Origin of the sequence: Pseudomonas sp. RIT-PI-q, assembly GCF_001297125.1 — a bacterium.
Lineage (GTDB): Bacteria > Pseudomonadota > Gammaproteobacteria > Pseudomonadales > Pseudomonadaceae > Aquipseudomonas.
In genome coordinates this window covers 56,086-152,018 of record NZ_LHPC01000031.1, presented here as the reverse complement: position 1 = coordinate 152,018, position 95,933 = coordinate 56,086, and the positions used below count along the sequence as shown (strand labels likewise).

General features: G+C 59.8%; 90 protein-coding genes and 1 pseudogene (1 of these 91 running past the window's edge). 43 read left to right on the top strand and 48 right to left on the bottom strand.

Translation table 11 applies throughout. The annotated features are described in order from the left end of the window. The 7 genes and pseudogenes from AEQ67_RS35210 to AEQ67_RS17335 form a co-directional block, all read right to left on the bottom strand. Positions 1-166, bottom strand: a pseudogene (locus AEQ67_RS35210) (IS5/IS1182 family transposase); the annotation flags it as partial. 342 nt (positions 167-508) lie between these two features. Further along, positions 509-3,166, bottom strand: a complete 2,658-nt coding sequence (pepN, locus tag AEQ67_RS17360; RefSeq protein WP_059405064.1) for an aminopeptidase N — start codon at positions 3,164-3,166, stop codon at positions 509-511. Between the two features lie 12 nt (positions 3,167-3,178). Further along, positions 3,179-4,009, bottom strand: a complete 831-nt coding sequence (locus AEQ67_RS17355) for a DUF2797 domain-containing protein (protein WP_059405063.1) — start codon at positions 4,007-4,009, stop codon at positions 3,179-3,181. Then, entirely contained in the window at positions 4,006-4,266 is a 261-nt protein-coding gene (locus AEQ67_RS17350; protein WP_059405062.1) for a YeaC family protein, read from the bottom strand. Before AEQ67_RS17350 ends, AEQ67_RS17355 begins: the two co-directional genes overlap by 4 nt. Before the next feature lie 35 nt (positions 4,267-4,301). Continuing rightward, on the bottom strand, positions 4,302-5,171 hold the full coding sequence (locus AEQ67_RS17345) for a rhomboid family intramembrane serine protease (RefSeq protein WP_059405061.1): 870 nt from the start codon (positions 5,169-5,171) through the stop codon (positions 4,302-4,304). Next, on the bottom strand, positions 5,168-6,142 hold the full coding sequence (locus AEQ67_RS17340) for a metallophosphoesterase (protein WP_442965644.1): 975 nt from the start codon (positions 6,140-6,142) through the stop codon (positions 5,168-5,170). Before AEQ67_RS17340 ends, AEQ67_RS17345 begins: the two co-directional genes overlap by 4 nt. Next, the gene (locus AEQ67_RS17335) at positions 6,139-7,029 is read right to left on the bottom strand and encodes an NAD(+) kinase (protein ID WP_010459816.1); all 891 of its coding nucleotides are present in this window, start codon (positions 7,027-7,029) and stop codon (positions 6,139-6,141) included. The genes AEQ67_RS17340 and AEQ67_RS17335 overlap by 4 nt, the downstream gene beginning before the upstream one ends. 112 nt (positions 7,030-7,141) lie before the next feature. Between AEQ67_RS17335 and AEQ67_RS17330 the strand changes: the two genes are divergently transcribed. Then, complete coding sequence (locus AEQ67_RS17330) at positions 7,142-8,092, top strand: DUF1853 family protein (RefSeq protein WP_059405059.1); 951 nt, start codon at positions 7,142-7,144, stop codon at positions 8,090-8,092. A 112-nt stretch (positions 8,093-8,204) separates the two neighbouring features. Here the strand turns inward: AEQ67_RS17330 and AEQ67_RS17325 are convergent, their stop codons facing one another. The 3 genes from AEQ67_RS17325 to AEQ67_RS17315 all read right to left on the bottom strand — a co-directional run bounded on the left by AEQ67_RS17325 (position 8,205) and on the right by AEQ67_RS17315 (position 11,234). Next, positions 8,205-9,488 (bottom strand): arsenic transporter, encoded by a 1,284-nt coding sequence (locus AEQ67_RS17325; protein ID WP_059405058.1) that lies wholly within the window; start codon positions 9,486-9,488, stop codon positions 8,205-8,207. 31 nt (positions 9,489-9,519) lie between these two features. Further along, positions 9,520-9,867, bottom strand: coding sequence for a metalloregulator ArsR/SmtB family transcription factor (locus AEQ67_RS17320; RefSeq protein WP_059405057.1), 348 nt, complete (start codon positions 9,865-9,867; stop codon positions 9,520-9,522). Between the two features lie 263 nt (positions 9,868-10,130). Further along, the gene (locus AEQ67_RS17315) at positions 10,131-11,234 is read right to left on the bottom strand and encodes a DUF2855 family protein (protein ID WP_059405056.1); all 1,104 of its coding nucleotides are present in this window, start codon (positions 11,232-11,234) and stop codon (positions 10,131-10,133) included. Between the two features lie 154 nt (positions 11,235-11,388). Between AEQ67_RS17315 and AEQ67_RS17310 the strand changes: the two genes are divergently transcribed. Then, the gene (locus AEQ67_RS17310; RefSeq protein ID WP_442965642.1) at positions 11,389-11,955 is read left to right on the top strand and encodes a TetR/AcrR family transcriptional regulator; all 567 of its coding nucleotides are present in this window, start codon (positions 11,389-11,391) and stop codon (positions 11,953-11,955) included. Positions 11,956-12,069: 114 nt separating this feature from the next. On the opposite strand, the gene AEQ67_RS17305 is transcribed toward AEQ67_RS17310, so the two are convergent. Continuing rightward, positions 12,070-12,630 (bottom strand): NADPH-dependent FMN reductase, encoded by a 561-nt coding sequence (locus tag AEQ67_RS17305; protein ID WP_059405054.1) that lies wholly within the window; start codon positions 12,628-12,630, stop codon positions 12,070-12,072. A 177-nt stretch (positions 12,631-12,807) separates the two neighbouring features. On the opposite strand from AEQ67_RS17305, the gene AEQ67_RS17300 reads away from it, so the two are divergent. Further along, positions 12,808-13,068, top strand: a complete 261-nt coding sequence (locus AEQ67_RS17300) for a hypothetical protein (RefSeq protein ID WP_059405053.1) — start codon at positions 12,808-12,810, stop codon at positions 13,066-13,068. A gap of 88 nt (positions 13,069-13,156) precedes the next feature. Then, positions 13,157-14,050: a LysR substrate-binding domain-containing protein gene (locus AEQ67_RS17295; protein ID WP_059405052.1), complete on the top strand. Its 894-nt coding sequence runs from the start codon at positions 13,157-13,159 to the stop codon at positions 14,048-14,050. On the opposite strand, the gene AEQ67_RS17290 is transcribed toward AEQ67_RS17295, so the two are convergent. From AEQ67_RS17290 to AEQ67_RS17270, 5 genes are all read right to left on the bottom strand, one after another. Next, complete coding sequence (locus tag AEQ67_RS17290; RefSeq protein ID WP_059405051.1) at positions 14,016-14,630, bottom strand: GNAT family N-acetyltransferase; 615 nt, start codon at positions 14,628-14,630, stop codon at positions 14,016-14,018. The two genes, AEQ67_RS17295 and AEQ67_RS17290, sit on opposite strands and share 35 nt — an antisense overlap. Positions 14,631-14,644: 14 nt before the next feature. Beyond that, entirely contained in the window at positions 14,645-16,900 is a 2,256-nt protein-coding gene (locus AEQ67_RS17285; protein WP_059405050.1) for an Orn/Lys/Arg decarboxylase N-terminal domain-containing protein, read from the bottom strand. A 224-nt stretch (positions 16,901-17,124) separates the two neighbouring features. After that, positions 17,125-17,883, bottom strand: coding sequence for a DNA polymerase III subunit epsilon (gene dnaQ, locus AEQ67_RS17280; RefSeq protein ID WP_059405049.1), 759 nt, complete (start codon positions 17,881-17,883; stop codon positions 17,125-17,127). Positions 17,884-18,073: 190 nt separating this feature from the next. Next, on the bottom strand, positions 18,074-18,526 hold the full coding sequence (rnhA, locus tag AEQ67_RS17275; RefSeq protein WP_008028618.1) for a ribonuclease HI: 453 nt from the start codon (positions 18,524-18,526) through the stop codon (positions 18,074-18,076). A 91-nt stretch (positions 18,527-18,617) separates the two neighbouring features. After that, the gene (locus tag AEQ67_RS17270; protein ID WP_059405048.1) at positions 18,618-19,376 is read right to left on the bottom strand and encodes a class I SAM-dependent methyltransferase; all 759 of its coding nucleotides are present in this window, start codon (positions 19,374-19,376) and stop codon (positions 18,618-18,620) included. 65 nt (positions 19,377-19,441) lie between these two features. Here AEQ67_RS17270 and gloB point away from each other — a divergent pair, with 65 nt between their 5' ends. From gloB to fabI, 8 genes are all read left to right on the top strand, one after another. Continuing rightward, a complete protein-coding gene (gene gloB, locus AEQ67_RS17265) occupies positions 19,442-20,209 on the top strand; it encodes a hydroxyacylglutathione hydrolase (RefSeq protein WP_059405047.1) in 768 nt (255 codons plus the stop codon). A 99-nt stretch (positions 20,210-20,308) separates the two neighbouring features. Then, the gene (locus tag AEQ67_RS17260; RefSeq protein ID WP_059405046.1) at positions 20,309-21,751 is read left to right on the top strand and encodes a transglycosylase SLT domain-containing protein; all 1,443 of its coding nucleotides are present in this window, start codon (positions 20,309-20,311) and stop codon (positions 21,749-21,751) included. Positions 21,752-22,098: 347 nt separating this feature from the next. Next, a complete protein-coding gene (locus AEQ67_RS17255) occupies positions 22,099-23,913 on the top strand; it encodes an extracellular solute-binding protein (protein ID WP_442965643.1) in 1,815 nt (604 codons plus the stop codon). After that, entirely contained in the window at positions 23,910-25,751 is a 1,842-nt protein-coding gene (locus tag AEQ67_RS17250; protein ID WP_059405044.1) for an extracellular solute-binding protein, read from the top strand. Before AEQ67_RS17255 ends, AEQ67_RS17250 begins: the two co-directional genes overlap by 4 nt. Positions 25,752-25,755: 4 nt before the next feature. Beyond that, positions 25,756-26,829, top strand: a complete 1,074-nt coding sequence (locus AEQ67_RS17245) for a microcin C ABC transporter permease YejB (RefSeq protein WP_046048846.1) — start codon at positions 25,756-25,758, stop codon at positions 26,827-26,829. 1 nt (position 26,830) lies between these two features. Then, on the top strand, positions 26,831-27,850 hold the full coding sequence (locus AEQ67_RS17240) for an ABC transporter permease (RefSeq protein WP_059405043.1): 1,020 nt from the start codon (positions 26,831-26,833) through the stop codon (positions 27,848-27,850). Position 27,851: 1 nt separating this feature from the next. Beyond that, a complete protein-coding gene (locus tag AEQ67_RS17235; RefSeq protein ID WP_059405042.1) occupies positions 27,852-29,462 on the top strand; it encodes an ABC transporter ATP-binding protein in 1,611 nt (536 codons plus the stop codon). 21 nt (positions 29,463-29,483) lie between these two features. Next, positions 29,484-30,278, top strand: a complete 795-nt coding sequence (gene fabI, locus AEQ67_RS17230) for an enoyl-ACP reductase FabI (RefSeq protein WP_059405041.1) — start codon at positions 29,484-29,486, stop codon at positions 30,276-30,278. Positions 30,279-30,583: 305 nt separating this feature from the next. Here the strand turns inward: fabI and AEQ67_RS17225 are convergent, their stop codons facing one another. Continuing rightward, positions 30,584-31,444: a LysR family transcriptional regulator gene (locus tag AEQ67_RS17225; protein WP_059405040.1), complete on the bottom strand. Its 861-nt coding sequence runs from the start codon at positions 31,442-31,444 to the stop codon at positions 30,584-30,586. Positions 31,445-31,556: 112 nt separating this feature from the next. Between AEQ67_RS17225 and AEQ67_RS17220 the strand changes: the two genes are divergently transcribed. Continuing rightward, positions 31,557-31,982, top strand: a complete 426-nt coding sequence (locus tag AEQ67_RS17220) for a VOC family protein (RefSeq protein ID WP_059405039.1) — start codon at positions 31,557-31,559, stop codon at positions 31,980-31,982. Next, positions 31,979-33,268: an amidase gene (locus AEQ67_RS17215; protein ID WP_059405038.1), complete on the top strand. Its 1,290-nt coding sequence runs from the start codon at positions 31,979-31,981 to the stop codon at positions 33,266-33,268. The genes AEQ67_RS17220 and AEQ67_RS17215 overlap by 4 nt, the downstream gene beginning before the upstream one ends. Here the strand turns inward: AEQ67_RS17215 and AEQ67_RS17210 are convergent. From AEQ67_RS17210 to AEQ67_RS17190, 5 genes are all read right to left on the bottom strand, one after another. Further along, on the bottom strand, positions 33,247-33,861 hold the full coding sequence (locus AEQ67_RS17210; RefSeq protein WP_059405037.1) for a GGDEF domain-containing protein: 615 nt from the start codon (positions 33,859-33,861) through the stop codon (positions 33,247-33,249). The two genes, AEQ67_RS17215 and AEQ67_RS17210, sit on opposite strands and share 22 nt — an antisense overlap. 74 nt (positions 33,862-33,935) lie before the next feature. Further along, positions 33,936-34,514, bottom strand: coding sequence for a hypothetical protein (locus AEQ67_RS17205; protein ID WP_059405036.1), 579 nt, complete (start codon positions 34,512-34,514; stop codon positions 33,936-33,938). A gap of 1 nt (position 34,515) precedes the next feature. Continuing rightward, positions 34,516-36,684 (bottom strand): xanthine dehydrogenase family protein molybdopterin-binding subunit, encoded by a 2,169-nt coding sequence (locus tag AEQ67_RS17200; protein ID WP_059405035.1) that lies wholly within the window; start codon positions 36,682-36,684, stop codon positions 34,516-34,518. Between the two features lie 14 nt (positions 36,685-36,698). Continuing rightward, positions 36,699-37,154, bottom strand: coding sequence for a (2Fe-2S)-binding protein (locus tag AEQ67_RS17195; RefSeq protein ID WP_059405034.1), 456 nt, complete (start codon positions 37,152-37,154; stop codon positions 36,699-36,701). A 400-nt stretch (positions 37,155-37,554) separates the two neighbouring features. Further along, positions 37,555-38,400, bottom strand: a complete 846-nt coding sequence (locus tag AEQ67_RS17190) for an oxidoreductase (RefSeq protein WP_059405033.1) — start codon at positions 38,398-38,400, stop codon at positions 37,555-37,557. Between the two features lie 114 nt (positions 38,401-38,514). Between AEQ67_RS17190 and AEQ67_RS17185 the strand changes: the two genes are divergently transcribed. Next, on the top strand, positions 38,515-39,432 hold the full coding sequence (locus AEQ67_RS17185) for a LysR family transcriptional regulator (protein ID WP_059405032.1): 918 nt from the start codon (positions 38,515-38,517) through the stop codon (positions 39,430-39,432). A 224-nt stretch (positions 39,433-39,656) separates the two neighbouring features. Here AEQ67_RS17185 and AEQ67_RS17180 read toward each other — a convergent pair whose 3' ends face one another. Continuing rightward, positions 39,657-39,923, bottom strand: a complete 267-nt coding sequence (locus AEQ67_RS17180; RefSeq protein ID WP_059405031.1) for a hypothetical protein — start codon at positions 39,921-39,923, stop codon at positions 39,657-39,659. A gap of 264 nt (positions 39,924-40,187) precedes the next feature. Here AEQ67_RS17180 and AEQ67_RS17175 point away from each other — a divergent pair, with 264 nt between their 5' ends. After that, positions 40,188-40,691 (top strand): VOC family protein, encoded by a 504-nt coding sequence (locus AEQ67_RS17175; protein WP_059405030.1) that lies wholly within the window; start codon positions 40,188-40,190, stop codon positions 40,689-40,691. A 33-nt stretch (positions 40,692-40,724) separates the two neighbouring features. Then, complete coding sequence (locus tag AEQ67_RS17170) at positions 40,725-41,558, top strand: AraC family transcriptional regulator (protein ID WP_059405029.1); 834 nt, start codon at positions 40,725-40,727, stop codon at positions 41,556-41,558. Here the strand turns inward: AEQ67_RS17170 and AEQ67_RS17165 are convergent. From AEQ67_RS17165 to AEQ67_RS17150, 4 genes are all read right to left on the bottom strand, one after another. Next, on the bottom strand, positions 41,555-42,142 hold the full coding sequence (locus AEQ67_RS17165) for a LysE family translocator (RefSeq protein ID WP_059405028.1): 588 nt from the start codon (positions 42,140-42,142) through the stop codon (positions 41,555-41,557). The genes AEQ67_RS17170 and AEQ67_RS17165 overlap by 4 nt on opposite strands. Before the next feature lie 288 nt (positions 42,143-42,430). Further along, a complete protein-coding gene (locus tag AEQ67_RS17160; protein WP_059405027.1) occupies positions 42,431-43,939 on the bottom strand; it encodes a tripartite tricarboxylate transporter permease in 1,509 nt (502 codons plus the stop codon). A 24-nt stretch (positions 43,940-43,963) separates the two neighbouring features. After that, positions 43,964-44,458 (bottom strand): tripartite tricarboxylate transporter TctB family protein, encoded by a 495-nt coding sequence (locus tag AEQ67_RS17155; RefSeq protein WP_059405026.1) that lies wholly within the window; start codon positions 44,456-44,458, stop codon positions 43,964-43,966. Next, the gene (locus AEQ67_RS17150) at positions 44,455-45,426 is read right to left on the bottom strand and encodes a Bug family tripartite tricarboxylate transporter substrate binding protein (RefSeq protein ID WP_059405025.1); all 972 of its coding nucleotides are present in this window, start codon (positions 45,424-45,426) and stop codon (positions 44,455-44,457) included. Before AEQ67_RS17150 ends, AEQ67_RS17155 begins: the two co-directional genes overlap by 4 nt. Before the next feature lie 213 nt (positions 45,427-45,639). Between AEQ67_RS17150 and AEQ67_RS17145 the strand changes: the two genes are divergently transcribed. From AEQ67_RS17145 to AEQ67_RS17125, 5 genes are all read left to right on the top strand, one after another. Further along, a complete protein-coding gene (locus AEQ67_RS17145) occupies positions 45,640-46,260 on the top strand; it encodes a LysE family translocator (RefSeq protein WP_059405024.1) in 621 nt (206 codons plus the stop codon). Between the two features lie 235 nt (positions 46,261-46,495). Then, positions 46,496-46,969 carry an arsenate reductase ArsC gene (locus tag AEQ67_RS17140; protein WP_059405066.1) on the top strand — a complete coding sequence of 158 codons (474 nt, stop codon included), beginning with the start codon at positions 46,496-46,498 and terminating at the stop codon, positions 46,967-46,969. 186 nt (positions 46,970-47,155) lie between these two features. Then, positions 47,156-48,238 carry a bifunctional transcriptional activator/DNA repair enzyme AdaA gene (locus AEQ67_RS17135; protein ID WP_059405065.1) on the top strand — a complete coding sequence of 361 codons (1,083 nt, stop codon included), beginning with the start codon at positions 47,156-47,158 and terminating at the stop codon, positions 48,236-48,238. A 42-nt stretch (positions 48,239-48,280) separates the two neighbouring features. Further along, on the top strand, positions 48,281-49,093 hold the full coding sequence (locus AEQ67_RS17130) for an isocitrate lyase/PEP mutase family protein (RefSeq protein ID WP_059405023.1): 813 nt from the start codon (positions 48,281-48,283) through the stop codon (positions 49,091-49,093). A 4-nt stretch (positions 49,094-49,097) separates the two neighbouring features. Next, positions 49,098-49,715 (top strand): DNA-3-methyladenine glycosylase family protein, encoded by a 618-nt coding sequence (locus AEQ67_RS17125; RefSeq protein WP_059405022.1) that lies wholly within the window; start codon positions 49,098-49,100, stop codon positions 49,713-49,715. A gap of 135 nt (positions 49,716-49,850) precedes the next feature. Here the strand turns inward: AEQ67_RS17125 and AEQ67_RS17120 are convergent, their stop codons facing one another. From AEQ67_RS17120 to AEQ67_RS17110, 3 genes are all read right to left on the bottom strand, one after another. Further along, on the bottom strand, positions 49,851-50,948 hold the full coding sequence (locus AEQ67_RS17120) for an extracellular solute-binding protein (RefSeq protein WP_059405021.1): 1,098 nt from the start codon (positions 50,946-50,948) through the stop codon (positions 49,851-49,853). A gap of 2 nt (positions 50,949-50,950) precedes the next feature. Continuing rightward, on the bottom strand, positions 50,951-52,075 hold the full coding sequence (gene aguA, locus AEQ67_RS17115) for an agmatine deiminase (protein ID WP_059405020.1): 1,125 nt from the start codon (positions 52,073-52,075) through the stop codon (positions 50,951-50,953). Positions 52,076-52,175: 100 nt separating this feature from the next. Beyond that, entirely contained in the window at positions 52,176-53,060 is an 885-nt protein-coding gene (locus AEQ67_RS17110; protein WP_059405019.1) for a LysR substrate-binding domain-containing protein, read from the bottom strand. 258 nt (positions 53,061-53,318) lie between these two features. Between AEQ67_RS17110 and AEQ67_RS17105 the strand changes: the two genes are divergently transcribed. Beyond that, complete coding sequence (locus AEQ67_RS17105) at positions 53,319-53,714, top strand: PaaI family thioesterase (protein WP_059405018.1); 396 nt, start codon at positions 53,319-53,321, stop codon at positions 53,712-53,714. Positions 53,715-53,750: 36 nt separating this feature from the next. Next, complete coding sequence (locus AEQ67_RS17100) at positions 53,751-54,239, top strand: GFA family protein (protein ID WP_059405017.1); 489 nt, start codon at positions 53,751-53,753, stop codon at positions 54,237-54,239. A gap of 160 nt (positions 54,240-54,399) precedes the next feature. Here the strand turns inward: AEQ67_RS17100 and AEQ67_RS17095 are convergent, their stop codons facing one another. Beyond that, on the bottom strand, positions 54,400-55,008 hold the full coding sequence (locus AEQ67_RS17095; protein ID WP_059405016.1) for a tRNA-(ms[2]io[6]A)-hydroxylase: 609 nt from the start codon (positions 55,006-55,008) through the stop codon (positions 54,400-54,402). A gap of 161 nt (positions 55,009-55,169) precedes the next feature. Between AEQ67_RS17095 and AEQ67_RS17090 the strand changes: the two genes are divergently transcribed. Then, complete coding sequence (locus tag AEQ67_RS17090) at positions 55,170-56,033, top strand: universal stress protein (protein WP_059405015.1); 864 nt, start codon at positions 55,170-55,172, stop codon at positions 56,031-56,033. 119 nt (positions 56,034-56,152) lie between these two features. Here the strand turns inward: AEQ67_RS17090 and AEQ67_RS17085 are convergent, their stop codons facing one another. Next, positions 56,153-56,623: a DUF1289 domain-containing protein gene (locus AEQ67_RS17085; protein WP_059405014.1), complete on the bottom strand. Its 471-nt coding sequence runs from the start codon at positions 56,621-56,623 to the stop codon at positions 56,153-56,155. A 674-nt stretch (positions 56,624-57,297) separates the two neighbouring features. On the opposite strand from AEQ67_RS17085, the gene acnB reads away from it, so the two are divergent. Further along, complete coding sequence (gene acnB / locus AEQ67_RS17080; RefSeq protein WP_059405013.1) at positions 57,298-59,907, top strand: bifunctional aconitate hydratase 2/2-methylisocitrate dehydratase; 2,610 nt, start codon at positions 57,298-57,300, stop codon at positions 59,905-59,907. A 175-nt stretch (positions 59,908-60,082) separates the two neighbouring features. Here the strand turns inward: acnB and AEQ67_RS17075 are convergent, their stop codons facing one another. After that, positions 60,083-61,744: a SulP family inorganic anion transporter gene (locus AEQ67_RS17075; protein WP_059405012.1), complete on the bottom strand. Its 1,662-nt coding sequence runs from the start codon at positions 61,742-61,744 to the stop codon at positions 60,083-60,085. Between the two features lie 258 nt (positions 61,745-62,002). Further along, positions 62,003-63,283: a serine/threonine transporter gene (locus tag AEQ67_RS17070; protein WP_059405011.1), complete on the bottom strand. Its 1,281-nt coding sequence runs from the start codon at positions 63,281-63,283 to the stop codon at positions 62,003-62,005. A 390-nt stretch (positions 63,284-63,673) separates the two neighbouring features. Here AEQ67_RS17070 and AEQ67_RS17065 point away from each other — a divergent pair, with 390 nt between their 5' ends. The 8 genes from AEQ67_RS17065 to AEQ67_RS17030 all read left to right on the top strand — a co-directional run bounded on the left by AEQ67_RS17065 (position 63,674) and on the right by AEQ67_RS17030 (position 70,682). After that, positions 63,674-64,057 (top strand): tautomerase family protein, encoded by a 384-nt coding sequence (locus AEQ67_RS17065; protein ID WP_059405010.1) that lies wholly within the window; start codon positions 63,674-63,676, stop codon positions 64,055-64,057. Positions 64,058-64,088: 31 nt separating this feature from the next. Beyond that, the gene (locus tag AEQ67_RS17060) at positions 64,089-64,673 is read left to right on the top strand and encodes a TetR/AcrR family transcriptional regulator (RefSeq protein WP_059405009.1); all 585 of its coding nucleotides are present in this window, start codon (positions 64,089-64,091) and stop codon (positions 64,671-64,673) included. Positions 64,674-65,104: 431 nt separating this feature from the next. Next, positions 65,105-65,614: a DUF4822 domain-containing protein gene (locus AEQ67_RS17055; protein WP_059405008.1), complete on the top strand. Its 510-nt coding sequence runs from the start codon at positions 65,105-65,107 to the stop codon at positions 65,612-65,614. 112 nt (positions 65,615-65,726) lie between these two features. Beyond that, positions 65,727-66,167, top strand: coding sequence for a hypothetical protein (locus AEQ67_RS17050; RefSeq protein ID WP_059405007.1), 441 nt, complete (start codon positions 65,727-65,729; stop codon positions 66,165-66,167). Positions 66,168-66,376: 209 nt separating this feature from the next. Continuing rightward, positions 66,377-67,342: a 2-hydroxyacid dehydrogenase gene (locus AEQ67_RS17045; protein ID WP_059405006.1), complete on the top strand. Its 966-nt coding sequence runs from the start codon at positions 66,377-66,379 to the stop codon at positions 67,340-67,342. 144 nt (positions 67,343-67,486) lie between these two features. Next, on the top strand, positions 67,487-68,554 hold the full coding sequence (locus AEQ67_RS17040) for a phosphotransferase family protein (RefSeq protein WP_059405005.1): 1,068 nt from the start codon (positions 67,487-67,489) through the stop codon (positions 68,552-68,554). 44 nt (positions 68,555-68,598) lie between these two features. Further along, entirely contained in the window at positions 68,599-69,366 is a 768-nt protein-coding gene (locus AEQ67_RS17035) for an SDR family oxidoreductase (RefSeq protein ID WP_059405004.1), read from the top strand. A 200-nt stretch (positions 69,367-69,566) separates the two neighbouring features. After that, on the top strand, positions 69,567-70,682 hold the full coding sequence (locus AEQ67_RS17030; protein ID WP_059405003.1) for a Gfo/Idh/MocA family protein: 1,116 nt from the start codon (positions 69,567-69,569) through the stop codon (positions 70,680-70,682). Between the two features lie 506 nt (positions 70,683-71,188). On the opposite strand, the gene AEQ67_RS17025 is transcribed toward AEQ67_RS17030, so the two are convergent. The 7 genes from AEQ67_RS17025 to AEQ67_RS16995 all read right to left on the bottom strand — a co-directional run bounded on the left by AEQ67_RS17025 (position 71,189) and on the right by AEQ67_RS16995 (position 78,926). Continuing rightward, the gene (locus AEQ67_RS17025) at positions 71,189-71,437 is read right to left on the bottom strand and encodes a DUF1652 domain-containing protein (protein WP_059405002.1); all 249 of its coding nucleotides are present in this window, start codon (positions 71,435-71,437) and stop codon (positions 71,189-71,191) included. 186 nt (positions 71,438-71,623) lie between these two features. After that, complete coding sequence (locus tag AEQ67_RS17020) at positions 71,624-73,120, bottom strand: helix-turn-helix transcriptional regulator (RefSeq protein ID WP_059405001.1); 1,497 nt, start codon at positions 73,118-73,120, stop codon at positions 71,624-71,626. Between the two features lie 287 nt (positions 73,121-73,407). Then, entirely contained in the window at positions 73,408-74,301 is an 894-nt protein-coding gene (gene sigJ / locus AEQ67_RS17015) for an RNA polymerase sigma factor SigJ (protein WP_059405000.1), read from the bottom strand. Positions 74,302-74,304: 3 nt separating this feature from the next. Then, positions 74,305-74,739: a carboxymuconolactone decarboxylase family protein gene (locus tag AEQ67_RS17010; RefSeq protein ID WP_059404999.1), complete on the bottom strand. Its 435-nt coding sequence runs from the start codon at positions 74,737-74,739 to the stop codon at positions 74,305-74,307. A gap of 124 nt (positions 74,740-74,863) precedes the next feature. After that, positions 74,864-75,877: an RHS repeat-associated core domain-containing protein gene (locus AEQ67_RS17005; RefSeq protein WP_059404998.1), complete on the bottom strand. Its 1,014-nt coding sequence runs from the start codon at positions 75,875-75,877 to the stop codon at positions 74,864-74,866. 139 nt (positions 75,878-76,016) lie between these two features. Beyond that, complete coding sequence (locus AEQ67_RS17000) at positions 76,017-77,300, bottom strand: Zn-dependent hydrolase (RefSeq protein WP_059404997.1); 1,284 nt, start codon at positions 77,298-77,300, stop codon at positions 76,017-76,019. 141 nt (positions 77,301-77,441) lie between these two features. Then, a complete protein-coding gene (locus AEQ67_RS16995; protein ID WP_059404996.1) occupies positions 77,442-78,926 on the bottom strand; it encodes an NCS1 family nucleobase:cation symporter-1 in 1,485 nt (494 codons plus the stop codon). A 552-nt stretch (positions 78,927-79,478) separates the two neighbouring features. Between AEQ67_RS16995 and hydA the strand changes: the two genes are divergently transcribed. From hydA to preA, 3 genes are all read left to right on the top strand, one after another. Further along, positions 79,479-80,918, top strand: coding sequence for a dihydropyrimidinase (hydA, locus tag AEQ67_RS16990; RefSeq protein ID WP_059404995.1), 1,440 nt, complete (start codon positions 79,479-79,481; stop codon positions 80,916-80,918). A gap of 161 nt (positions 80,919-81,079) precedes the next feature. Then, the gene (locus AEQ67_RS16985; RefSeq protein WP_059404994.1) at positions 81,080-82,447 is read left to right on the top strand and encodes an NAD(P)-dependent oxidoreductase; all 1,368 of its coding nucleotides are present in this window, start codon (positions 81,080-81,082) and stop codon (positions 82,445-82,447) included. After that, a complete protein-coding gene (preA, locus tag AEQ67_RS16980) occupies positions 82,448-83,722 on the top strand; it encodes an NAD-dependent dihydropyrimidine dehydrogenase subunit PreA (protein WP_059404993.1) in 1,275 nt (424 codons plus the stop codon). A gap of 141 nt (positions 83,723-83,863) precedes the next feature. Here the strand turns inward: preA and AEQ67_RS16975 are convergent, their stop codons facing one another. Then, positions 83,864-84,484, bottom strand: a complete 621-nt coding sequence (locus AEQ67_RS16975) for a TetR/AcrR family transcriptional regulator (RefSeq protein ID WP_059404992.1) — start codon at positions 84,482-84,484, stop codon at positions 83,864-83,866. 138 nt (positions 84,485-84,622) lie between these two features. On the opposite strand from AEQ67_RS16975, the gene copC reads away from it, so the two are divergent. From copC to AEQ67_RS16945, 6 genes are all read left to right on the top strand, one after another. Then, positions 84,623-84,988, top strand: a complete 366-nt coding sequence (copC, locus tag AEQ67_RS16970) for a copper homeostasis periplasmic binding protein CopC (RefSeq protein WP_059404991.1) — start codon at positions 84,623-84,625, stop codon at positions 84,986-84,988. A gap of 3 nt (positions 84,989-84,991) precedes the next feature. Beyond that, a complete protein-coding gene (gene copD, locus AEQ67_RS16965; RefSeq protein ID WP_059404990.1) occupies positions 84,992-85,849 on the top strand; it encodes a copper homeostasis membrane protein CopD in 858 nt (285 codons plus the stop codon). A 246-nt stretch (positions 85,850-86,095) separates the two neighbouring features. Continuing rightward, positions 86,096-87,394 carry an OprD family porin gene (locus tag AEQ67_RS16960; RefSeq protein ID WP_059404989.1) on the top strand — a complete coding sequence of 433 codons (1,299 nt, stop codon included), beginning with the start codon at positions 86,096-86,098 and terminating at the stop codon, positions 87,392-87,394. Positions 87,395-87,707: 313 nt separating this feature from the next. After that, entirely contained in the window at positions 87,708-88,526 is an 819-nt protein-coding gene (locus AEQ67_RS16955) for an NAD-dependent epimerase/dehydratase family protein (RefSeq protein ID WP_059404988.1), read from the top strand. 38 nt (positions 88,527-88,564) lie between these two features. After that, positions 88,565-89,455 (top strand): SMP-30/gluconolactonase/LRE family protein, encoded by an 891-nt coding sequence (locus AEQ67_RS16950; RefSeq protein ID WP_059404987.1) that lies wholly within the window; start codon positions 88,565-88,567, stop codon positions 89,453-89,455. A gap of 115 nt (positions 89,456-89,570) precedes the next feature. Then, entirely contained in the window at positions 89,571-90,437 is an 867-nt protein-coding gene (locus tag AEQ67_RS16945; protein WP_059404986.1) for an aldose 1-epimerase, read from the top strand. Here AEQ67_RS16945 and AEQ67_RS16940 read toward each other — a convergent pair. The 6 genes from AEQ67_RS16940 to pqqB all read right to left on the bottom strand — a co-directional run. Further along, complete coding sequence (locus tag AEQ67_RS16940; RefSeq protein ID WP_059404985.1) at positions 90,434-92,161, bottom strand: PAS domain-containing hybrid sensor histidine kinase/response regulator; 1,728 nt, start codon at positions 92,159-92,161, stop codon at positions 90,434-90,436. The two genes, AEQ67_RS16945 and AEQ67_RS16940, sit on opposite strands and share 4 nt — an antisense overlap. After that, complete coding sequence (ercA, locus tag AEQ67_RS16935; RefSeq protein ID WP_059404984.1) at positions 92,145-93,308, bottom strand: alcohol dehydrogenase-like regulatory protein ErcA; 1,164 nt, start codon at positions 93,306-93,308, stop codon at positions 92,145-92,147. Before ercA ends, AEQ67_RS16940 begins: the two co-directional genes overlap by 17 nt. Before the next feature lie 233 nt (positions 93,309-93,541). After that, positions 93,542-94,684, bottom strand: coding sequence for a pyrroloquinoline quinone biosynthesis protein PqqE (gene pqqE / locus AEQ67_RS16930; RefSeq protein WP_059404983.1), 1,143 nt, complete (start codon positions 94,682-94,684; stop codon positions 93,542-93,544). After that, complete coding sequence (gene pqqD, locus AEQ67_RS16925; RefSeq protein WP_059404982.1) at positions 94,662-94,934, bottom strand: pyrroloquinoline quinone biosynthesis peptide chaperone PqqD; 273 nt, start codon at positions 94,932-94,934, stop codon at positions 94,662-94,664. Before pqqD ends, pqqE begins: the two co-directional genes overlap by 23 nt. Next, the gene (pqqC, locus tag AEQ67_RS16920; RefSeq protein ID WP_059404981.1) at positions 94,931-95,683 is read right to left on the bottom strand and encodes a pyrroloquinoline-quinone synthase PqqC; all 753 of its coding nucleotides are present in this window, start codon (positions 95,681-95,683) and stop codon (positions 94,931-94,933) included. The genes pqqD and pqqC overlap by 4 nt, the downstream gene beginning before the upstream one ends. Positions 95,684-95,806: 123 nt before the next feature. Then, on the bottom strand, positions 95,807-95,933 hold the final stretch of the coding sequence (pqqB, locus tag AEQ67_RS16915) for a pyrroloquinoline quinone biosynthesis protein PqqB (protein ID WP_059404980.1). Its footprint extends 788 nt past the window's final position; 127 of the gene's 915 nt are visible here — the last part of the coding sequence; its start codon lies off the right edge, out of view; its stop codon occupies positions 95,807-95,809.

Sequence of the window (95,933 nt, the reverse complement as noted above, 5' to 3'; positions counted from 1 at the left end):
CCGTTTCAGCCGGAACAGCGCTTTCAAAACCCAAGGTGATAAGGTCGAGCTCATCCACGAAGACATCGACAACACGCACCGGATTGGTGTCGCTGACGTAATCGTCCAGGCTCTCGGGGAGCAAGGTGCTTTGACCTCGATGTTCACCTTGGATGAAGCGTTTCATGGGCGACCCTTGCGATAAATTCTGGGAAATCATAGCAAGGGTTTGTTTCCACGTTTTTGCACACTCTGGGCCAGGGATGGCCGATGGCGGCGGGCCCCCGGAGCAATGCCTTCGTTACGGCATGCCGAGCCTAAGCGAGGCACCGAATGGAGGGGCAAAGCGTTTTGCTTCCTTTTGGGCGTCTGCAAAAGGGAGTCGCTGTAAGAGCGAAACCATAAGCAGCCGTTACCGAAGCAATGGATATGTACTCATTCAAAAAAAACAGGTTGGCTATCAGTCCGCCTTCGCTGGCAAGCCAAGCTCCTACAGGGTTCGAGTGACCCCCGCAGGAGCAAAGCAGATTCAAGCCAGGCTTTTGCTGACCACTTCAAACACATCGCTCGACAACTGACCCGAAGCGCGAATCCGCTCCAGCTCGCCCTTCATCAACGCCTGACGAGCATCGTCATACTTGCGCCAACGAGTCAGCGGCGCCAGTTGGCGCGAAGCGATCTGCGGGTTAAACCCGTTCAGCTCGATCACCAGGTCCGCCAGGAAGCGATACCCGGAACCGTCCGCCGCGTGGAAGTTGATCAGGTTCTGCCCGGCAAATGCACCGACCAACGCGCGCACCTTGTTCGGGTTCTTGATGTTGAACGCCGGATGCGCCATCAACGCCTTCACTCGATCCAGGCCACCCGGCAAGACACTGCCCGCCTGGACGCTGAACCATTGATCCATGACCAACGGGTTGTCGCTGAAGTGCTCGGCAAAACTGGCCAGGGCCTTGGCCTTCTCGTCTTCGAACGACGAATTGACCAACACCGCCAACGCCGTCAGGCGCTCGGTCATGTTGTCGCTGGTTTCAAATTGCTCAAGGGTCGCCGCCAACACTTCCGGCTTGCCGCTCAACATCAGGTACGACAACGCAATGTTCTGCAACGCACGACGGGCAAAGTGCTCCGCCTCAGCCACATACGGAGTCTTCTTCGACAGATCGCGGTTTGCCTGATAACGCAGCCACAGCGCCTCGAACAAACCATCGGCCAACTGCTTGCGAGCGAACTCGCGAGCAATGTGGATGGCATCGACATCAGCCACTTCGCTGATTTCAATCAGATACGCCTCGCCCGGCAGCGACAGCATTTCTGCGACCATGGCCTGATCCAGCGTCTCGTCGGCCAACACCGTGCGCAAGGCTGAAACCAGACGCTGATCCAGCACCAGCGCCTCGCCCTTCTGTTGCTGGGCAATCAGTTCTTGCAGCACCTGTACCGACAATTGCTGACCGGCATCCCAGCGATTGAAGCCGTCGCTGTCGTGCTGCATCAGGAACATTAACTGGTCGCGGTCGTACGGGAAGCTCAGTTTCACCGGTGCCGAGAAGCCACGCAGCAACGAAGGCAGTGGCTTTTCAGCGATGTCGAGGAAGGTGAAGGTCTGCTCGGCTTCGGTCACCGAGATCACGCGGGAAGCAGCGCCAGCCGCGGCTTCACCGTCCAGACGCAGGGCAATCTCGCCGCCCTTGCTGTCCAGCAGTCCCAGCTCGACCGGAATCACGAACGGCAGTTTTTCAACCTTGTCCGGGGTGGCCGGGCAGCTCTGGCGGAAGGTCAGGCTGTAGGTTTTCGCCGCAGCATCGTAAGACTCGCTCACCGCCAGACGCGGTGTACCGGCCTGGCTGTACCAGCGTTTGAATTGGGTCAGGTCGACGCCGTTGGCATCTTCCATCGCCTTGATGAAATCGTCGCAGGTCACGGCCTGGCCGTCATGGCGATCGAAGTACAGGTCGCTGCCTTTGCGGAAACCTTCCGCCCCGAGCAAGGTGTGGATCATGCCGACCACTTCCGAACCCTTTTCGTACACGGTCAGGGTGTAGAAGTTGGAGATCTCGATGAAGCTGTCCGGGCGCACGGCGTGCGCCATCGGGCCGGCGTCTTCGGCGAACTGGTGGGTCCGCAGGTAGGCCACGTCCTGGATGCGCTTGACCGTGGCCGAGTTCATGTCGGCGGAGAAACCCGAATCACGGAACACGGTGAAGCCTTCCTTCAGCGACAGCTGGAACCAGTCGCGGCAAGTCACGCGGTTGCCCGACCAGTTGTGGAAGTATTCGTGGGCGACAATTGCCTCGACGCGCTGGTGCGCAGCGTCGGTCGCGGTTTCGGCGCGGGCCAGCACGGCGCTGGAGTTGAAGATGTTGAGGCCCTTGTTCTCCATGGCGCCCATGTTGAAATCGTTGACCGCGACGATCATGAAGATGTCCAGATCGTACTCGCGACCGTAGACCACTTCGTCCCAGCGCATCGACTTCTTCAGGCTGTTCATGGCGTGCTGGCACTTGTCGATGTTTTCCGGCTCGACGTAGATACGCAGCGCCACGGAGCGCTCGGTCATGGTGGTGAACGTGTCTTCGACACACCACAAATCACCGGCCACCAACGCAAACAGGTACGCCGGTTTCTTGAACGGGTCTTCCCAGGTCGCCCAGTGCCGGCCGTCTTCGCCGGGACCACTGGCAATCGGGTTGCCGTTGGACAGCAACACCGGATAGCTGTGCTGCTCGGCGACCACTGTGGTGGTGAACGTGCTCATCACGTCCGGGCGGTCGAGGTAATAAGTGATCTTGCGGAAGCCTTCGGCCTCGCACTGGGTGCAGAACATCGTGCCGGACTTGTACAGGCCTTCCAGCGCGGTGTTGGTTTCCGGGTGGATTCTGACGCTGGTATCGACCGTGAAGCGGGTGCTGGTCGGGTGCAGGGTGAGGTGGTTCTCGGTCAGCTGATAGTCAGCGTCGCTCAGTTCGCGGTCGGCCAGCGTCACCGACAGCAGGTCGAGTTGCTGGCCGTCCAGCACCAGCGGCGGCAGGCCCGGGCCGCGTTCAGGATTGCGGCGCATCACCAGTTGCGCATGGACCAGGCTGTGGTCCTCGAACAACTCGAAGGTCAGGTGCGTCTCGTCGATCAGGTATTCAGGCGCCTGATAGTCTTTCAAATAGATCATCTTCGGTTGTTCGGTGCGCATGCTGGAGTCCTTCTACTGATGCACGGCGAGCTGATAGGCCGTGTATTTACGAATATTGATCACGCCGGTGTCGAAAATCAGGTATTGGCCCTTGATCCCCAACAGCGTGCCTTCGGCAATCGGATTCTTGTCCAGGTTGAAGCTGACAATCTTGGCCGGGTATTGCTCGACCGGATAGCGAATTTCAAGCGGTTCGACATCGGCAATGGTCTGGATTGCCTGTAGGCCGAATCGTTCCTGCAAACCTTGCAAACCTTCGGCGCAGCTTTCAAACAGTTGATCGCGAACCTGCGCCAGATCCACCGAAATCGCATCGCCCTTGAGCAACGCCCGCCAATTGGTCTTGTCGGCTACCTGGCTACGGAACAGGTCTTCGACGAAACCCGACTGCTGACGGGTCGAGACGCGCATGATCGGCAGGGCCTGACGGGCGCCTTGATCGATCCAGCGGGTCGGCAGCTGGGTGGCGCGGGTAATCCCGACCTTCACCCCTGACGAATTGGACAGATACACAATGTGATCGGTCATGCAGAACTTCTCGCCCCACTCCGGCTCACGGCAGGTGCCGGCGTCGTAGTGACAACGCTCCGGGCTCATGATGCAGAGGTCGCACTGGGCCAGTTTGGTCATGCACGGGTAGCAATAACCCTGGCTGAAACTGGTTTTGGTCTTGCGTCCGCAATGGGAGCAAAAAATCGCCCCCAGGTATTCCAGTCGCACTGTGCTGCCGATCAATGGATTGACCGGGACCTCAGTGTCACCCAGGCGAAACGCGTATTGCACGTTCGGCCCGTCAAGGCGCGCCGACATTTTACTGATTGCACCACGGCCAATCTCAATCAATGGACGGCATCCGACTTGAACAGAATATTCGGCACGCTGATCGACTTCGAACTGCATTCCTGCGGGCCCATGTAACCAGTGCGCTGTTCTTCGGGCAGGTTCTGGATTTCCCAGGCGATCATCGCTTGCAGCGACAGTTCACGTTGTTCGGCGGTGAGTTTGCCGCCGTCGGACCATTTACCGATTTCCACCGCCAGCTTCAGGCTCTGGTAGATATCGGGGGTGATGTTTTGGATCATTTCGTTAAAAGAGGACATCAAGGGCTCCGCGCTCTTTGATTTACGTAACTGTTTTAGACGGCCAGTTTACGGCGGTTGTACAAACCGCCCAACAAACCGGTCAAGCATCCGACGAGCAACCCGCCGACGTGGGCCGCATTGGCAATTTCACCGAAGCCGATCATCGAGACCAGCCCCGACAGGCACAGCAACAGCCACACCAGCATCATCACCAGCACGCCGCGCGGCAGGCGATAAGCCGGGTTCGGCGACAATATCTGGAAAATCCAGCAATGCCCGAGCAAGCCATACAGCACGCCGGACAACCCGCCGAACAAGGTCGGGCCGCTGAAATAATATTGGGCGTAATTGGACACCAGGGCGAACAGCAGGGTCAGGCCGACCAGGTTGATGCTGCCCTGACGCGACTCGATGCGCCGCCCCAGTTCCCAGTACCACATGCCGTTCATGGCCAAGTGCAGGATGCCGAAGTGAATCAGCATCGGCGTCACCAGACGCCACCACTGCCCCGCCGCCAGGCTGTCGGCCAACGGCACGAAGTGGATGTACTCGCCGACAACGCGGAAATCGAGGAAAGTCAGCCAGCGCATCGTGTCGAGGTTTTCGCCCAACAGCGTCACCGCGCCGACAATCAAGCTCAGCAACAGCACCAGTGCCGTCGCCTTGGCGTAGCGCAACTGCTCGACAAACCCGGGACGGCGCTGGGTTTGCGCCACCGGTATGTCCAGTTGCTGATCGGGATCACCCGCCGGGAAACGCTCGTACAACGAACGGACGTCTTCGCTGATATTGGCCGGCACCCAGAGCACTTGTTCGCCCGATTCTTCGCTGACCCGATGCGGCACCTGCATGCGTTGCAGCAGTTTGACGAACCCACTCAGGTCCACCGCCAACGGCAGGCGCAAAACCGCTACGGTACTCATTGCAGCACCTCCGGTCGCTCGACATCGACCCAAACAAATTTATGCGGATCGAGACGGGTTTCCTGATCCAGACGATAGGCGACCAGTTTGCCGTAGAGCACCGCACTGTAATCCAGGCAGGCCAGGTTCGGACGGATCGGGGCCGGTTTGCCGCTGCGCCAGTAGTGGCCAACGAACAACAAGGGCTCGTCGACGCCATAGCGCAGCAGGGTGTTTTTTTCGGTGGACGACAGCGGCGTACGGGCCACTGGATCGGGCAAGGCGTCGGGTTGGAACACAATGTCTCCGTAGGTTTGCGGGTCGTCTTCCCAGAACTTGGTGCGGAAGAACGAACGCGTCAGGCCATCGCCGCTGGTCATGGTCAAGCCATGGGGCAAGCGCATGTCGGTGCCGCGCAGCAGGCGGTCGAACACGGTGCAAGCGAAACTGCCCGGTATTGCGGAGGCCTGGAGGAAATGTTCATCGACGCAGCCATCGGAGAACAGTGCGCGCAGCGGTTCGATCAGGCCGGAATCCCAACAGGCGTGCACCACCCGGAAGCGTCCGGCATCCACAAACAAGGGCAATTCATAGAACCATTGCTGAAAGTCATGCCAGTCGCCTGGGTGGTTTTCAAATTGGGTCAGGGTTTCACCCAGCAAGCGAGCGTGGCGCGGGGTGTGTTCACGCACGAATTGCTTACCGCTGCCCGGAGGCGCCGGGGTGCTCCAGCCCAGTGCGTTGAATTCATGGTTGCCCATGATGCACAGCGCCTGGCCGGCCTCGACCATGTCGTGGACGATGTGCAGCGCCTCGCGAATACGCGGGCCGCGGTCGATGATGTCGCCGACAAACACCGCCATACGCGACGGATGCCGCCAGACGCCACCTTGCTTGTGATAGCCGAGCCGGTCGAGCAGGTGCTCAAGGGTCAGAGCGCAACCGTGCACGTCACCGATCAGGTCGTAGCCTCGCGCGGGATCGAGCATCAGTCGCCTCCACCACCCAACCGACTGCCCCAGCCGAGCTTGGTCCGGCAGACCTCATAGTAGTTGTGGTCGAGCGGGTGAATCAGCCGCAGCTTTTGCGCCTTCTTGCTGATGGTGATGGTGTCACCGGGCGCGCAGGTGAAGTGGTTCTGCCCGTCACAGGAGACTTGCGGGTAAATCTGCATATCTTTGGACACGACGATTTTCAGCTCACTGTTGCCATCGACCACAATCGGCCTACCCGACAAGGTATGGGGGTACATCGGCACAATCACAATAGCGTCGAGCTTGGGATGCATGATCGGTCCGCCCGCCGACAGCGCGTAGGCCGTCGAACCGGTGGGCGTGGCGACGATCAGGCCGTCGGCCTTCTGGCTGCAGACGAATTGGCCGTCGATGTACAGCTCGAACTCGATCATCCGCGTCGATTTGCCGGGGTGCAGCACCACGTCGTTCAGCGCATCGCCCTGACCAATGGCCTCGGCGTGGCGGCGGACTTCGGCTTGCAGCAGGAAGCGGTTTTCCACCAGATAATGGCCGTCGAGCACTTCGGCGACTTTGACTTCCAGTTCATCCGGACGGATATCGGTGAGGAAACCCAGGCTGCCCCGGTTGATGCCGAGCACCGGAATGTTATGGCGAGCCAGCGCGCGAGCGGCGCCCAGCAGGCTGCCGTCACCGCCGACCACAATCACCATGTCACACACTTCGCCGAGCATCTTGCGCGACGAGGTTTGCAAGCCATGACCCGGTAGCACTTCGGCGATGGTGTCTTCGAGGATCACATGCAGGTGACGATCGAGCAGAAACCGTTTCAGTCGGCGGACGGTATCCAGCACCTGGGAACTGCCCAGGCGACCGATGATGCCGATATTACGAAATTGCTCCATGGTGTCCCTACAGTCTGCGGCGACGAAAAACACGATTATGGGCGAAAGCGCGGGATAGACAAAATCCTTTCAGCCACAACGGTGTACTCACGATTGAGGCTATGCTCGCAAGATGATCCTATTTCCAGACTTGCTCCAGTTGCCCCACCAGTTACGCCATCCCGAAGTGCGTGATCTGGCGTGGGTAATCCTCGCGCCGCCAATGCTGGGCGAAACCCCGTGGCCGCAGCGTCATCCGTTGGCCGGCAGTGATTGGGTGCAGGCGCCGGAGCGGCTGGAACACTGGCTTCGGCAACTCGACCGCGACAGTTATGACTTGCTGCACTGGCTGGCTCAGGCCAGAACCCGGCGCCTGGGTTTGTACTATGAACGGCTGTGGCAATACGCCGTGCGCCACGCGCCGGGTATCGACCTGATTGCCGCCAATATGCCGATCCGCCGCGAAGGCCACACGCTGGGCGAGCTGGACATGCTGCTGCGGGATCGCGACGGCGTGCATCACCTGGAATTGGCGATCAAACTTTACCTCGGACCACAAAACGGCGATGGCCACGACACCGCGCAATGGCTCGGCCCCGGCTGCCATGACCGGCTGGACCGCAAGCTGGCGCACCTGGCTCAGCATCAATTGCCGATTTCCGCTCGCCCGGAGAGTCGCGAAGTGCTGGCGGCGCTGGATATCCAGCAATTCAGTGCGCATTTGTGGCTAGGCGGCTATTTGCTGTATCCATGGCCGGGACCCGCCGAGCCACCGAACGGCGCGCATCCGCAGCACCTGCGCGGTAGTTGGCTGCATCAGAAAGACTGGGCGGCGTTTGTGGTGCAGCGACCATTCGGGCGCTGGCAGCCCCTGCCCCGCCACGCCTGGCTGGCGCCGGCGCATTATCCGGTCGAGCAGACCTGGAGCATGGAACAACTGAATGCCTGGCTGAGCGATCTGGAACCGTTGGCACCAGCGCAATTGCTGGTGCGACTGACCGAGAATGCCGATGGTGATTGGGAGGAAGCGGAGCGGCTGTTTCTGGTGGCGGATCTTTGGCCGAATGTGCCGGGCAATGGTTGAGGTTTTGTGGTGATTGGATGGACCCCATCGCGGGCAAGCCCGCTCCCACAGGATTTTCTTACGTCGAAGATCCCTGTGGGAGCGGGCTTGCCCGCGATAGGGCCAACTCGGTCTAGAACGACAACCGCACCGCCAAAGCCGCCAACGTCACCAACAAAACCGGCACCGTCAACACGATCCCGACCTTGAAATAATACCCCCAGCCAATCCGAATGCTCTTGCGCTCCAGCACATGCAACCACAGCAACGTCGCCAAACTGCCAATCGGGGTGATTTTCGGCCCCAGATCGCTACCAATGACGTTGGCGTAGATCATCGCCTCCTTCACCACCCCCGTCGCCTGGCTGGCATCGATCGACAACAAACCGATCAACACCGTCGGCAGGTTATTCATGATCGACGACAGCAACGCCGTCAGCACGCCCGTGCCCATGGCCGCGCCCCAGACGCCGTAACCGGCAAAGCCGTCCAGCCAACCGGCCAGATACCCGGTGAGCCCGGCATTGCGCAGGCCATAGACCACCAGATACATGCCCAGCGAGAAAATCACGATGTGCCACGGCGCTTCTTTGATCACCTTGCGCGTGGAAATCTTGTGACCACGGGCGGCGATGGCCAACAGCAACGCGGCGCACACCGCCGAGATCGCGCTGATCGGTATGCCCAACGGTTCCAGGGCAAAGCAGCCGAGCAACAGAATCACCAGCACCGCCCAACCGGCGTAGAACGTGGCTTTGTCGTGGATCGCGGTTTCGGGGTGCTCGAGTTGTTCGGGGTCGTAAGCCTTGGGGATGTCACGCCGAAAGAACCACATCAGCATGGCCAGGGTGGCTGCGACGCTCACCAGGTTGACCGGGATCATCACCGCCGCATAGCGATTGAAACCGATGTGGAAGAAGTCCGCGGAAACGATGTTCACCAGGTTCGACACCACCAGCGGCAGGCTCGCGGTGTCGGCAATGAACCCGGCGCCCATCACGAACGCCAGGGTCGCGGTCGGAGAAAAACGCAATGCCAGCAACATGGAGATCACGATGGGCGTGAGAATCAGCGCCGCGCCGTCATTGGCGAACAACGCCGAAACCAGCGCACCGAGCAGCACCATATACGCAAACAGTTTGCGTCCGCTGCCCCGCCCCCAACGCGCCACATGCAGCGCCGCCCAGGCGAAAAAACCCGCCTCGTCCAGCAACAGACTGATGATGATCAACGCGACAAAGGTGCCGGTCGCATTCCAGATGATCTGCCACACCAGCGGAATGTCTGCCAGGTGCACCACCCCGAAAATCAGCGCCAACACCGCGCCGAGCACCGCACTCCAGCCAACGCCCAGGCCTTTGGGTTGCCAGATCACCAGGGTGATGGTCAGCAAGAAAATCAACGACGCTACGAGCATCCGGGGCAGCCTTCAAAAAGTGGAGAAAACATCAGCAGCAGCGAACCGGCCGGTCAGCCATCGCTTGCAAACGGTCAACATCGGCGGCGAGCCATTCAACGTTGGCGGCCAGCGCGCCCTGCAACAGGCTGATGACCCAAGGTGATAGTTGTGGGTGCAGGCGATAAAAAACCCACTGGCCCTGACGGCGATCCGCCAGCAACCCGTTGCTGCGCAATTGCGCCAGATGACGCGAGATCTTCGGTTGGCTGAGGTCGAGCCCGGCGGTCAGCTCGCACACGCACAACTCGCCCTCGCGGGCGATCAGCAGCGCGATACGACTGCGCGTGTCATCGGCCAGGGCCTTGAAAATATCGACGGGACCACGGGGGTCAGACATAGGGAACACGCCTCTGGACAAACGAGGCGTGAAATATATGGAATTTCGAATATACAGTAAAGCGAAGTCTCGCAAACACCGTGCCTTATGTAGCAGCTGGCGAAGCCTGCGTTCGGCGGCGTAGCCTGCGTTCGGCGGCGTAGCCGTCGTGAAATCAGGCAACGCGGTGTGTCAGGAAAACCTCGCGCACAGGATTTACGACGGCTTCGCCGCCGAACGCAGCCTCGCAGGCTCGGCAGCTGCTACAGGGGACCTGTTTGGGTTTATAAGCGGATTACGTGCCCTTCCACCGGGGCGACCTGGCCATGAAACAGTCGGGAAATGACGTTCTGCGCCGCTTCATAGCCCTTGCTCTCAACCACTTCCAGCAATGGGTTTTCTACCGAAGTCACCTGTCGATAAAACTGCTGCAAGCCCTCGCCAATATGCTGACTGACGCCTTCCGGACCCCAGTCGGCATTGCGCTTGCGGATTTGTATCGGCGCGAAAAAGAACACCGGTTGAGGCCCCTCGATGGCTGTCAGCCGAGCTTCACCGGTACTTTGCGCCGGTCCGGCAAAGCAGCTGTAAACCAATTGCCCGGCAAAGTGCTGGTGCACCTGGTCACGTAGATCCAGGTCGCCGGAAAAACCCACATAAAGGGTTGGACGGTCATTTTCCAGGCTCGCCAACTCCGCATACGACACCGTTCGCTCATAACACCCGAGCTTTTCGACAAACGCCTTGTTACCCGCAGACGTCAGCGCCACGCGCTCCAGACCGGGCCGATTGTCCAGGCACACCGCCGTGCCATAGGCGGTTTTGCTCGATGCGCTGGAAAATACCAACCGAGTCGCGCCAAAGAATTCCTTGTCCTGCAGGAAGTCCGCCAGCATCGACGAGGTCAGAAACAGTGGCTTGAGCAAGATCTGCAGGTTTTCGGTTTCGGGGCTGTAGTACGAATCCCAACTGCAACGGGTGTATTGGTTGTAAGCCGACGTCAATTCTAGCCGATGCTCGGCAGCGTCGTAGAACCCACGCTCAGTCACCCGCTCCGGGCGCATCCATAGATGGCTGGCAATCGGGAAATACCCGTAGAAGCGCTCTCCTACCTTGATGCCTTCAACAGCGGACGCCACGACATCGGCAAAGCCCCACGCAGGGACGTGCCCCCAATCCGCCAGCCCTGTAGGAAAAAACTCCCAGTAGTTCATCGAATCGCCATAAGCGGCGTAGGTAATGTTGTTGGTGGTCAACGCACACCGGTCAATCTTCACGATTACCTCTCCGGCATTCGGAATCAGGCTACGTTGCTCCTGCTCGATTCGGCTTTCGTCGAGGGCGTTTTTGCGCGTGATCAGTCGTGTTACCGTGCCTGGGCTTTGCATCTTTCAGACTCCTGCTATGACGATGTGGCGGGTAGCACCAGAGTAGTGGCAGCCGATGAAGAGCGGGTTCGGAAACTCCAGGGTCAGCGCCCACACCCTCAATCCCCGCGCGAAGCCGTTGAAACGGCCGAGCCAGGCGCGGGCGATTTTCACCGTGGAGGCGATTTACGAGGCATTTGTTCGGATTTGGCGGCGCGACGGCTGGTCGGGCTTGACCACTCGCGAGGTGGCGCTGGAAGCCGGTGTTGCCATCGGCACGCTGTACGATTATTTCCCGAGCAAGGAAGCCTTATTGTCGGGGTACATCCGGCATTGTCTGGATACCTTGCTTCAGCACCTGGATGAACAGGTCATTAAAGCAAACGACCTGGACTGGCCAACCCGAATCAAGCGTCTGATCCGCCTGACCTGCGACCCCAGCGATGCCGGGCAACCACTGTTTAACCATGACGTGTTGGCTATCGAACACCAGATCGCCGAATCCAAACATCATCGACGGGTGTTCCAGGAGCTGGCGCAAAAATGGCGTGAAGCCTTCGCAGCCTGTAGCGACTTGCCCACACAACCGTCCACAGCAACCATCGATGCCTGGGTGATCATGGCCTGGGGCGGGCGTCGTTATTGCGTGGTCACACAAGCGACGACGGAACAAGCCGCCGCCTGGCTGTCGGAAGTGGAAACGACGATCTGCAGCCGCTTGCTCACCCCCAATAACCCATAACCCTGCCCCTGTAGGAGCCGAGCTTGCTCGCGAAAGCGGTGTATCAGTCAACATAGTTGTTGGATGTGATGGCCTCTTCGCGAGCAAGCTCGGCTCCTACAGATACAGGGTTGTTCACTCTTTTTTGTGCTGTTCTACCCACTGCCCATAGGCATCAATGAATTTTTGCAAGAACGGTTTGAGCGCCTCGGACAACTTGCCCGCCTCGTCGAACGCTGTACCGGCACCGCTGATGTACGCTTCAGGTTGCTGCATGCACGGCACATCGAGGAAAACCATCGACTGACGCAGATGGTGGTTGGCGCCAAAACCGCCGACCGCTCCCGGTGAAACACTGATCACTGCGCCGGGCTTGCCGCTCCAGGCGCTTTTGCCGTAGGGGCGCGAACCCACGTCAATCGCATTCTTCAAGGGCGCCGGCACCGAACGGTTGTATTCCGGGGTCACAAACAGCACCGCGTCGGATGAGCTCACCTGTTGCCGAAAAGTGCTGTAGGCTGCCGGCGGTGAAGCACCATCAATGTCTTCGTTGTAGAGCGGCAAATCACCAATTTCGACGATATTGAGCTTAAGATTGGCAGGCGCCAGTTCGGCCAGGGCCAGCGCCACCTTGCGATTGATCGATTCCTTTCTCAAGCTGCCGACCAGAACTGCGATCGTATAGACATTGCTCATGGAAGATTCTCGACTGTTCGAATAGAAAGAACTTGTAGTTATAGATGACGATTCACCCAGTGGACGGCTTAAAATCACCGCCCCTGACTATTTTTTTCCTGTAGGAAAACTTACCTCGCCCAACCACGGTCTACAGAGCCGCAAATTGAGTGATTTATCTCCAGAGGTTCTAAACAGATGGCAGCAGTACTCGTCGGTCAGTTCCATGCAAGAGACGCGGAAGGCCGCGTTTATTCCGTGCATGAGTTCCAGGAATCCACCCCGTCGGCAGACGGTCTCACCGGCTCGGTGCCTGTCACCACTTATAAGCTGGCCATTGGCGATCGCGTCAGGAAGCTCGATGACAACCAGTTTCTGCTGGTTCAATCGGACGTCACGATTGTGCGCGAACCCGATACCTACGTCACAGGTGTGCCGGAAACCAACGTCGCTTCATAACCCAGTGTTATGAGCAGAAGTCATATGCGCGGACTTGGGGTAGGATTCAGCCACTGACTCCCTCACCTGCTGAACATGGACTTCACGCATGCGTTTACGTCATATCGAAGTGATCCAGGCGCTCTTGCAGACCGGTCACCTGGGCACCGCCGCCGAATGGCTGCAGTTGCCGGTGACCGAGGTCGAACGCATTCTGCGCGACGCTGAGGATCAGTTGGGTTTCATGCTGTTTTCCAGCGTGCGTGGACGCCTGCAGGCCACGCGCGAGGCGCGGGAGTTGCAGGTTGAAATCGCCCACGTCTATGACGCGCTCGAACCGGTGCAGCGCCTGGCCAATAGCCTCAAGCAATACCAGGCCCCGCCGTTACGAATCATCTGCACGCCACCTCTGGCACAACAACTGCTACCACAGAGCATCGCGGCGCTACGTCGACGCTTGCCGGACGTACCTTGCAGCCTCCTGAGCCAACCCACCCGTGAAATCGTCAGAAGCCTGCTGCTGCGCGAAAGCGATCTGGGCCTGAGCCTGCATGATCCCGATCACGCCGACATTCACTGCCAGGTAATTGCCCAGGGCAAACTTCAGCTGCTGGCGCCCCACGGCTGGCTGCAACCGAAACAGAAGTACATCTCGCTGCAAGACCTCGCCGGCCAGTCGATGGTCGGACTGGAAGGTCATGATCCGCTGAGCCCCGCGCTCGACCACAAACTTCACACCCTGCGCCCAGCCCCGGTCATCCAGACCCGGGTCCAGACTCACCAGATGATGCGCAGCATGGTCGAAGCCGGCGAAGGCCTGGCCATCGTCGACCCTTTCACTGCACTCGGCGCCAAATCGGCCGGACTGGACGCCTGCCCGCTCGCGCCGGCAGTGCCGATCAGCCTCTATGCGTTGACCCTGAAGAACGGCGAGCCATCACCGGCCGTTCAGGCCTTGCTGGACATCGTCACGGAACAAGCCGCGGCGATGCTGGCGAGCTGAGCGGGTTTTCCAGCGGGTTATCGAACAATCGATACCAGAACAGCGCCACTTCGGCGGTGTTGGGGTCGATGCCGCGATAACGCAGATGATCGACCCCGCCCACGACATAGCCGCAACGCTCATACAGTCGGCAGGCGCCCAGGTTGTTGTTCTGGGTTTCGAGCATGATGCCCGGCAATTTTTTCTTGCGACTCCAGAACTGCGCCACGTCCAGCAGCGCCTTGGCCACGCCATGCCGGCGAGCCGGTGCGTGCACCGCCAACTCGTCAATATGGGCAAAGCCGTTCCAGTTGGTGCTGACCACCAGATGCCCCACCGGCTCATCATCGAGATACGCCATGAAGATCTCGCTGTCGGCCGCATCGCGAAAACTGCTGAACTCCTCAGGATCGATGCCGTAGCACTTTCGATAAGGTGTGATCGGCGTGACCGGCCACTGCTCCACCGGCTTGCCGATTTCAGCGGCGCCATAGGCGGCGACTTCAAAACTGAAATCACTGCCCCAGATGTAGGCCGCGAAGCCGTCGTCGGCAACGCGCACCGACAGCCCTGGGTATTTCGGATTCATAACCGGTTGCATACTGGGAAAGGTCCTCATTCCTTGATGCAATCGACGGTGTAATGCCGCCCATTGCCCTCATCTTCGTGTTGCAAGCCGTGCACATCGGCGACAAACCCTGGAAAGCTGCTGTCGAACGTACGAGCAAACGCCAGGTAATCGTTGATCGAGCGGGTCGATTCGGTAAAACGCTCGCCGGGCATGATCAACGGGATCCCCGGCGGGTACGGCACCAGCATCACTGCGGCGATCCGCCCATCCAGAGCATCGATCGACACCGCTTCAACCTCGCCACGCACCAATTGATCATAGGCGTCCGCCGGCTTCATGGCGATTTCCGGCAGCACCGTGTACATGCGCTTGAGGTGTTTGGCCGTGGCGTTGCTGCGATAACAGGCGTGCAATTGATCGCAGAGATCGCGCAACCCCATGCCTTGATATCGCGCGACGTTTTCCTGCGCCACGCACGGCAGGCAACTCGCCAGACTGACGTTGGCGTCGTAGCTGCGCTTGAACTCCAGTAATTCGGTGAGCAGCGTGCTCCATTTGCCCTTGGTAATGCCCATGGAAAACAGCACCAGGAACGAATACAAACCGGTCTTTTCGACCACCAGCCCACGCTCCCAAAGGAATTTGCTGACGACTGCAGCCGGAATCCCTCGTTCGCTCAAGGCGCCGCCGGCGGTCAACCCCGGCATCACCAGGGTGACCTTGATCGGATCGAGCAGCACGTAATCGTCGGTCACGCCGCCAAAGCCGTGCCAGTCGGCCTCGGGTTGCAGTAACCAGTCTTCGGTAATAACGCGGTCGATGCCCTCCACCGATGGTGGCTGCCAGATGGAAAACCACCAGTCGTCAGCGGCGATGTGCTGACGCAGATTGGCCAGGGCCCGACGAAAGCTCAGGGCTTCGTCGAACATTTCCTGCAACAGCGAACGCCCGGCCGGGCCTTCCATCATCGCTGATGCCACATCCAGCGAAGCGATGATGCTGTACTGCGGCGAGGTGGAGATGTGCATCATGAACGCTTCGTTGAAGCGATCTCGGTCCAGTTGCCGCGCGCCGCCGTCCTGGACATGAATCATCGAGGCCTGACTGAACGCAGCCAGCAGTTTGTGCGTGGAATGGGTGCTGAACACCAGCGGGCCGTCGTCACTGCGCGAGGTGCCCATGCCATAACGCCCGGCGAAGAACTCGTGGAACGCCGCATAGGCGTACCAGGCTTCGTCGAAATGCAGCACTTCGACGCTGTTGCCCAACTGCTGCTTGATCAGCTCAGCGTTGTAGCACAGGCCGTCATACGTCGAATTGGTCACCACCGCGAGTTTGACCTTGGGCGCACGGCCTTTGGTCAGCGGGCTGGCGTCGATCTTGGCCTGGATCGATTCGCGGCTGAATTCACTCAGCGGGATCGGGCCGATAATCCCCAGTTCATTGCGCTCGGGACACAGGTACAACGGGATGGCGCCGGTCATGATGATCGAGTGCAACACCGACTTGTGGCAGTTGCGATCCACCAATACCAGATCATCGCGAGCGACCATGGAGTGCCAGACGATCTTGTTCGCGGTCGAGGTGCCATTGATCACGAAAAAGGTGTGATCAGCGCCGAAGTTACACGCCGCACGGGCTTCCGCTTCTGCCAGTGGCCCGGTGTGATCGAGCAGCGAACCGAGTTCCGGCACCGACACCGATAGATCCGAACGCAGGGTGTTTTCGCCGAAGAACTGGTGAAACGCCTGCCCCACGGGGCTCTTGTGGTACGCCACACCGCCGCCATGGCCGGGCGTGTGCCACGAGTAATTGGAGTCGGCCGTGTGCTGCACCAGCGCCTTGAAAAACGGCGGCAGCAGACCGTCCAGGTATTTGCGCGCGGCGCGGGCTACCTGACGCGCGAGGAATGGCACGGTGTCTTCGAACAGATAAAGGATGCCGCGTAGCTGATTGAGCTCAGCCATGGCGTCGGCGGGCGCATTTTCCAGGGTCACTTGCTCGCCCAGGGCAAAGATCGGCAAATCCGGCGCACGAACCCGCGCGAGGCCGATCAACTCGGCCATGTTCTGTAACAAATGCGAGTGGGTGCTGGCGTCTTCGGAGGCGATCAACATGCAGGAGAGGCCGTGATGGGTCGACGCAACCAGGCGCCCTTCGGTGTAGTTCACCGCCGAGACGATGCTGAAGCCTTCCTGCTCCAGCTCACGGGCGATGCCACGCACACGATCGCCGGCAACGGTGTCGGCCTTGATGTCGCGGTGGACGATCAGGACCGGGAATTTCAAATCTTTATACATGAGGCTCAGTGTCCTGAGGCGGCAGGTTGTGGCCTGCCAATCACCTCAGGGTAGAGGGTTGAGGCGGATGTGGCGAGTGTCATGCACTGAAATGGGTCGTAGGGTGTGCGGCACGCTTAAGGTCAAAAGATCGCAGCCTCGTTTTACTCGACAGCTCCTACGGGGTTTCGCATTCCGTTGTAGGAGCTGTCGAGTGAAACGAGGCTGCGATCTTTTCGAAGGGTCTACGCCTGAGCCTTGGCCTCGGCCAATTGCTGCCACAACGACGGAGCGCCGGCCGATTTGGCGATGGCTTCCAGACGGGCCACGTGCTGGGCCAGGTCGTCCTCGCTGGCAGGGATGATCCGCGTCGGCTGACGGTCAGCCGGCAAGCGGCGGATTTCGGTCGCCGAGTTGTCCGCGCCTTCACCGGAACCGTTGCCATCGGACGCATTACCCGCCAGGGACAGGCTGGTCTGGCCGCCGGTCATGGTCAGGTAAACGTCGGCGAGAATCTCCGAGTCGAGCAAGGCGCCGTGGAGTTCACGGCCGGAGTTGTCGACGCCATAGCGTTTGCACAACGCATCGAGGCTGTTGCGCTGCCCGGGGTGACGTTCCCTGGCCATCATCAGGGTATCGAGGATCGAGCAGTGCTGGGTGATGTCCGCACGATCGTGCTGGCCCATCAGGGCGAATTCGTTGTTGATGAAACCAACGTCGAACGCCGCGTTATGGATGATCAGCTGTGCGCCCTTGATGAATTCGAAAAACTCATCGGCCACTTCGGTGAAACGCGGTTTGCCCACCAGGAATTCGTTGGTGATGCCGTGGACGCCGATGGCGCCTTCGTCACTTTCGCGATCCGGTTGCAGGTAAACGTGAAAATGCCGGCCCGTCAGGCGCCGACCGATCAACTCGACACAACCGATTTCGATAATCCGGTGGCCGTCGGTCACCGGCATGCCGGTGGTTTCGGTATCGAGTACAACGGATCTGGTGGCCATCAGTGCTCAGCTCTCAACGGGTCATTCGTGCAAAAGCGGCGATGTTAACACGCTCGTCGGGGCTTTCAGAAACACCGCGTACAAGGTGGGAGCCGGGCTTGCCCGCGATGCAGACGCCGCGGACTTTCAGCAAAACCGCGTCATCGTTCATCGCGGGCAAGCCCGGCTCCCACAGGGGGTTGGTGAGTGCTCAAGCCTGCTTGTACCCGCGCACTTCATCCACGCCACGGTTGGCCAATTGGTCGGCGCGTTCGTTGCCGTGGTGGCCGATGTGCCCACGCACCCATTTCCAGGTGACGTTGTGGCGGTTGACCTGCTCGTCGAGCAGCTTCCACAAATCGGCGTTTTTTACCGGTTCTTTCGCCGCGGTTTTCCAGCCGCGCTTCTTCCAGTTATCCATCCACTCGTTGATGCCTTTCATCACGTACTGGGAGTCGGTGACCAGCAGTACGTCGCAGGAACGCTTGAGTTCTTCCAGGCCGCGGATCGCGCCCATCAGCTCCATGCGGTTGTTGGTGGTGTTGGCTTCGCCGCCCCAGAGTTCTTTTTCAACACCCTTGCACACCAGCAATGCGCCCCAGCCGCCTGGGCCAGGATTGCCTTTGCAGGCGCCGTCGGTGAAGAGTTCTACGCTATCGCTCATGCCAATCTATCCAGAAAATGCGGTGGCTCGCCAATCCGTGATCGACGATGCCCGAGGCCGGGGCGAACCCGGCCGGGAAATAAAAAGTGTATTACGGCTCGATGTTGCGACGGTTGACCTTGGCCATCGGCAGCGGAATCAGCTTGCCCATCGGTTCGCGTCGTTCCTGACGGACCGGACGCAGGCCGACCACGATCTTGCGTGCCACCAATAAATAGAAGCCGCCGCCAGACAATTGCCAGTCACCGGCCTTGCGCTCCCAACCGGCCAGACGCGCTTGCCAGGCGGGTGACGCAAGCGGCGGACGATAGCACCCGAAGCGGCGTTTCTCCAGCGCGAAGCCCAGCAGGTTCAGCCAGTCGCTGACCCGTGACGGGGAAATGCAACGGGCCTTGCGCAAGGCGTCATGGGCGAACACGTGGCGCAAACCCCAGGTGCTCCAGGGATTGATGCCGATGATCACCAGATGCCCGCCGGGCCTGACACTGCTCGCTGCTTCGCGCAACAAACCGTGGGGCGACAGGCAGAAATCCAGCCCGTGCTGCAACACCACCACATCGGCGGCATGCTCGCTCAAGGGCCAGGCCTGCTCTTCACAGACAATCTCGACCCCCGGCAACGGCGCGCCGAGGCGTACATTGCGCTGTACTTGCGGTGCCGACGGCGGTGTCTGCGCGGACGGACCGTAATGCACCAGGTAGCCGCCGAAGAACCGGCCCAGCTCGTCTTCGAGCATGCGGCGTTCTTCATCCAGCAGAAATTGCCCGAGCGGGCCGGACAGCCATTCACGGGCTGCGCTGATCAACGCCAGCCAGTCAGGATCAGCCTGAGCGAACGCTTTATCGGTCATTGCATTCTCCAACGCGTCAGGAAGTTCTAAGATGCGCCATTGTTTTCCGCTTGGCGAATCCGACGATGATACAGATCAGGGCCCTGCCCGCCTTTACCGACAACTACATCTGGTTGTTACAAGACCCCGACACGCGGCGCTGCGCGGTCGTCGATCCGGGCGATGCCGCGCCGGTGCAGGCGTGGCTCGCGGCCAATCCTGAATGGATACTGAGCGATATTCTGATCACTCATCACCATCATGACCATGTCGGCGGCGTCGAGCAGCTGAAAAAAGCGACAGACGCGAAGGTCTACGGCCCCGCCAGCGAAACCATCCCGGGCCGGGACGTGGCGCTCAAGGACAATGACCGTGTCACTGTGCTGGGCTGCGACTTTGACGTCATCGCCGTGCCCGGTCATACCTTGGGGCATATTGCCTATTACCATCAGGGCCTGTTGTTTTGCGGTGACACCTTGTTTGCTGCCGGTTGCGGCCGGTTGTTCGAAGGCACGCCCGAACAAATGCACACCTCGCTGACTCGCCTCGCCGCGCTGCCGGAAGACACGCAGGTCTACTGCACCCATGAATACACATTGAGCAATCTGAAGTTTGCCGCAGCGGTCGAACCGAACAATCCGGACACGGCCGAACGCCTGGCCAACGTCACCCGGCAACGCGAAGCCGGTATCATGACGCTACCGTCCACTCTGGCCCTTGAAAAGCTCACAAACCCGTTTTTGCGTACCGGTGAAACATCCGTTAAAGAAAAAGTGGACGAACGGAACGGATCCGATATCCGGGCTCCGAGTGCGGTTTTTGCTGCCCTTCGTGCTTGGAAAGATAAGTTCTAAGTAGTCTGAACGTTGGTACAAAAATTCTGAATGGTTGACCGCAGGGGGTGCGCTTTCTAGAATCGCCCGACATTTTTGCCCGGAACTTACTTCCAGCCAATGTCGTCATCATTTCGTAAAGCCATCAATTCAGACGCATTGACCCGCTTGGCTCAAGCCATTGCGGTGGCTGTGTCCGCCACTTTGGCGGGCTGTTCCAGCCATGTGCCGCAAACCGAAGCGGCACACACCCCGAACATCGCTGCACGAGCCAAACAGAAACCTGTCTGGCTCACCGAAAAACCAACCCCGCAAGTTCCACAGGATGTCTGGGAGCGCATGCGCCAGGGCTTCCAGTTGCAGGACGGTCTAGGCGTCAACCCGCGCATCGAGCAACAGCGCCTGTGGTTCGCCAGTAATCCTTCCTTCCTCGAAAACGCCGGCGAACGCGGTAGCCTGTACATTCACTACATCATCGAACGCCTTGAAGAACGCAATATGCCGCTGGAACTGGCGCTGTTGCCAGTGATTGAAAGCGCCTACAACCCGATGGCCTATTCCCGGGCCGACGCGGTGGGTCTTTGGCAATTCATTCCTTCCACCGGGCGTTACTACAACCTGCGTCAAACCCGTTTCTATGATGGCCGACGCGATATCACCGCTTCGACCACCGCGGCCATGGATTACCTGAGCCGTCTGCACGACATGTTCAACGGTGACTGGCTGCTGGCCCTGGCGGCTTACAACGCGGGTGAAGGCACCGTCAGCCGAGCCATCGAGCGTAACGAAAAGCTTGGCCTGCCGACCGACTACTGGAACCTGCCACTGCCGGCCGAAACCCAGGCTTACGTACCGAAGCTGCTGGCCTTGTCGCAAGTGGTACTGGCCCCCGAAGCCTACGGCGTGAACCTGAACCCGATCGCCAACGAACCGTATTTCCAGGTCGTCGAAATCAACCAGCGCATGGACCTGTCCAAGGTGGCTGCGGTGGCCAACATCGACGAAGACGAGCTGTTCCAGCTCAACCCGGCCTTCAAGCAGCGCACCACCATCGACGGCCCCCAGCATTTGCTGGTGCCAACGTCCAAGGCGCAATTGCTGACCACTAGCCTGCAGACCATGCGTCCTGAGGAGCTGATCAGCAAGAAGTCGCTCAAGCCCGTGTTCGAAGGCGTGGACAAGACCGAAGTTGCCAGCCTCAAGCGTGCCTACCGGGTTAAACGCGGCGACAACCTGGCCAGTATCGCCAAGGCTAACAAAGTCGACGTCAAAGACCTGCAGCGCTGGAACAGAATGACCGGCAAGAACCTTAAAGCCGGCCAGGTGCTGGTGATGCAGGACACCACCAAGCGCAGTTCCGGGCGCGTCAACACCGTGGTGGCAGCGAACAGCAAGACCAGTGACAAGAAGACGCAGACCCAATACAAGGTCCAGCAAGGCGACTCGCTGTACATGGTGGCCAAGCGTTTCAACGTTGAAATGCAACACCTCAAGCGCTGGAATCCTCGACTTGGCCAGGCGCTGAAGCCGGGCCAGATGCTGACGGTTGCCAATCCGCACTAAAAAGAGCCCCTGATTTCAGGGGCTTTTTTTCGCCCAAGAAGCTCACCCAAACTCGTGTAGCAGCCTGCGATCGGCTCTGTAGCAGCTGTCGAGCTTGCAAGGCTGCGTCCGGCTGCGCAGCAGTCGTAAACCCTGAACACGCGGTATTCCTGATACACCGCATTGCCTGACTTCACGACTGCTTCGCAGCCGAACGCAGGCTTCGCCAGCTGCTACAGGGAGTCTGCCGGCACAATTACGAGCGCATTAACCCCCCGTCTTTTTCCTGTCGATACAAGCTGTTACTGTACGGCCCACAAAGCCCAAGCCGCCTGGATCGGATCTCTGACTTGAAGCGTCCCCTCCTCCTGCTCCTGATCAGCCTGGCCTTGAGCCCTTGCGCAAGCGCGACGATCAGCGAAAGCCATGGTTATGCGCAGTTCGGCACGCTCAAGTACCCGGCCAGATTTACCCACTTCGACTGGGTCAACCCGCAAGCGCCCAAGGGCGGTACGTTGCGGGTGATGGCGTTTGGCACCTTCGATACGCTCAACCCGTACACGTTCAAGGGCTCCAGCCCGGTTTCCACCCCAAACTTTCTGCAGTACGGCATCAACGAGCTCAATGAACCGTTGATGGTCGGCACCGGCCAATACGCACCTTCCGGAGACGAGCCGACGTCGAGTTATGGCCTGATCGCCCAATCGGTGGAATACACCGAAGACCGCAGCTGGGTGGTGTTCAACCTGCGCCCCGAAGCGCGTTTCCACGATGGCACGCCGATTACCGCGTACGACGTCGCGTTTTCCTACCGTTTGCTGCTCAAGGAAGGTCATCCGCAATACCGCACCAGTCTTCAGGAAGTGTTGCGGGTTGACGTGCTCAACCCGCATCGCATCCGCTTCGTTTTCAAGCGTGCCGGTAATCCACTGCTGATCCTGCGCCTGGGTGAGTTGCCGGTACTGGCGCAGCACTACTGGAAAGGTCGCGATTTCAAGGCCACCACCTTCGAACCGCCACTGGGTAGCGGCCCGTATCGCATCACGTCGGTAACACCTGGACGCCAGATTGTGTTCGAACGGGTCAAGGATTACTGGGGTAAGGACCTGGCGGTCAATCGCGGCAAGTACAACGTCGACCGCATGGAAGTCGAGTTCTACCGCGACAGCGATGTCGCGTTCGAAGCCTTCAAGGCTGGCGAGTTCGACATCTACATCGAACACCAGGCGAAGAACTGGGAAAACGGCTACGACTTCCCGGCCGTCAGACGCGGTGATGTGATCAAGGCGCAGATCCCGCATCAAATCCCGACCCAGAGCCAAGGGCTGTTCATGAACAGTCGCCGCGCCACTTTTTCCGATACCAGGGTCCGTGAAGCGCTGGGGCTGATGTTCGACTTCGAGTGGACCAACCGCACGTTGTTCAGCGGCGCCTACAAGCGCGCCATGAGTTATTACCCCAACAGCGAGTTCTCGGCCACCGGCCTGCCGGTCGGCCATGAATGGCTGATGCTCAAACCTTATCGCGAGCAGTTGCCCGCCAAGCTCTTCACCGAGGCCTTCAGCCTGCCGCAGACCCAAGGGCGCGGCATTCCACGGGAAACCATGCGCAAGGCCCTGGGCCTGCTTGCCGAGGCCGGCTGGAAGCTCAGTGGTCAGCGGCTGCAGAACGCTGCCGGGCAACCGTTGCGTCTGGAGATCCTGCTGGTCAATCCGAACCTGGAGCGCATCCTTCAGCCTTACGTCGAGAACCTTGCCAGTATCGGCATCGACGCACGCCTGCGTACCGTCGACCGCGCCCAGTACAAACAACGCCTCGATCAGTTCGATTTCGACATGATCCTGATGACCCTCAACCAGACCCTCAGCCCGGGACTGGAGCAATGGCAGTATTTTCATTCCAGCCAGGTCGGGATCAAGGGCAGCAAGAACTACGCGGGCATTGCCAACCCGGTGGTCGATTACCTGCTCGAACAATTGCTCGCCGCCCAGACCCGCGATGAACAAGTCTCCGCCGGCAAGGCGCTGGACCGGGTGCTGCTGTGGCAGCACTACATCATTCCCAATTGGTATCTCAATTATCACCGTTTGGCCTACCGCAACCGGTTCGCCTTCGTCACCACGCCGCCCTACACCCTGGGCCTGAGCGCGTGGTGGCTGAAATCTTCGGAGAAAGATCAATGAAACCCGTACGCGTCCTGCTCCTGCAGGCCAGCGGTCTGTTGTTCGCCGGGCTGGCCTGCGCCGCCCCGCAACATGCCCTGACCCTGTACAACGAGCCGCCGAAATACCCGGCCGATTTCAAATACTTCGATTACGTCAACCCGAATGCGCCCAAGGGCGGGATCTTCCGTCAGGCCGGTTTTGGTGGCTTTGACAGCCTCAACCCGTTCATCAGCAAGGGTGTCGCCGCCGACGACATCAGCATGATCTACGACACCCTGGCCAAACAGGGCCTGGATGAACCGTTCACCGAGTACGGCCTAGTCGCCGGCAAGATCGAAAAAGCCCCGGACAACGACTGGGTGCGTTTCTACCTGCGTCCCGAAGCACGCTTCCACGACGGTCATCCGATCCGCGCCGAGGACGTGGTGTTCAGCTTCCAGACGTTGATCAAGGACGGCGCGCCGATGTATCGCGGCTACTACAACGATGTCGACGAAGTGATCGCCGAAGACCCGCTGACGGTGCTGTTCAAGTTCAAGCACAGCAACAACCGCGAGCTGCCGCTGATTCTCGGCCAGTTGCCGGTGCTGCCCAAGCATTGGTGGGCAACCCGTGATTTCAACAAGGGCAACCTGGAACTGCCACTGGGCAGCGGCCCCTACAAGGTCAGCCAGGTGAAGGCCGGACGCTCGGTGCGTTATGAGCGGGTCAAGGATTACTGGGGCAAGGACTTGCCGGTCAACCGCGGCTTCTACAATTTCGACGTGATGACCACCGATTATTACCGCGACAACACCGTGGCGCTGGAAGCGCTCAAGGCCGGGCAGTTCGATTACTGGCTGGAGATGGCCGCGAAGAACTGGGCCAACGCCTACAATATTCCTGCCGTGACCGAAGGCCGATTGATCAAGGAACAGATCCCCAACGGCAACCCGACCGGCATGCAAGGTTTTGTGTTCAACCTGCGCCGCCCGGTGTTCCAGGACGTGCGCGTGCGTCAGGCGTTGACGCTGTTGCTGGACTTTGAATGGACCAACAAGCAACTGTTCAACGGTGCCTACGCACGCACCCGCAGTTACTTCGAGAATTCGGAGATGGCCGCCTCGGGCCTGCCGGACGCCGATCAACTGGCGATCCTCGACCCGTTTCGCGGCAAGATTCCCGAGCAGGTGTTCAGCGAGGCGTTCCAGAACCCGGTGACCGATGCCAGCGGAATGATCCGTGCCCAGCAACGCAAGGCCTATCAACTGCTGCAAGAAGCCGGCTGGCGGATCGTCGACGACAAGATGGTCGACACCCAGGGCAAACCGGTGAACATCGAATTCCTGCTGGCCCAGACCGAGTTCGAGCGGGTGCTGTTGCCGTTCAAGCGTAACCTCAGCGACCTGGGTATCGACCTGGTGATCCGCCGCGTTGACGTTTCGCAGTACATCAACCGCGTGCGTTCACGGGACTTCGACATGATCGTCGGCAGCTTCCCGCAGTCCAACTCGCCGGGCAACGAACAACGCGAATTCTGGATGTCTGCCGCCGCCGACAAGCCCGGCAGCCGTAACTCCATGGGCCTCAAAGACCCGGTGGTGGACCAATTGGTCGAGCAACTAATCAACGCCGAGTCGCGCAAAAGCCTGGTGTCCCACGCCCGCGCACTGGACCGCGTGCTGCAATGGGGTTATTACGTGATCCCCAACTGGCACATCAAAACCTGGCGCGTGGCTTATTGGAACCACATCGGTCATCCGAAAATCTCACCCAAGTACGACATCGGCATTAATACCTGGTGGGTCAAGCCGGATGCTACACCGGCGATAGAAGTCGAAACCAAACTGCAAGCCGACCCTGCGGGCACGGAGTAATCAGATGCTGGCGTATATTTTTCGGCGACTGCTGCTGATCATCCCGACCTTGCTCGGCATTTTGCTGATCAACTTCGTGATCATCCAGGCCGCCCCCGGTGGGCCGGTGGAGCAGATGATCGCCAAGCTCGAAGGCTTCGAAGGCGCCACCAGCCGTATCGCCGGTGGCGGTGCCGAAGTCTCGGTGGCCGGTTCCGCTTATCGCGGCGCGCAAGGTCTGGACCCTGCGCTGGTAAAAGAAATCGAGCACATGTACGGCTTCGACAAGTCGGCGCCGGAACGCTTGTGGATCATGATCAAGAACTACGCGACCCTGGATTTCGGCGACAGCTTCTTTCGCGACGCCAAGGTCATCGACCTGATCAAGGAAAAGATGCCGGTGTCGATCTCGCTCGGGCTCTGGAGCACGCTGATCATGTACCTGGTGTCGATCCCGCTGGGGATCGCCAAGGCGACACGGCATGGCAGCCACTTCGACGTCTGGACCAGTTCGGCAATCATCGTCGGCTATGCGATCCCGGCGTTCCTGTTCGCCATCCTGCTGATCGTGGTGTTCGCTGGCGGCAGCTATTTCGACTGGTTCCCGCTGCGCGGCCTGACGTCCAACAACTTCGATGAATTGAGCATGGGCGGCAAGATTCTCGATTACTTCTGGCACCTGGCATTGCCGGTGACCGCACTGGTGATCGGCAACTTCGCGACCATGACCCTGCTGACCAAAAACAGCTTCCTCGATGAAATCAACAAACAGTACGTGGTCACCGCCAAAGCCAAGGGCCTGACCAACCACCGCGTGCTCTACGGCCATGTGTTTCGCAACGCCATGCTACTGGTGATCGCCGGGTTCCCGTCGGCGTTTATCGGTATCTTCTTTACCGGCTCGTTGCTGGTGGAAGTGATTTTCTCTCTGGATGGCCTCGGGTTGATGAGCTTCGAAGCCGCGATCAACCGCGATTACCCGGTGGTCTTCGGCACGCTGTTCATCTTCACCCTGCTGGGGCTGGTGGTGAAACTGATCGGCGACCTCACCTACACCTTTGTCGATCCGCGCATCGACTTCGAAAGCCGGGAGCATTGAGATGAATCTGTCCCCTCTCAATCGCCGACGCTTCGAGCTGTTCAAGGCCAACAAGCGTGGCTGGTGGTCGCTGTGGCTGTTTCTGATCCTGTTCGGCGCCAGCCTCGGCGCCGAGCTGATCGCCAACGACAAGCCGTTGGTGGTGCATTACGACAACGGTTGGTACTTCCCGGCGCTCAAGCGTTATCCGGAAACCGTGTTCGGCGGTGAGTTCCCGCTGGAAGCCAACTACAAGAGCCCGTATATCCGCGAACTGCTCAAGGCCAAGGATGCCTGGGTGTTGTGGGCGCCGATCCCCTACAGTTACCAGAGCATCAACTACGACCTGAAAGTCCCGGCTCCGGCACCGCCCTCGACCGATAACCTGCTGGGCACTGACGATCAGGGCCGCGATGTGTTGGCGCGGGTGATCTACGGCTTCCGCATTTCCGTGCTGTTTGCCCTGACGCTGACCATTCTCAGCTCGATCATCGGCGTCATTGCCGGCGCCTTGCAGGGCTTCTATGGCGGCTGGGTCGACCTGGCCGGGCAGCGTTTCCTGGAGATCTGGTCCGGGTTGCCGGTGCTGTACTTGCTGATCATCCTCGCCAGTTTCGTCCAGCCAAACTTCTGGTGGCTGCTGGGGATTATGCTGCTGTTTTCGTGGATGAGCCTGGTGGACGTGGTCCGCGCCGAGTTCCTGCGCGGGCGCAACCTCGAATACGTGCGTGCGGCCAGGGCGTTGGGGATGCAGAACGGTGCGATCATGTTCCGCCACATCCTGCCCAACGCGATGGTCTCGACCATGACCTTCATGCCGTTCATCCTGACCGGCGCCATCGGCACCCTGACCGCGCTCGACTTCCTGGGCTTCGGTTTGCCACCGGGCGCGCCGTCGCTGGGTGAGTTGGTGGCTCAGGGCAAGTCCAACCTGCAAGCGCCGTGGCTCGGTATGAGCGCGTTTGCGGTGCTGGCGCTGATGTTGAGTTTGCTGGTGTTCATTGGCGAGTCCGCTCGCGATGCCTTCGACCCGAGGAAGTGAAATGAATCAGGACAATCTGATCGAAGTACGCGACCTCGCCGTCGATTTCGTCGTCGGCAATCGCTGTCAGCGAGCGGTCGAGGGCGTCAGCTTCGACATCAAGCGTGGCGAAACCCTGGCGTTGGTGGGCGAAAGCGGTTCCGGCAAATCGGTGACCGCTCACTCGATCCTGCGCCTGCTGCCCTACCCGCTTGCCCGGCATCCGTCCGGGACCATCGAATACTCCGGGCAAAACCTGCTGAGCCTGAAAGAGAAAACCATCCGCCACATCCGCGGCAACCGGATTGCGATGATCTTCCAGGAGCCGATGACGTCGCTCAATCCGCTGCACTCGATCGAAAAGCAGATCAACGAAGTGTTGGGCATCCACAAAGGCCTGGTCGGCAAAGTGGCGACCAAGCGCACTCTGGAACTGCTGGAGATGGTCGGCATTCCAGAGCCCGAAAAACGCCTCAAGGCCCTGCCCCATGAATTGTCCGGTGGCCAGCGGCAACGGGTGATGATTGCCATGGCCCTGGCCAACGAGCCGGAATTGCTGATCGCTGACGAACCGACCACGGCCCTGGACGTGACCGTTCAGCTTAAAATCCTCGAATTGCTCAAGGAATTACAGGCCCGCCTGGGCATGGCATTGCTACTGATCAGTCACGATTTGAACCTGGTGCGAAGAATTGCGCATCGCGTATGTGTCATGCAGCGCGGTCGCATCGTCGAACAGGCATCGTGCGAAGAGTTGTTCCGCGCGCCGCAGCATCCGTACACTCGGGAACTGCTGGCAGCGGAGCCCAGCGGCAAACCGGCGACCAATGTAATTGGCCCGCCATTGCTGCAAGTCGAGGACCTGAAAGTCTGGTTCCCGATCAAGAAAGGCTTTCTGAAAAAGACCGTCGACCACATCAAAGCGGTGGACGGGATCAATTTCAGCCTGCCTCAAGGCCAGACCTTGGGGATTGTGGGAGAAAGCGGTTCGGGCAAGTCGACACTGGGTTTGGCGATTTTGCGGCTGATCGGCAGCAAAGGCGCGATCCGTTTTGAAGGCAAGCAGCTAGACTGCCTGACGCAGCAACAGGTTCGACCGCTACGGCGGGAGATGCAGGTGGTGTTTCAGGACCCGTTCGGCAGCTTGAGCCCACGGATGTGTGTGAGCCAGATCGTCGGCGAAGGCCTGCGAATCCACAAGATGGGCACCGAGGCAGAACAGGAACAAGCGATTATTGCGGCACTCAAGGAGGTAGGTCTGGACCCGGAAACCCGGCACCGCTACCCCCACGAATTTTCCGGTGGGCAACGGCAGAGAATCGCCATTGCCCGGGCATTAGTGTTAAAACCGGCGCTGATTCTGCTGGACGAGCCGACTTCGGCCCTCGACCGGACAGTGCAACGCCAAGTGGTGGAGCTGCTGCGTTCACTGCAAACCAAGTACAACCTGACGTATCTGTTTATCAGCCATGACCTGGCTGTCGTCAAAGCGCTGAGCCACCAGCTGATGGTGGTCAAGCATGGCCAAGTGGTCGAACAGGGAGACGCGCAAAGTATCTTTGCCGCCCCCCAACATCCGTATACACAGCAGTTGCTGGAAGCCGCTTTCCTGGCTCCAGCCACTGCGCAATAACCTGAAAGAGAGGAGCAACACATGGGTTTTCTCGCCGGTAAGCGCGTACTGATCGTCGGTGTCGCCAGCAAGCTGTCCATCGCATCCGGCATCGCTGCCGCCATGCATCGCGAGGGCGCTGAGCTTGCCTTCACTTATCAGAACGACAAACTCAAGGGTCGTGTCGAAGAGTTCGCACAAAGCTGGGGTTCCAACCCTGACCTGTGCTTCCCGTGCGACGTGGCCAGCGATGAAGAAATCGCCAAGGTCTTCGTTGAGCTGGGCAAGAAGTGGGACGGCCTGGATTGCATCGTGCACTCCGTCGGCTTCGCCCCGGGCGACCAACTGGACGGCGACTTCACCGAAGCCACCACCCGTGAAGGTTTCCGCATCGCTCACGACATCAGCGCCTACAGCTTCGTGGCCCTGGCCAAGGCTGGTCGCGAAATGATGAAAGGCCGCAATGGCAGCTTGCTGACCCTGTCGTACCTGGGCGCCGAGCGCACCATGCCGAACTACAACGTGATGGGCATGGCCAAGGCTTCGCTAGAAGCTGGCGTACGTTACCTGGCCGGCTCCCTGGGCCCGGACGGCACCCGCGTGAACTGCGTATCGGCTGGCCCGATCCGCACCCTCGCCGCTTCCGGCATCAAGAACTTCCGCAAGATGCTGGCCGCCAACGAAGCGCAAACCCCGCTGCGTCGTAACGTCACCATCGACGAAGTCGGCAACGCCGGCGCGTTCCTGTGCTCGGCCCTGGCGTCCGGCATCAGCGGCGAAATCATGTACGTGGACGGTGGCTTCAACACCACGGCCATGGGCCGCCTGGAAGAGTAATCTTCGGGTCGCAACAAAAACCCCGCCTCGATAGGCGGGGTTTTTATGCCCGCCATTCCACACGCGGCACAGTCCCCTGTAGGAGCTGGCTTGCCAGCGCAAGCGATGTCCTCCTCCCCGCGGATGTCGACTGTTCGACCGCCTTCGCTGGCAAGCCAGCTCCTACAGGTTTTATGTGGCTTTCTGGATAGCGGCTTCGCGCGCAATCCCTTGTAGGAGCTGGCTTGCCAGCGAAGGCGATGTCCGGCTCACTGCAAATGTCGACTGATCAACCGCTTTCGCTGGCAAGCCAGCTCCTACAGGGGTTATTGGGTGTTCAGGCAGTTGGCGAATAACTGCTGGATTGGCTGTGTGCGCTGGCTGTAGCGCTGCAACAGGACAATTTCGCGGTAGAACGTCAACTCCCCCAGCGGGATGATCCTGACCTTTGCGCCATGTTCGAGCCACAGCCCCGCTTCAGGCAGCAGCGACACGCCCAATCCGCATTCGACCATTTTCACGATGGCTTCCAGCTCGTCCAGTTCAAGTGCCACATGCACGTCGAGCTGCTGTTCGCGCAAAAAGCGCGTCACCAAGCGTCCGCCGAACGAGTTGCGGTCGTAGCGTACGTGCGGATGCTCCGCCAGCAGCTGCAACGGGTTATCGCCTTCAAGGTCAGCCGGCACAATCAGCACGAATGGCTCGCGGCGAATCACCTGCGCCGACAACTCCTTGGGCAAGTCGAACGGCGGTTTGATCAGGATTGCCAGGTCCACTTCGCCGGTGTCCACCTGGCTCAACAGATTCAACGACACGCCAGGCACCAGTTTCGGCTCCAGCAGCGGTGCCTGTTGGCGCAAGCGCAACAACGCCTGGGGCAGCAGCCCGGTTTGCGCCGTGGCCACCGCGCCAATTTTCAACTCGCCGCGATACTCGCTGACATCATCGCTGACGGCCATGCGGCTGAAGGTTTCAAGCATTTCCCTGGCCATCGGCAACGCGCGTTGCCCCGCCGCATTAAGCAGCGCCTGACGCCCGGTGCGATCGAACAAGCGAATGCCCAGCGCCTGTTCCAGATTACGAATCTGCGCGCTGACCGCCGACTGCGTCAGGCCAATGTGCATCCCGGCCGCCGCGAACGTGCCGTAGCGCGTCACGGCAATGAAGGTTTTCAGTTCCCGCAGCATGGCGTTCTCGATTGATCGAAATAATTTGAGCTCGATGCAAAAATTATCGTCTTTTAATCAAAAAGCACAGGACTAAACTCAACCTCAACGCCCGACAACCAAGGAACTCACGATGCCACTCTGCCCTTTTCACCTGGCCATCCCGGTCTACGACCTGGCAGCCGCACGCCATTTTTATCGCGAAGTGTTCGGCCTGGAAGAAGGCCGCTCCAGCGACCATTGGGTCGATTTCAACTTTTTCGGCCATCAACTGGTGATTCACCTGGCGCCAAAAAACGCCTCTCAGGAAGCCGCCCACACTAACGCCGTCGATGGTCATGACGTGCCGGTGCCGCATTTCGGTGTGGTGTTGGGCATGGAACAATGGCAGGCGCTGGCGCAGCGGCTCAAGTCGCGCGGTACGCAATTCGTGATCGAGCCAGGGATTCGCTTTCAGGGTCTGGTCGGTGAGCAAGCGACGATGTTTCTCTTCGATCCCTGCGGCAATGCGCTGGAATTCAAGGCGTTCAAGGACATCAACCAGCTGTTTGCCAAATGATCCGTCCCACCCTGGATGCCACCGCCCTCAGTCAGGCCGTGGTCACCGGTGAAACGACAGCGGCCGACGTCGCCGAAACCTTCCTTGAGCGTATCCAGGCCCACGAGCCGGACATACAGGCTTTCGTCTCGTTCGACGCCCGGCAAGTGCGCACCGAGGCGGCACAACACAGCGGCCGTGGCTTACTGGCCGGGGTGCCAGTGGGCATCAAGGACATTTTCGACACTGCGGACCATCCCACGCAGTTTTACTCGCCCATCTATGCCGCAAACCAGCCGTCCCGTGACGCCCATGTGGTAACGCTGCTGCGTCAGGCCGGGGCGCTGATCATGGGCAAGACCCACACCACCGAATTTGCTTACATGCACACTGGTCCGACTCGAAACCCGCACGATCTCGCCCGCACGCCCGGCAGTTCCAGCGCGGGCTCGGCGGCCGGGATGGCGGCGGGTTTCTTTGCCTTGGCGCTGGGCACACAGACCGCCGGCTCGCTGCTGAAGCCCGCGTCCTACTGCGGCCTGTTTGCCTTCAAGCCATCGTTGGGACTGGTATCGCTGGAGGGCGTCAAGCCGCTGGCCCCAAGCTTCGACACCGTGGGCTGGTACGGTCGATCCGTGCGGGATCTGAGCCTGGTGGCGCAAGTGCTGATTCCCGGGTTCAAGGTGCCTGAAGCTGGCCGGCAGCCCTTGCGATTGGGTTTCCATCGCACCTCGCGCTGGCATCACGTGGAGCCGGAAGTGGCCCACGCGCTGGAGGAAGCACTTGATCAATTGCGCAGCGCTGGCCATCACGTCAGCGAATTGCAGTTGCCGGATGAATTTTCCGGGGTGTTCGACGATCACCAGTTGATCAACGATTGCGAAGGCGCCCGCTCGCTGGCGAAGGAGTTTCAACAGCACCGCACGCAACTGAGCCCTTCGACACTGGCCATGTTCGAGCGCGCAGCCGCGACTACCTGGGAGCAGGAATCCGCTGCCAAGACGCGTCTGGCGCAGCTTGCTCCACGCCTGAATGAGCGTTGCCAACCGTTCGACGCCATGCTCGGCCCGTGTTGCGCAATGGTCGCGCCACTGGGCCTGGAAGGCACCGGGCCGTCAGACTTCATCAAGTTCTGGGGAGCATTCGGCTGGCCGCAGGTGAATATCCCGCTGACCCGCACTCAAGCACAGCTACCGATCGGGCTACAGATGATGGGTCGATTCAGACACGATGGGCAGTTATTAAACGCCGCCGAGCGGGTGGCGAGTGTCTTGTCGGGCAGCGATCAAAACCGCATTGCCCCTTGATGGCGCGCATGTTCGATGTCGGCCATAAGCCCCGCTACGGTTTTGTGGGTTTCGGCATCGAACTCGATCTGGTTGATGCTGAAGCGAATGTCGTAGCAGCGATGCACCGTGGAATTACGTTCGTCGAGCATCTCTTCGAGCCGCGCCCTGATGCCCGCAGCTTCCACTGCGGCTGAACCGGTCAGCAACACCGCGAATTCATCGCCACCCACGCGCCCGACGACATCACTCTCGCGAAAGGCGATACGCAGCACGTCGGCAAAGGTTTTCAGGGCATCGTCGCCTTCGGAGCGGCCATACAGTTCATTGATCTGGTTGAAGTAATCGAGGTCGAATAACAACAGACTGACCGGTTTGCCCAACTCCAGGCAGGCGTCAAGCCACAACTGGGCCAGGACCAGGAAGCCATGAAGATTGGTCAACAGTGTCAACTCATCCATGCTTGCCATTTGCACCGCCGTCAGCTGCTGCTCGAACTTGCGTGCCAGGTTGCGCATCATTTCGCGCTCATGCACCCCAGTGTCGAGAACCTTAGGCCCACGCAGTGTGTCTGCGCAAGCACCGGGTTTGACCGGTTTTCCTGGAACCTGCATCACTCACTCCTGTGAAGGGTATGTACGTTAGAGACGTCCGTACCCGGTTTGACTCCTGATAAGCTTACCGTTGGTCAGATCCCTTCCACGGGACACGGCCCGCCAGCGTCCGCCCACAGCTTAAACTGGCTGACGAAGATGTCATGCGGCACCGGCACCGGCGCCCGATTACCGCCCGGATTCCAGCCCCAGAGCACCAGTTTGTCATCGCTGACGTGCTTGATCAGCGCGGCGAAATCGCGATCGCCATTGCTGGAGCGGTCCTTGATCATGGCGCACAACCGGTTGGCGGGCAGGCCGATCCAGGCCATTTTGTGCGCCGCTGGTGGCAGGCTCCAGTGCGGGGCCCCCGGCGGAGCGTGCGGTCCATAACTGGCCGGTGGATTGCTTTCGGCGTGGCAAGTTGCGCAGGGCAAACCGGCTGCGCCCTTGCCGTCCATTCCGCGCACCACGTCCATCGCGTGGGGAATCCCGGCGTCGAACTGCAACGGCGAGTCACCGGGGATGTGGCAATTCTGGCAACGTGGGCTCTGGAAGACTTTCTGCACGGTAGCGAAAGCCTTCAACGCCTCCTTGTCGTCAGCGAATAAATCCTCGGCGTAGCCGACCAGGCCGATCAACACCACCGCGCCAAGCAGCAGATGTCGTTTCATCTCACACCCCCGACAGTTGCAGCGGCAGTTCCCGCAGGCGCTGCCCGGTCAGGGCGAACACTGCGTTGGCCACTGCCGGTGCCGTGGGCGGTACACCGGCCTCGCCGATGCCGCCGGGTTTTTCGGTGCTGGGCACGATATGCACTTCAACCACCGGCATTTCGTTGAGCCGCAGCACTTGATAGTCGTGATAGTTGGACTGCACCACCTGCCCGTCCTTGAAGGTCAGTTTGCTGTGCAAGGTAAATCCGAGGCCGAAGGTGATGCACGATTCCATCTGCGCCGCGATGCTTTGCGGGTTGACCGCGATCCCGCAGTCCACCGCGCACACCACCCGGTGCACGCGAATCGCCAGGTTGTCCTGCGACACTTCAGCGACGTGGGCCACGTAACTGCCGAACGATTCATGCACCGCCACGCCCAACGCGTGGCCGTCGGGCAAAGGCGCATCCCAGTTGGCTTTCTCCACCGCCAGGTTCAGCACCCCGAGATGCCGCGGGTGCGCCTTGAGCAAGGTTCGTCGGTACTCCACCGGATCCTTGCCGGCAGCCTCAGCCAGTTCATCGATCAACGATTCCATGACAAACGCGGTATGGGTGTGCCCGACCGAGCGCAGCCACAGCACGCTGATACCGGTTTTCGGTGAATGCAGTTCCACCTGGTGATTGGCCAGCCCGTCAAGGTAAGGGCTGTCGGCCACACCTTCGACCGAGGTTTTGTCGATGCCATCCTTGACCATGGCCGCCTCAAGCATGGTGCCGGCCATGATCGATTGCCCGACCATCACATGCTTCCAGGCCAATGGCAGGCCGTCGGCACCCAGACCCACGCGCGCCTGATGCAGGAACGCCGAGCGGTAGTACCCGCCACGGATATCGTCCTCACGGGACCAGACGGTTTTGACCGGCCCGCCGGCAGCTTTGGCGACGTACACGGCTTCGCTGACAAAGTCCGAAGTCGGGTTGGCCCGGCGCCCAAAGCCGCCGCCCAAAAACTCGGTATGAATCTCGACTTGTTCGGGTTTGAGCCCGGTGATTTTCCCGGCGATCATTTGATCCAGGGTCTGGAACTGGGTCCCGGTCCAGATTTCGCATTTGTCTTTGGTGATGCTCACCGTGCAATTGAGCGGCTCCATCGGCGCGTGCGCCAGGTAGGGAACGCTGTACTCGACGTCGATGATCTTTGCCGCTTTGGCCAGGGTCGCCTCGGTATCGCCGGCCTTGCTGGCGGACGTACCGGGTGTGGCGGCGAGTTTGCGGAAGCTTTCCAGCAGTTTTTGACTGTCGAGCCCGGCGTTTGGCCCCAGGTCCCAATCAACCTTCAGCGCATCGCGCCCAAGCTTCGCCGCCCAGTAATGATCGGCAATCACCGCCACGCCCGTGGGCACCTGCACCACTTTGTGGACGCCCGGTACGGCCAGCGCTTGAGCGCCTTCGAAGGATTTGACGCTGCCGCCCAACACCGGTGGACGGGCGACCATGGCGGTCATCAGTCCTTCGAATTGCACATCCATGCCGAATTTGGCCCGGCCGGTGATTTTTTCCGGCGTGTCGAGGCGCTTGGTGGGTTTGCCGATGAGTGTCCAGTCCTTGGCGTCCTTGAGCTTGATCGAGGCTGGATCCGGCACCGGCAACTTACCGGCATCATCGGCCAGTTCCCCGTACGTTGCGCGGTGGTCGCCGGCAATCACCACGCCCGACTCGGTGCGAATCGCCGAGGGCGCGACGTTGAAGCGCTGGGCGGCCGCGTCGATCAGCATCAGACGCGCTGCCGCACCGGCCTGGCGGTAGCGGTCGAACTCCATCCAGGTTGAGGTCGAGCCGCCGGTAATTTGCATCCCGCCAAACGCCGCCAGACCATAATCGGCGGCCGACGCGGGTGAATGTTCGACGCGGATTTTCGACCAGTCGGCGTCCAGCTCCTCGGCGATCAGCATGGTCAGGCCGGTCCAGATGCCCTGGCCCATTTCCGAATGGCCGAGCAGCACGGTGACGCTGTTGTCGTTGCCAATTCGCAGGAACGCATTGGGCGCGAACACGTTGCCTTGATTCTCGGCGCCGACGGCAAAGCGATGCGCGCCGGGGATGACAAACGCCACCACCAGCCCGCCGCCCAGCACGGCACTGCCCTTGAGAAAACCACGGCGTGACAATCGATTGATGCTGTTCATTGCCAAGCCTCCCATCAACCGAGTTCGGCGGCGCGTTTGACCGCTGCACGAATCCTTGGATAAGTGCCGCAGCGACAGATATTGCCGGACAGTGCCTGGTCGATGTCGCTGTCGGTGGGCTTGGGGATCTTCGCCAGCAAAGCCGCCGCCGACATGATCTGCCCGGACTGGCAATAACCACACTGGACCACATCGAGTTCAGCCCAGGCTTGTTGCACCGGGTGCGTGCCGTCGGTGGACAGGCCTTCGATGGTGAGGATTTTCTGCCCATGGGCCACGGCCGTGGCGGGCGTGATGCAAGAACGCAGTGGTGCGCCGTCGATGTGTACAGTGCAGGCGCCACACTGGGCCATGCCGCAACCGAATTTGGTGCCAGTGAGGTGCGCGACATCACGCAGCACCCAGAGCAGCGGCATGTCCGCAGGGACATCCAGCTCCTGGTCCTTGCCGTTGATGTTAAGGGTCAGCATTGCGAATTTCCTCAGACTCACGGTGATGCCATTGTTTTTTGCAGGAGCGAAGCTCGCGAAGAACGGTAACGCGGGGTGTCAGCATGGACGCTTTCGCGGGCAAGCCTCGCTCCTGCAGGATTGGGGTTATCCCTACAGCTAAGCGCAATTTGATCCAACGGACAGGTTCATCGACCACCGGTCACACAAAGGCCGCCTCAATGGGCGGCCTTCGGTGAACCTGTAAGACCTGTACCACCTGTAGCAGCTGTCGAGCCTGCGAGGCTGCGTTCGGCGGCGCAGCCGTCGTAAACCCTGCACGCGAGGTTTTCCTGAAACACCGCGGTGTCTGATTTCACGACGGCTTCGCCGCCGAACGCAGCCTCGCAGGCTCGGCAGCTGCTACAGGTCCGTGGTGATTTTAGAAATCGGTGGAGACCGATACTTCGCGCCAAGCCTGCAACTCTTCGGCGACGAAGCTGTTCTTGGCTTCGATCGCCGCGACGCAGTCACTGCCCAGTGGCAAGCGCAGCGGGGCTTTTTCCGCTTCTACCAGGGTGATCATGGCGTCAGCGAGTTTGTCCGGGTCGCCAGGCTGATTCAGGGTCACTGCCTTGGCAATTTTCCGTACCTCACCGGCCGTACCGTCGTAATCGGCAATCGTGGACGGCGATTCGACCAGCGAATTGCCTTCAAGGAATTCGGTGCGGAAGTAACCCGGCTCGACCACGGTCACTTTGACACCCAGCGGCGCCAGCTCGGCGTGCAGTGCCTCGCTCAAGCCTTCGACGGCAAATTTGGTCGAGCAATAGACACCAAAGCCCGGCCCCGACCGGTAGCCGCCCACCGACGAAAGGTTGATCACATGCCCGCTGCGAGCGGCACGCATGTAAGGCAGGACGGCGCGAGTGACATTCAGCAAGCCGAAAACGTTGGTTTCGTACACGCGCCGCACTTCATCGGCACTGGCCTCTTCCACCGCGCCGAGCAAACCGAAACCGGCGTTGTTGACCAGCACGTCGATGCGGCCAAAGTGGTCAATGGCGGCTTTTGCGACCGCAATGCCTTGAGCTTCGTTGGTGACATCCAGGGACACGGCGAGCAGAGCGGGTTGAGTGCCGAAGCGTTGGGTGACGGTGTTCGCGTCACGGGCGGTGGCTACCACGGCGTCACCGTTGGCCAGGGCGGCGGCGGTGATCTTGGCGCCAATGCCACGGGAAGCACCGGTGATGAGCCAGACACGTTTGAAGCTGTGGGCAGTGGTCATGAGCGTGATTCCTTTTGTGCAGTTGGGGTAAGCACAAGGTACGCAGGATGATTGGCCGGAAAAATGCCCTCGTGTTACAAGCACTATGAAACGCTCTTTCATAATGGCGCTGACATGACCCACGACCCATTCGACGGCTTGACCGAGTTTCTGGCGGTGGCCGAACACAAAAGTTTCACCCTGGCCGCGACAAAACTGGCGGTGCCCCCCACGGCAGTCAGCCATGCGATCAAGTTGCTTGAGCGTCGCACCGGCGTGCTGCTGTTTCAGCGCACCACCCGCCGAGTAGCACTGACCGAGGCCGGCGCCAGCCTGTTTGCCCGTTTGCGCCCGGCGGCCAGTGAAATCGACGAAGCCCTGGCGGTGCTCAGCGGTTTTCGCGATCAGCCCATGGGCACCTTGCGGCTCACGGCACCGCGGCTGTCCGGCAGTTTATTGATGGAGCCGCTGATTGCGCTGTACCGCCAGGCGTATCCGCAAGTCACCCTCGACATCTCCCTGGACGACGCCACGGTCGATCTGATGGCCGGCGGTTTTGACGCCGGGATTCGCCTGGGCGAGTCGATCGAAAAAGACATGATCGCGGTGCGCCTGACGCCCGATCTGCAATGGTCGGTGGTGGGTTCCCCGGCGTACTTCGCCAAGGCTGGCAGACCGGCCAGCCCTGAGGAATTGACTCGGCATGAATGCATCGGCTTTCGCTTCTCGACATCGGGCAGCGCCCATCGCTGGGAGTTTCGCCGCGAGGGCCGGGATTTTACCGTCGGCGTCGAGGGTGGCGTGATCGTCAATGATCGGCGCCTGTTGGTGGCGGCTGCTCGCAGTGGTACGGGTTTGGCGTATGCCTGTGATCTGGAGATTGCCGACGAGTTGGCGGATGGGCGCCTTGAGCGAGTGCTGCAAGCGTTTGTGCCGCTTAGTTCGGCGTTGTATCTGTATTTTCCCGGCCGGACGCAGTCGCAGCCAAAACTACGGGCGTTTATTGATTTAGCTACGGGGTGGATTGCGAGCCAAAGTGGGCTCGGTAGATGAGGTGTATATCCGTTGTTGCAGCTGTTGGTTTCACCACTACGGCGGATCACTTGGAAGAGCCGTAGGAGCGAGCTTGCTCGCGAAGGTCGTCAACGATGACGCGTGTTACCAGGATTAACGCGGTGCCTGTGGGTTCATCGCGAGCAAGCTCGCTCCTACAGTTGATCGGGTTGTCTGGAGGAACACGCTCCCACATTTGGGCTGTGTACGTCCGCCAAAGCGTGTCAGACCACCACCGCCACCGCCACCGCCACCGCCACCGGATGCGTAGTCAAACGATGCTGCGCCAGCAAGCGCATCACATAACCGATTTTAAGGAAGGTCGGCCCGATGATGGTCATGGCATGCATCGACACCAGGGCCGCAATCGGCATATGACCGTTGTAGAGATAGGCACCGTATATACCGGCCAAAAACATCACCAGGCCAGTCACGAGCACGCGGCTCGACAAGTGCAGCAAACTCTGAGGATTGTTGAAGAAATTGAACATTTTTTCGTACTCCTGAAGCGGGTCAGTTGTACGTCTGGTACATCAAGTCTCATGCCATATATTTAGTCGTTGTAAATCAATGCCCTGTAACTCACCGAGTCAAAAAGACTCCTCACTGACTTAGTCGTTAAGACTTAAAGATGGTCATATCGACTCCATTTCACCTGACAAACCCGGCGCACTTGTCGATCTACGGTACGACCAGACGAGCACAGGCTGACTACGCTGAAACTCAGCATGAGTAATCCGTAGAGGAGCAGCGCCATGCAACGTGTGCAAAAACTTACCCCCTGCCTATGGTTTGACGATCAGGCCGAAGAGGCCGCGAAGTATTACTGCTCGATCTTCGACCATTCGAAAATCACCGCCACCACCTATTACGGCCACGCCGGTTTCGAATTCCACGGTCGGCCCGAAGGCTCGGTGATGACGGTCAGCTTCGAACTCGACGGGCATAGTTTCACCGGCCTGAACGGCGGTCCGTTGTTCAAGTTCAGCGAGGCGGTTTCGTTCCAGGTCAATTGCCAGACCCAGGAAGAAATCGATCACTACTGGGGAACCCTGTCCGCCGGCGGCGTCCCTCAGGCCCAGCAATGCGGCTGGCTCAAGGACAAGTTCGGGCTGTCGTGGCAGATTGTGCCGATTGCCCTGATGGACATGATCAAAGACCCCGACACGGCAAAATCCCAGCGCGCCATGGAAGCGATGATGCAGATGAAAAAACTCGACATCGCCGAGCTGCAACGAGCCTTTAACGGTGAGAGCTAATACACTCCGACGCTGACCTGCCGAGGACTGACCATGAAGCACACCGTTGCCAAAAACGCCGACAAGGCCCCGCGCTTCTGGCGTGACGACGCCCTGCCCTTCATCGAAGCCCGCTCCATCGCCGATGGTCGCGAGGTCTGCTACACCCGGCATTCCCACGAGCACTTTTCCATCGGTGCGATCACGGCCGGGCGCAGCACTTATATTCATGAGCATGCGCAGTTTCAGGTCAGCGCCGGCACCGTGGTGCTGATGAACCCTGGCGATGTCCACGCCTGCAACCCGATCGACGATCAGCCTTGGTCATACCTGATGCTTTACGTCGATACGGCGTGGCTCACCGACTTGCAGCACCAGCTCGGGTTCAGCCAGGACCTGGCGTTTCGCCGTTTTTCCATCACGCACACTCACGACGCCAGCCTGTTTGAAGGCTTGAAGGCGTTGTATGAAGTGTTGGTCGATCAGCAGCAAGACGTGCTGGCTAAACACAGCGCGGCGGTGGAGTTTTTCACCGACGTGCAACTACGGCTGAATCCGGTCGACCAACCGCTGCGCGAACCCAATTTCAAACTGGAGCGCGCCGCCGATTACATCCGCGATCACTGCACGCACCTGCTCAAGCTCGAAGATATTTGCGAGGCGGCGCAGCTGTCGCCGTCCTACCTGATCCGCGCGTTCAAGCAACATTACGGCATGACGCCCCACGCGTTTCTGCTGAACCGGCGCATCCAGTTCGCCCAGGATCAATTGCGCAGCGGCAAGCTGATCGCCGATGTCGCACTGGAAGCGGGGTTTGCCGACCAGGCGCATTTTCAGCGGGTGTTCAAACAGCACCTGGCCGCGACACCGGGGCAATATCGCGGCTAAGGCAGCAGCAGATACACCGCGCTTATGGCCAGCAACATCGCCATGGTCCGGTTGAACACGCGCATCCCCGCCGGGTTGTTCAGATAGCCGCGCAAAAAGGTCCCGGCATAAGCCCAGCAGCCGACAGACACGTAGCAAATCACCAGATACACCGCGGCAAATTGCCAGACCAGCCGCGCTTCGCCATCGGCGACAAACGCGCCCATGCCGGCGACGCAGGCCAGCCAGGCTTTCGGGTTGAGCCATTGCATGACAGCGCCGTAGAGCATCGACGGTGCCCGGCCAGACTCCTTCGCATCGAGCTGACCGTTGTCGGCGGCCAACTTGTAGGCCATGAACAATAGAAACGCCACGCCGGCCCACTGCACCACCTGCGTCAGCGCCGGCCACAATTGCAACACCTCATGCAAGCCCAGGCCCATCAACACCAGCAACAACACGAAACCCAGCGTCGCCCCGGCCACATGCCGTTGACTGGCGCGAAAACCGAACTGCGCGCCGGCGCTCAACGCCACAATGTTCACCGGCCCCGGTGTAATCGAGGCCACCAGGGCAAACGCCGCCATGGAGATAATCAGACTCATCGCATACCTTCTTCAAGTCAGTGGAAACAGTGCTCAAGGTAAAGAGCCCCCCTGCCCACGTATTGAAGAAAACTGCCCAACACGAGTTTCAACGGCTACACACACCTCGTAGCAGCTGTCGAGCTTGCGAGGCTGCGTTCGGCTGCGCAGCAGTCGTGAAACCTGAGCACACGGTTTTCCTGATACACCGCATTGCCTGATTTCACGACTGCTGCGCAGCCGAACGCAGCCTCGCAGGCTCGACAGCTGCTACGGAGCGGAAAGTACAGGGGTGGTGGTCTCCCGCGTTCAATCGTCCTCATGCAATTTGATGCCGCGGGCGTGCAGCAGGTGGGGCACTAGCAGAACCAGGAGCGTCAGCGCGAGGAACGAGGCTGCAATGGGTTGCGTGATAAATATCGACCAGTCTCCTTCGCCAATCGACAAGGCATTGCGCAGCTGCTTTTCAGCCATTGGCCCCAGCAGCATGCCGACGATCACCGGGGCGACGGGAAAATCGAAACGGCGCATCAGCACGCCGCCCCAGCCGATGGCCAGCATCAGCAGCAGGTCGAAGGAAGAATGACGCATGCCGTACACACCAATGGTGGCAAACACCAGGATGCCGGCGTTCAGGTAGGGTCGGGGGATCTGCAACAGCTTGACCCAAAGGCCCACCAACGGCAGGTTCAACACCAGCAGAATCACGTTGCCAATGTACAACGAGGCCACCAGCGTCCAGACCAGTTCACCGGAGGTCTGGAACAGCATCGGCCCCGGTTGCAGGTTGTAGTTCTGGAAAGCGGCCAACAGAATCGCGGCCGTGGCGGAGGTCGGTATGCCTAATGTCAGCAACGGCACCAGCGAACCCGTCGCGCTCGCGTTGTTGGCTGCCTCAGGGCCGGCAACACCTTCTATCGCCCCCTGCCCCTTGCTGCCGGCAAACTCTTTCGGAAACTTGCTCAGTTTGCGTTCGGCCGAATAAGACAGAAAGGTCGGAATCTCAGCGCCGCCTGCCGGAATCGAACCAAAGGGAAATCCGATCAGCGTTCCTCGCAACCAGGCGGGGACCGAGCGTTTCCAGTCGGCCCTGGTCATCCACAACGAGGTCAAGCGGTGCCGACCGGATGCTTCTTCCTTTTGATACAGCAGGCTGTACAAAGCCTCACCCACGGCAAACAGCCCGACGGCCACCAGCACCACTTCGATGCCATCCACCAATTCCGGCACCCCCAGGGTGTAGCGAGCAATGCCCGACGTCGCGTCCAGGCCAATCAAACCCACCGCCAGGCCAATCCCCAACGAGGCGAAACCGCGCAGCATCGACGCGCCGAGTACCGCCGATACCGTCGTGAAGGACAGCACCAGAATCGCGAAATATTCCGCCGGGCCAAACTTGAGCGCCAGCGTGGCAACGATCGGGGCAAACAGGGTCAGCAAGATCGTCGCGATGGTGCCGGCCACGAACGAGCCTATCGCCGCCGTGGCCAGCGCCGGCCCTGCGCGTCCGTTGCGAGCCATGAGGTTGCCTTCCAGGGCGGTGACCATGGAGGACGACTCCCCTGGCGTGTTGAGCAAAATTGACGTGGTTGAGCCGCCAAACTGCGCGCCGTAATAGATCCCGGCGAACATGATCAACGCACCGGTAGGATCGACCTTGGCGGTGATCGGCAGCAGCAACGCCACCGTCAGCGCCGGCCCGATTCCCGGCAAGACCCCGATCGCGGTGCCGAGCAAACAGCCGATGAAGCCCCACATCAAGTTGATCGGTGTCAGCGCCGCGGCAAAACCGATTGCCAGGCTTGAGAGAATGTCCACCTTATTGACCTCCTTCGGCCCGGATCAGATCCAGGCGTTGATAAGGGGCGGAAGGGAGACCCCGAGCCCGGCGTTGAACAGCCAGTAGATCGGTAGCGTCAAGGCAATGCCGATGGCCAGGTCGCGCACCGGGCGGCGACTGCCAAAACCCCGTGCCGAGCAGGCAAACAGCAACCCTGCCGCCAGCACGAAGCCGATCAAGTTGATCAGCAACGCCACCCCCACCAGCCCCGCAGTGACCCAAGTAGCACCGAGTTTGCCGCCGGGGAGCGCTTTTTCACTCTCATCACTGTGATCCGCCAGTTCACGAAAACCTCCGGTGGCGGCCTGAATACTCAGCAACAGACCGACGATGCCGAGGAACCCGGCCAAGGCGTAGGGGTAAACGTGGGCGCCGAGGATGACGAAACCCATCTCGGCCGGAAACCGAAAGGCCCCGACCGCCAACACGGCGGCGATCACTATCACACCGACGCCAATCGCCAGTTGCGCCGGAAGTATTTTGCGCGGCTCATTCATTTGGCAATCAACCCGACCTCGACCAGCATCGCGTGCAGGCGCACGTGTTCTGCGTCGACGAATTTGCCGAACTCATCCCCGGTCAGGATGCTCGGTGACCACGCATTGGTTTTGACATTGTCCTTCCAGACGTTGCTATCGGCGGCGGCCAGCACGGCGTCGGTGACTTCTTTGCGTTGCTCGGGCGTGAGGTTCGCCGCACCGTAGACGCCGCGCCAGTTACCGATGATCACGTCGTAGCCTTTCTCTTTAAGCGTGGGTGCGTCGATGCCTTCAACGCGTTCCGGCGCGCCGATGGCGAGTACCCGGAACTGGCCGTTTTTGATGTATTGGCCCAGCTCGGCATAGCCTCCGGTGATCACCTTGATCTGCCCACCCAGTACCTGCGCAACGACTTCACCGCCACCGGCGAAGGCGACGTAATTGACCTTGTTCACGGGTATATCCATTTTGCCGGCCAGATCGGCGATGCCAATGTGATCGATCGAACCCTTGGAACCCCCGCCCCAAGTAATGCTGGAGGGTTTTTCCTTGAAGGCTTTCAGCAAGTCCTCCAGGGTTTTGAACTCGGACTCCTTGCGCACGGCAATCACGTTGTACTCGGTAAAAAGCCGGGCAATCGGCGTGACATCCTTCAAGGTGATTTGCGGCTTGTTCTGTTCAATGCCCGCTACCATGATCGCGCCGACAACGAGCAGCGCATTCGGGTCGCCCTTGGTGCTGTTGGCAAACTGCGCCAGCCCCAACGTCCCGCCTGCCCCACCTTTGTTTTCGAAGGTCACGGCTTTGGCCGACTTGGCTTCGATCAAGGCTTTGCCCAAATCCCGTGCGGTCTGGTCATATCCCCCACCGACGGAACCTGGGGCCATGAACTTGACGGTGTCCAGCGCGAACGCCGGTGTGGTGAGCGCGGCAGCGGTGATGCCAATGGCCATGGAACGAGTGAATCGACGGAACAAAGCCTGCATGAGTAGTCTCCCGATATTGTTTTTTTAGGTGCCGGTGAATCCCGCTCAGGAGCAAGCCCTGCTCACTGAGCATGCGTCTGTGAACAAGCGTAGGTCATAGATCTGTTTTTGACGTGCCGGGGCAAGTGTACGGCGACTTGAATGCGCCGCTGTATGGGCCAAGCCACCCGCCATCCATGATAAAAATACGGCTCTCGTACCAGGAGCCCCGTTATGGACCTTGCCACGCTCACGCTATTTCTTCCCGCCTGCTTCGCCCTGAACATGGCGCCCGGCCCGAACAATTTGCTGTCGGTCAGCAACTCGACCCGCTACGGCTACCGCACGGCCTGCCTGGCCGGGATCGGTCGTCTGCTGGCGTTCGCCGGGATGATTGCCCTCGCCTCGGCAGGGTTGGCGGTGGTGCTGCAAACCTCGGAGTTGTTGTTCTACGGGATCAAGATTCTGGGGGCGATGTACCTGCTCTATCTCGCCTGGCAATTGTGGCGTGCCGATCCGGGCGCACAAAACGCGGTGGCGGGTGCGCCGGTGGGCATGCTGGCGTTGGCGCGCCAGGAGTTTCTGGTGGCGGCCGGTAATCCGAAAGCGATCCTGATCTTTACCGCATTCCTCCCGCAATTCGTCGACTCGACCCGAGCGATAACCCCGCAATTTGCGGTGTTGGGCGCGCTGTTTCTGGTACTGGAATGGATCGCCATCGGTGCCTATGCCTACATGGGCCTGCACATGCGCCGCTGGTTCGCCGAGCCACGGGGCAAGCGGATATTCAACCGTTGCTGCGCGGGATTGTTGTCGGCGGCGGCTTCGGTGTTGCTGATGGCGCGCCGGGCCTGAGACACCCCCTAACTAATGTGGGAGCGGCGGTGCGACGATTCGACTTGCTCGCGAAAGCGGTCTGTCAGTCAAAGTGATGTCGACTGACACGGCGCCTTCGCGAGCAAGCCCGCTCCCACATTGGCCCTGCGGTGCCCTTTCGATCGTACTCAGAGCATTGGCATTTTCAGTTGGCCTACGTATATTCGGATATCCATATATACGAGCCGCTCCGATGAACGCACGCCCTGCCCCAATCAGAATTCTCTTCATGTGCACCGCCAACAGTTGCCGCAGCGTGTTGAGCGAAGCCCTGTTCAATCACTTGGCCCCAGCAGGTTTTGAAGCGGTGAGTTCCGGCAGTTTCCCCAGCGGCCGGCTCAACCCTCACGCCGTGCAAACCCTGCACAACCTCGGCATCTCCACCGAAGGCCTGTACAGCAAAGACTCCTCGGCCTTCGCCGATTCCCCGCCCGATATCGTCATCACCGTGTGCGACAAGGCAGCCGGGGAAGCCTGTCCGGTGTACTTCGGCCCGGCGATCAAAAGCCACTGGGGGTTGGCCGATCCATCGGACGTCCACGGCACTGAGCAGCAAATCCAGGCGGCTTTCGACAGCACTGTCGAAACGATCAAAACACGCTTTGCAGCCTTCTTCGCCCTGGATCTGAACAGCCTGTCGGACACCGAACTGAAAACCGAACTGGACCGCATCGCAGCGCCTGAATAATTTCGCACAACCCTGTAGGAGCTGGCTTGCCAGCGAAGGTCGTCAACGATAACGCGTGTTTTACTGAATCGATGCGGCGGCCTTGAGTCCATCGCTGGCAAGCCAGCTCCTACAAGGGGGGCGGTGCAGGAATTCTTTGTCGATTTTGCGGTGGAGGCTGTGGCCTTCGGGCCTTATGCTCAGTCCATGAACCTACAAAACGCAGTGCTTCCGCCCCACGCCGAGATGGTTCGCGCCATGCTCGAACGAGACACCGCCTACGAGGGGGTGTTCTTTACTGCGGTGAAAACCACCGGCATTTTCTGCCGCCCCAGTTGCACGGCGCGCAAACCGAAGCCGGAGAACGTCGAGTTCTTCGCCCACGCCGATGAATGCATGTCCGCAGGCTACCGCGCCTGCCTGCGCTGCAAGCCACTGGACGCCGCAGCCATTGCGCCGGACTGGGTGCAGCAACTGCTCAAATCGGTAGACGCCGACCCCGAACAGCGCTGGACCGATGCCCAGTTGCTCTCCGAGGGCATCGAGCCGCTGAAACTGCGGCGCTGGTTCAAACAGCATTTCGGCATGACCTTTCATGCCTGGCTGCGCACCCGGCGCCTCGGCATGGCGTTGGGCGGGATCAAACAGGGCGAGTCGATCGACAACGCAGCCTACGACTCGGGTTATGAATCCCTCAGCGGTTTTCGCGATGCGTTTCAAAAGTCCTTCAACATCACCCCGGGCCGGGCCGCCAATAGCGAGCCGCTGCTGTTCACCCGGTTAACTACGCCATTGGGGCCGATGATCGCCATGGCCGAACGTCGTGGGTTGGTGCTGCTGGAGTTTCTTGACCGGCCGGCGCTGACCCGTGAAGTCGAAGAATTGCAAAACCGTTATGGCTACGCGATCGCGCCGGGGCACAACGGGCATTTGCAGCAAATTGAAGCTGAACTGACGCAGTATTTCGCCGGCAAACTCACCGAGTTCAATGTTCCACTACACTTGCCCGGCAGCGAATTCGCGCGGCAGGTCTGGGCGCAACTGGCGCAAATCCCCTACGGCCAGACCAGCACCTACGGCGCCATCGCCGCACAGTTGGGCAAGCCCGGCGCCAGTCGCGCGGTGGGCCTGGCCAACGGGCACAACCGTCTTTCGATCGTCGTGCCCTGCCACCGGGTGATCGGTGCGGACGGCTCGCTCACGGGCTATGGTGGAGGACAACCGCGCAAGGCGTTTTTGCTCAGGCTGGAAAACGCCGCGATTCAGCTCACACGACAACTCGCATTCTGAACACCCTCGGTTTTCTCAAAAGGTCATAAGGAAGGACATTTGATGGACACGCTCGACAACCAATTCCAGCAGTTGCACCACGATGGCTTACTCATCCTCACCAACGTCGCCGATGCCGCCGGGGCGCGGCTGGTCGAGCAACTGGGCTGCAAAGCCGTGGCCACCAGCAGCGCAGCGGTGGCCTGGCTTCACGGGTATCAGGACGGCAACGCCCTGCCCCTCGAACGCCTGGTGTCGACGGTCGAGTCCATCGCCCGGGTGATCACGGTGCCGTTGACCGTGGACATCGAAGCCGGCTATTCCGATGACCTGGCGCGGGTGGCCGACGTGATTGATGCGGTCATCGCCGCCGGCGCGGTAGGGATCAATATCGAGGACGGCGCGTCACCGCCCGAGCTGCTGGTGCGCAAGATTGAAATCGCGCGTCAGGTGGCGGAACGTCGCGGCGTGAAGCTGTTCATCAATGCCCGCAGCGATGTCTACCTCAAAAGCCTGGTGCCCGCCGAAGACCGCGTGGCCGAGACGCTCAAGCGCGCTGCTTTGTATCAAGCCGCCGGTGCCGATGGGCTGTTTGCGGCCGGGGTCACCGCCGAGTACGAGATCGCGGCGCTGTGCCAAGGCACTACCCTGCCCGTCAACGTTCTCGGGCTCCCGGGCCTGCCATCGCCTGAAGCACTGAAGGCACTCGGCGTACGCCGGTTGAGCGCGGGTTCTCGCATCGCCGAGTTTCTGTATGGCGCCATGGCGACAGTGACCAAGAGTTTCCTGGAAACCGGCACGTTCGACACCCGCGAACTCAAGGCTTTCACCTATGGCGAAGTGAACGCCCTGCTGGCAACGTCCGGGAAAATCTGAGCCCATGCCCGACCGCTATCTGCCCGCTACCCAATTTCTATCGTCCATCGATGAGGACTGGGCGCGCCACATCGCCGCTATCGGCCCGTGCCTGCATCAGCCCCATGCGGCGCGTGATCCTTATGAGTCGCTGGTGCGGGCGATTGCCTACCAGCAACTGCACGCCAAGGCCGGGGATGCGATTGTCGGCCGGCTGTTGGCACTGTTCCCTGCGGGCGGGTTTCCGAGGCCGGAACAGATTGTTGCCACCGACTTTGACCGGCTGCGCAGTTGCGGGTTTTCCGCCAGCAAAATTGCGACTATTCAGGGGATCGCCCAGGCCGCGCTGGACGCTGTCGTGCCTGACTACGCCACGGCGCTGGCCATGGATGACGAGGCGTTGATCGAGCGCCTGATCACCTTGCGCGGGGTTGGCCGCTGGACCGTGGAGATGTTGCTGATTTACAGCCTGGAGCGGCCGGATATTTTGCCGGCCGATGACTTTGGTGTGCGTGAAGGGTATCGGCGGCTCAAGGGGTTGGAGGTACAGCCGACGCGTAAGCAGATGATTGAAATCGGGATGGCGTGGAGTCCTTATCGGACGGTGGCATCGTGGTATTTGTGGCGGATGACCGGCAAGTAGACCGCGTTATCGTTCTTCGCGGGCAAGCCTCGCTCCTACAGGTTTTGTGTCGAGCACACACACCGATCCTTGTGGGAGCGGGCTTGCCCGCGATGGCGTCATTCCATTCACCACATCACCCAAACTCAAACCTAATCACAACCCCGACTTCAACCGACTGAACGCCCGAATCAGCGCCCGGTTGAACGCCTTGCCATTGTCATTCTTGCTATACAGCGAAGCCCGCACCTGCGCCGACGGATACGTCCCCGGATCATCGCGAATCGCCGGATCAATCAAACCATCCGCCGCCGTAATCGCATTGGCGTAATGAATGGTGTCGGTAATCGGCGCAATCACCTCAGGCGTCATCAAATAATCCATCAACGCCAATCCAGCCTCGGGATGCGGTGCATCCTTGGGGATGACCATGGCGTCGAACCAGATTAACGTACCCTCTTTCGGTATCCGGTAACTCAGTTTGAACGGCTTGTTCGCCGCCTCGGCCTGCCCGGCGGCAATCGCCACGTTGCCGTTCCACGACATGGCGACGCAGGTGTTGCCGTTGGCCAGGTCGCTGATGTTCAGATCGTTGTCGAAATATCGAATGTAGGGCCGAATCTTCGCCAGTTGCTGCTCGGCCAGTTTCAAGTCATCGAGGTTCTGCCGGTTGATGTCCAGCCCCATGTATTTCATGACGGCAGCGAACACCTCGTTGGGATCATTGAGCAGGCTGACCCCGCAATCGGCGAATTTCGCCACCACCGCCGGGTCGAACAGCATCGCCCAACTGTCCGTTGGCGCATCGGGCAGGCGCTGTTTCACCGCCTCCTCCTGATAACCAACGCCCGTGGTGCCCCAAGCGTAGATCCCGGCGTAACGATTGCCCGGATCAAACACCGCCATGTGCTGGCGAAACTCCTCGCCAACCCCGGCAAAATGCGGCAGCAATTGCGGGTTTAGCGCTTGAATCGCCCCACTCTGGATCGCCCGGGACAGGTGCTGCCCGGCAGTCAGCACGAGGTCGTAGCCGCTGCGGCCGGTGAGCAGTTTGGTCTCGACGGTTTCCAGCGAGTCGAAGTGATCGGCCACGACGTGGATGCCGGTTTTTTTCTCGAAATTCTTCAAGGTATCCGGGGCCAGGTACTCGCCCCAGATGTACAGGTTCACCACCGGTTTGGCGGTGTCGGCGGCCTGCACACACAGGGGTGCAAGCACCAGCAATAACGCTTGAGTCAGTTTGTGCAGGCCCATGATTAAACTCCCTTTTTGTTGCAGGCAGTGCCAGCGTATTGCGGCATGGTGATGCACGCGACGTTGCCGCCGCCGAGGAGGATTTCCCGGGAGTTTTCGATGCCGACGATTGTGTGCTGCGGGAACAGTTCGGCCAGGGTCGCCTGTGCCGCCTGATCATGGCGATCGCCAAACAGCGGCACCACAATCGACGTGTTGCCGGCGTAGTAGTTGATGTACGACGCGCAGATTTTGGTCCCGGCCTGACGCACATGGGTGCTATCGAGCTGGTCCAGCCCTTCGGCCTCTTCGGCGGTCCATTCCAGCACGTCCGGTTGCGGCAATTTGTGCACGATCAACTCGCGACCACGGCTGTCGCGGGTGCTGCGCAGGATGTCGTAGGCTTCCTGGTAGATTTCCCATTGCGGGTCATCGCGATTGTCGGTCCATTGCAGCACCACTTCACCGGGGCGCACGAAGCAGGCGAGATCGTCGACGTGGCCGTCGGTTTCGTCGAATTTACAGCCGCGTGGCAGCCAGATGATTTGCTCGGCGCCGAGGTAATCGGTCAATCGGCGAGTGACTTCTTCCTTGCCCAGATGCTGGTTGCGATTGCGGTTGAGCAGGCATTGCTCGGTGGTGAGGATGCTGCCCTGGCCATCGCTCTGGATGCCGCCCAACTCGGCGATCAGTGGCGCGCGGTAGCGGTCGAAACGTTCGATTTCGAGGATCTTGCTGGCGATCTGGTCGTCCTTGTCCCACGGATAATACAAGCCACCGTCGAGGCCGCCATAGGCGTTGAACTCGAAGTCCACACCGCGTACTTCGCCGCTGTCATCGTTGACCACAAAGCACGGCCCGCTGTCGCGAAACCAGGTGTCGTTGCAGGTCATTTCCACCACGCGCACGTGCGGCGGCAACTGGCGGCGGGCGGTGGCGAATTGTGCGGCGGAGGCACACACGGTAACCGGTTCGCTCTGGGCAATGGCGGTGACGATCTGCACCCAGACTTTCTGCGCAGGCTTGGCGCCGTTACGCCAGACGTCGGTGCGCTCCGGCCAGCCGAGCCAGCAGCCGGACTTGGTTTCGAATTCGCCGGGCAAACGGAAACCGTCGAGTTTGGGAGTGGTGTCGAGCAAACGTGCCATGGTCAAACCTCATCAGCGGGGATTGGAATGACCACAGGCTAAGTGCGTGAGCGCCCTGCTCGCCAACGATGATTATTTCGGAATACTTGAATTCAACTCATCAATCGATCAGCTGATCGTTGAACCACTCCAGCATCTGCGCCACCGCCGGACGCTCCAGCCGTACCCGTTCACACACCAGCGCATATTGGCCCAACGCGGTCATGCTGGAGGTGAAGGGCCGGACCAGCCGACCGCTGAGCAAGTCTTCCTGAGCGGTCAGGTTGTCGCCCATGGCCACACCCTGCCCTTGGGCCGCGGCTTCCAGCGCCAGGCCTGCGTGAGCAAAATACAGCTGGCGTTCCGGGCGCTGATCGCCGGCATGGCTGGTGAGCCAGGCGGTCCAGGTCTTGCCGTCCTGATCGTCGTGCAACAGACAGTGGCGCGCCAGGTCCTTCGGGGTTTTCAGGGTGCCCTGGTTGAACAGACCGGGGCTGCACACCGGGAAGAACTGCAGCGCCGGCAACGGCCGGACAAAGAACGCGCTGCTGTCCACCGGGCCGGTGCCGTAGGTGATCGCCAGGTCGATGTCTTCCCCCGGCGCCGTGGCGTCGATCGGTTGTTCGTAGAGGTGCAAGGTGATGTGCGGGTAACGGGCGTAGAAATCCGTGAGGCGACTCATCAGCCATTTTTGCGCGAGTTCGGCGGTGACCGCCAAACGCAAGACCGCCAGGGATGACGGGTCGCGCAGTTCATCGCAGGCATCGCCGATCAGTTCGAAGGCTTGCTGCAAACTCTGCATCAGACGCCCGGCCGCCATCGTCGGGCGAATCTGCCGGCCTTCGCGGATGAACAGCGACACGCCCAGTTGCTCTTCGAGTTGGCGAATCTGGTGGCTGACGGCGCTGTCGGTGACGCACAACTCCGCCGCCGCCCGGCCGAAGTGGGCGTGGCGGGCGGCGCATTCGAAGGTTCTGAGTGCTGCCAGTGAAGGTAGACGCCGCATGACTTGAGACCCCGATTTCGAGGCACACATGCTGACCCGGCGGGCGGTGGGCGTCCAGTGGGACCGTGTTATCGTTCATCGCGGGCAAGCCCGCTCCCACAGGGGACTTGTGAACGCCACAGATAAAATGTGGGAGCGGGCTTGCCCGCGATGAGGCCAGCACATTCACCACAAATCCAGCTTCATCAGCCTCAGTTATGGACAATGACTTCCCCCCGAACCGGGCGCATGTTGAACCTTCAATCGGAGGGATTCGCCATGCTCAACACACTCAAACAGATCAACTCAACCTCAGCCTTCAACCGCTGGGCCGGTTTCGAAGTCACTCGCGCCGAGAGCGGTGAAGCCGAACTGACAATGGCGTTTCGCGAGGCTGACATGGCGCAGTACGCCGGTTTCCTGCACGCCGGACTGATCGGCGCACTACTCGACACGGCGTGCGGCTTTGCGGCGGGAACGGTCGCCGGTAACGTGTTGGCTTCACATTTTTCGGTCAACTGCCTGGCGCCCGCCATCGGTGAAGTGTTCATCGCCCGGGGTCGGGTGGTGAAGGCCGGCAAGAAGCAGGTGTTTGCCCGCGCCGAGCTGTTCGCGCAAACCGGCGATCAATTGAAACTGGTGGCCACCGGCGATGCGATTCTGGTGCCGGTCTAGGCTGTCTGGATCAGCCAAGACCCGTCGGAGGTTGCCATGCAGCTCGAAGGTTCCTGCCATTGCGGCGCCGTGTCGTTCAGTTTGACCAGCGCCCACCCCTACCCGTATCAGCGCTGCTATTGCTCTATCTGCCGCAAGACCCAGGGCGGTGGCGGCTATGCGATCAATATTGCGGGCGATGCCAACAGCCTGAAAGTGCGCGGGCGCAAGCACATTGCGATTTACCATGCGTTACTCAAGGACGAAGGCGCTCAACGCGCCCACCGCAGTACGGCCGAGCGGCATTTCTGTTCGGTATGTGGCTCGGGTTTATGGCTGTTCAGCCCGGAATGGCCGGAGTTGATTCACCCGTTTGCCTCGGCCATCGACACACCGCTGCCGGTGCCGCCGGAACACACGCATTTGTTGCTGGATTCCAAGGCGCCGTGGGTAGAGGCAGAGGTGCAGCCTGGCGACAAACAGTTCGATGAGTATCCCGAAGAGTCCATCGCCGAGTGGCATGAACGCCTGGGGTTGAGCTGCTAACACTGTTCATGGGACGGGTGAGGTGTTGCTGATGGCCTCTTCGCGGGCAAGCCTCGCTCCTACAGGACCGCGTCGATTTTGCAAACGGCCGAATCCCTGTAGGAGCGAGGCTTGCCCGCGAAGGCGTCCTCAAGAACGACACAAGCCGTACTCCCCAGGTTTATGCAGCGGTTGGCACACCGCTGTGGAAGCGGAATTCCACGTCCGGTGATTCGATCAGTTCCTGCTCGGCGGTACGAACCCGGTCGATCACCTGGGCGATGTCCTTGGCATCACCGTACTGGTAGGCCAGTTTCAGATAACCCTGAAAATGCCGGGCCTCGCTTTTCAGCAGGCCGAAGTAGAATTTTCCCAGCTCCTCGTCCAGATGTGGCACCAACGCCTCGAAACGTTCACAACTGCGTGCTTCGATAAAGGCCCCCACCACCAGCGTATCGACTAGTTTCACCGGCTCGTGGCTACGTACCACTTTGCGCAGGCCCGAAGCGTAACGCCCGGCGGACAGTTGACGCAGCTCGATCTTGCGCTTTTTCATCAGGCGCATGACCTGTTCGTGGTGCACCAGCTCTTCCCGAGCCAGGCGTGACATCAGGTTGATCAGGTCGACGTGAGAGTGATACTTGGCAATTAGGCTCAACGCCGTGCTGGCCGCCTTGAATTCGCAGTTCTTGTGGTCGATCAGCAGGGTTTCCTGATCGGCCAGCGCGGCCTGGACCCAGCCATCGGGCGTGCGGCAGCCGAGGAACTCGTGGATTTCGGGAAGGATCATGGGGCTCACGGATAAGAGGTTCAAAACGAAGGGCGCCGATTATACCGGCCTGCCGGCAGACCACCAGTCGCGACCGTTGATATGCATCAAGTCCCGGATGGCCGACCAGCAACTATAGTTGTCCCCACGCAGTATTTTTTACCTTTCAGGAGATCCCGATCATGCAAGCCATACGCAGCATCCTGGTGGTCCTCGAGCCCGAACATTCGGAAAGCCTGGCGCTCAAGCGGGCCAAACTGATTGCTGGCGTGACCCAGGCTCATCTGCACCTGCTGGTCTGCGATCCCAAGCATGACCACAGCGGCATGCTGGGCGTGCTGAAGGCCGCTTTGCTGGAAGACGGCTACAGCGTGACCACGGAACAAGCCTGGAATCAAAGCCTGCATGAAACCATCGTCGATGTGCAGCAGGCCGAAGGCTGTGGGCTGGTGGTCAAGCAGCACTACCCCGACAGCCCGCTGAAAAAGGCCCTGCTGACCCCGGCGGACTGGAAACTGCTGCGCTATTGCCCGACGCCGGTGCTGCTGGTGAAAACCTCGAAGCCTTGGACCGGCGGGGTCATTCTGGCGGCCATTGACGTCGGTAGCACCGACGGCGAACACCGCACGTTGCATGCCTGCATTGTCGATCATGGTTTCGACATTGCCAGCCTGGCCAAGGCCCAGTTGCACGTGGTCAGCGCCCATCCGTCGCCGATGCTCTCGGCAGCCGATCCGACCTTGCAACTCAGCGAAACCATCGAGGCGCGTTATCGCGAACAGTGCAAATCGTTTCAGGCCGAGTTCGACATTGACGATGACCACCTGCACATCGAGGAAGGCCCGGCGGATGTGTTGATTCCGTACATGGTGCACAAGCTGCAGGCAGCCGTGACGGTGATTGGCACGGTTGCGCGAACCGGGTTGTCCGGGGCGTTGATCGGCAATACCGCGGAGGTGGTGCTGGATGCGGTGGACAGCGATGTGCTGGTGCTCAAGCCGGATACGATCATGGATCATCTGGAGGAGATCGTGACCCAGCATTGAGTTTTGTAGTGTCTGGACGGACGCTATCGCGGGCAAGCCCGCTCCCACAGTTTTTGTGTCGTACACAACGGTGGTGATCAACATAAAACCCGTGGGAGCGAGGCTTGCCCGCGATGCTGTCAGGCGCCGAAGGCGTCTTTCAGGAACCCCGGCGCAATGTAGCGCTGGTAATGCGCCTCGGAGAGCAAAAAGAACTCCCGATCAATGGCATCCCGCAATTCCGGCAGGTTCCAGTCGCGAAACTCCGGCATCAGCACCATTCCGTAGGCTTCCAGGTTATTGATCACCCGCGCCCCACGGGCGATCAGCTGATAGGCCCAGCAGTATTCCGACTGATGCGGTACGAAGCGGATCTTGCGCTGTTCCAGCTGCAAGCGCAGGCGCTGGGGATCGAAAATTTCCAGCTTGCTGGCCATTACCTGGGACAGCAGCAGCTCAAGACGCAGCCATACGGCACGCTTTTCCTCCTCGTTGTAACCATTCCAATTGATCACTTCATGGTGGAAACGCTTGCAGCCACGGCACACCAGATCACCGTAAACAGTGGAGCAGAGGCCGACGCAGGGGGTCTTGATGGTCTGATTGGGCATAGGTAGGCAAAATACGGGAAAGCAGAACAGGCCGGCATGTTAGCCCTTTGTCTAACATTGATCACCCCTCAAAGTTAAAGGGCTCAGGGTCTATTGGACTTTGGTGACGGCCGCGACGGAGGCCCGCTTGGTGCAGGGCAAGGCGCGAGGAACGTGGTTTGGTTGTTCCAAATAAGTTCCGAGCAACGCAGCCCTGCACCAAGCGGGCACCGTCCCTTCGGGTTGCGTGCCAATGTGCGCGAGGCTGCGTTGCAGGATTTGCCAAGGGAACAACCATGGGCGGCATCCCGCGCCTTGCCTCGCACACATTGGCCCAGCAACGCGGTCCGCCACCAAAGTCCAATAGACCCTGACTTACCTTTAATTTTTTTTTGCCGTAGAATCAGCCAGCCTTTTAAGGCGCCAATGTCCGTTAGAAGCTGTTTTCAAAGCGTCACGAGCACAGTCGTTCCTTCAGAGCGGTGTTGGCGAGGGGTTTTTCCAGCGGGGAAAAGCCCAACGCCAACCCTCATCAGCTCCCGTTCTGCAGGCGTAAAACTTTGAAAGCAGCTTCTGTAAGGAATTGTCGGTAATTCTGGCTAAGTGGCGCACAACGCCATGCAGCGCATGAGTACGGCAATTTCGGGATGAGCGTCCCGGACACCCATTTGGGACCACTGATGAGGGTAATAACTGTGCTTGAAGCCTACCGCAAACATATCGAAGAGCGTGCAGCACTGGGTATCGTTCCCCAGCCGCTTAACGCCGAACAAACTGCAGGCCTGGTCGAGCTGCTGAAAAATCCCCCGGCTGGCGAAGAAGCTTTCCTCGTTGACCTGATCACCAATCGCGTTCCGCCTGGCGTGGACGAAGCAGCCTATGTAAAGGCCGGCTTCCTGTCTGCTCTGGCCAAAGGCGAAGCCACTTCCCCTCTGATCGACAAGAAACGCGCTGTTGAACTGCTCGGCACCATGCAAGGCGGCTACAACATCGTCACCCTGGTCAACCTGCTGGACGACGCCGAACTGGCGCCTGTCGCTGCCAAAGAACTCAAGCACACCCTGCTGATGTTCGACGCCTTCCACGACGTCGCTGAAAAAGCCAAGAACGGTAACGTTCACGCTAAAGGCGTGCTGCAATCCTGGGCTGACGGCGAGTGGTTCAAGAACCGCCCTGTACTGGCCGACAAGATCAGCCTGCGCGTGTTCAAGGTCACCGGCGAAACCAACACCGACGACCTGTCCCCTGCCCCGGATGCCTGGTCCCGCCCGGACATCCCGCTGCACGCCCTGGCCATGCTGAAAATGGCCCGTGAAGGCATCGTGCCTGACGCCCAAGGCGTTACCGGTCCGATGAAGCAGATCGAAGAAATGCGCAACAGCGGCTTCCCGATCGCCTACGTCGGCGACGTGGTCGGTACTGGTTCTTCGCGTAAATCGGCAACCAACTCGGTACTGTGGTTCTTCGGCGACGACGTTCCTTTCGTGCCGAACAAGCGTGCTGGCGGTTTCTGCTTCGGCAGCAAGATCGCTCCGATCTTCTACAACACCATGGAAGATGCCGGCGCACTGCCGATCGAATTCGACGTCACCAACATGAACATGGGCGACGTGATCGACCTGTACCCGCATGCTGGCAAAGTCTGCAAACACGGCACCGACGAAGTCCTGACCACCTTCCAGATGAAGACTCCGGTTCTTTTGGACGAAGTTCGTGCTGGCGGCCGTATCCCGTTGATCATCGGTCGCGGTTTGACCGACAAAGCCCGCGCCGAGCTGGGCCTGGGCCCAACCGACCTGTTCAAACTGCCTGAAGCACCTGTCGACACCGGCAAGGGCTTCACCCTGGCACAGAAAATGGTCGGCAAGGCCTGCGGCCTGCCGGAAGGCAAAGGCGTTCGTCCAGGTACTTACTGCGAACCGAAGATGACCACCGTCGGCTCCCAGGACACCACCGGTCCTATGACCCGTGACGAACTGAAAGACCTGGCGTGCCTGGGCTTCTCGACCGATCTGGTAATGCAGTCTTTCTGCCACACCGCGGCTTATCCAAAGCCGATCGACGTGACCACCCACCACACCCTGCCAGACTTCATCATGACCCGCGGCGGCGTTTCCCTGCGTCCGGGCGACGGCATCATCCACAGCTGGCTGAACCGTATGCTGCTGCCGGACACCGTCGGCACTGGTGGTGACTCGCACACTCGTTTCCCGATGGGCATCTCGTTCCCGGCCGGTTCTGGTCTGGTGGCGTTCGCCGCTGCCACCGGCGTTATGCCGCTGGACATGCCGGAATCGATCCTGGTGCGCTTCAAAGGCAAAATGCAACCGGGCGTCACCCTGCGTGACCTGGTTCACGCCATTCCTTACTTCGCGATTCAGGCTGGCCTGTTGACCGTTGAGAAGAAAGGCAAGAAGAACGCCTTCTCCGGCCGCATCCTGGAAATCGAAGGCCTGGACAACCTGAGCATCGAACAGGCTTTCGAGCTGTCCGACGCCTCGGCCGAACGTTCGGCTGCCGGTTGCACCATCAAGCTGTCGAAAGAGTCGATCACCGAGTACCTGAACTCCAACATCACCCTGCTGCGCTGGATGATCGGCGAAGGCTACGGCGATCCACGTACCCTGGAACGTCGCGCTCAAGCGATGGAAGCCTGGGTTGCCAACCCTGAGTTGATGGTTGCCGATGCTGACGCGGAATACGCTGAAGTCATCGAAATCGACCTGGCCGACATCAAAGAGCCTGTACTCTGCGCGCCTAACGATCCGGACGACGCCCGTCTGCTGTCCAGCGTTGCTGGCGAGAAGATCGACGAAGTGTTCATCGGTTCGTGCATGACCAACATTGGTCACTTCCGCGCTGCCGGTAAACTGCTGGATCAGGTCAAGGGTCAGCTGCCAACCCGTCTGTGGCTGTCGCCGCCGACCAAGATGGACGCTCACCAACTGACCGAAGAAGGCTACTACGGCATCTACGGCAAGGCCGGCGCGCGCATGGAAATGCCGGGCTGCTCGCTGTGCATGGGTAACCAGGCACGTGTAGAGCCGAACTCGACTGTGGTGTCGACGTCGACCCGTAACTTCCCGAACCGTCTGGGTGACGGCGCGAACGTTTACCTGGCTTCGGCTGAGTTGGCGTCCGTTGCGTCCATCCTGGGTCGCCTGCCGACCGTCGAGGAGTACATGGAATACGCTGGCAAGATCGACAGCATGGCGGCTGATGTTTACCGCTACCTGTCCTTCGACCAGATCGCCGAGTTCCGTGAAGCTGCTGCGAACGCCAACATCCCGGTCGTTCAAGCCTAACGTAGCAACGCAATAAAAAACGCCGCCCATCGCGAGATGAGCGGCGTTTTTTTATGCCTGTAACCCCTGTAGGAGCGAGCGGTGCGACGATTCGACTTGCCCGCGAAGGCGGTGTGTCATCCAACGATTGTTTTGCTGACACACCGCCTTCGCGGGCAAGCCTCGCTCCTACACGTTATGTGTTCGGGTTGAGGGCTTGTTGCACTGCGCCGTCGACGCTCAAACCGCTGAGTATTACCTGATCCAGCTCCCGCGTCGGCAACTTCGACAGCACCGCCTTTGCCTCGTGTTTCAGCCGCGCCAGGATCAGCAACTTGTCCTCGGCCCGCACCTGTAAAAAGAATGCTTCCAGTGCTTCGATGCTGGTGCCGTCCAGATCGGGCGACTCTTCGAGACTGAGAATAATTGTATGAATCGGCGGTGATGCATGTCGGGCCAGGCGCAACGCCCCACCGAGAATGCGCTCCACGTTAGCGAAAAACAGCGCCTCGCTCGGCCGTACGATCAGCACGCCGGGTATTTCCTGAGCCTCGGGATGGCGTTGCATGTCGACAAAATCATGCCCGTCGCCGATTCTCCCAAGCACCTGAATATCCGCCGACGACATCTGCTTCAACATCAGTACCACACTGATCACCACCGCCACCAACAAGCCGTCCAGCACGCCCAACACCAGCACCGCCGCCACCGCGCAGATCACCAGCAGGCGGTCGCGGCGCCAGATGAAATAGCGCCCCAATGGCTGCAGGCTCAAGCCACGCGCCAAGGCAAAAATGACGATGGCCGCCAGGACCGGCTCGGGGGTCAGGGCAATCCAGGGCAAAACGGTCAACACGATGAGCAACACCACCCCCGCCGCGACCGCGCCGGCCATTCGCGACCCGGCACCCGCCGCCTCATTGGCCGAAGTTGCCGAATAACCGGCGCCCGCCGGCATGCCATGAAACAGGCCCGACAGCAGATTGGCTGCGCCGAGTGCCAGCAGGTCACGGTTCGAGGAAACCCGGTCGCCATGCTTGAGCGCGAACGAGGTGATCGAGCCGTAGGATTCGGCGTACAGAATCATCACCATCGCAAACGCCAACTCCCCCAGGTGCAACCAGTCGGCGAACGGCAACACCGGAAGATGGGGCACTTCGAGGCTCAGATCGATCACCCCGATCAATTTCACCCCGTACGCCGGCAAGTTCAGCCACTGACCCGCCGCGATACCCAGCGCCACTACGAGCAAACCTCCCGGCAAACGCCTGATCCGCGCGCACAACCACAACACCAGCAGCGCCACCGCCGCGACCAGCGCACCGATCCAGTTCCACTGCGGCCACTGCTCCAGCAGCTGAGGCATGAACCGGATCAGGTTGCCGTTGCTCAAGTGCACGTCAACGATGGTCGCCACTTGCTTGAGGATGATGGTCACGGCCAGTCCCAACGCAAAGCCGCGCAGCACCGGTTTGGCGATGAATGAGGTAACGCTGCCGAGCTTGAACAGCCCGGCCAGCAGGAAGAAACCACCGGTCACCAACACCAGGCCGATCGCCAGGGACAGACGCAGGCCTGAATCACCGTTGGCCAGCGTGGCGGTGGCGGCGGCCAGAACCGCCGCTGAAGACGAGGTCGCGGAGACAATGGCGAAACGACTGGTGCCCAACAGCCCGTAGCACAGCAGACCGGCAAACAACGCAATCACCCCGGCCTGTGGCGGCAACGCAGCAATGCTTGAATACGCGACCGCCTCGGGCAACAACAATCCGGCAATCGACAACCCGGCCAACACATCCCGCCAACGGTTAGGCGAAGCGGCACGGGGTTGCGCCGATGCACCGTGAGCATGAGCCATGAAGCGTCTCCAGAGAAAGATCGACTGGCCGGGGCGATTCCCCGGCAAACGCTCTACTACGCGTTTATGCAGCGCAAGCTTAATCGCTAATCGCCCGCTATGTCGGCTCTGGGTCAGGTGTCGGGTGTTTTCAGCGCAATAAAAAACGCCTCACCCCTGTAGGAGCGAGGCTTGCCCGCGAACAACGATAACGCGGTCTTGCAGGTTGTCCGCATTATCGTTCTTCGCGGGCAAGCCTCGCTCCTACAGGGAGATGCGTCAGGCGGTCAGCGAATAGATCAACGCCGAAATCGCCACCAGGCCCACCGCCGTCACGAAGACGTTGGACGCCTGACCGCGATAACGCGCCATCGCCGGAACCTTGCGGATTGCGTACATCGGCATCAGGAACAGAATCGCCGCGATGATCGGGCCACCCAGGGTTTCGATCATCCTCAGAATGCTCGGGTTCAGCGTGGCAACGATCCAGCACACCACCAGCATGAAAGCAGCGGTCATGCGGTCCAGGGTCTTCGGCGCCGGGCGCTTGCCGCTTTTCACGATCAGGCCTTTAAGGCCTTCGCTGGCACCGATGTAGTGACCGAGGAACGACTTGGAGATCGCCACGAACGCAATCAACGGCGCTGCAAACTCGATGGTCGGGTTGCTGAAGTGGTTGGCCAGGTACGACAGGATCGACAGGTTCTGCGCCTTGGCTTCCGCCAATTGCGCCGGCGACAGGGTCAGCACGCAACTGAAGACGAAGAACAGCACCATCACCACCATCAAGGCGTGGGCGCGGGACAGGATCTGCGAGCTGCGCTCTTCAGCGTGATCGCCGTAGCGACGTTTCTGGTCGACCGCGAACGCCGAGATGATCGGCGAATGGTTGAACGAGAACACCATCACCGGAATCGCCAGCCACAAGGTGTGCAGCAGCGCCGACGGCTCAGGCAGTGTCGAAGCGGTGGCCAGGATGCCGCCGTTCCAGTGTGGAATCAGGAACACCGCGAGAAACAGCAGCGCCACGATGAACGGATACACCATCAGGCTCATCGCCTTGACGATCGCTTGCTCGCCACAACGCACCACGGCCAGCAGGCCGAGGATCAGCACCAACGACAGCACGATGCGCGGTGGCGGCATGATGTGCAGTTGATGCTCGAGGAAACTGCCCACGGTGTTGGTCAGCGCCACGCTGTAGATCAGCAGGATCGGGAAGATCGCGAAGAAGTACAGCAAGGTGATCAACGCACCGGCCTTGATCCCGAAATGTTCTTCCACCACTTCGGTGATGTCCGCGCCTTCGCGACCGGACAATACGAAGCGGGTCAGGCCACGGTGTGCGTAGAAGGTCATGGGGAACGCCAACACCGCCAGGACCAGCAACGGCCAGAAGCCGCCCAGACCCGCATTGATCGGTAAAAACAGGGTGCCGGCCCCGATGGCCGTGCCAAACAGGCCCAGCATCCAGGTGGTGTCATGGCGATTCCAGCTCGCGAGGCTCGCTGGTGTCGCCGCTACATAGCGTTCGTCGACGCTATTGGCCTGATCATTCATCCGGTAGGATCTCCGCATTCCGGTCACTTGCCACTCGGTCAGGACGAGTCGGAAAAATCCGACAGGCAGCGCCCTGGCCGAAACAGGGGCGCGATTGTCCGGGATTAATCAACAGAAGCAAAGACTTAGCTGAAGAGCGGTGGTGCGGATCAGATGATAGTGAGCAACAACCCCCCTGTGGGAGCGGGCTTGCCCGCGATAGCGGTCTGTCAGCCACATTGATGCCGAATGGGCCGACGTCTTCGCGGGCAAGCCCGCTCCCACAGGGATATCAGGTGTTGTCGAAAACGTGCTTGGACCCGCAGTTCATCGCTGAACAGCAATCCCCGCTTGATAAAGGTTTTCCATCATGTATTTTGAAGTGTCCTGCCTCTCTTCTGGAGTCAACCCATGCCACTGGTTCGCGTCGACATCAAAAAGCATCAGGACCCCACTTTCGCCAAGCGCGTCGGGCAGCTGATTTATGCCGCCATGCACAGCACGATTGGCGTGCCGAAGAACGATAATTTCCAGATCCTTGCCGAACACGATGAACAGCATTTCATCTTTGATCCCGGCTACCTTGGCATTGATCGCACCGACAATCTGGTGGTGATCCAGATCTCCCTGAGCGAAGGCCGGACCGTCGAGCAGAAAAAACTCCTCTACAAAACCATCGCCGAGAGCCTTAACGCAGAACTGGCGGTGCGCCTGGAGGACGTCTTCATTAATCTGGTGGAAGTGAAGAAAGAAAACTGGTCCTTCGGCAATGGCATTGCCCAGTACGCCCTTTGATTCCCACCCTTTACCTACCTGTGAGCCCCCAATGCCTCGAGTTTCCCGCAAGCAAGCCGACCTCAACCGCGAGATCATCGTCGAGGCCGCCACGCGGCTGTTTCGTGAGCGGGGCCTGCACGGGATCAGTGTTGTCGATGTGATGGGGGCTGCAGGCCTGACCCATGGCGGTTTCTATGGGCACTTCGAGTCCAAGGAAGCCTTGGCACAGGAGGCCAGTGGCCGGGCATTCGCGCAGGCCGCAGGACGCTGGAAGGAACGAATTGCTGAACATGACGATAAAACCGCCGCCCGCCAGGCCTTGATCGCGCCATACCTGTCTGCCGCCAGCCGCGACAATCCGGGCGACAGCTGCCCGGTGGTGGCCTTCGCCGGGGACATGTGCCACGAAGCGACCGAGAGTGGTTTGCGCGAAACCTTTATGGAAGGCCTGAATAAACTGCTCGACAGCTTTGGCTCGTTGATGGACAGCGGCGATGACGCCCGCGACCGGCAACAGGCGCTGGTGCAATATTCCTTGATGGTCGGAGCCCTGACGCTGGCCCGAGCCACTCAGGGCGAACCGTTATCCGATGAAATCCTTGAGGCAGCGACGAGCTTTCTGATTCGAACTTGAATCCGTTTCTTGCGTGTCACAATCGATCCAACGATACTTTTCTATCACCTCATAAAGTCCCTCGCGTCAACGAGTAGTTTGCAACCTCATCATCCGACTTACAAACTCGGCGTATATATATATGCTGTGTAAGCAATCGCCGTAGCGCCCTTCTTTCCTGGCGGAGGTGATCTTTAGCCAATATGGCGCGCACCGACGAACAATATCGATCGCATTGTCATCTGGACATGTAGGAAAAGTCCGACAGCGGAAACGTTAAAAACATGTACGACAGAATATTACCCGATATCAAAAAAGCACTTAATTGTTACAAGCAATCACCTTGCTATTGAACACCCCCAACTCCAAGCCTATAGTTTTTTACGTTTTCAATCTCAATGATTGATAGCGAGCTAGCTAGCGACCAACGACGTTGATAAGGGGTTATCCGCATGCAGAAAAACACTATTACTTCTACAGGCCTGCTTCTAGCGGCACTGCTGTTTCCTCTCGGTAGCTTTGCGCAGCAAGCCCCCGCCACTGCCGACGTTCGAGATCTGGCATCCTCGCCTCGATGGCTGACAACCAAGGTCTATATAGAGGGGGCACCACAAACAGACGTAAAAGCCAATTATCCTGGCGTGGTTGGAATATCGACGTGGGATCCCGAACGCAATCGCTATGAGTTTTTTTACGCTGATACGGGAGAATCAAAGTACAACAATGGCGGCGGAGGTTACTTCTTTGTCACTGGCGATAATAAAACCCATATTTTGATACCCGATATAGGGCCGACCAAAACCGTGATCAGGAAGCTGGAAACATTAAATCGAAGTGAGTTCACTTATTCTCGCGAAGTGCCCCGCGACATGGCAGCCAACAACCCGCTTGTGCGCATATATGTCGTCCACACCCCTTATACTGGAACAGTGAACACAACACCTGCCATCACGCCCCATTAAAACATCACACACATGAAGCCCGTCGAACACTAACGACTCCAGCCAACTTCGCTTTATTAGCGCTATCGCTTTAGCCAAATTAAATCTTCCAATAAAAACACGGAGTTTCAATATGCAAAAAACACTAAAAATATTGCTGACATCTACCTTACTGACATCTTCGGCCTTCTGCGGAGTTGTCAGTGCGCAAGCCACAACCTCGCCCCCGGCAAAAAATGCCGTTGCCACACCAGATAATGCCGTCATGCTCACTGTATTTTTAAAACATGATCAGTCAAGACCGCTGGGCGAACTAAAGGCTCAGCTAGCCAAGCAAGGATTCTATAAAACATTTCCACCTTCGGGAGTAGAGGTTGTTAGCTGGAACATAATGATGGGCATCGGACAGGTCGTCACACTGCGCCTTCCGGCGTCCCGCCTGGCGGAAGTAAACCTTGCACTGGAAAATACGGCGTGGGGGACTTACAGGACCGAGTTCTATCCGACGTATGATTTCAAGGCGATAGCGCTGGCGGAACAAAACAAGGCACAACAAGCACAAACGGCCCAGTGACACTTAACAGCAGCACGCTGTATTTGCACTGTGCTGCACAGTGAGGTGACACCGCCTCACGACCCTGAACCGATAGCTTGCTTCTTCCGAGAACCAGTCCAGACTAAAAAGTACCGTTCTGCGATTGACGACCATTGCCAAACAACTCTGGTATCAGCACCCTGAAATTACTTTTTGCGCCCGACGCCGACGACAACAGGAGCCTAGCAATGCCCGCAACCGTTCTGGTACTGGTTGAAACCATTAATGATTACCTGCCGATTCTCGAACATCAGGGCTTTCACCTGATTCTTGCCCCCACTCCTGCCGAACGTGCCGCCGCCATTACACGGCACGGGGACCAGATCAACGCTGTACTGACCCGTGGCCCGTTGGGCCTGTATGCCGATGAAATCGCCGCCCTGCCCCATCTCAGGATCATCTGCGTGATCGGCGCCGGTTATGAGCACGTCGACCTGCAAGCGGCAGCCGACCGCGGTATCACCGTCACCAATGGCGCCGGGGTGAATGCCTCATCGGTCGCTGACCATGCCATGGCCATGTTGCTGGCGCTGGTGCGTGACATTCCTCGTTGCGACGCCGCCGTGCGCCGGGGCGAGTGGCCGAAAATCATGCGCCCTTCCCTGGCCGGCAAACGCCTGGGCATCCTCGGCCTCGGTGCCGTCGGCATGGCCATTGCCAAACGCGCCGCCAACGGTTTCGACATGACGGTGAGTTACCACAATCGCCAGCATCGCAGCGACGTGCCCTACAGCTTCTGCTCGACGCCCGCCGAACTGGCACGCGCCTCGGACTTTTTGATTGTCGCCACACCTGGCGGCCTGGGCACCAAACACCTGATCAACCGACACGTGCTCGACGCGCTGGGCCCCAAGGGGTTCGTCGTCAACATCGCCCGGGCCAGCGTGATCGTCAGCACAGACCTGATCAGCGCGCTGGAGCAACGCAGGATCGCCGGCGCGGCGCTGGATGTCTTCGATGCCGAACCCCACGTGCCGGATGCACTCAAGGGACTGGCCAACGTGATCCTCACCCCGCATGTCGCCGGGCTGTCCCCGGAAGCCACTCAAGGCACCGTGGAGTTGGTGGGTCGCAATCTGGTGGCGTTCTTTTCTGGTGAGCCGGTACTCACGCCTATCGACCTGCCCGCCAGCGAGATCAAGGCAGTGCTCTAAGGGCCATTCAAACAGCTGTATCAAAAGCAATGATTGGCCAGCAACACGCTCACCTATAAGGGCCGATCGTGGTTGTGGGTGGCGGGTGCGCGCATTAGATTAGCCAATAGTTTCAGGCCTCCAAAATAAGCAGAAGGGATAAGCATGGCGCTTACTGATCAGTCCACCCGTATCCGCTCCGGCGAAGAACTCGATGCCAGCCTGATCGATCCGTACCTCAAGGCGCATATTCCGGGCTTGAGTGGCTTGCCGCAGATCAGCCAGTTTCCCGGCGGTGCGTCGAACCTCACCTACTTGCTGGAATACCCCGAACAGGAGTTCGTCCTGCGTCGGCCGCCGTTTGGCCACAAGGCCAAGTCCGCCCATGACATGGGCCGCGAATTTCGCATCCTCAATCAGCTGCGGGACGGTTTTCCGTACTGCCCGAAAGCCTACGTGCACTGCACCGATGAAGCGGTGATCGGCGCCGAGTTCTATGTGATGGAGCGGGTCAACGGGATCATCCTGCGCTCCGAACTGCCACCGGAACTGGGGCTGGATTCGGCAAAGACCGAAGCCCTGTGCAAGAGCTTCATCGACAAATTCGTCGAACTGCACCGGGTCGACTACAAGGCCTATGGCCTGGCTGACCTAGGTAAACCCGAAGGCTACGTGGCGCGGCAGATCAAAGGCTGGAGCGACCGTTACGAGAAAGCCCTGACCCCGGACGCGCCGCAATGGGCCGCGGTGAAAGCCTGGCTCAACGACAAGATGCCGGCCGATCACCCGACCTCCAGCATCGTCCACAACGATTACCGCTTCGACAACGTCATCCTCGACCCGAACAACCCGATGCAAATCATCGGCGTGCTCGACTGGGAACTGACCACCCTCGGCGACCCGCTGATGGACCTGGGTAACACCCTCGCCTACTGGATCGAGGCCGGTGACCCGGCGCCGGTGCAACTGATGCGTCGCCAGCCGAGCCACGCCCCGGGCATGTTGACCCGTCGCGAGTTCGTCGATTATTACGCTGAACGTTCCGGCATCCAGATCGACAATTTCGACTTCTACTACACCTACGGCCTGTTCCGCCTGGCCGGCATCGTGCAGCAGATCTACTACCGTTTCTTCCATGGCCAGACCCAGGACAAACGCTTCGCGCAGTTCATTCACATGAACAAACTGCTGGAGCAGATGAGCTTGCAGGTCATTTCGAAATCCAGCCTCTGATACCGCCCCTAGCCCAATAACAAGACTTTTTATAAGAGAACCCCATGTCCAAGACTCAGTTGTTCGCCCTCGACGGCAAGATCGCTTTTGTCTCCGGTGCCAGCCGTGGCATCGGTGAAGCCATCGCCAAACTGCTGGCCCAGCAAGGCGCCCATGTGATCGTTTCGAGCCGCAAGCTCGACGGCTGCCAACACGTGGCCGACGCGATCATCGCGGCCGGCGGCAAAGCCACCGCCGTCGCTTGCCACATCGGAGAAATGGAACAGATCAGCCAGGTTTTCGCTGGCATCCGCGAACAGTTCGGGCGCCTCGACATCCTGGTCAACAACGCGGCGACCAACCCGCAGTTCTGCAACGTGCTGGACACCGACCTCAGCGCCTTCCAGAAAACCGTCGATGTGAACATCCGCGGCTACTTCTTCATGTCGGTGGAAGCCGGCAAGCTGATGCGCGAAAACGGCGGCGGCAGCATCATCAACGTGGCGTCGATCAACGGCATTTCGCCGGGGATCTTCCAGGGCATCTATTCGGTGACCAAAGCCGCCGTGATCAACATGACCAAAGTGTTCGCCAAGGAATGCGCGCAGTTCGGCATCCGCTGCAATGCCCTGCTGCCGGGTCTGACGGATACCAAGTTTGCGTCGGCACTGGTGAAGAACGAGGCGATCTTGAACACCGCGTTGGCGCAGATTCCGCTCAAGCGCGTGGCGGACCCGAGCGAGATGGCGGGCGCGGTGCTTTACCTTGCCAGCGATGCTTCGAGCTACACCACGGGTGTTTCCTTGAATGTGGATGGCGGTTTCCTGTCCTGACCCAACCCTTGCTCGCGATGGTCGTGAACGATAACGCGTGTTTGCTGGTAAAACGCGTCGTTCTCGGGTTCATCGCGAGCGAGCTCGCTCCTACAGGGTATTCGCCCGCCTAGAGAATATTTATTCTATTAATTGCATTGCGTGAATATTTATTCCATAAATAGTCCTCTTGAAAACAAAAATTCAAAAGGACCCCGGCTATGCGCGAACTCGGTATCGGACTCATCGGCACAGGTTTCATGGGCCGTGCCCATGCCTTGGCATTTCGAAATGTCAGTGCGGTTTTCGAACTGCCCCTCAAGCTCAGGCTCGCCGCCCTGGCCGACGCCGACCCACAGCGTGCCCGTCACTGTGCCGATGCCTGGGGTTTTGAAACCGCCCACAGCGACTGGCAAAAACTGATCGATGACCCCAAGGTCAATCTGATCGCCATCACCACGCCCAACCACCTGCACTACCCCATGGCCATGGCCGCCCTGGCAGCCGGCAAACCGGTGTATTGCGAAAAGCCCCTGGCGGTCAGTCTGGAGCAAGCCAACGCCATGCGACTCGCCGCCAAAGCGGCCGGTGTAGTTACGCGGGTGGGTTACAACTATCAGCACAACCCGATCATCGGGTTGGCTCGTGAGCTGATCGAGAACGGCGAGTTAGGGCAGGTCATCAGCTTCCAGGGTGAGTTCAGCGAAGACTTCATGGCCGACCCCGCTTCACCCTGGTCCTGGCGTTGCGAAGCCGGACACGCCGGCGGTGCGCTGGCGGACCTGGGCAGTCACCTGCTGGCGATGGCCCGTTATCTGCTGGGCGACATCGAATCGGTCTGCGCCGACACCCAAACGGTGCACGGGCAACGTCCCGCCACGGCGGGCAGCCAGGAACAACGCACCATCGCGGTGGACGATCAGGTCCACGCGCTGCTGCGGTTTGCCAATGGCGCGCGCGGGACGTTCAGCAGCAGTTGGCTCAAACACGGCTACAAGAACCATCTGAGTTTTGAAATCAGCGGGACGCGCGGGACGTTGGCGTTCGATCAGGAACGCTTGAACGAACTGCGGCTGTATCGCGCCGGGCAGGACGGTTTCCAACGCCTGCTGGCGGGACCGAATTTGCCGGGCTACGCGGCGTTCAGCCCAGCAGCCGGGCACCAACTGGGCTACAACGAACTCAAGACCCTGGAAGTGCATGATCTGGTAATGGCGTTGGCCGGGGTTGATCAGGGTGGAACGGATTTCGAACAGGCGTGGGAAGTTGAACGCCTGGCAACGGCGATTCGCCTGGCGGCGCGGGAGTCGCGGTGGGTGCGGATCGAGGAAGTCTGAACGAGCGGTAGCCGCCAGCAGCACAGCGCTGCTGGCGGTACACACAAACTGAACCGCGCTTACTGCCTACTGAGTGATGCAGCGAGTCAGCGTGGTGTTGCGGGTCACCTGCCCTTCAGCTCGCATATCGCCTTGAACATCAGTGTTTTCACTGGTCTGGCAGGTACGCACCGGTGGCGGCGGCGGAGCTAGGGGTGGTGGTGGCGGAGGACTGGCACAACCACCGAGAATCGCCGCGCAGAGTGCAAGCGGCAGTGGCGCGAAAATGCGTTTCCCAAGACTTTTCATAGGTTGACCCGCGATTATTGTTGTACACAGTTTTGTGACAACAAAACAACGCCGGAAAGTCCACGGGTTGGCCACAGAAAAGACAGCTTTGTGCCAAAAAGCAAGATTAAAAGATCGCAGCCTCGTTTCACTCGACAGCTCCTACAGGGGGAATACGTCCCGTGTAGGAGCTGTCGAGTGAAACGAGGCTGCGATCCTGGCGGCCGTTAGTACGCCGTTTATGAAGTTTCGCGGCTATGCAAAGTGCTGCTCTGCAGTTCGTAACGCAGTTCTTCAATCAGGGCGGCCACTGCTTCGGGGGTTTTGAGCTTCCCCAGGTTCAATCCGCTGACCACCAGGTCCACCTGCCCCGACACCGGATGGTAGAGCTTCACGGTCAACGAATGATCGCCGGTGACATTGCACTCACAAGCCAGCGGCGAAAAACTTCGCTCCAGCTGCAGCCGCAGTTGTGTCAGGTAAATCATTGTGATCGACCCGGACGACAGCGCATCGCGACGGTGAGGTGTACGTGACCCATGTGGCTGTTCCTTTAGCTGTTTCGAAGGGGACGCGATGCGGCTCAAAGACCTGTATCGCACCCTTACAGATTAAGAATTGGCGCACCCGCCCAGAACATGAATATGCACCTCCAGCACTAGTGCATTTGCACCTTACCGCTGGCTCTTGGGCCGCCACTCGCTGGAGAACAATCCACGTTCGCGTGCCCAGACAATCGCCTCGCTGCGGCTGTGCACATCGAGTTTGGAATACACCGTCGAGACGTGATTGCGCACCGTATTGGGCGCCAGTTTCAGGCGGGCGGCGATTTCCTTGTCCGCCAGGCCTTCGCAGATCAGGCCGAGCACATCGCGCTCACGGGCAGTCAGGTCAGTGAAGGACACGCTGGGCAACTTCGGCGAGTTGACGTGCTTCACGTTGGCGAGTTTTTCGATCAGCGTACGGCTGAACCATGAGGCGTCTTTCATCACCTCTTCAATCGCCGACACCAATTCCAGCTCTGTGCGTTTGCGCTCGGTGACATCCATCAACACCAGCAAGTAGCAAGGATTGTTCTGGATGTTCACGGTGTCGGCGGAGACGGCGCAATCGATCTCTTCGGCGTCTTTTTTACGCATGCGAACGTCGACCCGATCCAGGCTTCCGGTTTTTTCCAGCGCGGCGAACAGCTTCGTTCGAGCGGCTTTGTCATGGATGAAATCGATCTCCATGAGTGTCTTGCCGAGCACTTCTTCGCTGGGATACGCAAAAGTGTCGAGAAAAGCCTCATTCACATCCATCACCACCTGATCACTGGCGTTGCACACCAGGATCGGCACCGGAGTCAGGCGAAAGGCTTTGGCAAAACGCTCCTCGCTCTGACGCAGGGCGACTTCGGCCTTGTGCCGAGGCTCCATGTCGACGAAGGAAAACAGCATGCAAGCCTCATCATTGAGCTCGAGGGGTTGGCCGGCGACGATCACCTGTTTTGTGCCGCCTTCGGCCACTTTCAATTCGGCCTGCATTTGCGGGATGGTGGCCCCTTCGCGCAATCGCTGCTTGGCCAGGTCTTTGTTCTCGGCGCCCTCCAGCACGTCCAGTTCATAGGTCGAACAACCGATCACCTGATCTCGGGCGTAGCCAGTCATTTCCAGGAAGCCGGGATTGACCTTGATGTAGCGCAAATCACTGAGGCGACAGATCACCGCCGGGGCCGGGTTGGCGTTGAAGGTCTTCTCGAAACGCTGCTCGGCGCTGGCCCACTCGGTGACGTCGTCCATGATCAGCACCAGCGACTCCGGCTCGCCACTGCTGTCGGCCAACACCATGCTGCGCACGTTGTGGACCCAGGTGCGGTCTTCGTCATCTATTGGCGTCACCTCGACCAGCACATCGCTAAACGTCTCGCCACGGGCTACGCGGTTGATCGGGTAGTTATCGACCGGCACCGGATGATTGTTGCGATAGCGCAGGGCGAAGCGCTTGGCGTACTCCTTGGCATTTGCGCCCAGGTCGCCTATCTGCCCGACGCCGTGCATCGCCAGCGCGGCGTCATTGGCCCAGAGAAGGGTCTGGTCGAGTTCCAGCAGAATCACCCCGTCGGACAGGCCGGCGATGATCTGCTGCAACTGGCGGCGATTGGTTTCGGTGGTCAGGACGTCCTGGCTCATTGGATCTCCACGGGTGCGGCCGGGGCATTTACGCGCCGGCCAGTGAAGATGTCGACCGCGCAGGGGTGGGATAGTGCAGATGCGGTGGTGGTGAAGGCCTGATGGGGGCAGTCAATAACTTCACCTGTAGGAGCGAGCTTGCTCGCGAAGAACGTTAACGATGACGCGTTTCAACAGGGTAAACGCGGTGCATTCAAAACCATCGCGAGCAGGCTTGCTCCTACAGGGTGAACGGTGCTTTTTAGAGGTCTCGTTCGCATTTGATCTTGCCAAAGGCAAAGCCCGAGTCACTGCACGTCCATTGCCCCGTGCAACCCCGCCAACTTATCCGGATTTCGCATAATGAAAATCCGGCTCACCCGCCCTGCCCCATCAAACCCAAAAGTCATCGACGCAGTAATCCCGCCGTCCGCTTTGATGATGACACCCTGCGTACCATTGATCTCCGTAGGCAACCACTCACAAGCCTGCCAATACGTATGCAATGACCGGCCAATGAAATCCACCACCCTGGCAACACCCGACAAGGTTTCGCGGATCGCCGAAGCCTTACCGCCGCTGTCCGCACAGAGTTCAACGTCTTCAGCAAGCATGGCAGTCAAGGAAACGGTAGAACCGCTGGCGATTGCACTGTGAAAAGCGCTGAGCAATTCATCCTGACGTGCCGCCTCAGGCTGATAACGGACCTGCCCACTGCCAAGGCTGGCCTTGGCGCGCGACACCAGTTTGCGGCAGGCCGCCTCCTGCACCCCGACGGCTTCGGCGACTTGCGCGTACTCCATGTCGAAGATTTCGTAGAGCAGGTACGCCGCACGTTCCTTGGGGGTCAGCCGTTCCAGCATCAACAGGAATGCGGTAGACAACGACGAGGCCAGTTCATGCATGTGTTCGGGTGAGTCCTGGTGCGTAGTGTGAATCGGCTCCGGCAGCCAGGTGCCGATGTAGTCGACTCGCGATGTGTGCGCCGAGCGCAGCAGATCGATGCACTGCCGCGTGCACGTCGTGGTCAGCCAGGCCGCCGGCGTGGCGATGCTGGCGCGGTCGGCCTCCAGCCACTTGATGAACAGTTCCTGCACGACATCCTCGGCTTCGGCGCGCGAACCGAGGATGCGATACGCCAGACCGAGCAAAAAGGGCCGACGCTGCTCGAACACAGCGGCGGCGTTTTCAGCGGAATTCATCGATCAGTGCCTCGACACTTGCAAACGGTTCCACAGGTTGATCATGCCAATCTCGGCCGTCAAGGCAGCGATCTGCGCGTCGTTGAAGTGCTCGCGCAAGTCGCCGCGCAGGCTGGCGTAGTCAGTTTTTTCATCAAGGATGGTCAGGGCTTCGGTCCAGGCCAGCGCCGCACGTTCGGCGGCGGTGAAATCACTGACATGACGCCAGACGATCAAGCGGTCCAGGCGTTCGTTGGTTTCATTGGCTTCGCGAGCCTCGCGGGTGTGCATCTTCACGCAGAAACCACATCGGTTAATCTGCGAGGCACGCAGGTGCAGCAGGTGTTTGAGCGTCGGATTCAGATCATGACTGTCGAGGGTGACGTGGACCTGGGTCAGGCTTTCAAACACCTGGGGCATCGATTGCAGCAGATTGACCGGTTGGGTATTGGACGACATCGTGTTGCTCCGCAATTAGAGGGATTCAACAGGATGACGATTGAGGATACGGTTTTGTGACATGCGCTGACTGTCAGCGCACGTCATGCCTTTGAAGTCGTGCCACCACGATGCACGAGAGAGACTACCCTCTAACAGTCCGGGCCTGCTCAGCGATTGACTTAAGCTGGTCCGAGAGTGTTTTATTTGCTTCGATGGCATTGTCCATGCCCTTGATTGAATTTAACAAATTGCGCATGGGTGCACTATTAGCAGTATTGAACAGATACTTAGAACCTCTTGAAACATCAGTTTGCCCTAGGTTACTTCTCGACTGGGCCGACGATATATCAAAGCCAGACCCCATCACTCTATTCAAGTTTTCTCTTTCAAGTTGCGCTGTGTACCTGTCTACTTTCATCTTTACCTTATTAAGCTTTTTATATTCATGCTTATACAAATCAGCCCCAGGCAGAACGGCGTCATCCCCATCAAATGGCTTTTTGATAGGCTCGCCGTCCAGACGCACGACTTTAACAACGCGCAACTGCTTGGCAAGAAAACTCGACGACTGCCGAAGATGCAAAGCATTTTGGAGCGGTTTAATTAACGCAGACTGGAAAAAACGACCATCCGGATCACTTCTCAGTATTGGCTCCCCCTCGCAATACGCATACGCATTCACCCCACCCTTATCAAACGGACTCATATTATCCGGGCTATTAAACCGCATCAAAACCGGATTGAACTGGCGATAACCATTACCCAGGTGATAGGAACCCGTAATCGGGTCCCGCCGTTCGCCGTTAAACCCGAGCAGGCTGAGCTGTCCGTTTTCCGGTCGGTGATAACCATAAGGGGCATAGGCAAGTTGATGACGAGGCCCAGTGGCATCGAGCACGCTCAGCACCGAATTTTTCTGATCGATAGCCAGCAGCGACCTCTCGACTTTACCGCTCTGCTGTCGGCGTTGCGCAAGCGGTTGATTATCGTGCTGGAAGAGACTGGTTTGTACCGCACCTTGTACTTCCGTAACCCAGCGGCTTCTACAGTAAAAACGCTGGAGGATAGCTTGCTGCGCCAATGTGCAACCGGACTGTTGGTCCAGTGGATCGTAGTGGTAGCGGCACAGTTCGGTTTGGCGAGGGGTAATGGACATTGAAAAAACTCCATGCAAGGTCGAAAGATTCGAAGTTTCAGCATGGTTAATCTTTCGAGTGCTGCCTACCTAGCAGTTCTGATAGTCCTTGGAAGCTACCGCGTGGCGTGCGCCGCCCCTTCAGCGCACGCCAGATAGTTCAAGCCGCCAATTCACCGTTGGCAATCGCCGCCGACGCCGCGAGCATCGCCCGTAACAACACCGCACACCCGGCTGCCAGATCATCCGGCGCGGCGTTTTCGATTTCGTTGTGGCTGATGCCGCCTTCGCACGGGACGAAGATCATCCCGGCCGGGCCCAGTTCGGCGAGGCAGATTGCGTCGTGCCCTGCCCCGCTGACGCTGTCCATGTGCGACAGGCCCAGACCTTGGGCCGCACCGCGCACCGCTTCGACGCAACCCTTGTCGAAGTACAGCGGCGGGAAGTCGGCGGTCGGTGTCAGTTCGAAGGTCAGGCCGTGTTCCTCGCAGGTGGTTTCGATCACTTCGCGCACTTCGGCGATCATTGAATCCAGGCGCGCCGGTTCCAGATGCCGGAAGTCCAGGGTCATGCGCACTTCGCCGGGAATGACGTTGCGTGAACCCGGATAGGCTTGCAGGCAACCGACGGTGCCGCAGGCGTGGGGTTGATGGCCGAGGGCCGCGCGGTTGACGGCGCCGACGATCACTGACGCGCCGACCAACGCGTCCTTGCGCAGGTGCATCGGGGTCGGGCCGGCGTGGGCTTCGACACCGCGCAGTTTCAGGTCGAACCATTTCTGGCCGAGGGCGCCCATCACCACGCCGATGGTTTTGCGCTCATCTTCGAGGATCGGGCCTTGTTCGATGTGGGCTTCGAAATAGGCGCCAACGGCATGCCCGCTGACCTTGCGCGGGCCGGCGTAACCGATGGCATTCAGGGCTTCGCCAACGGTGATGCCTTCAGCGTCGACCTTGGCCAGGGTTTCTTCGAGGGTGAATTTTTCCGCGAACACGCCAGAACCCATCATGCACGGGGCGAAACGCGAACCTTCTTCGTTGGTCCAGACCACGACTTCCAGCGGCGCCTCGGTTTCCACGCCGAGGTCATTGAGGGTGCGCAGCACTTCGACGCCCGCGAGCACGCCGAAGCAACCGTCGAATTTGCCGCCAGTGGGTTGGGTGTCGATGTGGCTGCCGGTCATCACCGGGGGCAGGTTCGGGTTGCGGCCGGGGCGTCGGGCGAAGATGTTGCCGACGGCGTCGATGCTGACGGTGCAGCCGGCCTCCTCGCACCAATTGACGAAGATGTCCCGGGCCTGACGGTCGAGGTCGGTCAGGGCCAGTCGACAGACGCCGCCCTTGACCGTGGCGCCGAGCCTGGCCAGGTCCATGAGCGATTGCCACAGGCGGTCGCGGTTGATGTGCTGATGGCTGGACTGCAGAACGTCTACGGCAGCGTTCATGATGATTTCCTCAGGCAGTTCTTATGGATTTCTTCAGGCGGTCTTTTGGTGTTTTGGCGGCCGTCTTCGCTGGCAAGCCAGCTCCTACAAGGGGAATGCATGCTCCAGTAGGAGCTGGCTTGCCAGCGAAGAGGCCCTCGCTCACACCGAAGACTTCACAACAGACGGACTGGGCCGCATCGAGCACAACCCGTAATAAATCAGCCCACCCAGCGCCGAGCCGGTAAACCAGCCATAGCTGTAGAACCAGCTGAACGCATCGCTACCCAGCGACAACAGCGTCAACACCACCGGCACGCCAAACGCGATAAACCCGAACCAGTTCCACGCCGGGTACACGTCGTCGCGATAGAGCCCGGCCAGGTCCAGTTGCTGTTTCTTGATCAGGAAATAGTCCACCACCATGATCCCTGCGATCGGTCCCAGCAGGCTGGAATAACCCAGCAACCAGTTGGAATAGACCGTTTCCAGGCTAACGTCGGAGACAATCAACCCAAGCTTTTTCAGCAGTTCATGACCCATCAGCAGCAACCCGACCAATCCGGTCAGTAACACCGCTTTGGTCCGGTTGATCACCTTCGGCGCGATGTTCTGAAAGTCATTGGTTGGCGAAACGATGTTCGCCGCAGTGTTGGTCGACAGCGTGGCGATGATGATCAGCGCCATCGCCAGCGCGACCCAGACCGGGCTCTGGATATGGCCGATCAGCGTCACCGGATCGGAGACGGTCACGCCCACCAGTTTCACCGATGCGGCAGTCATCACCACGCCGAGCGAGGCAAACAGGAACATGGTCAGCGGCAGGCCGAAAATCTGCCCGAGAATCTGATCCTTCTGGCTTTTCGCATAGCGGCTGAAGTCGGGAATGTTCAGGGACAAGGTGGCCCAGAATCCGACCATGGCGGTCAGCCCGGCAGCGAAGTAACTGACCACGCTGGCGCCTTCCGGACGCTTGGCCGGGATCGCCAGCAACTCGGTCATCGACACATTCGGCATGGCCCACACCAACAGGCCCACACCCACCGCAACCAAGAGCGGTGCGGACAGGGTTTCCAGCCATTTGATCGACTCGGCACCGCGCAGCACCACCCACAGGTTCAGTGCCCAGAAAATCATGAAGCCGATCACCTCACCAGTGCCACCGAGCGACTTCCAGCCTTCGAAAATCGACCCCAGAAACAGGTGAATGGCCAGCCCGCCGAACATCGTCTGGATGCCGAACCAGCCACAGGCCACCAGCGCCCGAATCAGACACGGCACGTTGGAGCCGAGGACGCCGAACGACGACCGCAGCAACACCGGAAACGGGATGCCGTACTTGGTGCCGGCGAAGGCATTCAACGTCAGAGGGATCAACACGATGAGGTTGGCAAACAGGATGGCCAGCAGCGCTTCGCCGACACTCAACCCGAAGTACGCGGTCAACACCCCGCCGAGGGTATAAGTCGGCACGCAGATCGACATGCCGATCCACAGCGCAGTGATGTGCCATTTGTTCCAGGTCCGTTCGTGCACCTTGGTCGGTGCCATGTCGTGGTTGTAACGGGGACTGTCGAGGACATCGCTGCCGGCTTCGAGCTCAAACAAGCCGTCGCGCTCGGTCACTTGCGATCTGATCTGTTGCATGGCCGCTCCACTGTTCTTTGAATTATTTTTTGCTCATCAAGGGCTGGCGGCATCAATAAACGTGCCGGGCACCCCTTTTGCGCATCGGGCAGTTCCATAAAACATTTATAACCAACTGATGTTTATCAGTTTTATTTGTTTATCCAATAAGTCCTCGGTGACTTGCCTGTTCACTCAGGCCGAATGCCAGGCAAGTTGTCCGAACAGTCAGGACTCAATCTGGTGCATGTCGCTTTTTTTCAAAGTTGCGCATCAACCATAGACCATCCTCAAGCGGCTGATTTCACATAGGAAATCTCGTCTATTTTTGGAACCTGTCAAGTGCGTCAAAATGGTGAGAGGCCTCACCATTTTGGTGATTGTTGATTTTAATCTTTATATTTCAATAGGTTGAAACAGATATAAGCTTATAAAAAATATTCTTGCTCAATCGGCAAACTGCAGCTAGCGTCTATTCTTGACAGCACTGACAGGAATACACCTGTTTGCACTGGCTTCATATAAAACATTTAGAACCGGCACAAGTCGGTCATTGCCTGCGAGGAACTCGGAATGTCTCTGTTGATCCGTGGCGCCACCGTTGTTACCCATGATGAAAGTTATCGTGCCGACGTCTATTGCGCCGACGGCGTGATCAAGGCCATCGGTGAAAACCTTGATATTCCGGCGGGTGCCGAAGTGCTCGACGGCAGTGGCCAATACCTGATGCCGGGTGGCATCGATCCGCACACGCACATGCAACTGCCCTTTATGGGCACCGTGGCCAGCGAAGATTTTTTCAGTGGCACGGCGGCAGGACTGGCCGGTGGCACCACATCGATTATCGACTTCGTGATTCCCAACCCACAGCAATCGCTGATGGAAGCGTTTCACCAGTGGCGCGGCTGGGCTGAAAAGTCGGCGTCGGATTACGGTTTCCACGTCGCTATCACTTGGTGGAGCGAACAGGTCCGGGAGGAAATGGCTGAGCTGGTCAGCCAGCACGGTGTCAACAGCTTCAAGCATTTCATGGCCTACAAGAACGCGATCATGGCGGCCGACGACACGCTCGTGGCGAGTTTCGAGCGTTGCCTGGAACTCGGTGCGGTGCCGACCGTGCACGCGGAAAACGGCGAACTGGTGTATCACCTGCAACGCAAGTTGATGGCCCAAGGCATGACTGGCCCGGAAGCGCATCCGTTGTCGCGCCCTTCTCAGGTTGAGGGAGAAGCCGCCAGTCGGGCGATCCGTATCGCCGAAACCCTGGGTACGCCGCTGTACCTGGTGCATGTCTCGACCAAGGAAGCCCTCGACGAAATCACCTACGCCCGCAGCAAGGGCCAACAAGTCTACGGCGAGGTGTTGGCGGGGCATCTGCTGCTGGACGACAGCGTCTATCAACACCCGGACTGGCAGACCGCCGCCGGTTACGTGATGAGCCCGCCCTTCCGTCCGCGCGGCCATCAGGAAGCGCTTTGGCATGGTTTGCAATCGGGCAACCTGCACACCACCGCCACCGACCATTGCTGTTTCTGCGCCGAGCAAAAAGCCGCCGGCAAGGACGACTTCAGCAAGATCCCCAATGGCACCGCCGGGATCGAAGACCGCATGGCGGTGTTGTGGGATGAAGGGGTGAACAGCGGGCGTTTGTCGATGCAGCACTTTGTGGCGCTGACCTCCACCAACACCGCGAAGATCTTCAACCTCTACCCGCGCAAAGGTGCGATCCGCGTCGGTGCCGATGCCGATCTGGTGCTGTGGGACCCGGAGGGCACGCGGACGATTTCGGCGGCGACTCATCACCAGCAAGTCGACTTCAACATCTTCGAAGGCAAGACCGTGCGTGGCGTACCCAGCCATACCATCAGCCAGGGTCGTGTGGTCTGGGCCGATGGTGATTTGCGCGCCGAGCGGGGTGCCGGGCGGTATGTCGAACGGCCGGCGTATCCGGCGGTGTTTGATTTGTTGAGCAAGCGGGCTGAGTTGAATAAGCCTGTGGCAGTGAAACGCTAAGAGCGGCCTTCGGCCTATCGCGGGCAAGCCCGCTCCCACAGGGATCTTAGGCGTTCACAAGAGCTGTGGGAGCGGGCTTGCCCGCGATGAGGCCGGCCCAGGCAGCACAAAATCAATGCCCGACAGAGGCATACACCTCAAATAACCGTGAGGCCAACACCGTGATCAAGACCCTGACCCACCTCCCGCATCCCTATGAGAATGCGGCCGCCCTCGCCGGCCATTTCACCGATCTGGCGCCGCCACTCAACGACCGTCAGGCGCATCTGGAAGCCTCTCGCTGCCTGTATTGCTACGACGCGCCGTGCGTGAACGCCTGTCCGAGCGAAATAGACATCCCGTCGTTCATCCGCAATATCCATCAGGAAAACGTTCAAGGTGCGGCGCAGAAAATCCTCTCGGCCAATATCCTCGGCGGCAGTTGCGCCCGGGTGTGCCCGACGGAAATCCTGTGCCAGCAAGCCTGTGTGCGCAACAACGATCACGAGTGCGCACCGGTGCTGATCGGTCTGTTGCAACGTTACGCAGTGGACAACGCGCATTTCAGCGAGCACCCGTTCCAGCGCGCAGCCGCCACCGGCAAGCGTATTGCCGTGGTCGGCGCCGGTCCCGCCGGGCTGTCCTGTGCGCACCGTAGCGCCATGCATGGCCATGACGTGGTGATTTTCGAGGCACGGGAAAAGGCTGGCGGCCTGAATGAATACGGAATCGCCAAGTACAAACTGGTGGACGACTACGCGCAAAAGGAACTGGATTTTCTGCTGGAGATCGGAGGGATCGAAATCCGCCACAGCCAGAAACTCGGTGAAAACCTGACTCTCAGCGACCTGCATCAGCAGTTCGACGCAGTGTTTCTCGGCTTGGGCCTGGCCGCCAGCAAACAACTGGGCCTGGCTCACGAGGATGCACCCGGTCTGCTGGCCGCCACCGAGTACATCCGCGAGCTGCGTCAGGCCGATGACTTGACGCAACTCCCTCTCGCCGACCGTTGCATTGTCCTCGGCGCCGGTAATACCGCCATCGACATGGCCGTGCAAATGGCCCGTCTCGGGGCTCACGACGTCAATCTGGTGTACCGCCGCGGTGTCGAGGAAATGGGTGCCACCGGCCACGAACAGGACATTGCCAAGGCCAATCAGGTGCGGCTGTTGACCTGGGCGCAACCCGAAGAAGTGCTGCTCGACAAACAAGGCCAGGTGCGCGGTATGCGATTCGCGCGTACGTGGTTGGTCGAAGGTCGTCTGCAAACCACCGGCGAAACTTTCGAGCTGGCCGCCGATGCGATCTTCAAAGCCATCGGCCAGGCCTTCGACGGCAGCGCCCTCGCCGATCCGCTGGCTCGTGAACTCAAGCGTCAGGGCGACCGGATCCTAGTCGACGAACAGCTGCGCACCAGCATCCCCGGCGTGTATGCCGGCGGCGACTGCACCAGCCTCGATCAGGACCTCACCGTGCAAGCGGTGCAGCACGGCAAGTTGGCGGCAGAAGCCATCAACGCCCAACTCAAGCTCAACGTGGAGGCTGCGTAAATGGCCGATCTCTCGATTGTCTTCGCCGGTATCAAAGCCCCCAACCCGTTCTGGCTGGCCTCCGCGCCGCCCACCGATAAAGCCTACAACGTGGTCCGCGCCTTCGAGGCCGGTTGGGGCGGCGTGGTCTGGAAAACCCTGGGTGAAGACCCGGCGGCCGTCAACGTGTCGTCGCGTTACTCGGCGCACTTCGGTGCCAACCGCGAAGTGCTGGGTTTCAACAACATCGAGCTGATCACCGACCGTTCGCTGGAAATCAACCTGCGGGAAATCACCCAGGTCAAAAAGGACTGGCCGGACCGTGCACTCATCGTGTCGCTGATGGTGCCCTGCGTCGAAGAGTCCTGGAAATTCATCCTGCCGCTGGTGGAAGCCACCGGTGCTGACGGCATTGAGCTGAACTTCGGTTGCCCCCACGGCATGCCGGAGCGCGGCATGGGCGCGGCGGTCGGTCAGGTGCCGGAATATGTCGAGCAAGTCACCCGCTGGTGCAAGACTTATTGCTCGCTGCCGGTGATCGTCAAGCTTACGCCGAACATCACCGACATCCGCGTCGCCGCCCGTGCGGCCCAACGTGGCGGCGCCGACGCCGTGTCGCTGATCAACCCCATCAACCCGATCACCAGCGTCAACCTGGAGCGCATGGTCGCCAATCCCGCCGTCGGCAGCCAGAGCACCCATGGCGGTTATTGCGGTTCGGCAGTGAAGCCGATTGCGCTGAACATGGTCGCCGAAATCGCCCGCGACCCGCAGACCCAAGGCCTGCCGATCTCCGGCATTGGCGGTATCGGCAGTTGGCGTGATGCGGCGGAATTCATCGCGCTGGGCAGCGGCTCGGTGCAGGTGTGCACGGCGGCGATGCTGCACGGTTTCCGGATTGTCGAGGAGATGAAGGACGGCTTGTCACGCTGGATGGACAGTCAGGGCTACGCCCGTATTTCGCAGTTTACCGGGCGTGCGGTGGGCAACACCACGGACTGGAAGTACCTGGACATCAACTATCAAGTGATTGCCAAGATTGATCAGGAGGCCTGCATCGGTTGCGGTCGCTGTCACATCGCTTGCGAAGACACCTCGCACCAGGCGGTTGCCAGCCTCAAGCAGGCGGACGGGACGCGCAAGTATGAAGTGATCGACGAGGAGTGCGTGGGCTGCAACCTGTGCCAGATTACGTGCCCGGTGCAGGATTGCATCGAGATGGTGCCGATGGAGAATGGGAAGCCGTTTCTGGATTGGAATCATGATCCGAGGAATCCGTACCATGTTGCCGTTTGAGTGATGCGTCGTTTGGGCTGACGCCATCGCGGGCAAGCCCGCTCCCACAGGATTCTCTGGTGTACACGGGATTTGTGTACGACCAAAACCACTGTGGGAGCGGGCTTGCCCGCGATGGCGTCGGAAGCCATAACGACGATCTCAAGGCTCCAACCCAATCCCGCGCAAAATCACACTGGTCACCGTCTGCACCGCCCGCTCGAACTGCATGTCCGACAACGGCTGATGATCGTTCAGGATATTCACCTGATGATCAAAGTCAGCATAGTGCTGGGTCGAGGCCCAGATCATGTACAGCAGGCTCGACGGTTCCACCGGCAGGATGCGTTTGTCGTCCACCCATTGGCGAATTTTCGCTTCTTTCATCTTGGCCCAGTCGTACAGGCTGACGTCGAGTTTCTCACCCAGGGTCGGCGCGCCGTGGATGATTTCGTTGGCCCAGACTTTCGAGCCGTAAGGCCGGCTGCGGGAGTGGTTCATCTTGGCGCGGATGTAGCTGCTGAGTACCACGCGCGGGTCGTCGAACATCTCGAAGCACAGCGCGTCCTGCTTCCAGACTTCCAGCAAGTCGAACAGTACCGCGCTGTACAACTCGGTCTTGGTGCTGAAGTAGTAATGCAGGTTGGAGCGCGGCAGTTGCACTTCGGCGGCGATGTCGGCCATGGCGGTGCTGCCGAAACCTTTCTCGGCGAAGACCTTTTCAGCCCCCAGCAGAATTTTCTCGACGTTACTGCGACGAATCTCGATCTTGTGATTGCCCATGAGGGCTCCCTGACAACAACGTTGATCAAGACTAGCATCCGCTCTACATCGCGGCGACAGGGGAAAACGAAACTTCGTACACAACACCGCTCGCCGCTAAACTGACCACACTTTGAACCTGCCCGCGAGGTATCCACGATGCTGCTCAAGAAAACCCTGACCACCGCCGCCCTGCTCGGCTCGCTGCTCGCCGCTTCGTCGGTGTTTGCCCACGCCCATCTGAAAGACCAGACGCCGGCCGCCGACAGCACCGTGAGCGCGCCGTCGGAGTTGCGGCTGGGGTTTTCCGAAGGCGTTGAAGCGACCTTTACCAAAGTCACGATCAGCAAGGACGGCAGCAATGTCCCGGTGAAAAGCCTGGCCACCGAAGGCAGCGACAAGAAAACCCTGATCGTGACGCCGGCCGCACCGTTGGTGGCGGGCACCTACAAAGTCGAGTGGCATGCCGTGTCGGTCGACACCCACAAAAGCGAAGGCGCCTACAGCTTCAAGGTTGGCCAATAATTCATGACAGACGCGATGGTGCTGTGCCGCTTCCTGCATTTCACCGTGGTGTTGATGCTGTTTGGGGCCTGGGTGTTCAAGCCTCTGCTGTTGGGCCGGGAGACGGCGCTGGATGAGCCGCTGGCGCGCCTGAGTCGATGGCTTGCGGCGGCGGCCTTGCTCAGCGGGGTCGCTTGGTTACTGCTGATCACCGCCAGCATGGCCGGGACCTGGGCCGCAGCATTCGACCTGCCGACCCTGCAACTGGTGTTGCGCAACACGTTTTTCGGCCAGGTCTGGGGCTGGCATTTGCTGCTCAATGTGTTGCTGGTGGCGTTGCTGATGTCGCCCTTGCGTTCGAACCGACCCTTGCGGATTGGCCTCGCCAGTCTGCTGCTGGCGACCCTCGCCCCGGTCGGTCATGGCGCCATGCTCGACGGCCTCAGCGGTCAATTGCTGATCCTCAATCAGATCGTCCACCTGACCTGCGTCGGCGCCTGGCTCGGCGGCTTGATGCTGTTGGTGATGATCCTTCGGCACCCGACCGGCCATGCCATCGGTGCAATCCTGCGACGCTTCAGCGGGGTCGGCTATGTGTTGGTGGCGGGATTGGTGCTGACCGGTTTGATCAATGTGCGGGTGCTCACCGGGGCGTTTTGGCCGACGCCGTTGCTGTCCGGGTTCGCCTTGATTCTGTTGATCAAGGTGGTGCTGGTCGCCGGGATGCTCGGGCTTGCGTTGTTCAACCGGCTGCGGATCAACGACTGCGATCAACGCCTCACCACATTGCGTGCCAGCGTGATCGTGGAATGGTTGCTGGGAATGGGTGCCGTGGCGGCGGTTTCTCTGTTGGGGACCCTGCCGCCGATGATTGCTGGTTGAAAGTCCGCTAAAGATCAAAAGATCGCAGCCTTCGGCAGCTCCTACATGGAAATGCGATCCCTTGTAGGAGCTGCCGAAGGCTGCGATCTTTTGATCTAAATGCTGCTTATCCGAAATCAACGACCCCACCAAGTCATCGTACAACTTCTGATTGACAATCCCTGAATCCCTCGCAAATAATCGCCACCATGTTGTACGACGACGTATAACAAAAATAAAAACAACAAGATTCAAGGGAGCGTCACTTTGAGCAAGCTCGTCCGTAATTCCTCCGCCTGTACCCCTCGCCCATCCTTCGCACGCCGTCATACCCTGAGCCTGATCGGCTTCAGCGGCCTGGCACTCGCCGTGCCCATGACCGGCAACGCCGAAGGGTTTGTCGATGACGCCAAAGCCACGCTGGGCCTGCGCAACTTCTACATCAACCGCAACTTCACCAACCCGGCCTACCCCCAGGGCAAGGCTGAAGAGTGGACGCAAAACTTCATCCTCGACGCCCGCTCCGGGTTCACCCAAGGCCCGGTCGGCTTCGGCGTGGATGTGCTGGGCCTGTACTCGCAAAAGCTCGACGGCGGCAAAGGCACGGGGGGCACCAGCTTGCTGCCGATCCATGACGATGGCCGCCCTGCCGACAATTTCGGCCGCCTGGGCGTGGCGCTGAAAGGCAAAATCTCGAAAACCGAAGTGAAGGTCGGCGAATGGATGCCGGTGTTGCCGATCCTGCGCTCGGATGATGGCCGCTCCCTGCCGCAAACCTTCAGCGGTGGTCAGGTGACCTCGACCGAGATCAGCGGCCTGACGCTTTACGGCGGCCAGTTCCGCAAGAACAGCCCGCGCAACGATGCGAGCATGGAAGACATGTTCATGAACGGCAAATCGGCAGCCTTCGCCTCGGACCGTTTCAACTTCGGCGGCGGTGAATACACGTTCAACGACAAGCGCACCCAGGTCGGCGTCTGGTACGCGGAACTCAGCGACATTTACCAGCAGCAGTATTTCAACCTGAGCCACAGCCAGCCTCTCGGCGACTGGACCCTCGGCGCCAACCTCGGCTACTTCATCGGCAAGGAAGACGGCAGCGCCCTGGCGGGCGACCTCGACAACAAAACCGCGTTCGCCATGCTCTCGGCCAAATACGGCGGCAGCACCTTCTTCGTCGGCCTGCAAAAACTCACCGGCGACGATCTCTGGATGCGGGTCAACGGCACCAGCGGCGGCACCCTGGCCAACGACAGCTACAACTCCAGCTACGACAACGCCAAGGAAAAATCCTGGCAGCTGCGCCACGACTACAACTTCGTCGTGCTCGGCATTCCCGGCCTGACGATGATGAACCGCTACATCAGCGGTGATAACGTGCACACCGGTACGATCACCGACGGCAAGGAGTGGGGTCGCGAATCGGAACTGGCCTACACCGTGCAGAGCGGCCCGTTGAAGAACCTCAACGTGAAATGGCGCAACGCGAGCATCCGCAAGGACTTCAGCACCAACGAATTCGACGAAAACCGCATCATCATCAACTACCCGATTTCGCTGTTGTAAGGCACCACAACGTGTAGCCGCTGGCGACCTCGCGTCAACTTTGTAGCAGCTGGCGAAGCCTGCGTTCGGCTGCGAAGCAGTCGTAAAATCAGCCGGCGCGGTGTATCAGGAAAATCGCGTGCGCAGGGTTTACGACTGCTGCGCAGCCGAACGCAGGCTGCGCCAGCTGCTACATGGAATGTGGGGGGGGGCCGGACCCTTCGTCAATTTCGAGTGATGACGCGTTGACAACGACCGGAAAGGCTAACGATACTTCGCCTTGGTCGTACGACAACTTACAACAACTAACAATAACTGCGTTTCAGGGACTTCCATGATCACTACTCCCCCAGCCCCTTTCAATCGCCTGCTGCTGACCGGTGCCGCCGGAGGCCTTGGCAAAGTCCTGCGCGAAACCTTGCGGCCTTATGCCAACGTGATTCGCCTGTCGGACATCGCCGACATCGCCCCTGCCCAGGATCATCACGAAGAAGTCGTGATCTGCGACCTCGCCGACAAGCAAGCCGTGCACCAACTGGTCGAAGGCGTGGACGCGATCCTGCATTTCGGCGGCGTGTCGACGGAGCATTCGTTCGAAGACATCCTCGGCGCCAACATCTGCGGCGTGTTCCACATCTACGAAGCCGCGCGCCGGCATGGCGTGAAACGAGTGATTTTCGCCAGCTCCAACCACGTGATCGGCTTCTACAAGCAAGATGAAAAAATCGACGCCCACTCCCCGCGCCGCCCGGACAGCTACTACGGCTTGTCCAAATCCTACGGCGAAGACATGGCGAGTTTCTACTTCGATCGCTACGGCATCGAAACCGTCAGCGTGCGTATCGGCTCCTCGTTCCCGGAACCGCAAAACCGCCGGATGATGAGCACCTGGCTGAGCTTCGGTGACCTGACGCAACTGCTCGAATGCGCGTTGTACGCCCCGAACGTCGGCCACACCGTGGTCTACGGCGTGTCCGATAACAAGAACGTTTGGTGGGATAACCGTTTCGCCGCCGGCCTGGGTTATAAACCCCAGGACAACTCCGAAGTATTCCGCGAGAAGGTCGAAGCCCAACCGATGCCGGCCGCCGATGACCCGGCGATGGTTTACCAGGGTGGCGCGTTTGTCGCTTCTGGCCCGTTCGGCGACTGAACCCTCTTCCTTCACTTGCCCCCAAGAGAATGCGTTGCATGCAAGCCGAATTGATTGTCGATGCCCGTAACGCGGTTGGTGAAAGTCCAGTCTGGGTCCCCGAGGAAAACGCCCTGTACTGGGTCGACATTCCTGCCGGTGGACTTCAGCGCTGGAGTGCCGACAGCGGTCATGTTCACGCCTGGACCGCGCCGGAAATGCTCGCCTGCATCACCCGTCATCGTGACGGTGGTTGGGTGGCGGGGATGGAAAGCGGGTTCTTTCATCTGCACACGCACAATGATGGCAGCCTCGACAGCGAACTGCTGGCCCGCGTTGATCACGCCCGCCCCGACATGCGTCTGAATGACGGTCGTTGCGATCGTCAGGGGCGTTTCTGGGCCGGCAGCATGGTGCTGAACATGGGCGCCAACGCGGCCGACGGCACGCTGTATCGCTACAGCGCCGGTCAACGCGGGCCGATTGACGCTCAGCTCGGCGGATTCATCGTGCCCAATGGCCTGGGTTTCAGCCCGGACGGGCGCACGATGTATGTGTCTGATTCCCATCCACTGGCCCAGCAGATCTGGGCCTTTGACTACGACCTCGACAGCGGCACACCTTCCAACCGTCGACTGTTTGTCGACATGAATCAGTTCCCCGGCCGCCCCGACGGCGCCGCCGTGGATGCCGAAGGCTGCTACTGGATCTGCGCCAACGACGCCGGGTTGATTCACCGCTTTACCCCGGATGGCCGATTGGACCGATCCGTGGCCGTGCCGGTGAAAAAGCCGACCATGTGCGCCTTCGGTGGCAGCCGACTGGACACACTGTTCGTGACCTCGATTCGTCCTGGTGATGACCATGACGAACAGTCGTTGGCGGGTGGCGTGTTCGCGCTCAATCCAGGCGTCAAAGGCTTGCCGGAGCCGCAGTTCAAGGATTTGTAGTGGTGTAACGTCAAAAGATCGCAGCCTTCGGCAGCTCCTACAGCGGTACGCGTTTCTCTGTAGGAGCTGCCGAAGGCTGCGATCTTTTCATCCCTTCAACGCAAGATGAAAAACCATGACACTTCTCGAACTCGAAGACAAATACACCCGCCTCACCCTCGCCCCCGAACTTGGCGCCAGTATCGTCAATTGGACGGTACGCAGCACCGGCCAGCCGCTGCTGCGCCACAGTGACGCCCACGCGCTGAACACCGGCATGCCGGGCAAGCTCGGCTGTTTTCCCTTGGCGCCGTGGTCGAACCGCATTGCCGAAGGGGGTTTTGACTGCCCCGATGGCTGGCTGGCCCTGACGCCGAACAGCCTCACCGATCCGCTACCAATTCACGGCAGCGCCTGGCAACAGGCGTGGCAGGTGGTTTCGCAGAGCCGTGATGAAATCGTCCTGCAACTCGACAGCGCAACGCCATTCGCCTATCGCGCCCGGCAACGCTTCCATCTGCGTGAAGGTCGATTAAGCATCAATTTGCAGGTGACGCATTTGGCCGAACGCGCTGCGTGGCATGGGCTCGGTTTACACCCTTACTTCCCGCGTAGAGCCAACACGCGGCTGCAGGTTCAGGCCGAGCAGGTCTGGTTGTGTGACACGTCTAAACTGCCGACACAACTCAGCGCCCTGCCCGCTGAATGGGACTTCCAGCAAACCAAGGCGTTGCCCGCGACACTGGTCGACAACGGTTTCTGCCACTGGGATGGCCGCTGCCTGATCCAGCAGCCCGACCTGGGTTATGAACTGGAATGCCAGGCCACCGGCAGCGATTATTACCTGCTGTACTGCCCGGTGGACCTGGGGTTTTTCTGCATCGAGCCGGTGAGTCACCCGGTCAACGCGCACCACTTGCCGGGGCGGCCGGGGTTGCGTTTGCTGGAGCAAGGCCAGTCGGCTGAATTGGGTTTCAGTCTGCGATACCGCGAACTGACTTAACCCAGCATCTGACTCAACACCGCACGCAACTTGCCGGGTTTCCCCGGTTTGTTCAGCAGCGGTGCTTCGAGTCTTTGCAGCGATCGCCGACACTGGTCGGTACGGTCTGCCGTGATGATGACCGCTGGAATCCTCTGCTTGAAATGCTCGCGCAAATGCCGCACCACATCGCAGCCCACCACCCCGTGATCGAGGTGATAGTCCGCCAGAATCAATTCTGGCGCGCGCCCCTGCAAAGCAGCCAGCGCAGAGAATTCATCCGTGGCGATCACCACTTCGCAGCCCCACTGCCCGAGCAGCGCGCTCATGCTGTCGAGAATGCTCACTTCGTTGTCCAGCACCAGCAAACGCCGGCCTGGCAGCGGATTTCCAGTGCCCGGCAACGGCGCAGCCTGGCTGATGGGCAACGGAATGTCATGGGATATCGGCACGTCGATGCTGAACATCGACCCGCGTCCCGGCCGCGACTGCACGCGGATTTTATAGCCGAGTATCTTGGCGATTCGTTCGACGATCGCCAGCCCCAGACCCACGCCTTTACGGTCGGATGCGCGGCCAACGTCCAGCTGATTGAATTCGAGAAAGATCGAGTCCAGCCGATCCGCCGCAATCCCGCGCCCGGTGTCCCAGACTTCCAGGCGCAACATTTCACCTCGGCGCCGGGCACCCAGCAGAATGCTGCCCTCGTCCGTGTAGCGACAGGCGTTGCTGAGGAAGTTGCGCAGGATGCGCGTCATCAGCCGCAAGTCGGTGCTGATGGCGTAGTCGCCCATGTGCACTCGCAGGTTCAAACCTGCCGCTTCGGCCACTGACTGGAACTCCGACACCAACGGCCCGAGCAATTCGTCGAGGCGATACAAGGCAATGTCCGGTTTCACCGCAGCTTGATCGAGCCGGGAAATATCCAGCAAATCGGTGAGTAAATCTTCGGCGCCTTCCAGCGCCTGGTGCGTGCGCTCTACCAGCACTTGTTCAACGTCGGGCAGTTTGCGCTCGCGCAGGGTCGAGATCAGCAACCGTGCGGCGTTGAGCGGTTGCAACAGGTCATGACTGGCGGCCGCGAGGTATTTGTCCTTACTGCGATTGGCGGCTTCGGCGGCGTCACGGGCATCACGCAAGGCCTGGGCGATCTGTTTACGCTGGGTGATTTGCTGTTGCAGGTTGCGGTTGGCTTCCAGCAGCTCGTCGGTGCGCGCGGTGACGCGCTGCTCCAGTTCGTCGTTGAGTTGCTGCAGGTGTTGCTGAGCGAGTTTGCGTTCGGTGATGTCGGCGACAAAACCTTCTACCAGCCCTTCCTGATCGGGCTTGAGCAACAGGTTCATCAACACGTCGAGGCTGCTGCCGTCCTTGCGCCGCAATTGGGTTTCATAGCCATGCAGGCTGCCTTGGTGCCTGAGCATTTCGCCGATGTTTTCCAGTTCTTTTGCACCGCCGACAAACAGGTTGCTCGCCAGATCCGCCAGGGAAAACAACACCTCCTGCGGGTCTTGATAACCGAGCATCCGCGCCAGCGCCGGGTTGGCGGCGCGCATGCCTTCGAGCAGGCTGGCCTGGAAGATTCCGTGCACCGCGTTTTCGAACAGCCACTTATAGCGATTGCGCTCGGCTTCCAGCTCATCGAGGCGCGCGGCCAGTTCCGGGTAATGGCTCTTGCGCGCCGAATGGCTGCCTAATCCGAGTAACCCGGCCAGCGCCCGTTGCTGTTCGTCAGAGGGCTTCGCCATAGACGACCTCGACATCACGCTGACTGGATTCGCGCGGGTTGGTGAGGATGCACGGGTCGTGCATGGCGTGTTGTGACAGGAACGGAATGTCCGCCATGCTGACCCCGTGCAAACCGAGGGTTTCATGGAAGCCGATCGCGTGTTTCAGGGCAATCAGGTGTTCGACCAGACGCCCGCAAATCTGCCGGTGATTGAGGCCTCGGCAATCAATGCCGAACGTCTCGGCGATCACCTTGAAGCGATCAGGTGCCGAGTTGTAGTTGAACGCCACCACGTGCTCCACCAGCACCGCGTTGCACAAACCATGGGGCAAATCGAGGAAGCCGCCCAGGCTGTGGGACATCGCGTGCACCGCGCCGAGGATCGCGTTGGAGAACGCCAGCCCGGCCTGCATGCTGCCGAGCATGATTTTTTCGCGCAGGGCGATGTCGTTCGGGTTGGCGATCATTTGCACCAGGTTGCCGTTGATCAAGCGCATGGCTTCCAGCGCATGGGGATCGGTCAACGGCCCGTGGCCAGTGGAAACGAAGGCTTCGATGGCGTGCACCAACGCGTCGATGCCGGTACAGGCCGACAGGAACGGGTCCATGCTCAAGGTGGTTTCCGGGTCGATCAGCGACACGTCCGGGACCACGGCCTTGCTGACGATGGAGAATTTCATGCGTTCTTGCTGGTTGGAAATGATCACGAATTGCGAGACGTCCGCCGAAGTACCGGCGGTGGTCGGAATCAGGATCAGTGGCGGGCTGGGCACGCGGATGGTGTCCACGCCTTCAAACTCGAGGATGCTCCGGCCATGGGCGACGACGATGCCGATGCCTTTGCCGCAATCCATCGGGCTGCCGCCACCGACGGCGACGATCACATCGCAGTGGTTTTCCCGGTACAGGTCAGCGCCAAGCATCACTTCTTCGACCCGAGGGTTGGGCGAGACGGCGCTATACAAGAAGTAATCGATACCCTGGGCTTGCAGACTGGCCTCGACATCGGCCACCCACCCGGCGGCAATCACCCCGGGATCGCTGACCACCAGCACCTTGCGGGCACCGAAGGTCTTGGCGTAGTTGCCGACGTTGTGCCGGCAACCGGCACCGAAGATGATTTCAGGCGAAACGAATTTACGCAGCTGGCTGAGACTCTGGCTCATTGGAAAGCCTGTTTTTATTGTTTTGGAAGGTAGAACCCACACTAAAGCATCCGGCTGCGAATGCAATCAGACCAAAGGACAGCATTGCCCGTTTTGTATTCACCGCAGATCCCCTGTGGGAGCGGGCTTGCCCGCGATGAGGCCAGCACATTCAACATTGATATTGACTGTCAGACCGCTATCGCGGGCAAGCCCGCTCCCACAGGGATCTGTGTCGGATGCACCTTCTCGGTTCATCCGCGGTAGATCAGTCGCGAAGCCTTTTCATTGCGCAATGTCAGGTGCTCCATGCCCTGCCCCGGCGCCTCGGCTTCTTCGCGGGCCTTGAGAATTACGCCATGGTGCGGCGACTTGCTACACACCGGATCGGCGTTTTCGGCATCGCCGGTGAGCATGAACGCCTGGCAGCGGCAGCCCCCCAGGTCCTTGTGCTTTTCATCGCAGGAGCGGCACGGTTCTTTCATCCAGTCGTCACCGCGAAAACGGTTGAAGCCAAACGAGTCGGTCCAGATGTGCTCAATGCTGTGCTCGCGCACGTTGGGAAACTGCACCGGCAACTGGCGGGCGCTGTGGCAAGGCAACGCGGTGCCGTCCGGGGTGATGTCGAGAAACAGATTCGCCCAGCCGTTCATGCAGGTCTTGGGGCGTTCTTCGTAGTAGTCCGGGGTGACGAAGATCAGCTTGCACGGGTGGCCCTGGGCCTCAAGCCGCTCGCGATATTCGTTGGTGATGCGTTCGGCGCGCTGCAATTGCTCGCGGGTGGGCAACAGGCCGACGCGGTTGAGTTCAGCCCAGCCGTAGAACTGGCACGTGGCCAATTCAACGAAATCCGCCTCCAGTTCCAGGCACAGGTCGATGATCCGGTCGATCCGGTCGATGTTGTGCCGATGGGTGACGAAGTTCAGCACCATCGGATAACCCTGGGCTTTCACCGCCCGGGCCATGGCCAGTTTCTGCGCGAAGGCCTTGCGCGACCCGGCGAGCATGTTGTTCACCGCTTCATCGGCGGCCTGGAAGCTGATCTGGATGTGGTCCAGCCCGGCGACCTTGAAATCGCGGACCTTTTGCTCGGTCAGGCCGATGCCCGAGGTGATCAGGTTGGTGTAGTAACCCATGTCCCGCGCGGCTTTGATCAGCTCGGCCAGGTCCTGGCGCACCAACGGCTCGCCACCGGAAAAGCCCAGTTGCGCCGCGCCCATGTCGCGGGCCTCGCGGAATACGCGAATCCATTCTTCGGTGCTCAACTCTTCGCCTGATTGGGCAAAGTCCAGCGGATTGGAGCAGTACGGGCATTGCAGCGGGCAGCGATAGGTCAGCTCCGCCAACAGCCACAACGGCGGCCCCGGACGTGAGTCATTCGATCCAGAATTGAGCATGGGCCACCTCCAGAAATGCCAGCACGTCCAAGTCAATATCGGGCTCGCCGGGGAAGCACGCGGACAGCAGATCGATGATCACCGCGACGCTGCGCCGGCCGTCCACCAGATCGAGAATCTGCCCGGCACTGTTGTTGAGTTTGATCATGCCTTCGGGGTACAGCAGCACGTGACAATCCTGACGGGGCTCCCATTGCAGACGGAAACCCTGGCGCAAGGACGGCGATTGCTGGCGGTTGATCAGGCTCACAGGGCAATCCCCCGGTGCCAGACCTTTTCGCGGGTGACAGTGTGATACGGCGGGCGTTCCAGCTCGTAGGCCATGCTCATGGCGTCGAGCATGCTCCACAGCACATCGAGTTTGAACTGGAGGATTTCCAGCATGCGCTGCTGGCCCTCGACCGTGACGTAGTGCGCCAGGGTGATGCGCAAACCGTGCTCGACATCGCGCCGCGCCTGGCTCAGGCGAGTACGGAAATAGTCGTAGCCGGCAACGTCGATCCACGGGTAATGGGTCGGCCAGGCGTCGAGCCGGGATTGGTGGATTTGCGGGGCGAACAGTTCGGTCAGGGAGCTGCTTGCCGCTTCTTGCCAGCAGGCGCGACGCGCGAAATTGACGTAGGCGTCCACGGCGAAACGCACGCCGGGCAGTACCAGCTCCTGGGAGAGAATTTGTTCGCGGTCCAGCCCAACGGCTTCGCCTAGCCGCAGCCAGGCTTCGATTCCGCCTTCGCTGCCGGGTACGCCATCGTGGTCGAGAATCCGTTGCAGCCACTCCCGGCGCACGTCGCGGTCCGGGCAGTTGGCGAGGATTGCGGCGTCTTTCAGCGGGATGTTGACCTGGTAGTAGAAGCGATTGGCGACCCAGCCCTGAATCTGCTCGCGGGTGGCGCGGCCGGCGTACATGGCTTGGTGGAACGGGTGATGGATGTGGTAGTAGGCACCTTTGGCGCGCAGGGCGGCTTCGAATTCGCTGGGGGACATCGGTGGTTTGTTCATTGCGGTTCTCCGGGGAAACGGCGATGTCTGGTCTGGCGCTATCGCGGGCGAGCCCGCTCCCACAAGGATCTGTGGCGTACACAAAACCTGTGGGAGCGGGCTTGCCCGCGATGGGGCCATGAGCTACAGCACAAGACTCATGCCGTCATAAGCCACTTCAATCCCCCGCCGCTCCAGCAACGCGCGCTCCGCCGAATCTTCATCAAGGATCGGGTTGGTGTTGTTGATGTGGATCAGCACCTTGCGCTGG

Bases quoted from the DNA above. Each gene is read 5' to 3' on its own strand.
- pepN (WP_059405064.1), bottom strand. From the start codon at position 3,166: ATGCGCACCGAACAACCGAAGATGATCTATTTGAAAGACTATCAGGCG.
- AEQ67_RS17350 (WP_059405062.1), bottom strand. From the start codon at position 4,266: ATGTCCTCTTTTAACGAAATGATCCAAAACATCACCCCCGATATCTAC.
- AEQ67_RS17345 (WP_059405061.1), bottom strand. From the start codon at position 5,171: ATGAGTACCGTAGCGGTTTTGCGCCTGCCGTTGGCGGTGGACCTGAGT.
- AEQ67_RS17335 (WP_010459816.1), bottom strand. From the start codon at position 7,029: ATGGAGCAATTTCGTAATATCGGCATCATCGGTCGCCTGGGCAGTTCC.
- AEQ67_RS17330 (WP_059405059.1), top strand. From the start codon at position 7,142: ATGATCCTATTTCCAGACTTGCTCCAGTTGCCCCACCAGTTACGCCAT.
- AEQ67_RS17325 (WP_059405058.1), bottom strand. From the start codon at position 9,488: ATGCTCGTAGCGTCGTTGATTTTCTTGCTGACCATCACCCTGGTGATC.
- AEQ67_RS17320 (WP_059405057.1), bottom strand. From the start codon at position 9,867: ATGTCTGACCCCCGTGGTCCCGTCGATATTTTCAAGGCCCTGGCCGAT.
- AEQ67_RS17315 (WP_059405056.1), bottom strand. From the start codon at position 11,234: ATGCAAAGCCCAGGCACGGTAACACGACTGATCACGCGCAAAAACGCC.
- AEQ67_RS17305 (WP_059405054.1), bottom strand. From the start codon at position 12,630: ATGAGCAATGTCTATACGATCGCAGTTCTGGTCGGCAGCTTGAGAAAG.
- AEQ67_RS17300 (WP_059405053.1), top strand. From the start codon at position 12,808: ATGGCAGCAGTACTCGTCGGTCAGTTCCATGCAAGAGACGCGGAAGGC.
- AEQ67_RS17295 (WP_059405052.1), top strand. From the start codon at position 13,157: ATGCGTTTACGTCATATCGAAGTGATCCAGGCGCTCTTGCAGACCGGT.
- AEQ67_RS17290 (WP_059405051.1), bottom strand. From the start codon at position 14,630: ATGCAACCGGTTATGAATCCGAAATACCCAGGGCTGTCGGTGCGCGTT.
- AEQ67_RS17285 (WP_059405050.1), bottom strand. From the start codon at position 16,900: ATGTATAAAGATTTGAAATTCCCGGTCCTGATCGTCCACCGCGACATC.
- dnaQ (WP_059405049.1), bottom strand. From the start codon at position 17,883: ATGGCCACCAGATCCGTTGTACTCGATACCGAAACCACCGGCATGCCG.
- rnhA (WP_008028618.1), bottom strand. From the start codon at position 18,526: ATGAGCGATAGCGTAGAACTCTTCACCGACGGCGCCTGCAAAGGCAAT.
- AEQ67_RS17270 (WP_059405048.1), bottom strand. From the start codon at position 19,376: ATGACCGATAAAGCGTTCGCTCAGGCTGATCCTGACTGGCTGGCGTTG.
- gloB (WP_059405047.1), top strand. From the start codon at position 19,442: ATGATACAGATCAGGGCCCTGCCCGCCTTTACCGACAACTACATCTGG.
- AEQ67_RS17260 (WP_059405046.1), top strand. From the start codon at position 20,309: ATGTCGTCATCATTTCGTAAAGCCATCAATTCAGACGCATTGACCCGC.
- AEQ67_RS17250 (WP_059405044.1), top strand. From the start codon at position 23,910: ATGAAACCCGTACGCGTCCTGCTCCTGCAGGCCAGCGGTCTGTTGTTC.
- AEQ67_RS17245 (WP_046048846.1), top strand. From the start codon at position 25,756: ATGCTGGCGTATATTTTTCGGCGACTGCTGCTGATCATCCCGACCTTG.
- AEQ67_RS17240 (WP_059405043.1), top strand. From the start codon at position 26,831: ATGAATCTGTCCCCTCTCAATCGCCGACGCTTCGAGCTGTTCAAGGCC.
- AEQ67_RS17235 (WP_059405042.1), top strand. From the start codon at position 27,852: ATGAATCAGGACAATCTGATCGAAGTACGCGACCTCGCCGTCGATTTC.
- fabI (WP_059405041.1), top strand. From the start codon at position 29,484: ATGGGTTTTCTCGCCGGTAAGCGCGTACTGATCGTCGGTGTCGCCAGC.
- AEQ67_RS17225 (WP_059405040.1), bottom strand. From the start codon at position 31,444: ATGCTGCGGGAACTGAAAACCTTCATTGCCGTGACGCGCTACGGCACG.
- AEQ67_RS17220 (WP_059405039.1), top strand. From the start codon at position 31,557: ATGCCACTCTGCCCTTTTCACCTGGCCATCCCGGTCTACGACCTGGCA.
- AEQ67_RS17215 (WP_059405038.1), top strand. From the start codon at position 31,979: ATGATCCGTCCCACCCTGGATGCCACCGCCCTCAGTCAGGCCGTGGTC.
- AEQ67_RS17210 (WP_059405037.1), bottom strand. From the start codon at position 33,861: ATGCAGGTTCCAGGAAAACCGGTCAAACCCGGTGCTTGCGCAGACACA.
- AEQ67_RS17205 (WP_059405036.1), bottom strand. From the start codon at position 34,514: ATGAAACGACATCTGCTGCTTGGCGCGGTGGTGTTGATCGGCCTGGTC.
- AEQ67_RS17200 (WP_059405035.1), bottom strand. From the start codon at position 36,684: ATGAACAGCATCAATCGATTGTCACGCCGTGGTTTTCTCAAGGGCAGT.
- AEQ67_RS17195 (WP_059405034.1), bottom strand. From the start codon at position 37,154: ATGCTGACCCTTAACATCAACGGCAAGGACCAGGAGCTGGATGTCCCT.
- AEQ67_RS17190 (WP_059405033.1), bottom strand. From the start codon at position 38,400: ATGACCACTGCCCACAGCTTCAAACGTGTCTGGCTCATCACCGGTGCT.
- AEQ67_RS17185 (WP_059405032.1), top strand. From the start codon at position 38,515: ATGACCCACGACCCATTCGACGGCTTGACCGAGTTTCTGGCGGTGGCC.
- AEQ67_RS17180 (WP_059405031.1), bottom strand. From the start codon at position 39,923: ATGTTCAATTTCTTCAACAATCCTCAGAGTTTGCTGCACTTGTCGAGC.
- AEQ67_RS17175 (WP_059405030.1), top strand. From the start codon at position 40,188: ATGCAACGTGTGCAAAAACTTACCCCCTGCCTATGGTTTGACGATCAG.
- AEQ67_RS17170 (WP_059405029.1), top strand. From the start codon at position 40,725: ATGAAGCACACCGTTGCCAAAAACGCCGACAAGGCCCCGCGCTTCTGG.
- AEQ67_RS17165 (WP_059405028.1), bottom strand. From the start codon at position 42,142: ATGAGTCTGATTATCTCCATGGCGGCGTTTGCCCTGGTGGCCTCGATT.
- AEQ67_RS17155 (WP_059405026.1), bottom strand. From the start codon at position 44,458: ATGAATGAGCCGCGCAAAATACTTCCGGCGCAACTGGCGATTGGCGTC.
- AEQ67_RS17150 (WP_059405025.1), bottom strand. From the start codon at position 45,426: ATGCAGGCTTTGTTCCGTCGATTCACTCGTTCCATGGCCATTGGCATC.
- AEQ67_RS17145 (WP_059405024.1), top strand. From the start codon at position 45,640: ATGGACCTTGCCACGCTCACGCTATTTCTTCCCGCCTGCTTCGCCCTG.
- AEQ67_RS17135 (WP_059405065.1), top strand. From the start codon at position 47,156: ATGAACCTACAAAACGCAGTGCTTCCGCCCCACGCCGAGATGGTTCGC.
- AEQ67_RS17130 (WP_059405023.1), top strand. From the start codon at position 48,281: ATGGACACGCTCGACAACCAATTCCAGCAGTTGCACCACGATGGCTTA.
- AEQ67_RS17125 (WP_059405022.1), top strand. From the start codon at position 49,098: ATGCCCGACCGCTATCTGCCCGCTACCCAATTTCTATCGTCCATCGAT.
- AEQ67_RS17120 (WP_059405021.1), bottom strand. From the start codon at position 50,948: ATGGGCCTGCACAAACTGACTCAAGCGTTATTGCTGGTGCTTGCACCC.
- aguA (WP_059405020.1), bottom strand. From the start codon at position 52,075: ATGGCACGTTTGCTCGACACCACTCCCAAACTCGACGGTTTCCGTTTG.
- AEQ67_RS17110 (WP_059405019.1), bottom strand. From the start codon at position 53,060: ATGCGGCGTCTACCTTCACTGGCAGCACTCAGAACCTTCGAATGCGCC.
- AEQ67_RS17105 (WP_059405018.1), top strand. From the start codon at position 53,319: ATGCTCAACACACTCAAACAGATCAACTCAACCTCAGCCTTCAACCGC.
- AEQ67_RS17100 (WP_059405017.1), top strand. From the start codon at position 53,751: ATGCAGCTCGAAGGTTCCTGCCATTGCGGCGCCGTGTCGTTCAGTTTG.
- AEQ67_RS17095 (WP_059405016.1), bottom strand. From the start codon at position 55,008: ATGATCCTTCCCGAAATCCACGAGTTCCTCGGCTGCCGCACGCCCGAT.
- AEQ67_RS17090 (WP_059405015.1), top strand. From the start codon at position 55,170: ATGCAAGCCATACGCAGCATCCTGGTGGTCCTCGAGCCCGAACATTCG.
- AEQ67_RS17085 (WP_059405014.1), bottom strand. From the start codon at position 56,623: ATGCCCAATCAGACCATCAAGACCCCCTGCGTCGGCCTCTGCTCCACT.
- AEQ67_RS17075 (WP_059405012.1), bottom strand. From the start codon at position 61,744: ATGGCTCATGCTCACGGTGCATCGGCGCAACCCCGTGCCGCTTCGCCT.
- AEQ67_RS17070 (WP_059405011.1), bottom strand. From the start codon at position 63,283: ATGAATGATCAGGCCAATAGCGTCGACGAACGCTATGTAGCGGCGACA.
- AEQ67_RS17065 (WP_059405010.1), top strand. From the start codon at position 63,674: ATGCCACTGGTTCGCGTCGACATCAAAAAGCATCAGGACCCCACTTTC.
- AEQ67_RS17060 (WP_059405009.1), top strand. From the start codon at position 64,089: ATGCCTCGAGTTTCCCGCAAGCAAGCCGACCTCAACCGCGAGATCATC.
- AEQ67_RS17055 (WP_059405008.1), top strand. From the start codon at position 65,105: ATGCAGAAAAACACTATTACTTCTACAGGCCTGCTTCTAGCGGCACTG.
- AEQ67_RS17050 (WP_059405007.1), top strand. From the start codon at position 65,727: ATGCAAAAAACACTAAAAATATTGCTGACATCTACCTTACTGACATCT.
- AEQ67_RS17045 (WP_059405006.1), top strand. From the start codon at position 66,377: ATGCCCGCAACCGTTCTGGTACTGGTTGAAACCATTAATGATTACCTG.
- AEQ67_RS17040 (WP_059405005.1), top strand. From the start codon at position 67,487: ATGGCGCTTACTGATCAGTCCACCCGTATCCGCTCCGGCGAAGAACTC.
- AEQ67_RS17035 (WP_059405004.1), top strand. From the start codon at position 68,599: ATGTCCAAGACTCAGTTGTTCGCCCTCGACGGCAAGATCGCTTTTGTC.
- AEQ67_RS17030 (WP_059405003.1), top strand. From the start codon at position 69,567: ATGCGCGAACTCGGTATCGGACTCATCGGCACAGGTTTCATGGGCCGT.
- AEQ67_RS17025 (WP_059405002.1), bottom strand. From the start codon at position 71,437: ATGATTTACCTGACACAACTGCGGCTGCAGCTGGAGCGAAGTTTTTCG.
- AEQ67_RS17020 (WP_059405001.1), bottom strand. From the start codon at position 73,120: ATGAGCCAGGACGTCCTGACCACCGAAACCAATCGCCGCCAGTTGCAG.
- sigJ (WP_059405000.1), bottom strand. From the start codon at position 74,301: ATGAATTCCGCTGAAAACGCCGCCGCTGTGTTCGAGCAGCGTCGGCCC.
- AEQ67_RS17010 (WP_059404999.1), bottom strand. From the start codon at position 74,739: ATGTCGTCCAATACCCAACCGGTCAATCTGCTGCAATCGATGCCCCAG.
- AEQ67_RS17005 (WP_059404998.1), bottom strand. From the start codon at position 75,877: ATGTCCATTACCCCTCGCCAAACCGAACTGTGCCGCTACCACTACGAT.
- AEQ67_RS17000 (WP_059404997.1), bottom strand. From the start codon at position 77,300: ATGAACGCTGCCGTAGACGTTCTGCAGTCCAGCCATCAGCACATCAAC.
- AEQ67_RS16995 (WP_059404996.1), bottom strand. From the start codon at position 78,926: ATGCAACAGATCAGATCGCAAGTGACCGAGCGCGACGGCTTGTTTGAG.
- hydA (WP_059404995.1), top strand. From the start codon at position 79,479: ATGTCTCTGTTGATCCGTGGCGCCACCGTTGTTACCCATGATGAAAGT.
- preA (WP_059404993.1), top strand. From the start codon at position 82,448: ATGGCCGATCTCTCGATTGTCTTCGCCGGTATCAAAGCCCCCAACCCG.
- AEQ67_RS16975 (WP_059404992.1), bottom strand. From the start codon at position 84,484: ATGGGCAATCACAAGATCGAGATTCGTCGCAGTAACGTCGAGAAAATT.
- copC (WP_059404991.1), top strand. From the start codon at position 84,623: ATGCTGCTCAAGAAAACCCTGACCACCGCCGCCCTGCTCGGCTCGCTG.
- copD (WP_059404990.1), top strand. From the start codon at position 84,992: ATGACAGACGCGATGGTGCTGTGCCGCTTCCTGCATTTCACCGTGGTG.
- AEQ67_RS16955 (WP_059404988.1), top strand. From the start codon at position 87,708: ATGATCACTACTCCCCCAGCCCCTTTCAATCGCCTGCTGCTGACCGGT.
- AEQ67_RS16950 (WP_059404987.1), top strand. From the start codon at position 88,565: ATGCAAGCCGAATTGATTGTCGATGCCCGTAACGCGGTTGGTGAAAGT.
- AEQ67_RS16945 (WP_059404986.1), top strand. From the start codon at position 89,571: ATGACACTTCTCGAACTCGAAGACAAATACACCCGCCTCACCCTCGCC.
- AEQ67_RS16940 (WP_059404985.1), bottom strand. From the start codon at position 92,161: ATGGCGAAGCCCTCTGACGAACAGCAACGGGCGCTGGCCGGGTTACTC.
- ercA (WP_059404984.1), bottom strand. From the start codon at position 93,308: ATGAGCCAGAGTCTCAGCCAGCTGCGTAAATTCGTTTCGCCTGAAATC.
- pqqE (WP_059404983.1), bottom strand. From the start codon at position 94,684: ATGCTCAATTCTGGATCGAATGACTCACGTCCGGGGCCGCCGTTGTGG.
- pqqC (WP_059404981.1), bottom strand. From the start codon at position 95,683: ATGAACAAACCACCGATGTCCCCCAGCGAATTCGAAGCCGCCCTGCGC.